The following is a 113,811-nucleotide window of genomic DNA, read 5'->3' as shown; positions in this document are numbered from 1 at the left end:
ATCGCGAGCACGACGACGACGACGCCGGCGACGATGGCGGACAGCGTGAGGGCGAGGGGATCGGCGACCATGGCATCCACGCTACCGGCGGCGGACGCCCCCGGTGCCCCACCGGTCGGGCGCTGCTGCGAGCAGCCCATCGTCACCGGAAGGTGCGCCCTTCCCCCCGGTACGTGGGCACGGTCGTCACCGCGCCATCCGGGTCGACGACGTGCAGGGCGTCGACGTGCTCGCACGCCTCGCCGGCCTTCGCATGCCGCAGCCAGACGCGGTCGCCGACGCGCAGGTCGCGCGCGGCGGCGCCCTGCACGGGCGTCTGCACCTCGCCGAACCCCTCGCGCGCGATCGGGCGCAGCCCCGTCGGCCACGCGATGGTCGGCTGCCTGTCGGCGCCGACGGGGCCGGAGGCGATCCACCCGCCCGACTGCAGCGTCGCGACGTCGGCGCTCGGCCGCCGCACGACGGGCAGGGCGACGCCGAGCGCCGGCAGCGGCCGGAAGCCGCGGTAGCCGTCGAACAGCCCCGGTCCGAAGAGCCCCGAGCCGGCGGCGACCTCCGTCACGGCATCCTCGGCCGACGTCCGCTCGAGCGAGCCCGTGCCTCCCCCGTTGACGAACTCGAGGTCGGCGATCCTGCGCACGCGAGCGACGGCGTCCGCACGGCGCTCGGCGAGCTCGGCGGCCGAGGCGCGCTGCATCGTCCGCACGAGGGCGCTGCGCGCGTCGCCGACGCCCGCGATCTGCCCCTCGTACGCCATGACGCCCACGAGCGAGAAGCCCGGCCTCGCGACGACGGCGCGGGCGAGCGACGCGAGGTCGGCGGCGGCGTGCACGGGCGAGCGTCGCGGACCGACGTGGCCGAGCGGCCCGCGCCAGGCGGCGTCGAGCTCGACGGCGACGCGGATCGTCGCGCGGGCGGTCGGCGCCGCGACGGCGTCGACGAGGTCGAGCTGCGCGGGGTCGTCGACCATGAGGGTCACGCGTGCCGCGAGCCCCTCCGACGCCGCGAGGGTCGCGATGGCCGTGCGATCGACGCTCGGGTAGCCGACGACGATGTCGTCGCACGTCTCGGCGAGCCAGAGCGCCTCCGGCAGCGTGTACGCGAGGATGCCGTGCCAGCCCGGCAGCGCGAGGACGGCGTCGAGCACCGCCCGGCAGCGCACCGACTTCGACGCCACGCGGATGGGCGTGCCGCCCGCACGCCGCACGAGGTCGGCGGCGTTGGCCGCGAGCGCGGGGAGCGAGACGGCGGCGAGCGGGGCGTCGAGATGGCGCGTCGCGGCGTCGAGCGCGGGCCAGGGCGGCGAGCCGTGCGCGGCGGCGTCGACGGCGCGCGTGGCGGAGAGGTCGAGCACGCCCCGACCCTAGCGGCGCGTCGTGCACGCCGCCGTACTCCCCTCCTCGGCATCCGGTCAATGGCTCTCGAGCATCCACGGGAGACCGATAGGAACGTCTCCGGGAACGACGAGAGGACGCGGCGATGGCGACGCAGACGAAGCCGACGGAGCACCGATCCCTGGTGCCGGCACGCATGGACCGGCTGCCATGGTCGCGATTCCACTGGCTCATCGTGGTGGGGCTCGGGTTCTCGTGGATCCTCGACGGCCTCGAGGTGCAGATCGTCGCCGCGAACGGGTACGCGCAGACGCTCGGCATGGACGCCGCCGAGGTCGGCCTCGCCGGCACGTTCTACCTGCTGGGGCAGGTCTTCGGCGCCCTGTTCTTCGGCAGGCTCGCCGACCGCCTCGGCCGCAAGAACCTCTTCCTCGTGTCGCTCGCGGTCTACCTCGTCGGCTCCGCGATCGCCGGCCTGTCCTTCGCCCCGTGGTTCTTCTACCTGTGGCGCTTCGTCGCCGGCGCGGGCATCGGCGGCGAGTACGCCGCCATCAACTCGGCGATCGACGAGATCATCCCGGCGAAGTACCGCGGCCGCGTCGACATCGCGATCAACGGCACGTACTGGGGCGGTGCGGCGCTCGGTGCCGTCGCCTCCTCGGTCTTCCTGAACACCGACCTCTTCGCGCAGGACGTCGGATGGCGCCTGTCGTTCCTCATCGGCCCGATCCTCGGCCTCGCGCTCATCTACCTCCGCCGGCACATCCCCGAGAGCTCGCGGTGGCAGATGACGCACGGGCGCGAGGAGGAGGCCGAGCGCGGCGTCGACGCCATCGAGGAGCGCATCCGAGCCGAGGGCAAGAAGATCGAGGACGTCGACGCGTCGAAGGCGATCACCGTGCGCGAGATCGGGCGCGTGCCGTTCCTGACGATCGCGAAGGTCCTCTTCAAGGAGTACCCGCGCCGTACCTTCGTGGGCGTCACGATGATGGTGACGCAGTCGTTCCTCTACAACGCGATCTTCTTCACGTACGCGCTCGTGCTCGAGAACTTCTACGACACCCCGCCGGCGACGGCGTCGCAGTACTTCATCGCCTTCGCGCTCGGCAACCTCGCCGGCGCGCTGCTGCTCGGCCGCCTCTTCGACACGTGGGGAAGGCGCAGGATGCTCTTCGGCACCTACGTGCTCGCGGGGCTCATCCTGCTCGTGTCGGCGTTCCTGTTCCGGGCGGGCACCCTCGACGCCACGACCCACACGATCTTCTGGTGCGCGTCGTTCTTCTTCGCCTCTGCGGGCGCGTCGGCCGCGTACCTGACGGTGTCGGAGATCTTCCCGCTCGAGCTGCGCAGCCAGGTCATCTCGTACGTCTTCTCGATCGGCCAGCTCGTCGGCGCCGCGGCGCCGGCGCTGTACGGCTCGCTCATCGGCGACGGCACCGACCGCGAGCCGCTCTTCTGGGGCTACGTGCTCGGCTCGTGCGTCATGATGGCCGGCGGCGTCATCTGCGGCATCTTCGGCGTCAGCGCCGCGGGCAGGTCCCTCGAGGACATCACGTCGCCGCTCTCGCTCATCGAGGAGGCGGAGGCGGGCGTCACGCCCGACGACGGGCCGGGTGGGGACGACGGAGGCAAGGGAGGCTCGGGTCCGCGGCGCACGTAGGCGCCGCACGCGGCGGCGCCCTACGCTGCCTCTCGTGACCGACTACGACCGGCGCATCGTCGACCTGTACGACGACGAGAACCCCGACGGCCCGGACCACGATCGCTACCGCAAGATCGCGGACGACCACGGGGCGCGCGCGATCCTCGACGTCGGCTGCGGCACGGGCATCCTGACCGTCACCCTCGCCCGCGAGGGCCGCAGCATCGTCGGCGTCGATCCGTCGCCGGCGATGCTCGCGTTCGCGCGCGCACGGCCGGGCGGCGACGAGGTCGAGTGGGTCGAGGGTGATGCCTCCGCCGCCCCGATGCAGCCCGTCGACCTCGCCATCATGACGGGCAACGTCGCCCAGCACATCCCCGATGCCGACTGGCCGCGCACGCTCGGTGCCATCCGCGCGCGCATGGGGCGCGGCGGCATCCTCGCGTTCGAGAGCCGGAACCCCGCGGCCCGCGCCTGGGAGGCATGGGCGGCGGAGGGCGAGACGAGCCGGGAGAGCGTGCACGGTCCGCTCGTGGAGTGGATGGACGTCGAGCGCGCCGACGGTCGCGTCGTGCGGCTCGCGGCGCGCACGCGCTTCGTCGACGCCGCGGAGACCGTGACGACGACGCTCGCGCTGACGTTCCGCTCGCGGGCGGAGCTCGAGCGCGACCTCGCGCGTGCGGGGTTCGCGGTCGAGACGGTGCACGGCGGGTGGCACGACGAGCCGCTGACCGACGCCGCCCGCATCATGCTCGTCGTCGCCAGGGCTCGCTGAGGCGCGCGACGACGGCGCGCGCAGCGACGCCCCGTCGCCGCGAGGTGCGGCGACGGGGCGTCGGAACGTGCGGGGCTACGCGCGGTGGATCGTGCGGCGCGAGCGTGCCGGGATCGCGCCGATGACGATCGCGAGCACGCCGACGATCAGGTGGAAGCCGATGTCGAAGCCCGTGAAGCCCGAGGGCAGCATGCCGAGCAGCTGCGGGTCGGGCAGGGCGATGATGCCCATCCCGACGTAGAGGACGCCGACGATCACCAGCGCCGCGCGTGCGGCACGTTCGCGGAAGGACGCGGCGATCAGGACGACGGCCAGCAGGATGCGCGTGACGTCGAGCGCGATGTCGACGTTCATGAGGCCGAGGAGGTGGCCCTCCTGCAGCAGTCCGACGAGTCCGAGCGCTCCGACGACGATCCCGAGGATCAGGGCGACCTTGCGTTGCATGGGTGGTGGTCCTCTCCGACGGGCCCGCGCCCGTCCTCGAAGGACCACGATCCGGGATCGGCACCTCCGCTCGCGACGCGGTTGCGCCGCACGCCGAGCAGTTGGTACGGGACAGACGACGACGGCCGGCACCGCGTGCGCGGTGCCGGCCGGTCGAGACGGGGCGGTCAGGCCTTCGTGTCAGCCTTCTCGTCCGCCAGCTCGTCCGACTCGGCCACGGCGAGCCGCTGCTCGTCGGCGCGGGCGGGCTGCGTGTCGACCATCGGCTCGGCCTTGGGCTCCTCGGCCGCGGGCTTCGGCCGCGACGCGAACTCGGCGAACACGTCGCGCGGGGTCTCGCGCATCGCGAGCTCGACGTCGTCGCGCCCGAGGACGGCGTTGTTGACCCAGCCGCCGAGCACGCGCAGCTTGCGCTCGACCATCGGGATGGCCATGCCGTGGTAGCCGCGGTGCGCGAGCCAGGCGAGCGGACCGGTGAAGCCGATCTTGCCCTTCTGGAAGGCGCCGTGTCCGACGCCGAGGCCCGCGACGGCGCCGAGGTTGGCGTGGATGTACGGCTGCGGCGCCTCGCCGCGGAGCGTCGCGACGACGTTGCGCGGCAGCAGCTTGCCCTGGCGGACGGCGTGCTGCGCGTTCGGCACGCAGAAGCCGCCGGGGCCGGGCGTCTTCGACACGTCGGGCACGGCCGCGACGTCGCCGGCGGTCCAGGCGTGCGGCACGACCTCGTCGCCGTCGACGACCTGCAGCGTCGTCGAGGCGGTGATGCGACCGCGGTCGTCGAGCGGCAGGCCCGTCTTGCGCACCATCGGGTTGGCCATGACGCCGGCCGTCCAGATGATGAGGTCGGACTCGAACGACTCGCCCGTCGAGAGCTCGACGAGGCCGCCGACGGCCGACTTCAGCTGCGTGTCGAGGTGGATGTGCGCGTCGCGGTCCTCGAGCTGCTTGATGACCTTCTTCGCCGTCTCGAGGCTGACCTCGGGCATGATGCGCCCCATCGCCTCGATGAGGTGGAAGTGGATGTCCTCCATCGCGACGTCCGGGTAGAGCTCGACGAGGCTCGTCGCGAGCCCGCGCAGCTCGCCGAAGGTCTCGATGCCTGCGAAGCCGCCGCCGACGACCGTGACGGTGAGGAGGCGCGTGCGCTCGGGGCCCTCGGGGAGCACGGAGGCACGAGCGAAGTTCGAGATGAGGCGGTCGCGCACGGCGGCGGCCTCCTCGATGGTCTTCATGCCGATCGCGACGTCGGCGACGCCCGGGATCGGGAAGGTGCGCGACACGGAGCCCGCCGTGAGCACGAGCTCGTCGTACTCGAGGTCGAAGGACTCGCCGTCGTCGGGCGTGATCGTGGCGACCTTGGCCGTGTGGTCGATCGCGGTGACGCGGGCGGTGACGACGGCGGTGCGCTTGAGGTGCTTGCGCAGCGAGACGACGGAGTGACGGGCCTCGATGTTGCCGGCGGCCACCTCGGGGAGGAACGGCTGGTACGTCATGTACGGCAGCGGGTCGACGAGGGTCACCTCGGCCTCGCCGCGGCCGAGGATCTTCTCGAGGCCGCGTGCGGTGTAGAAGCCGGCGTAGCCACCGCCGACGATGAGGATGCGAGTGGTCACAGTGGAATGGCTCTCTGCTCTGTGGGGGTGTGCGACAGCACCCACGATGCTACTCCTGCTCGACGTCGCCCCGGGACGCGGGCGATCGGGCCTCGTCCTCGCCGTCGGCGGCGGGCCTGCTGCACGTGCACGTCTCCGGCTGCCAGTCGCCGAGCGCGAGCGCCGCGTCGCCGATGGGGTTCACGCCCGGACCTGCCGCGAGGCTGTGCGCGACGAGGGCGTGGAGGCACTTCACGCGCGTCGGCATGCCGCCGGCGCTGATGCCGTCGATCTCGGGCACCTCGCCGTGCTCGGCGCGCTCGGCGAGGTACGCCTCGTGCGCGCGCAGGTACGCGGCCGCGACCTCCGGCTCGTCGAGGCGCGCCTGCAGCTCGCCCATGACGCCCGATGCCTCGAGGCGCGACGCCGCCACGGTCGCGTCGGGATGCGTGAGGTAGTGGAACGTCGGGAACGGGGTGCCGTTCGCGAGCCGCGGTCGCGTCGCCACGACGGCGGGCGCGCCGCAGCCGCAGCGCGCCGAGACGCCGACGACGTCGCGCACGGGACGGCCGAGCTGCGCCGTCATCGTGGCGATGTCGGCGTCGGTGGCGTGCTCGATCACTGCGGTGCTCCTGGATGGGATGGGTGGGGTGGGTGGGGCTCAGCGCGGCTCGAGCGGCGTGCCCGCGCCGAGCGTGTCGGCATCCGCCTCCGTGAGGCCCGCGAGGACGACGGAGGCGATGCCCGCCTGCACCCAGTCGCCCTCGGAGCCGACGAGGTCGGTCGTGAAGGCCTGCGCGTCCTCGGCGGACTCCGCCGGCCCGCGATCGTCGATGACGACGTACGCCGTCTCGCCCGGGTAGACGTAGAAGAGGCGGTCGCGCGCCTGCGCCTCGATGTACGCGGGATCGTCCCACTGCGCGACCTCGTCGCCGAGGTCGTCGACGCTCTGCTCCTGCTGCGCGACCTGCGCCTGCAGGTCGGCGATCGTGCGCCGCTGCTCGAGCAGCAGGCCGACCGACGGCGCGAGCGTGAACGCGCCCACGACGACGAGGCCCGCGACGACGAGCAGCGTCCACGACACGCGCAGCCGCCCGACCTGCGCGTCGGCCGCACGGCGCGGCTCGGCGCCGCGGCGCTCGGCGCGCGCGCTCGCCGTGGAGGCGAGGGCACGGCCGAGGCCGCGGATGCCGCCGGGCCGGTCGTCCATGGAGGTCAGGCTACGCCGCGGGTGCCGCTCAGCCGCGGAAGCGCGGGAAGGCGGCCGCGCCTGCGTACACGGCGGCCTCGGCGAGGTCCTCCTCGATGCGCAGGAGCTGGTTGTACTTCGCGACGCGGTCGCTGCGGGCCGGGGCGCCCGTCTTGATCTGGCCGACGTTGAGGGCGACCGCGATGTCGGCGATCGTCGTGTCCTCGGTCTCGCCCGAGCGGTGCGAGAGCACCGACGCGTAGCCGGCCATCGAGGCGATGCGCACGGCGTCGAACGTCTCGGTGAGCGTGCCGATCTGGTTGACCTTCACGAGCAGGGCGTTCGCGGCGCCCTTCGCGATGCCCTCCGAGAGGCGCTCGGGGTTCGTGACGAACAGGTCGTCGCCGACGAGCTGGACCTTGCCGCCGAGCTGCTCGGTGATGGCCGCCCAGCCGTCCCAGTCGGCCTCGTCGAGCGGGTCCTCGACGGTGATGAGCGGGAAGGAGTCGACGAGGTCGACGTAGTACTCGGCCATCTCGGCGCTCGTGCGAGCCTTGCCCTCGAAGTGGTACGCGCCGTCGCGGAAGAACTCGCTCGCGGCGACGTCGAGGCCGAGCGCGATGTCGGTGCCGGGCGTGAAGCCGGCCTTCTCGATCGCCTGCACGAGCAGCTCGAGCGCTGCGCGGCCGCTCGCGAGGTCGGGGGCGAAGCCGCCCTCGTCGCCGAGGCCCGTCGACAGGCCCTGCTCGCCGAGCACCTTCTTGAGCGTGTGGTAGACCTCGGTGCCCCAGCGCAGGCCCTCGCGGTACGTGGGCGCGCCGATCGGCAGGACCATGAACTCCTGGATGTCGACGCCGGTGTCGGCGTGCGCGCCGCCGTTGATGACGTTCATCATCGGCACGGGCAGCACGTGGCCGTTCGGGCCGCCGAGGTAGCGGAAGAGCGGCAGGGCCGACGAGTCGGCGGCGGCCTTCGCGACGGCGAGCGAGACGCCGAGGATGGCGTTGGCGCCCAGGCGCGACTTGTTGTCGGTGCCGTCGAGCTCGATGAGCGTCTGGTCGACGATGCGCTGGTCGTCGGCGGCGAGGCCCTCGACGGCGTCCGCGATCTCCTCGTTGACGGCGGCGACGGCCTGCTCGACGCCCTTGCCCATGTAGCGCTCGGCGTCGCCGTCGCGCAGCTCGTAGGCCTCGAACGCACCCGTGGAGGCGCCGGAGGGGACGGCGGCGCGGCCGACGGCGCCGTCGGAGAGCAGCACCTCGACCTCGACGGTCGGGTTGCCGCGCGAGTCGAGGATCTCGCGGGCGAGCAGTGCGTCGATGGATGCCACGTGGACTCCTTGCTTGGGGGGTGGTGGTCTCTCTCGCGTCGACGCGCGCCAGGGCGCGCGTCATGCGGGATCGAGCCTACGTCGTCGACTCGGAGGCGCGCAGCGTCGTCGACTCGGGCGTGCGCAGCGTCGTCGACTCGGGCGCGCGCAGCGGCTGCACGTCGAGGTCGCCGGCGGGATCGGCGTCGGCCCGCAGCGCGAGCATGTGCGTCGCGCCGGAGGCCGCGAGGCCGTCGAGCACGCGCGCGACGTTCTTCGTGCGGCGCGCGACGCGCACGGCGCGACCCGATGCGACGACGCGGCGCTTCACGGCGACGAGCGTCGCCGGCGGCAGGTCGCGGTCGTGGAGGATGCCGACGGTCTCGGCGCCCTCGTCGGCGACGACGTCGACGAGGTCGATGAGCCGCTCGAAGCCGAACGAGATGCCCGCGGCGGGCACGTCGGTGCCGAGGAACCGGCCGACCATCCCGTCGTAGCGGCCGCCGCCGCCGATCGAGTACGGCACCGCCGGGTGCGCGATCTCCATGATGACGCCCGTGTAGTAGCCCATGCCGCGCACGAGCGACGGGTCGAGCTCGAGCCGCACGCCGAGGTCGGCGGCATCGACGGCGAGCAGCGTGCGCAGGGCCTCGGTCGCCTCGTCGGGCAGCGAGGACCAGTCCCCCGCCGCCACGGCGTCGATGCGCGCGAGCACGGCCGCGCCGTCGATCCCTGCCGCGTCGAGCTCGCCCGCGACGCCGTCGCGGCCGATCTTGTCGAGCTTGTCGATCGTGATGAGCGCGCCCTCGCGCGCCGCGTCGGGCACGCCTGCGGCCTCGAGCATCGCGTGGAGGATGCGGCGGTCGTTGACGCGCAGGAACGCGTCGCCGAGGCCGAGGCGGGCCAGCGCGTCGCCCGTCGCGGCGACGAGCTCGAGCTCCGCCTGGATGCCGGGCTCGCCGACGACGTCGATGTCGCACTGCACGAACTGGCGGTAGCGGCCCGCCTGCGGGCGCTCGGCGCGCCAGACCGGCGCGATCTGGATCGTGCGCACGACCGAGGGCAGCTCGGCCCGGTTCGTCGCGTAGTAGCGCGCGAGCGGCACCGTGAGGTCGAAGCGCAGCCCGAGGTCGGCGAGCTCGGCGGGCGAGGCAGCCGCGCGGAGGTCGTCGACCGTGAGGCCGCGGCGCTGGATGCCGAACGCGAGCTTCTCGTTGTCGCCGCCGAGGCCCGCGTGCAGGCGCTCGGCGAGCTCGACGACGGGCGTCTCGATCTCCTCGAAGCCATGGTCCGAGAACGCGTCGCGGATGATGCCGGCGACGTGCGCACGGCGCCGGTGCTCGGCGGGCAGCATGTCGCGCATGCCGCGGGGAGGGTTCACCTGGGATGCCACGTGCCCCATCCTCTCGCATCCCGCGCGCGCCGCCCGGCGTCCGCGGACGCGCCGCGAGTTCGGCAGGATGGAGCGATGGCCCTCCGCCTCCGCAGACCGCTGCTTCGCGACCACGGCGTCGCGTCGCAGCTGCTGCGTCTCACGATCGTGGGCATGGTCGTGGCGGCCGAGGCGCGACGCGTCGGCGTGCTGCTCGACCTCGGGGCGTCGCTCGTCGTGCACTTCTCGTACTTCACGACGCAGGCCGCGGTGCTCTCGGGGCTCGTCGCGATCTGGATGGTCGCGCAGCCGGCGACGCACCGCCCCGCGTGGTTCGACTGGCTGCGCGGCGCGACGACGACGTGGGTGCTGCTCGCCGGGGTCACCTACGTCACCGTGCTCGAGCCGGGCTCGTTCCTCGACCCGACCGAGCCGTTCCAGAGCATCGTGCAGCACCAGCTCGTGCCGTTCGTCATGGTGCTCGACTGGGCGCTGACGCCCGGTCGCACGAGCGTGCGCCGCCGCCGCTCCTGGACGTGGCTCATCTACCCCGCCGTGTACGCCGTCGTCGCGCTGATCGTCGCGAACCAGATCGGCGCGTGGCTCTACCCCTTCCTCAACCCGGTCGCCGCCGACGGCTGGCTCGGCGTCGCCGTGCAGACGACGGGCGTGCTCGGCATCCTCATGGGGCTCGTCGTGCTCGTCGCGCTGCTCGGCCCGCGCGGCGCAGGGCCGGCGAGGCGCGTGCGCCTGCGCGACGCGGGGCCCGCGGTGCCGCCGGAGGACCAGGCGGCCGCGCTCGGCGCGTCGCCGCCCGCAGCGCGGCGCGAGGCCGCGCCCGTGCCACGATGAGCGCGTGACGTCGCCCTGGTCGTTGACCGACCGCTCCGTGCCCGTGCTGGCCCTGCGCACGACCGTGCTGCTCGCCGGCGTCTTCGCCGAGGTGTGGAACCTCGTGACCGTCGCCGGGCAGGGCGACCGGCTCAGCGAGCATCTCGGCTACTTCACGGTGCAGTCGAACCTGCTCGTGCTCGTCGTCGTCGCCACGATGCTGCTGCGTCCGGACGGACGGCCCGCATGGTTCGACGCCCTGCGCGGCGCGACGACGGCGTACATCGTGCTCACGGGCCTCGTGTGGGCCGTGCTGCTCGCCTCCCCCGCCGAGGCGCTCGGCTTCGACGTCGCCTACCCGAGCTTCGCGCAGCACCGCCTCATCCCCGTGCTCATGGCGATCGACTGGCTGCTCGTGCCCACCTCCAGGCCGCTGCGCGTCGGCCGCTGCATCGCCGCCTGGATGCTCTACCCCATCGCGTACCTCGCGGGCTCGTGGATCCGCGGCGGCCTCGGCGACGGATGGATCCCCTACCCGTTCCTCGATCCCGCCGTGCACGGCGGCATCGCAGGTCTCGTCGCGCCGACGGGTCAGGTGCTGCTCGCGTTCGTCGTCGGCATCGCGCTCGTCGCCGTCGTCGGCCGGATCCGGTGGCGGCCGCGCGACGGGGCGACGCGGCCGGCCGCGCGGATCGATCGGGTGCGAGCGGGCTGAGGGTCGTCGCGCGCGAAGGGTGCTCGATGCTCGGTGGCGGGTCGCCGGTGGCGGCGGGCCGGTGACGGGTGGCCGGTGACGGCAGGCCGGTGACGGGTGGCCGGTGACGGCAGGCCGGTGACGTCAGACCCGTGACGGCAGGCCCGTGACGCCAGGCCCGTGATGGCAAGCCCGTGACGGCAGGCCCGTGACGGTGGGCCTGGGACGGTGGGCCTGGGACGGCACGTCGGTCACGATCGGTCGGTCACGATCGGTCGGTCACGATCGGTCGGTCACGGCAGGTGAGGATCGACCTTCGGCCGACGACCACGGTTCGCGGGCCCCGGCCGGCGCCGTAGAGCATGACCACGCGCCGCCAGATCCACGGCTCTGCGACGGGTCGACTCCTCTGCGCACGCGACGGTGCGCTTCGGCGCGGATTCGGCGGGCCGGTTCGTCGCGCGCGTCGCGCGTGCGTGCTCGGCGCGCGCACTCGACGTGCGCGCCGCACGTGCGTGCTCGACGAGCCCGTCCGAGGGCTCGTGACGAGCCCGTGGTCCGTTGTCCACAGGTCGCGCCTTCTTCGAACGTATGTTCGAACACGCGGTATCCTGGAGGTCAACGAGGGGCGGTGAGCGATGCGCGATCAGGCGGTGGTCGAGACGGCGGTGGTCGACGCGCTCCTCGAGGGATCCGTCGCGTGCGCGTCGCTCACCGACGACGAGCTGCTCGTCGCACTCGACGAGCTCGGCGCGCGGCGTCGCGTGCTCGACGCGGCGCTCGTGCGGGCCGCCGGCGAGGTCGCAGCCCGTTCCGACGGGCTGCCCGCCGACGCCTCGCTCGTACGCAGGAGCGGCCACGCGACGCTGGCGCAGCTGCTGCAGCATCGCGTGGGGCTGCGGCTGCACGAGGCCCGACGGCTGTGCGTCGTCGCGGAGGCGACGCGAGCGCGCGTCACGCTCACCGGCGCCCCGCTGCCCGTCCAGCATCCGCACGTGGCGGCCGCGCTCGCTCCCGGATGGCTCTCCGTCGCGCAGGCCGACGCGATCGTCGCGGGGCTCGACGCCGCGGACGGCCGCGCCCCGGTCGACGCCGTCGACCAGGCCGAGGCGTTCCTCGTCGCCGCTGGCTGCGGCACCGCCGCGCACGACGACGCGCCCGCCGTGCCCGAGACGCTCGCAGCGCTCGCCCGCGCCTGCCTCGCCTACCTCGACCCCGACGGCGCCGAGCCCCGTCACGAGGCGCAGCTCGCCGCGCGCTTCCTGACGCTGCGGCGACGGGCCGACGGGCTCGTCGCGGGCAGGTTCCTCTGCACCACCGAGCAGGGCGAGATCCTCGAGGCGGCGCTCGACGCGCACGTCGGCCCGCGACGACCGTCGTTCGAGGACGTGGGCGATGCGCCGAGCGAGGGCGAGGTGGCGGCCATCGGCCGTCTCGACGACACGAGCACGCTCCACGACACCGACACCGACACCGACCACGCGCTCCCCGGCCGCACCACCGCGGGCGACGCCGCCGCGGACCAGCCGAGCGCGGACGAGACCAGCAGCACCGACGCGATCGACGCGGACAGGACCAGCGCGGACGCGCCTGCCGTCGACGATCGGAGCCGCGACCAGCGCCGCATCGACGCGCTCGTCGCGATCGTCGGCAGGCATGCCGAGACGCGGGCGCCACGCGTCGGCGGCGAGGCACCCGTGCTCGTCGTCACGGTCTCGCGGGAGGCGCTCCATGGCAGGCGCGATGGGATCGCCGACGTGCCGCGGCTCGAGCGCTCCGGCGATCCCGTGCCCATCGCGGTCGCCGCCCGCATCCTCTGCGACGGCTTCGTCCAGCCCGTCGTGCAGGGCGAGCACGCGGAGCCGCTGCGGCTCGGACGCAGACGACGGCTCTTCTCTCGGAGCCAACGCCGAGCGATCATCGCTCGCGACCGCCACTGCCGAGCTCCGGGCTGCACCGCACCCGCCGGCTGGTGCGAGACGCACCACGTCACAAGGTGGGCCGACGACGGCGCCACCGACGTCGACAACGGCATCCTGCTCTGCCGTCACCATCACACCGAGGTGCACCGCGGCGCGCTCGCGATCGCACCCGGCACGAGGACGCGATGGAGCATCACGACCGCGCACGCTCGCAGGCCGCGCACCCGCGCACCATCGAGCGCGTGACCGCCGCGCGCCTCCGTGCGAGAGACGGATCGCCGATCGACGACCCGCGGCGGATGGCCGCCCGACGACCGACGCTGCTGCGCCGGACCAGCCCGCTGCCCGAACGAACCTGCCTGCCGTGGGAGCGCAGCCTGCTGCATGGAAGTCACTGCCGCTCGACAGGGCTGCGCTTCGGTCACCGGCAGCGTCGCGGCGCTGCACGGCTCCGCGCCAGCGCGCCCGACGGGTTGTCGACCGCCTACGGGCCGGCGTCGGGCGTCGACGCGTCGCGCTGCGGCGCCGCGTCCTCCGGACCGCGGTCGTCGCGACGCACGCCCTCGGCCTGCCGGCCGGCGTCGGGCGTCGACAGGTCGCGCTGCGGCGCGACGTCCTGCGCATCGCGGGCATCGCGGCGCACGGTGTCGGCACGGAGGCGGGCGTCGGCGCGCAGACGTGTCCAGTACGGGAGGGCGCGCAGGTTCGGATCGGCACGACCCGCCGCCCACGGCGCCCCGACGGCGACGACCGCCACGGCCACCGCGAGGCCGACCGACACGGTGATCCACGGCTCGATCGCCACGACGACGGCGCTGGCGACGCCGAGCCCGGCGAGCGCGACCCATCCGACGACCCACGTGGCACCCGGCGCGACCGATCGCCCCGCGATGAGCAGGCCGCCCAGCACGCCGCCGCCGACGACGGCGACCACCAGCTCGATCCACACCACGCACGCCTCCCGTCGGCCCGCCCAGGCTAGCGAGCCCACCTGCGCAGGCGCCGGATCGTCAGCCGGCCAGGCAGACAGCGGGACTGCCGGCCAGGCAGGCAGGCAACCGGCCGGGCAGGAGCCGGACCGACAGCCACCCACGCAGCCGGCCCGCCGTCAGTCGGCCGCACCCTCCGCCGACGCGGCGCCGAGCGCAGGCTCCCCCGCCCGCAGCGCGGCGTCGCGCTCGCGCACCGCGACGCGCAGCGCCCGCTCGGCGTCGAGGCCGTGCGCACCCGCCTGCTCGACGATCGCCAGCAGCGCCGCACCGAGCTCGGCCTCCGTCGCCGGCGCCGACCCGTCCGCCTCCACCGGTGCGACGAGCCCGCCCTTCCGGGCACGATGCAGCGTCTTCTGCGCGAGCGCGAGCGCGGGCAGCCCCGGCGGGATGCCGTCGAGCGCGCTCGTGCGCTCCGACTTCTCGGCCCGCTTCAGCGCATCCCAGGAGGCGACGACGTCGTCGACGCTCGACACCTGCGCGTCGCCGAAGACGTGCGGATGCCGCGACCGCATCTTCGCCGCCGCATCGCGCGCGACGTCGGCGATGTCGAAGCCCTCCTCGACCGCCGCGATGTCGGCGTGGAACAGCACCTGGTAGAGCACGTCGCCGAGCTCCTCGCGCATACCGGCGACGTCGCCCGACTCGATCGCGTCGACGAGCTCGTAGACCTCCTCGACGAGGTACGTGACGAGGCTCTCGTGCGTCTGCTCGGCATCCCACGGGCAGCCGCCGGACCTGCGCAGGCGCGCGACGACCGCGACGAGGTCCTCGAGGCCGTCGAGGCCATCGGGGCCGTCGAGGCCATCGGGGCCGTCGAGGCCGTCGGCATCGCGTGCGCGGTCACGGCCGACGGCGTCGCCCGAGCCGCTCACGCCGCGCCGCCGTCGTCGATCGGTCGACCCTCGGCGTCGAGGCGCACGGCGTCCTTCGGCGGTGGCGGCGGGAACAGCGCCGTCAGCAGCTGCGACACCCAGGCGATGAGCTCGGCGTCGGGCAGCGGCTCCGCCTGCGTGCCCGCGAGGCGTCCGCCGCCCGCGGTCGGGCTCGGCACGAGCAGCGTGCGCGCCTGCTGGTTCCACTTGGCCGCCGGGTACATGCGCCGCATGCGCAGCTGCAGCGACTCCGACAGGTCGGCGGGTCCGATGCGCATGTTGGGACCGACCGTGATGACCTCCGACAGCCGCGCCTGCATCGCCTGACGGCGCAGGCGCGCCATCGCCAGCAGCGTCACGACCTGCTGCGGCGGCGGGCCGTAGCGGTCGTGCAGCTCGTCGGCGACCATGTCGATCGCGGTGTCCGACGGCGACGACGCCGCGGCGGAGAGCTTCTGGTACGCCTCGAGTCGCAGGCGCTCGGCGTCGAGGTACGACTCCGGGATGACGGCGTCGACGGGCAGCTCGAGCCGCAGCTCGCGCGGCACGTCCTCCGCGTCGCCGCGGAAGGCGGAGACCGCCTCACCCACCATCCGCAGGTACAGGTCGAAGCCGACGCCCGCGATGTGGCCCGACTGCTCGCCGCCGAGCAGGTTGCCTGCGCCGCGGATCTCGAGGTCCTTCATCGCGACCTGCATGCCGGCGCCGAGCTCGTTGTGCACCGCGATCGTCTCGAGGCGGTCGTGCGCCGTCTCGGACAGCGGCGTCTCGGCGTCGTAGAGGAAGTACGCGTACGCGCGCTCGCGCCCACGGCCGACGCGGCCGCGCAGCTGATGCAGCTGGCTGAGGCCGTAGCGCTCGGCGCGGTCGACGATGAGCGTGTTCGCGTTGGGGATGTCGAGGCCCGTCTCGACGATCGTCGTCGACACGAGCACGTCGAAGCGGCGCTCCCAGAAGTCGACGATGACCTGCTCGAGCTGATGCTCGTTCATCTTGCCGTGGGCGACGGCGATGCGCGCCTCGGGCACGAGCTCCGCGAGGTGCGCGGCGGTGCGGGCGATCGACGAGACGCGGTTGTGCACGAAGAACACCTGGCCCTCGCGCAGCAGCTCGCGGCGCACCGCGGCCGCCACCTGCTGGTCGGAGTACGCGCCGACGTACGTGAGGATCGGATGCCGCGCCTCGGGCGCCGTCGCGAGCGTCGACATCTCGCGGATGCCCGTCACGGCCATCTCGAGGGTGCGCGGGATGGGCGTCGCCGACATCGACAGCACGTCGACGTTCGTCTTCATCTGCTTGAGCGCATCCTTGTGCTCGACGCCGAAGCGCTGCTCCTCGTCGATGATGACGAGGCCGAGGTCCTTGAAGCCCGCCCCCTCGGTGAGGATGCGGTGCGTGCCGATCACCATGTCGACCGTGCCGTCGGCGAGGCCCTGCCGCGTCGCCTTCGCGTCGGCGGCCGACTGGAAGCGGCTGAGGGCGGCGACCTGCACGGGGAAGCCCGCGAAGCGCGCGGCGAACGTCTCGTGGTGCTGACGCACGAGCAGCGTCGTCGGCACGAGCATCGCGACCTGCTTGCCGTCCTGGATGGCCTTGAACGCCGCGCGCACCGCGACCTCGGTCTTGCCGAACCCGACGTCGCCCGAGAGCAGCCGATCCATGGGCACCTCGCGCTCCATGTCGCGCTTGACCTCGTCGATCGTCGTGAGCTGGTCGGGGGTCTCGGCGTACGGGAACGCGTCCTCGAGCTCGTGCTGCCACGGGGTGTCGGGGCCGAAGGCGTGGCCGCGCGAGGCCATGCGCGCCGCGTACAGCCGCACGAGCTCGACCGCGATGTCGCGCACGGCCTTGCGCGCCTTCGACTTCGCCGCCTGCCACTCGCTGCCGCCCATGCGCGACAGCGTCGGGCTCTCGCCGCCGACGTAGCGCGAGAGCTGGTCGAGCTGGTCGGTGGGGATCGAGAGCCGATCGCCCGCCTGCCCCCGCTTCGACGGGGCGTACTCGAGCACGAGGTACTCGCGCACCGTCTGCGTCGGGTTGCGGCCGCCGGACGACACCGTGCGCTGCATGAGCTCGACGAAGCGGCCGATGCCGTGCGTCTCGTGCACCACGAGGTCGCCGGGCTTCAGCTGCAGCGGGTCGACGACCGTGCCGCGACGCGTCGCGAGCCTGCGCGGCGAGCGGGCGTCGACGCCGACGGCCCGGCCGAAGAGCTCCGCCTCGCTCACGAGGGCGATGCGGGCGTCCTGCACGCGGAATCCGTGCTCGACGGAGGCGCGCGCGACGTGCACGACGCCCGCCTCGAGCGTCGCGGGCAGCGCGTCGGCCTGCCGTGCGGCGACGCCGCGCTCGGCGAGCACCGACGCCGCCCGCTCGCCCGTGCCGTGGCCCGCGACCGTGACGACGACGCGCCAGCCGTCGCGCGCGAGCGCGACGACGGCGTCGACCGCGGCCTCCGCGCCCTGGCCGATGGGGTTCGGGATGCTCGGCACGAGCTCGGAGCCGTCGGGCGTCAGGTCGGTGCCGAACGCCGACAGCGCGTACCAGGGGCCGTCGGCTGCGGCACGCAGCTCGTCGAGGTCGAGGAAGCCGCCGGCGGCGAGGTCGACGGGCACCTGCGCGCCCGCCGCCGCCGCGGCCCACGCCGCCTCGAGGAACTCGCGGTTCGTGTCGTCGAGGATCGCGACGCGGTCGCGGACGCGCTCGGGGCCGACGACCGCGACGGCCGCCTCGGGCAGGTGATGCGTCAACGGCACGAGCCGCGGCAGCAGGAGCGGCGCGAGCGACTCCATGCCCTCGACGACGATGCCGTTCGCGACCTTCTCGAGCATGCCCTCCATCGCCGGCATCTCGTGCTGCAGCTCGGCGGCGCGCTGGCGCACGTCGTCGGTGAGGAGCAGCTCGCGCGCCGGCGGCAGCTCGATCGACGGCACGACCTCGGGGTCCGACCGCTGGTCGGCGACGCGGAACCACCGCAGCTGCTCTATCTCGTCGCCGAAGAGGTCGACGCGCAGCGGATGCTCCTCGGCAGGGCTGAAGACGTCGAGGATGCCGCCGCGCACGGCGAACTCGCCGCGACGCGTCACCATGTCGACCCGCTGGTAGGCGTGCGCGACGAGCGAGCGCGTCAGCGCGGCGAGGTCGACGCCGCGCTGGCCCGTCGCGAGCGCGATCGCGTCGGCGTCGCCGAGGCCGATGGGCGTCGGCTGGAGGGCCGCGCGCGCCGACGCGACGATGATCGCCGGCGTGCCCGCCGGGCGCATCCGCACGTCGCGCAGCGCCCGCCACCGCTGTCCGACGGTCTCGGGGCTCGGGCTCAGCCGCTCGTGCGGCAGCGTCTCCCACGCGGGGAAGCCGACGACCGTCGCCGTCGGCAGCCATGCGCCGAGCTCGGCGACGAGCGCGTCGGCCTCGCGCTTCGTCGACGTGACGACGAGCAGCGGCCGGTCGGTCGACGCGATCGCGGCGAGGAGCGGCGAGCGCATGCCCTCCGCGACGGTGAACGACCCCCCGACCGCGATGCGGCGACGGGCGTCGGCGAGCGCCGTCTCCTCGAGGACGGCGAGCAGCGGCGCGAGGCTCACTGCGTGTAGATCACGGCGCCCGAGGCGTCGGCGACCGAGAACGAGTACGAGATCGCGGCGGGGTCGCCCGGCGGCGGCACGGCCACGAACACCTGGTTGAGCTCGAGCGGCACGCCCTCGAGCCGCGTCATCTCGATCGGCGCGCCGTACCAGGTGATCGTCGCGACGTTCTCGCCCGCGGGGCCCATGAAGACGACGTACGGCTCGGTCGCGACGTCGCCGAGCACGCACACGGTGCCGCCCGATCCGAGGCACACCCCGACCGGCTGCGACTCGCCCGAGCGCTCGAGGATGACGTCGAGCGCGCTCGTCGTCTCGCTCACGTCGACCCAGGCGTTCACCTCGCCGATCGTGCCGCCGAGGTCGTAGCCGTTCGGTCCGGTCGGACCGTCGTCCTCCGCACCGCCCACGCAGCCCGCGAGGACGAGCATGAGCGAGGTCGCCGCAGCGCCCGCGGCAAGGCCGCGCAGCGCACGCTGTCGAAGACGCATCCGGACACCCTCCTCGTCGACGGTCCATGGTAGCCGTCGATGGCATGCGCGGCGTCGCCGCTCGACGGTCGCGGCCCGCCGATCAGGGCGCATGCAGCGCCTGCTGCGCCGGCAGGAGGCCGTCGCGCAGCACGTGCTCCACGGCGTCGGCCGCCGTGTCGATCATGAACGGCAGCTCGGCCTGCTCGACGCTCGCGAAGCGCTTGAGCACGAAGTCGGCCGGATCCTGCCTGCCGGGCGGGCGGCCGATGCCGACCCGGACCCGGATGAAGTCGGCGCCGCGCGCCGCGATGACGTCGCGCAGGCCGTTGTGGCCGCCCGCTCCCCCGCCGCGCTTGAGCCGCACCGCGCCGAACGGCAGGTCGAGCTCGTCGTGGATGACGACGACCTGCTCGATCGGCACGCCGTAGTAGTCCATGAGCGAGGCGACGGGGCCGCCCGAGCGGTTCATGTACGTCTCGGGGAAGGCCAGCACGACCTTCGGGCCGCCGACGATGCGGCGCTCGCCGACGCTCGCGGCCGCCTTGCGGTGCCGGGAGCGCGTGACGCCCGCGCGCGAGCCGAGCTCGTCGAGCACGTCGACGCCGACGTTGTGGCGGGTGCGCTGGTAGTCGGGCCCGGGGTTCCCGAGCCCGACCACCAGCCACGCGTCGCTCATGTGCTGCGCGTGCGACTACTCGTCGTCGTCGCTGGACTCGTCGTCGCCCTCGGCGTCCTCGACGGTCTCGTCGCCCTCGGCGACGGCGTCCTCGTCCTCGAGCACGGGCGCCGGAGGCGTCGCGATGCCGACGACGAGCGTCTCGGGGTCGGTGACGAGCACGGCGCCCGAGGGCAGCGTGACGTCGGATGCGAGGATCTGCGCACCCTCCTCGAGGTCCTCGATCGACACGACGACGTTCTCGGGGATGTGGAGCGCCTCGACCTCGAGCAGGAGCGTCGTGTTCTCGAGGTTCGCGATGGTGCCGGGAGCCGACTCGCCCTCGACGTGCACGGGCACGTCGACCTGGACCTTCTCGCCGCGGCGCACGACGATGAGGTCGAGGTGCTCGAGCGCGGGGATGCCCTGGAGGACGGGGTTGCGCTGGATGTCCTTGACGAGCGCGAGCTGCGAGCTGCCCTCGATCTGGAGGTCGAGCACGGCGTTGGCCTTGCGCACGAGGAGGAAGACGGCGTGGCCGTCGAGCGCGAGGTGCCGCGGCTCGGTGCCGTGCCCGTAGAGGACGGCGGGGATCTTGCCGATGGCACGGAGACGGCGGGCCGCACCCTTGCCGAACTCGGTGCGGATCTCGGTGACGAGCGTGTTGTCGTCCTTGCTCATGGTGATGCTCCCTGTCGGGGCCTGTCGGCCCGGGTGGTCGTCTGCCCTCGGCGTTGCGCGCGGGAGCGAGCCACAGGCTCACCGCCACGTCGATCACGGGCGCGTGGGCGCCCCTCGCCGAGGTCTCGACGGGTCAGCCTAGCAGGGGCGAGAGCGTCTCCTCGATCGAGCGGGCTCGCCTGCCCGTGATGCGCTCGACGTCGTCCGTCGTCTCGGCGAGCGAGCCGTCGGCGATCGCGGTGTACGTCGACACCCATGCGTCGAGCTGCCACTGCTCCGCGCCCCACTGCGCGCGGCGCCAGGCGTAGGCCGACTCGATGGTCTCGTCCTCGAAGCGCAGCGACGCCCCCGAGGCTGCCGAGGCCCGCGCGACGGCCTCGGTGATCGTCGGGGCGTCGGGACCGGTGAGCGTGTACGTCGCGCCGGCGTGCGCGTCGGGGTCGCGCAGCACCGCGGCGGCGACGTCGGCGACGTCGACGCGCGAGACGACGGCGAGCCGGCCGTCGCCCGCCGGCCCGCGGATGACCCCCTCGGCGTCGGCGAACCGCACGAGCGACTCCTGGTACAGGCTGTCGCGAAGGAACGTCCACGCCATGCCGGACGCGCGCAGCGCCTCCTCGGCGGCGTGGTGGTCGCGACCGAGCGTGAACGTCGCGTCGGCCGCCGCGCCCTGGAACGACGTGTAGACGACGTGGCGCACGCCAGCGGCCGCCGCGGCAGCGATGGCGGTCGCATGCTCGCGGCGACGCGTCGGCGACTCGGACGCCGACACGAGCAGGAGCGCGTCGACGCCCGCGAACGCCGCACGGCACGCGTCGGCGTCGCCGTGCTCGGCGACGCGCGCCTCGAACCCCGACGGTGCGCGCGACGCGTCGCGCACGACGACGACGGGCTCGAGCTCGCCGATGCGGGCGAGCACGAGGCCGCCGATCGTGCCGGTGACGCCCGTGAGGGCGATGGTGCTGCGGGGCGCGGTCATGCGCCCATCCTCTACCCGAGCGCCCCGCCCACGAGGTAGATGACGCCCGCCAGGGCGAAGCCCAGCACGGCCATGAGCCCCTGCAGCACCGTCCACGTCGACAGGGTCTGCTTCATGTCCATGCCGAAGAAGCGGCTCACGAGCCAGAAGCCGGAGTCGTTGACGTGGCTGAAGCCGACGGATCCGGCGGCGGTCGCGAGCACGATCGCGGCGATCTCGATCGGGTTGTACTCGCCGGCGGCGACGACGCCCGTCATGAGCGACGCGGCCGTCGTGAGGGCGACCGTCGCCGAGCCCTGCGCGACGCGCACGATGAGCGCGATGAGGAACGCCGCGACGATCGCGGGCAGCCCGATGCCGTTGAGCGACTCGGCGACGGCGTCGCCGATGCCCGTCGAGCGCAGGACGCCGCCGAACATGCCGCCGGCGCCCGTGACGAGCACGACGGAGCAGATGGGGCCGAGCGCCGAGTCGGAGATCTTCTCGATGAGCGAGCCGCTCTTGCCCATGCCCCAGCCGAGCACCGCCATCGAGACGAAGACGGTGATGAGGAGCGCGACGGGCGTCTCGCCGAGCGAGCGGAGGATGGCGACCCACGGCTCGGCGCGGAAGGCGTCGGGGTCGGGCTGCACCGAGGCGGCCATGTTGAGGCTCGTGTTCAGCAGGATGAGCACGAGCGGCAGCAGCAGGAGCAGCAGGATGCGGCCGACGGACGGGTTCGAGCGGAACGCCTCGACGTCGTCGTCGTCGCGCCGACCCTCGAGGATCGTCGGCACGGGGATGTCGAGGCGGTTGCCGATGCGCGAGCCGACGACGACGCCCGCGACGTACCAGACCGGGATCGCGACGACGAGGCCGAGGATGAGCACGAGCCCAACGTCGGCGCCGTAGATCGCCGACGCCGAGACCGGGCCCGGGTGCGGCGGCACGAAGATGTGCATCGCGGAGAACGCGATCGCCGCGGGGAAGGCCACCGAGAGGAACGAGCCGCCGACGCGGCGGGCGACGGCGTAGATGATCGGCATCATGACGACGAGGCCCGCGTCGAAGAAGATCGGGAAGCCCATGAGGAGGCTCGCGACCGAGAGCGCGAGGCCCGCCCGATGCTCGCCGAACCGGGCGATCATCGCATCCGACAGCACCTTCGCGCCGCCCGACGCCTCGATCATGCGCCCGAGCATCGCGCCGAGCGCGACGAGCAGCATGACGGTGCCGAGCGTCGAGTTGAAGCCGAATCCGAGCGCCTCGACGAGCCGCGAGAACGGGATGCCCGCCGCGATGGCCGTGAGGATGCTCGTGAGCATGAGCGCGAGGAAGGCATGCACCTTGAGCGCCATGATGAGCACGAGCAGGAACGCGACGGCGCCGGCGGCGAGCAGCAGCAGCCCCGCCGTGCCGAGGTCCCATTGCAGCACCAGGTCTTCCATCGTGTCCTCGTCTCGTGTCGTGCTCGGTCGTGCGGGGTGGTGGGGTCGTGCGGGAGCCGGGCGGGGTCGCTAGGCGGTGCGGGCTCGACGCTGCAGCAGCCGCTGCAGCTCGTCGACGATCTCGGCGGGCGTCGAGGCGATGTCGACGTCGACGCCGTGCTCCCACTCCGCGAGCGGCTCGAGGGTCTCGAGCTGGCTCTGCAGCAGCGTCGTGGGCATGTACTCGTGGTCGCGGCCCGCGAGGCGCTGCTCGAGGAGCGCGCGCCCGCCCACGAGGTGCACGAACAGGAGGTCAGGTGCCGACGAGCGCAGCAGCTCGCGGTACCAGCGCTTGAGCGCCGAGCACGCGACGATGACGATGCGGCCCGCGGCCTGCTCGTCGGCGATGCGCTGGCCGATGGCCTTGAGCCACGGCACGCGATCCTCGTCGGTGAGCGGCGTGCCCGCGGCCATCTTCGCCTTGTTCGCGGCGGGGTGCAGGTCGTCGCCGTCGACGAACGCGACGTTGAGGCGTGCGGCGAGCGCGGCGCCGATCGTCGACTTCCCCGTGCCCTGCGCACCCATCATGATCATCGGCGGGTAGGTGACCGGCATCAGGCCCTCGTCTCGTCGTCGGCGTCGTCGTCGGCGGCACGGCGCCCATCGGGGATGGCGAAGCGCAGCAGCACCTTCGACGATACCGACGCATCCCGCGCGACCTCGAGCCCTGCGAGCGCGTCGGCGGCGCCGAGCACGTGCGTGACGACGGGGGCGACGTGGAGCGAGCCGTCGGCGAGCGCGGCGACGACCTCGTCGATCTCGTCGCGGAAGCGGAACGAGCCCACGAGATGCAGCTCGCGCGTGATGGCCGTCGCGATGGGCACGGCGACGTCGCCCGAGCGCTGCAGCCCCAGCAGCACGACCGTGCCGCCGCGGCGTGCCGAGCGGATGGCCGTCTGGAGCCCCGGGAGCGTGCCCGACGACTCGACGACGACGTCGGCCTCGACGGCGGCGAGCGCGTCGGCGTCGCGCGCGTCGATCGTGCGGTCGGCACCGACCTCGCGCGCGATGCGCAGCGGCAGCTCGTGCAGGTCGCTCGCGACGATCTCCGCCGCGCCGTGGTGGCGCAGCACGGCGACGGCGAGCGCGCCGATGGGCCCGGAGCCGATCACGAGGGCGCGCATGCCCCGCACGTCGCCGGCCTGACCGACGCCGTGCCAGGCGACAGCGGCGGGCTCGGCGAGGGCCGCCGTGCGCAGGTCGAGCCCCTCCGGCAGCGCGCGCAGCATCGTCGCAGGCAGGGCGACGCGCGTCGCGAATGCGCCGTCCTGGTGCGGCAGGCGCGCGGCGGATCCGAGGTAGCTGTCGGGCGTCGCGGGGTGCACCGTCACGGGCGTGCCCGCGGCGGGCCCGGAGCCGTCGGCGGCGGCGATCGCGACGACGCCGGAGACCTCGTGGCCGAGCACCATGGGCGCGCGCAGGATCGACTCCCCCGCCGCGCCGTGCTGCCAGTAGTGGAGGTCGGAGCCGCAGATGCCGCCGTACGCGACGGCGACGACGGCCTCGTGGGCGGCGGGCGTCGGCTCGGGCACCTCCTCGACGCGGACGTCGGATGCGGCGTGGGCGACGACGGCGATGGGGGTGGTGGTCACGGCTCTCCTCGGTAGTGGGTGCGCGCTCAGCGCAGGGGCGTCGTGAGCGTCATGGTGCCGATGCCGACCTCGACGAGGTCGCCGGGAGCGGCGGGGGCGTTCGAGAAGGGCGCGCCCGTCATGACGACGTCGCCGGGGCCGAGCGGCATCCAGTGCGCGACGTAGGCGACGACCTCCGCGATGGATGCGGGCAGCGCGTCGCTCGAGGTGTCGACGACGACCTCGCCCGCCACGCGCATCGTCATCGGCACGTCGCCGATGGGGCCCGTCTCGATCCACGGGCCGAGCGGGGTGTAGCCGACCCCGCCCTTCGCCTCGAAGTTGCGCTGGTCGAGCGCGCTGCGCTCGGGCTGCGACACGTCGTTCACGGCGGTGTAGCCGAGCACGTGCCGCAGGACCTCGTCGACGGGCACCTGGAAGAGCGGGCTGCCGATCACGACGGCGACCTCCGCCTCGACGACCGTGCCGCCCGCGTCGCGCCGCAGCGCGACGGGCGTGCCGTCGGCGACGACGGTGCGCGGCGACTTGAGCCAGGCCTGCACGGGCAGCGGATGGTCGTTCTGGCCGCGGTTCTGCGCGATGCCCGCGACGACGAGCGGCTCGCACGGCGGCAGGAGCGTCGGCGCGTCGAGCGCGTCGCCGATCGGCGCGGGGTCCGCGCCGAGCGCGAACGCCTCGTACGGGTCGGCGATCGGATGCCACGCGCCCGCGTCGGCGGACGGGATCCAGCCGACCCACGACGCGACGCCGTCGACGAGCGCACGTGCGACGCGCATCAGACGACCGCCGTCATGCCGCCGTCGACGTGCAGGGTCTGCCCGTTCACGAACGCCGAGGCGTCGGAGGCGAGGAAGACCGCGGCGCCGACGAGGTCGCGCACGTCGCCCCACCTGCCGGCGGGCGTGCGGCCGCGCACCCACGACGAGAACTGCTCGTCGGCGACGAGCGGCGCCGTGAGCTCCGTCGCGAAGTAGCCGGGCGCGATGGCGTTCGCCGTGATGCCGTGCGGTGCGAGGTCGGCGCAGAGGCCCTTCGTGAGCATGACGATCGCGCCCTTCGTCGCCGAGTACGGCGCGATCGAGGGGCGCGCGAGCTGCGACTGCACCGAGCCGATCGCGATGATGCGCCCCGAGCCGCGCGCGATCATGCCGCGCGCGACGCGGCGCGAGAGCAGGAAGGCGCTCGTGAGGTTCGTCGCGAGCAGGTCGTGCCAGTCGGCGTCGGCGAACTCGGCGATGGGGCCGCGGCGCTGGATGCCGGCGTTGTTGACGAGCACGTCCGGCGTGCCGAGCGCATCCTCGAGCGCGCCGATGCCCGCGTCGACCGCGGCGGCGTCGGTGACGTCGAACGTCGACACGTGCGTGGCCGTGCCGGTGACGTCGGCGATCTCGCCCGCCGCACGCTCGGCCTTCGCGCGGTCCCGTCCGTGGACGACGACCGTGGCGCCGGCGCCCGCGAGCCCCTCGGCGAGCGCTCGGCCGATGCCCTGGCTGGATCCGGTGACGAGCGCCACCCTGCCCGTGAGGTCGAAGGCGTCGAGTCCTGCAGGTCGAGTCATGCGCGTGCCTCCGTGATGATGATGCCTGTGTGCTCCTCCTCGGTCGACAGCCGCACGGCGTCCTCGATCCGCAGGAGGTCCCTGCCTCGAGTCTCCGGCACGAGGAAGGTCGTCGCGGTCGTGATGGCCGCGATGACGGCGACGTAGAGCGCCATGACCTGCCAGGCGCCGCCGGTGAGCGTGAGGAGCGAGACGCCGAGGACGCCGGCGAGGCCGCCGGCGAGCACGGCCGAGAGCTCGCGCGCCATCGCGACGCCGAGGTAGCGGTGCCGGTTGCCGAAGAGCTCGGGCAGCATGGCGCACTGCGGGCCGAGCATCGAGTTCACCGCGACGCCGATGCCGATCGCGATGACGGCGACGGCGAGCCAGCCGATGCCGAGCGAGAGCGCCCACCACGCGGGGAAGGCGAACAGCAGCATGAAGACGGCGCCGAAGCGGTAGACGGCCTTGCGTCCGAACCGGTCGGAGAGGTGGCCGGAGAGCGGCACGGAGAAGATGCCGATGAGCGAGCCGATCGTGACGCCCCACGTCGCGACGCCGCGATCGAGGGGGTTCGCGAGGAACGCGCCGGCGCCCGCGGTCGCGACGAACGCGAGCGTGACGTTCTGGAAGATGTACGACCCGCCGTTCTCCGCCATCCGCAGGCCGATGCCCACGACGACGCCGGGCAGGCCGCGCGTGAAGATCTCGCGCAGCGGACGGTCGGCGACCTGGTCGTGGCGCTCGAGCTCGACGAACGTCGGCGTCTCGCGCAGCCGCAGTCGGATGAAGAGCGCGACGAGGATGAGCACGAACGACGACAGGAACGGCACGCGCCAGCCCCACGACAGCAGCTGGTCCTCGGGCAGGAGCGCGATGACCGAGAACACGACCGCGGCGAGCAGGGTGCCCGCCTGGATGCCGACGAACGGCAGCGCCGAGAAGAAGCCGCGGCGCGCGACCGGCGCGTACTCGGCCATGAGCACCGTCGCGCCCGCCTGCTCGGCGCCGGCGCCGAAGCCCTGCAGGATGCGCATCAGCACGAGCAGCATGGGTGCGAGGAGGCCGACCTGCTCGTACGTGGGCAGGAGGCCGATGGCCGTGGATGCGCCGCCCATGAGCACGATCGTGACGACGAGCACCCACTTGCGGCCGAGCCGGTCGCCGAGGATGCCGAACACGAGGCCGCCGATGGGGCGTGCGACGAAGCCGACGCCGTAGATCGCGAACGCGCCGATGAGGCCGATCGCCGGATCGGACTGGTCGAAGAACAGCACGTTGAACACGAGCGCCGTCATGAGGCCGTAGAGGGCGAAGTCGAAGTACTCGAGCGCGCTGCCGACGCTGGAGGCGAGCGTCGCCCGCCGGAGGTTCGCGGCGTACTCAGGATCGTCGCTGGGCTGGCCGGGACGAGCCTGCGGGGCGTTCGTCGAGGCGTCGTTCGTCGAGGTCACGGTCTCTCCTTCGAGCCGCGCCCGCAGCATCGCGGGCGCTCGTGCAGGTCACGGTAGCAGTGGGCTGAACCGCGTACAACCCGCTGAACCGCTCATCCCGTCAGCCGCGCGGGTCGCGCCCGAGCGGATTCGTCAGCGCGATCGCCGCCGCCCGCAGCGCTGCGCCGACGGCACTCACGTGCTCGCGCGTCGCGACGTCGGCGGGCAACGCGACCCCGATCGCGAGCGCGGGATCGCTCGGCGCCCACGCGGGCAGCGGCACCGCGACGCCCACGATGCCCTCGAACGACCGCCCCTCGTCGAGGGCGTAGCCGCGAGCGCGCGTCTCGGCGAGCCGCGCCACGACGGCGTCGACGTCGCCGGTGGAGCGGCTCGTGAGCCTCGGCGCGGGATGCGCCGCGAGCAGCGCGCGCACCTCGTCGTCGTCGAGGCCCGACAGCAGGGCATTGCCCGCCGCCGACAGCGCCGCGTGCAGCCGCGATCCGAGCGGCGTGCCGATGCGGCCGTGCGCACGGCCCTCGTGCCGGGCGAGGTAGAGCGCGTCGGCATCGGCGAGCATCGCGATCTGCACGACCTCGCGCCGCAGCACCGGCGAGGCCTCGCAGACGGCGAAGAGCTCGCGCACCTGGTTGAACTGGAACGCGTAGGCGGCGCCGAGCTCCGCCGAGCGCCGCCCGAGCCGGAAGCCGAGCGGCACCCGCTCGACCATGCCGCCCGCCTCGAGCGCGAGGCACAGGTTCGACGCCGACGACTTCGCGATGCCGAGCGCCTTCGCGACCTCGGTGAGGGTCATGGGACCCTCGGCGCTCGCGAGGATGCCGAGGATGCGGATGCCGCGCGTGACCGCGGGCGCCGGGTCGCGCTGGTCCGCGGCCTCGACGGCGCCCGCCGCGCCCGCCCCGCCCGTGGCGGCCATCAGTAGAACTCGACGGTGTCGACGACGTTGCGCATCGGCTCGCCGTCCAGCAGGCGCCGCGCGTTGTCGGCGAAGAGCGCGACGATGCGCGCGGGCTCGTCCTCGTGCAGCGCTGCGGTGTGGGGGCTGAGGAGCACGCGCTCGTGCGTCCACAGCACGCTGTCGGCCGGCAGGGGCTCGACGGCCGTGACGTCGAGCGCGGCGTAGCCGATGCGGCCGTCCTCGAGCGCCGCGACGAGCGCGGGCTCGTCGACGACGGTGCCTCGCCCGACGTTGACGAGGATCGTGCCCGGCCGCACGCCCGCGAGCACCCGCTCGCCGACGAGCCCCTCGGTGAGGGCGGTGCCCGGCAGCGTCACGACGATCGCGTCGACGTGGGTCGCGGCCTCCGCGAGGTCGTCGGCGGGGACGAGTCGATCGACGTGCTCGACGGGCTCGCCCGAGCGCGTCGTGCCCCACACCGTGGCGCCGAGCGCCGACATCCTCGCGGCGACCTGCCTGCCGATGCCGCCGAGGCCGACGACGAGCACCGTCATGTCCTCGACGTGGCGCATGGCCCAGCCGTCGTCCCAGCTGCGCTCGCGCCGTTGCCGCTCGAGGCGCGGCACGTCCTTCGCCCCGGCGAGGACGCCGAGCACCGCCCATTCCGCGAGCGGTGCGCCGTGCACGCCCGCGCTCGTCGTGAACGTCACGCGCTCGAGCGTCTCGGCGTCGAGCCCGGCGGCCTTCACCTGGCCGCCGCCACCGGCCGCCATGGTGTGCACCCAGCGGACGCGGTCGGAGGCTGCGAGCACCCTCGCGAGCGTCGTCGGGGAGTCGGGCACGCCGAAGATCGCGTCGGCGTCGCCGACCATCGCCTCGAACGCGGCCTGATCCTCCTCGGAGCGCGGCTGCCAGCCGGGCCTCGCCCACTCGCCGATCGAGCGGGCGGGCGGCGCGAGCCGCGCGTCGCGCACGACGTCGATGCGGGGCTCGAGCTCGGCGAGCCGGGCGCAGAGCGCCTCCGGCAGTGCGGTCGCGATCGCGACGCGAAGTCGATCCATGGCCCATCTCCCTCGATCGGTGTGCCGCGATCCTATCCGGCATCCATCAGGTTGGACCTGGTTCGACGGGATGGACCGCCATAGGGTGGGCGCATGAGCCAGCACGACGCCGTGGTCGGCGTGATCGGGCTCGGCGCGATGGGGCGACCCATGGCCGAGCATCTCCTCCGTGCGCGCGGTGCGCTGCGCATCACGGGACGGGCCAGGCGGCACGGCGACCTCGAGGCGCTCGGCGCGACCTGGGCCGAGACGCCGCGCGCGCTCGCCGAGGGCGCGGACGTCGTGGTGTCGATGCTGCCGGACCTCCCGCAGCTCGAGGACGCGCTCGACGGGCCGGACGGCCTGCTCGCCGCCGAGCGACCGCTGCTGCTCGTGATCGCCTCCACGTCCTCCCCCACGGGCGTGCGCGCGCTCGCCGAGCGGCTCGCGAGCGCGACCGACGGCCGCGTCCGCGTCGTCGACGCCCCCGTCTCCGGCGGCGTCGACGGCGCCACGGCCGGCACGCTGTCGATCATGCTCGGCGGCGAGGGGCCCGACTCCGCGGAGGCGGCGGCCGTGCTCGAGGCGTGCGGCACGCCCGTGCACCTCGGCCCGCTCGGCGCCGGCCAGGTCGCGAAGGCCGCGAACCAGCTCGTCGTCGGCGCGACCATGCTCGCGATCGCGGAGGCGACGGTGCTCGCCGAGCGGTCCGGCATCGACGTCGATCGGCTGTGGACGCTGCTGGCAGGCGGCTACGCCGGCTCGAACCTGCTGCGGTCGAACCACCGCAGGCTCGTCGACGAGGACTACGAGCCCGGCGGCCTCGCCCGGTACATGGTCAAGGACCTCGGGTTCGCCACCGACGTCGCCGACGCGACGAGCACGCACGCGACGCTGCTGCCCACGCTGCGCGAGGCGTACGTCGAGCTCGTCGAGCGCGGCCACGGCGACGCCGACCTCTCGGTCGCGCGACGCTTCGTCGCCGAGCGCTGACGACGGGCCGCCCCGGGCGCCTCCACTAGCCGAGCGTGCGCAGCCGCGGGCCGAGCTCGTCGGCGAAGAACGCCATGAACGCGTCCGCATCCTCGCTCGCGTCCATGAGCGCGACGTGGTCGAAGCCCGCGTCGACGAACGCCGAGACGACCTCGACGTGGCGCTCGACGTCGGGACCGCACGCGAACGACGCCTCCATGTCCTCGACGCGCACCGCCTGCGTCGCCTGGTCGAACGCCGTCGGGTCGGGCAGCTCGGCGAGCACCTTCCAGCCGAGCGCCCCGAACCGGAAGCGGCGGTGCGCGGCCTCGGCACCCGTGCGCGCATCCGCCGCGTACGCCGTCGGCGCCTCCGCGTAGCGCGGCCCGTCGCCGCCTGCCGCCGTCCACGCCTCGACGAGCGACGCGTCGGGATCGGTCGAGAAGATGCCGTCGCCGAGCTCGGCCGCGAGCGACGCCGCCTGCGGCCCGCCCGCGGCGACGACGATCTCGGGCAGCCGCTCGGGCAGGTCGTAGACGCGCGCGTCGACGAGCCGCAGGTGCTCGCCGCGATACGAGTGCGTGCCGCCGGACCACAGCATGCGGATGATCTCGAGCGACTCGCGCAGGCGCGCATGCCGATCCCCCACCTCGGGCCACCCCGCGCCGACGACGTGCTCGCTGAGCCGCTCGCCCGCGCCGACGCCGAGCGTGAAGCGACCGTCGGAGATGATCTGCAGCGTCGCCGCCGCCTGCGCGACGATCGCAGGGTGGTAGCGCACCGACGGGCACGTGACGCCCGTGGCGAGGCGCAGCGTCGTCGTCCTCGCGGCGATGGCCGACAGGATCGCCCAGGCGAACGACGAGTGCGCGTGCTCGGGCAGCCACGGGTGGAAGTGGTCGCTGATCTCGACGAAGTCGAACCCGGCGCGCTCGGCCTCGACCGCGCGGCGGATGAGCTCCTTGGGGGCGACGTCCTCGGCGAAGAGCTTGTATCCGATCTGCATGGGCCCACGCTGCCGCCGTCGCGGCGGGCCCGCGACCCCGTGGCGCCGCGCGCGACCGCGCGCTAGGCGGGCCGCGTCGTCGTGGCCACGCGGTAGACGCTCGTCGTCGCCGTCAGCCACAGCCAGCCCGCGTCGCCGAACGTCACGTTCGAGACCGTCTCGGGCACCGGCACGAACGCCAGCAGCTCGCCCTCCGGCGAGAGCACGTGCACGCCGTCGCCGCTCGACGACCACACCCGACCCGCGACGTCGATCGCGATGCCGTCGGGGGTGCCGCCGTCGATCCGGGCGAGGCGGCGCCCGTCGACGGCGCGCGCGTCGACCCCGACGCCCTCGACCCGGTACGCGCGGATGGTCGCGACCTCGTCGGTGTCGTCGGCGCCGGCCGACTCGGTGACGTAGAGCGTCTCGTGATCGGGGCTGAAGGCGATGCCATTGGGCTTCGCCATGTCGGTCACCATCGCCCGGATGCCGTCGGCCTCGCTCCAGCGGAAGACGAAGCATCCGCCGTACTCGCGCTCGCCAGGGTGCCCCTCCTTCGGCGACTCGATGCCGTACGGCGGGTCCGTGAACCAGATCGACCCGTCCGGGTGCTCGACGAGGTCGTTCGGCGAGTTGAGCCGGTGCTCGCCGAAGCGGTCGACGAGCACCGACACCGCGCCGTCGCGCTCGAGCTCGACCGCGCGCCGGCCGTGCGAGCACTGCACGACGCCGCCGCGCGAGCGCACGCGCGCGTTCGTGAACTCCACGCCCGTGCGATGCACGCGCATCGCGCCCGACTCGTCGACCTCGAGGATGCGGTCGCCGTGGATGTCCGACCAGCGCAGCACGCGCGCCTCGGGCATCCACAGCGGTCCCTCGCTCCAGCCGCATCCCGTCGCCATGCGCTCGACGGCCGCGTCGGGGGCGAGGAGCCCGAGGGGGTCGTGCACGGCTGCGGAGGACTGCGTCGTCATGCTCCGATCGAAGCAGACCGCGCCCGGTGCGCGGCAGGGCCTGCGACGCGCATGGGCGAGCGCCTAGCCTGGGACCGACCCACCGTCTCGAAGTGGAACTGGAGCAGCATGCCCACCGCCAACATCGCCGTCGTCGGCCTCGCCGTCATGGGGTCGAACCTCGCACGGAACCTCGCCAGCCGCGAGGGCAACACCGTCGCGGTCTACAACCGCACGACCGCGAAGACCGACGCCCTCCTCGAGGCCCACCCCGAGGCCGGGTTCGTGAAGGCCGCGACGATGCAGGAGCTCGCCGACAGCCTGCAGACGCCGCGCACCGCGATCGTCATGGTCAAGGCGGGCCGCCCCACCGACGCCGTCATCGACGAGCTCGTCTCGGTGTTCGAGCCCGGCGACATCATCGTCGACGGCGGCAACGCCCTCTTCACCGACACGATCCGCCGCGAGCAGGCCGTGCGCGAGACGGGCATCCACTTCGTCGGCTGCGGCATCTCCGGCGGCGAGGAGGGCGCGCTGAACGGTCCGTCGCTCATGCCCGGCGGCACCCCCGAGTCGTACGAGACGCTCGGCCCCATCCTGCGCGGCATCGCCGCGATCGCCGAGGGCGAGCCGTGCGTGACGCACATCGGCACCGACGGCGCCGGCCACTTCGTGAAGATGATCCACAACGGCATCGAGTACGCCGACATGCAGCTCATCGCCGAGGCCTACGACCTCATCCGCCACGCCACCGGCAAGAGCCCCGCCGAGATCGCCGACATCTTCACCGAGTGGAACGCGGGCGAGCTCGAGTCCTACCTCATCGAGATCACCGCCGAGGTGCTGCGCCAGGTGGACGCGACGACCGGAGAGCCGCTCGTCGACGTCATCCTCGACGCCGCCGGCGCCAAGGGCACCGGCGCGTGGACGGTGCAGACCGCCCTCGACCTGGGCGTGCCCGTCTCCGGCATCGCCGAGGCCGTCTTCGCCCGGTCGCTGTCGTCGAAGCCGCAGCAGCGCGCCGCGGGCGCCGCCCTCCCCGGTCCGTCGACGCCGTGGTCGGTGCAGGACCCCGACGCGTTCGTCGAGGACGTCCGCCTCGCGCTCTACGCCTCGAAGGTCATCGCCTACTCGCAGGGCTTCGACGCCATCGTGCAGGGCGCGATCGACCACGACTGGCAGATCGACAAGGGCGAGGTCGCGCGGATCTGGCGCGGCGGCTGCATCATCCGCGCCCGCTTCCTCAACCGCATCACCGAGGCGTACGCCGCCGACCAGGGGCTCGTCGCGCTCGTGACGGCGCCGTTCTTCTCGGACGTCATGGCGACGGCGCAGGACTCGTGGCGCCGGATCGTCGCGGGTGCGGCGCAGTCGGGCATCCCCGTGCCCGCCTTCGCCTCGTCGCTCGCGTACTACGACGGCCTGCGCGCGCCGCGCCTGCCCGCGTCGCTCATCCAGGGCCAGCGCGACTTCTTCGGCGCGCACACCTACCGCCGCATCGACGCCGAGGGCACCTTCCACACGCTGTGGTCGGGCGACCGCTCGGAGATCGCGGCCGAGGACACGCACTGACGCGCTGACGCACTCACGCGCGGACGACGACGGCGTCGGGAGGGCCACGGCCCGCCCGGCGCCGTCGTCGTCCGCGCCGGCGAGGGCGCTGCGCCCGACGTCCGTGGCACCATCGAGCCATGAGCGCCTTCCACGCCGACGCATCCGACCTCCCCGACAGGGAGGTCCTCACCTGGCAGGGCTTCGGCGACGCGGGGCGCGAGCTCGCCACCGCGATCGCCGCCGACGGCTACGAGCCGGAGATCGTCATCGCCATCGCACGCGGCGGCCTCCTGCCCGCGGGGCACCTCGCGTACGCGCTCGGCCTCAAGCTCGCCGACGCCATCAACGTCGAGTTCTACACCGACGTCGCGCAGACGCTGCCGGATCCCGTGCTGCTCGCACCGCTCCTCGACGCCGACGCCATCCAGGGCCGCAGACTGCTCGTCGTCGACGACGTCGCCGACTCCGGTCGCACGCTCGCGCTCGTGCTCGACCTGCTGCGCGGCATGGGGGCGCAGGCGCGCTCGGCCGTGCTCTACGCCAAGCCCACGTCGGTCGTCGACCCCGACTTCGTGTGGCGCCGCACCGACCGCTGGATCGTGTTCCCCTGGTCGGCCGAGCCGCCCGTCACCGCCCTCGCCGCGACGGGTCGGGAGGGATGACCGCGATCGGGTGCGTGAACGACTCGCGACGCGCCTCGGCCTCCGCGTCGCCCGTGAAGAGCCCCGGCGGCGTCGCGACGGGTCCCGTCGTCGGCCGCGTGCGCGGAGCCGCCGGGCGGGCGACCTGCCGCGGCTGACCGTCCGCCACGTGCACCCGCTGCACGGGCAGCGCCTCGGGATGCTCGGTGCGCAGCCACGTCACGAGCCGCTCGCGCACGCCGTGCCGCAGGTCGGCGAGCGTCGGACCGTCCTCGGCCGTCACGAGCACCCGCACGCGGACGACGCCGCCGACGGCGTCGGTCACCTGCAGCACCTGCACGCGCTCGTCCCAGATGGGCGTGTCGGCGAGGATGCGCTCGAGCTCGACCCGCATGGCGTCGATCGGCACGCGCCAGTCGAGGTCGAGCTCGATCGAGCCCATGACCTCGCTCGACGTGCGCGTCCAGTTCTGGAACGGCGTCGTCGTGAAGTACGTCGACGGCAGCACGAGCCTGCGCTCGTCCCACACCCGCACGACGATGTACGTGAGCGTGATCTCCTCGATCGTGCCCCACTCCCCCTCGACGACCACGACGTCGTCGACGCGGATCGCGTCGGAGCCGACGAGCTGGATGCCGGCGAACACGTTGCCGAGCACCGACTGCGCCGCGAGGCCCGCGACGACCGACGCGACGCCCGCCGACGCCAGCAGGCCCGTGCCCGCGACGCGCGCGCCCTCGAAGGTGAACAGCGCTGCGCCGCACGCGATGACGACCACGACCACGACGAGCACGCGACGCAGCACCGCCACCTGCGTGTGCACCTTGCGGCGATGCCGGTCGCCGCGCACGGCACCGTACCGATCGAGCACCGCGTCGCCCGCGACCCGCAGGATGCGCACGACGAGCCATGCCCCCACGCCGATCTGCGCGATGAGCAGCGCGTGCGCGAGCATGGCGCCGCCCGCCCCGAGGTCGCGCACGAGGCCCATCGTCGAGGCGGCGATCGCGAACGCGATGAGCGTCGCGAGCAGCATCACCGGCCAGCGCAGCGGCCTGCGGGCGGCGACGAGCCGCGTGCGCGAGCGCGTGATGGCGGCGACGACGCCCACGAGCGCCACGCTCGCGGCGATGCCGACGCCCACGGCGATCGCGAGCGCGATGCCCGTCGTGACGAGCAGGTGGATCGATGCGGGCACTGCGGCTCCCCCTCCGGTCGGAAGCGGGCCACGATACGTCGCGCACCCGTGCATCGCACGTCGCGGCGTGTCGAGCGGGGCGTTCGCGGTCAGGGCCGGCGGCGGTACTCGAGCTCCGGGCGACCGCGCGTGCCGTAGCGCGGGGTGCGATCGGCGACGCCCGTGTCGGCGAGGTGCTCGAGGTAGCGACGTGCCGTGACGCGCGACAGCCCGAGCTCGGCCGCGACCTCCGTCGACGACCGGGCGTCGCCCGACGACAGCAGCGTCGAGACCGCGTCGAGCGTGTCGGCCGACAGGCCCTTCGCGAGCCCGGGCGCGTTCGTCGTGCGCAGCGCCGCGATGGCCCGGTCGACCTCCTGCTGCGTGAGGCTCGACGCGCCCTCGAGCTCGTCGCGATAGGCGCGGTACTGCCGCATCCGCTCGGCGAAGACCGCGAACGCGAACGGCTTGATGAGGTACTGGACGACGCCCACGGCGACGGCCTCGCGCACGATCTCCAGCTCGCGCACCGCCGTGACGGCGATGACGTCGACGACGAGGCCCGCCGCGCGCAGCTCGCGGCACACCTGCAGCCCGTGACCGTCCGGCAGGTTCATGTCGAGCAGCAGCAGGTCGATGCGCTCGGTGCCCTGCTGCGCGACGCGCAGCGCCCGGATGGCGGCGCTCGCCGAGTGGGCGACGCCCGCGAGCTCGAAGCCCTCGCACCGCCCGACGTACGCGGCGTGCGCGTCGGCCGTGCCGCGATCGTCCTCGACGACGAGCACGCGGATCACGGCGCACCCCGCAGGGGCGCATCCGCGTCGGCCGGCCGTGCCGCGTCGGGCCGCGGCAGCACGACCGTCACGACGGCGCCGACCTCCTGCCCGAGCTCGATCGTGCCGCCGAGTCGCTCGACGGCCTGCCGCACGAGCGCGAGCCCGAAGCCGCGGCCGGCCGGCCCGTGCTCCTTCGTCGTCCAGCCCTGCTCGAACGCGAGCTCGCGGGCGTCGTCGGGCACGCCCTGCCCCGAGTCCGACACCTGCATGACGATGGCGCCGTCGTCGTCCGAGCCGAGGTAGACGGCGACCCAGCGCTCGCCGAGCTCGCGCGACGTCGCGCCCGTGCGCGCACGCGCCGTCGCGGCGGCGTCGATCGCATTGTCGACGAGGTTGCCGAGGATCGTCACGAAGTCGATCGGGTCGATCCAGTGCGTGCCCGGGTCGAGGCGCGTCTCGAGGTGCAGCTCGACGGCGCGCTCGCGCGCCTGCGCCGTCTTGCCGAGCAGCAGCGCGGCGATGACGGGCTCCTCGTCGGCGCCCACGACGCGATCGGCGAGGCGCTGGCCGAGGTCGCGCTCGGCGGCGGCGACCTCGAGCGCGCGCTCGGGCTCGCCGAGCGAGAGCAGCGAGGCGATCGTGTGCATGCGGTTGCCGAACTCGTGCGTCTGCGCCCGCAGCGCCGTCGCGAGCGTGCGCACGGCGTCGAGCTCGCCCGAGACGCGCGAGAGCTCGGTGCGATCGCGGATCGTGAGCATCGTCGCGTCGCCCGTGGGCACGTGCGCCGTCTCCCGCTCGACGACGAGCGAGCGCGAGCCGACGAGCACGGGCGCGACGGCGTCGTCCGGCTGCGCGAGCACGCGGCGCACCGCGCGCGGCAGCCCCGCCTCGGCGATCGCGACCGGCAGCGCGACGCCGCCGAGCCCGAGCATCGCTCGCGCGCGATCGTTCGCGAGCACGACGCGGTCGCCCTCGACGAGCACGACGCCGTCGTCGACGGAGTGCAGCACCGCCTCGTGCGCCGCGAACAGGTGCGCGAGCTCCTCGACGCGGCGCCCGCCCGTCGCACGCCGCAGCGTGCGCGCGAGCAGCCACGCCGCGAGCGCCGCGAGCAGCACCGCGGCGGCGAGCACGAGCGCGACGGTCGCGAGCCGCGTCACGACCTCGCCCGACACCTGCGCGATCGTCACGCCGCCCGAGACGAGCCCGACGACCTCCCCGTCGACGACGACGGGCGCGACGGCGCGCGCCGACGGGCCGAGCGTGCCCTCGTACGTCTCGGTCACGACCTCGCCGGCGACGGCGGGTGCGATCGTGCCGAGGAAGCGGCCGCCGATGCGCGAGGCGTCGGGATGCGTGTAGCGGATGCCGGTGGGATGCATGATCGTCACGTAGTCGAGGCGCGTGCGCTCGACGACCTCGAGCGCGTACGGCTGCAGCGCCGTCGACGCCTGGGCGACCGCCGCCGCCTCGTCGGCGTCGAACGTCGCGAAGGCCTCCGCGAGCGCATCCTCGATCGACGGATCCGACGCGAGCGTCAGCACGACGTCGCGGCTCAGCACCGTCGCCTCGTGCTCGGCGTCGGCCCGCGCGTCGAGCGCGAGGAGCGCGAAGGCGACGATCGCGCTCAGCACGAGCAGCGCCGCCGACTGCGCGAACAGCCGCGTCGCGATGCTCGCCTCGCGCCAGCGTCGACGCATGCGCTCCCCCTCGTGGCGGTGGGCGGCGCAGGTCGGCCGCTCCGCTGCGAACACGGTGCTGTCCGCTGCGAACTCGGTGCTGTCCGCTGCGAACCCGGTGCTGTCCGCTGCGAACACTATGCACGAAAGCGCGCACCACCGCCGTGCGGCAGCGATGCTTCCGAGCAGAAGCAGCGTCGCATCGTGGCGACGCGCCCAGGAGGAGCACCATGGCGACGACGCCCGCACCCAGCACCCAGAGGTCGACGCACCGGCGTCGCCTCGCCACCCACGGCCTCTACGTCGCGGTCATCGTCGCGGTGATCCTCGGCGCCGCGGTCGGCCTGATCTGGCCCGAGGTCGGCGTGGCCCTCAAGCCCGTCGGGACCGCGTTCGTCGCGCTCATCAAGATGATGATCGCGCCGGTCATCTTCTGCACGATCGTCCTCGGCATCGGATCGATCGCCAAGGCCGCGACCGTCGGCAAGGTCGGCGGCCTCGCCCTCGGCTACTTCATCGTCATGTCGACGTTCGCCCTCGCGATCGGCCTCGTCGTCGGCAACTTCGTCCACCCGGGCGAGGGCCTCAACATCGCCGGCTCCGAGTACGACGCCCCCGAGCAGGAGACGGGCGGCCCGCTGTTCGGCATCATCCCGACGACGCTCGTGTCGGCCTTCACCGGCCAGCACGTGCTGCCGGTCCTCTTCGTCGCCCTGCTCGTCGGCTTCGCGCTGCAGCGCATGGGCGCCCGCGGCAAGCCGCTGCTCGAGGGCCTCGCGCTCGTGCAGACGCTCGTCTTCCGCATCCTCACGATGATCCTGTGGCTCGCGCCCATCGGCGCGTTCGGCGCCATCGCCGGCGTCGTCGGCGAGACGGGCTGGGCGGCCATCGGCGCCCTCGCGACCCTCATGCTCGCCTTCTACGCGACGTGCATCGTCTTCGTCGTCGGCGTGCTCGGCACCATCCTGTGGCTCGTCGCGCGGGTGAACATCTTCCAGCTCATGGCGTACCTCGGCAAGGAGTACCTGCTCATCGTGTCGACGTCGTCGTCCGAGTCGGCCCTGCCCCGCCTCATGGCGAAGCTCGAGCACCTCGGCGTCTCGAAGCCCGTCGTGGGCATCACGGTGCCCACGGGCTACTCGTTCAACCTCGACGGCACGGCGATCTACCTCACGATGGCGTCGCTGTTCATCGCGACCGGCATGGGCATGCCGATGTCGCTGCCCGAGCAGATCGGCCTGCTCGCCTTCATGATCATCGCCTCGAAGGGCGCCGCCGGCGTCACGGGCGCCGGGCTCGCGACCCTCGCGGCCGGCCTGCAGACCTACCGCCCCGACCTCGTCGACGGCGTCGGCGTCATCGTCGGCATCGACCGCTTCATGTCGGAGGCGCGTGCGCTCACGAACTTCACCGGCAACGCCGTCGCGACCGTGCTCATCGGCTCGTGGACGCGGCAGCTCGACCGCGAGCAGCTCACCGAGGTGCTCGGCAAGCGGCGCCCGTTCGACGAGGCGACGATGGAGGACATCCACGGCTCGGGCACGGAGATCCCCGAGACGCACACGGAGGCGATCCGCGTGAGCGCAGGCGTCACGCGCTGACGAGGGACGCGGTCACGATGGGCTCGGCGGGCGACCGCCGGGCCCATCGGCGCGTCTGCGCCGCAGGGCGCGCACCGCGAGCGCGACGCCGAGCCAGAGCGCCGAGGCGACGACGCCGTACCAGGGCAGCGTGACGACGAGCGCGACGCACAGCACGAGCCCGAGCACCGAGATCCACGCGGGCACCCACGCGTCGCGCGACAACTCTCCGCCCGCCGCGCGACGCATCCGCAGCGCTCCCACGTGGCCGATGGCGTAGTAGGCGAGCACCGACGTCGACGACAGCGCGACGAGCACGACCGGCGGCGCGACGAGCACGAGCACGATCGCGAGGACGGCCATCGCCCCCTCCGCCACCGCGGGCGCCCGCGTGCGCGACGAGATGCGCGCGAGGGCGCCGGGCAGCTCGCCGTCGCGCGCCATCGCGAGGCTCGTGCGCGACAGGCCGGCGAGGATGCCCATGAGCGAGCCGAGGCACGCGATCGCCGCGACGACGACGAGCACGGCGTGCAGCACCGGATCGCCCACGAGGGATGCGACGGGCGTGTCCGGCCAGACGAGCGCGCCGGCGTACGCGTCCTGCGTCGCCCACGCGAGCAGGCCGTAGAGCACGAGCACGATGCCGAGCGCGCCGAGGATCGCGACGGGCAGCGTGCGCCGCGGGTCGCGCACCTCCTCGCCGAGCGTCGCCATGCGCGCGTAGCCGGCGAAGGCGAAGAACAGCAGGCCCGCCGCCTGCAGCACGGCGAGCGGGCCGGGGCCCGTGGCGAGGGCGCCGGTGTCGTGGCAGTCGACGGTGCCGGCGACGAACCCGAACGAGCCGTCCTCGGTCGTGGGGACGTCGCACGAGCCGACGCCAGGCGTCCAGACCTGCCCGGAGAGCGGCGCGTACGCCGACCACGAGCCCCAGGTCGGACCATCCGCCGCCGTCCACGCGAGCGCGAGCGCGATGCCCACGAGCGCGAGCGACACGACGACCCACGTGACCCACGCCGTGACGCGGATGCCCTGCGCGTTGAGCAGCGCGAGCGCCACGATCGCGACGATCGCGATCGGCTGCTGCGCGCCCGGCCACAGGTGGCTCGCCGCGACGAGGGCGATCGCGGCCGCCGAGCACGTCTTGCCGGTGAGGAAGAGCCAACCGGCGGCGAAGCCCGCCGTCGGCGAGAGCTCGGCGCGCGCGTACGCGTAGCCGCCTCCCGAGACCGGATGCCGCATCGCGAGCTGCGCCGTCGACAGGGCGTTGGCGATCGCGACGACCGCGGCGAGCAGCAGCGCGAGCCACAGCCACGTGCCCGCGACGGCGACGGCGGGCGTCCACACGAAGAAGACGCCGGCGCCGAGCATGGCGCACAGGCCGACGACGATGGCGCCGGGGGCGCCGAGCCGCCGCTCGAGGGCGGTCACGGACGGCTGGGGGTCGTCGGCACCCGGGCACGGTACCAGGGCGAGGTGACGCGTCGGCGTCGCAGCAGGCCGTCCTCGAGATCGACGTCGCGACCGGCAGCGTCGAGGGCAGGCTCGTCGGCGGCCCCTACGTCGTCACGAGCGACGCCGCGCTCGGCACGGTCGACGTCGAGGTCGAGCAGCGATCCGACGCGTCGCAGACGATCGTCGTCGACCTCGCGACGGGCTCGGTGCGCCTCACCGATCGCTGACGCGCTCGAGCAGGACGAGCACCTCGGCGTGGTCGTTGTGCGGGAACATGTCGAACATGCGCGCCCGCACCGGCCGCAGCGACGGCATCGCCTGCAGGTCGCGGGCGAGCGTCGTCGGGTTGCAGCTCGAGTAGACGACGTGCCGCGCGCGGGATGCCTCGAGCCGGACGGCGAGGGCGCCGATGCCGCGGCGCGGCGGATTCACGACCACGAGGTCGGCGTCGACCGTCGTGTCGTCGGCCGCCGTCGCGTCGCCCACGACGAAGCGCGCGGGCGTCGCGGTCGCGGCCGCCGTCTCGATCGCGCCGGCGATGGCCTCCGCGCTCGTCTCGACCCCGACGACGTCGCGGCCGGGGCGCGCGGCGTGCAGCGCGAAGCCGCCGACGCCGCAGTAGAGGTCGGCGACCGACGCGGGATCGACGTCGTCGATCCACGCGGTCGCCTCGCGGTACAGCGCCGCCGCGACGGCCGTGTTCGTCTGGAAGAAGCCGCCGGGCCGCAGCGCGAGCGGCACGCCGTTCAGGCGCATGACGAGCGTCTGCTCGTGGGTGAGCGGCACCTCGACGTCGCCCTCGACGACGGCGCGATGCTCGGGGAGGATGCTCGCCGAGGCCACGACGAGGCCGGGGATGCGCTCGCGCAGCCACGCGAGCCGCTTCGCGATGCGCGGCACGGCCTCGGTCGAGCGCAGCACGAACCGCACCATGAGCTCGCCGTCGGGGCTCGACGTCACGAGCACGTGCTTCAGCTCGCCGCGGCGCTCCGGCACCGAGTACGGCGGCACGCGCGCGTCGCGCACGAGCTCGGCGAGCACCGGCAGCGCGTCGCGGATGGGCTGCTCGTGGAGCGGGCAGCGGCGCAGGTCGACGCCGCGCCGCTCGCCGTCGAGGATGCCGAGCGTCGGCGCGTCGATCGTGCCGCCGGCGACCATCTTCGCCTTGTTGCGGAACGCCTCGACGGCCGAGGCCTGCGGCGGCAGCCACGTCGCCCCGGGCACGGCTGCTCGCGCCGCGGCATCCTTGCGTGCGAGCTGGTCGGCGTACGGCACGTCGATGCGCGTGCACGAGTCGCAGAGCCCCGCTCGGTGGTAGCCGCAGTCGAGCGCGGGCGCGGCGAGGGTCATGCGGGTCGAGTCGGGGTGCTAGGCGGCGCCGTCGAACATCGACGTGACGGAGCCGTCCTCGAAGACCTCGCGGATGGCGCGGGCGAGCAGCGGCGCGATCGACAGCACCTCGAGGCACTCGAACCGCTGCTCGGGCGCGAGCGGGATCGAGTCGGTCACGACGACCTTGTCGATGACGCCCGAGCCGAGCAGCTCGGCGGCCGGCGCCGAGAAGATCGCGTGCGTCGCGGCGACGATCACGTTCGTCGCGCCGTTCTTCTTCAGCGCCTCGGCGGCCTTGAGGATCGTGCGGCCCGTGTCGATCATGTCGTCGACGAGCAGGCACGTGCGGCCCTCGACGTTGCCGACGATCTCGTGCACCGACACCTGGTTCGGCACGAGCGGGTCGCGCCGCTTGTGGATGATCGCGAGCGGCACGCCGAGCTTGTCGCTCCACACGTCGGCGACGCGCACGCGGCCCATGTCGGGCGAGACGACCGTGAGGTTCGTCGCATCGAGGGTGGTGCGGAAGTGCTCCATGAGCACGGGCATCGCGAACAGGTGGTCGAAGGGGCCGTCGAAGAAGCCCTGGATCTGCGACGCGTGGATGTCGACCGACATGATGCGGTCGGCGCCGGCCGTCTTGAACAGGTCGGCGACGAGGCGGGCCGAGATGGGCTCGCGACCGCGGCCCTTCTTGTCCTGCCGCGAGTACGGGTAGTACGGCATGACGACCGTGATGCGCTTCGCCGACGCGCGCTTGAGGGCGTCGACCATGATGAGCTGCTCGACGAGCCACTCGTTCACCGGGTTGCCGTACGACTGCAGCACGAACGCGTCGGAGCCGCGCACCGAGTCGAGCATGCGGGCGTAGATCTCGCCGTTCGCGAAGGTGCGGGTGTCGGTGCCCATGAGCTCGGTGCCGAGCTCGCTCGCGACCGCCTCCGCGAGGGCAGGGTGCGAACGACCGGGGATGAGCACGAGGCGCTTCCGGTTCTTGGCGACGATCTCGGACACGGTGCTCCTACTGCTGGTGTGCGTCGGTGGGGTCGGCCGGGTGGGCCGTGGTCTGCTGCGCCTGCTCCGCGATGGCGCGGTCGGCGGCGTCGGCCGCGGCGGTGCCCGGCCTGCGCTCCTGCACCCATCCGCCGACGTTGCGCTGCGGCGCGACCGTCATGGCGAGGGCTCCGGGCGGCACGTCCTTGCGCACGACGGCGCCCGCGGCGGTCTTCGCACCGGCGCCGAGCTCGACGGGGGCGACGAGCACGGTGTGCGACGAGGTGTGGACGTGGTCGCCGACGATCGTGCGGTGCTTGCGCACGTCGTCGTAGTTCGCGGTGATGGTGCCGGCGCCGAGGTTGACGCCCTCGCCGATCTCGGCGTCGCCGACGTACGACAGGTGCGGCACCTTCGAGCCGTCGCCGATCGTCGCGTTCTTCGTCTCGACGGCGGCACCGATCTTCCCGTCGGCACCGAGGATCGTGCCGGCGCGCAGGAACGAGAACGGGCCGACGGATGCGCGTGCGCCGACGACCGCGAGGGTCACGTCGGAGCGGCGGACGACGGCGTCCTCGCCGACCTCGGTGTCGGTGACGGTCGTGTCCGGGCCGATCGTCGCGCCGCGCGCGATGCTCGTCGCGCCGTGCAGCTGCGTGCCCGGGAGGATCGTGACGTCCGGCTCGAGCGAGACGTCGGCGTCGATCCACGTCGAGGCGGGGTCGACGATCGTCACGCCCGCGAGCTGCCAGCGCCGCACGATGCGACGGTTGAGCTCGAGCGCGACGTCGCTGAGCTGCGCGCGGTCGTTGACGCCCGCGACGAGCCAGTGGTCGTCGATCGGCACGGCCTCGATGCGGCCGCCCGACGCCTGGATGCGCAGGGCGGCGTCGGTGAGGTACTTCTCGCCCTGGTCGTTGTCGGTGCCGAGGGCTGCGAGCGCCGTGCGCAGCGCGACAGCGCCGAAGACGTAGATGCCGCCGTTGACCTCGTCGATCGCGCGCGTGGGCTCGTCGGCGTCGCGCTCCTCGACGATCGCCTGGAACTGACCGCCGCGACCGCGGATGATGCGACCGAAGCCCGTCGGATCCGGCAGGCGCGTCGAGAGCACCGTGAGGGCGTTCTGCGCCTCCTCGTGCTCGCGCACGAGCTCGCGGAGCGTGGACGAGTCGATGAGCGGCACGTCGCCGGAGAGCACGACGACGAGGCCGTCGAACGCGTCGGGCAGCTGCGCGAGCGCGGCCTCGACGGCACGGCCCGTGCCGGGCACGTCGTCCTGGTCGGCGATGCGCGCGCTCGGCGCATGGTGCGCGATCTCCTCGACGAGCAGGTCCCGCTCGTGGCGCACGACGGCGACGAGATGCGTGGGCTCGAGCTCGTGCGCCGTGTGGAGCACGTGGGCGATGAGCGAGCGTCCGGCGACCGCGTGGAGCGGCTTGGGGGTCGCGCTGCGCATGCGCGTGCCTGCTCCGGCCGCGAGCACGACGACGGCGATCTGAGGCATCCGCACCTTCCCTCGGCTGAGCGGATTCCACCGTACCGCCCCGGACGGGGGCGCCTGCACCGGGCTGTCGCGAGCGCAGGCCGGCGGCGCCTCCTCAGGCGCCCGGGCGCGGGCGCAGCAGCAGGTCGAGCTGGTCGGCGAGGTACGCGTCGAGGCGCGTGCGCTCGGCGGCCGTGCGACCCCAGCGCACCCAGGCGACGCCGCCGCGGATCGCGAGCACGGCATCCGCAGGCGCGTCGACGAGCGACTCGTCGATCGCGATGGGCGTCGTGGCGTGGTTCACGACCTCGCCGAGCTCGAAGCCGCCGGCGATCGCGGCGACCCGCTCGGCACGGCGCAGCTCGACCGATGCCGTGAGCCCCTGCGGCCGGCCGGGATCGGCGACGCGCGTCGACGTGCCGGTCGCGTGCACGCCCCCGTCGCGATCGAGCAGCAGCGCGCCCACGCGCCACACCGCGCCGCGGCGCTCGATGCGCGGCGGCTTGCCCATGCCGAGCATGCGTCGCGGGATGACGACCTCGCCGAGCGCCTCCTCGCGGGCTCCGGCCGCCTCGAGGCGCCGCACGGCATCCGCGAGCGCCGCGCGCACGGCATCCACGGCCTCGCTCACGACGCCTGCACCTCCGCGACGCGCCGCACGACCGCCCGGCTGGCCTCGAGCACCTCGCGCTCGTGCGTGAGGTGCACGGCGTGCTCGGCGCCGGGCCACGAGCGCAGGGGCACGCCGAGCGCGTCGGCGATGCGCTGATGGGAGGCGCGGATGGGGTCGCTCGCGCGTCGGTCGGCGGTCACGACCGCGGCGGGCACGCGCGGCAGGCGCGCGACGTCGAACGTCGCGGCGACGGCTGCGATGCCCGTCGCCGCACGGGCGAGCCGCGCCATGTCGGTGTCGCCGAGGTGCAGGAGCTCGGTGCGCGCCGCCGGCGACACGCCGTGCCTGCGGGCGGAGCGCCTCCCGGATGCGCGCAGCAGCGCCCCGAGCGCGCGGGCGACGAGCGGGACGCGCGCGAGCCGCGCCGTCTGCTCGGCGCGGGTCTCCACGAGCGCCCCGAGCGCGGGGTCGTCGACGGGCGTCGCGTCGAGCAGCACGAGGCCCGCCACGTCGCTCGGATGCGCGGCCGCGAGCAGCAGCGCGACGGCCCCGCCGAGGCTCTGCCCGATCGCGACCACCGGGCCGAGGCCCTCCGCGGCGAGCAGGTCGTGCAGCGCGTCCGCCGCGTCCTCGAGCGACCCCTCGACCTCGCTCGCACCGACGCCGGGGCGATCGTGCAGCACCACGCGGCAGCCGGGGTCGGCGACGAGCCCCTCCGCGAGACCGGGGAAGAACCCGTCGATGCCTGCGGCGCCCCCCGGCAGCAGCAGCACGACCGGTCCGGACTCCCCCACGATGCGCATGCCTGCGAGCGTACCGAGGGCGCTCCGCCACCAGGATTCGAACCTGGACTGCACGGCACCAAAGGCCGGCGTGCTGCCGTTACACCATGGCGGATCGCGCCCTCCAGCCTACGAGGCGCGCACGGGCGCGACCGCCGCGCCCCGGGGTCCGTGCGTCAGCGGTCGGCGCCGACGTCGATCCCGGGGTCGCCGGCGTGGGGCTGGTCGTCGGGCTCGGGCAGCTGGCCTCGCGTGGCGACGAGGCTCGCGATCGTCGCGATCGCGATCGTCGCCGCGATGACCACGAGCGAGAGCCAGATGGGGATCTCGGGCACCTGCTCGAGCGGCTGCCCGCCGTTGACGAACGGCAGCTCGTTGACGTGCAGCGCGTGCAGGATCAGCTTCACGCCGATGAAGGCGAGGATGACGGCGAGGCCCTGCGCGAGGAACACGAGGCGCTTGAGGAGCCCGCCGATGAGGAAGTACAGCTGGCGCAGGCCCATGAGCGCGAAGGCGTTGGCCGTGAAGACGATGTAGGCCTCCTCGGTGAGCCCGTAGATCGCGGGGATGGAGTCGACGGCGAAGATGAGGTCGACGAAGCCGATCGCGACGATCGTGAGCAGCATGGGCGTGATGTGGCGCGTGCCGTCGATCTCGACGGTGAGGCGGTCGCCGTGGTACTGGTCGGTGACGGGGAGCCTGCGACGGATGAGGCGCATGGCGCGGGAGTCCGTCGGGTCGGACTCGTGCGACGAGAACGCCTGCCGCCAGGCGAGCACGAGCAGCAGCGCGCCGAAGATGTAGAAGATCCACGACAGGTTCTCGATGAGCGCCGCGCCGACGGCGATGAACCCGCCGCGCAGGATGAGCGCGATGACGATGCCGATGAGCAGCACCTTCTGCTGGTACTCGCGGGGCACCGCGAACCCGGTCATGACGATGAGGAAGACGAAGATGTTGTCGACCGACAGCGCCTTCTCGGTGAGGTAGCCCGCGAAGTACTCGCCGCCGAAGTCCCACCCGGAGACGACGCCGATGCCGACGCCGAACAGCAGCGCGAGGCCGATGTAGAACGCCGACCAGCGCGCGGCCTCCCCGATCGACGGCTCGTGCGGCTTCCGCACGTGCGCGAAGAACTCGAACACGAAGAAGCCGATCGTGACGGCGATCGTGACGATCCAGATCAGCGGCGTGATCTCCATGGCGCTCCCCCTCCGCGCGCGCATCGCGCGCTCCCCGAGAGACGAATCTGGCATCCGACCGCTGATATCCGCGATCCCAGCCGACTCCCAGGAATCCGTCCGGGCACGCCCTGCCAGACTCGTCGCATGCCAGCGCACGACGAGGTCGACGAGATCATCGCGCAGTGGGTGCGCGTGCGTCCCGACGCCGACGTCGCACCGTTCGCGGTGCTCTCGCGGCTGACGCGCCTCGCGCGCAGGCTCCAGCGCGTGCGGGCCGCGGCGTTCGCGGATGCGGGCATCGAGGCGTGGGAGTGGGACGTGCTCGCGGCGCTGCGCCGTGCCGACGACGCCCTCACGCCCAAGGAGCTCATCGCGCAGACCATGGTGACGAGCGGCACGATGACGAACCGCATCGACGGCCTCGTCGCCCGCGGGCTCGTCGAGCGCAGCGCGAACGACGCCGACCGGCGCTCGACGCGCGTGCGCCTCACCGACGACGGCCTCGACCGCGTCGACTCCGCCCTCGACGCCCTGCTCGATGCCGAGCACCGCGTGCTCGCCGGCATGGGCCACGACGATCGCCGGCGGCTCGCGCGACTCCTGCGGGACGTGGGCGAGGGGCTCGAGCCCGGGCCGGCGCCCGGCTCGTGACGGGCTCGGCGTTCGTCGCGCGAGGCTCGCTGCGGCATCTGCTCGCCTCGACCCTCGCCGCCGTGCTCGCGACGTTCGGCATGGTCGTGCTCGGCGTCGGCATCCTCGTCGGCCCTGCGGGCGCGGTGCTGGGCGTCACGTCGATCGGGCTGCTCGCGTGGCAGTGGCGGAGGCTGCCGCGGCGCATGCTCGTCGTCGACGCGCCCGGCCCCGACGCGCGCCTCTGGCACGGCCGCGACGGCGCTGCCTCGCTGCTCCTCGCCGACGTCGCGGGCGGCATCCTGCAGCGCACCGCCGGCATGACCTACCGGGGCTGGCGCACGGGGGCGGACGTCGAGCACTGGCTGCTCGTCGGCGACGACGGGCAGCGCCTCGCGCGCGTCGACGGCCAGGGGCTCTCGCCCGACGACCTGCGCGAGGCGAGGCGGCGCATCGGCGGCACGTGGATCACGGCGCGCGAGGCCCGCGACCGTGGCCTGATGCCCGCGGACGCGCCCTGGGGCATGCGGCACCCCGGCGGCTCGGTCGCGGTCGTGCTCGCGGCGACGGCGGCGACCATCGCCCTGCTCGCGGGCATCGGCATCCTGCTCACGGCGCTCGGACGCCCTGCGCTGCTGTGGCCCTGGTGGTGACCAGGGCGCGCGTGACGACCGGGCCGCGGCCGCTCAGTACCGGTAGTGGTCCGGCTTGAACGGACCCTCGACCGGCACGCCGATGTAGCGCGCCTGGCGGTCGCTCAGCGTCGTCAGCCGCACGCCGAGCGCGTCGAGGTGGAGGCGGGCGACCTCCTCGTCGAGCACCTTCGGCAGCACGTGCACGTCGGTCGCGTAGTCGGCGGCGCGCTGCGCGAGCTCGATCTGCGCGAGCACCTGGTTCGAGAACGAGTTCGACATCACGAACGACGGGTGGCCCGTGGCGTTGCCGAGGTTCATGAGACGGCCCTCGGACAGGACGAGGATCGAGCGGTCCGTCGGCAGGCGCCACTCGTGCACCTGCGGCTTGATCTCGACGCGCTCGGCACCCGTGGCGGCGAGGCCCGCGACGTCGATCTCGTTGTCGAAGTGGCCGACGTTCGCGACGATCGCGAGGTGCTTCATCGCGAGCATGTGGTCGGTCGTGATGACGTGCTCGTTGCCGGTCGTCGTCACCCAGATGTCGACCTCGCCGAGGTGGTCCTCGACGCGCCCGACCTGGTAGCCGTCCATCGCGGCCTGCAGCGCGCAGATCGGGTCGACCTCGGAGACGATGACGCGCGCGCCCTGGCCGCGCAGCGACTCCGCCGATCCCTTGCCGACGTCGCCGTAGCCGACGACGAACGCGACCTTGCCGCCGATGAGCACGTCGGTCGCGCGGTTGAGGCCGTCGGTGAGCGAGTGGCGGATGCCGTAGCGGTTGTCGAACTTCGACTTCGTCACGGCGTCGTTGACGTTGATCGCCGGGAAGAGCAGCCTGCCCTCGCGGGCGAGCTCGTACAGGCGATGCACGCCCGTCGTCGTCTCCTCGGTGACGCCGAGCAGGCCCTCGGCGATGCGCGTCCAGTACGAGCCGTCGCGGGTGATGGATGCCGTGAGCACGCCGTCGACGACGCGCTCCTCCTCGCTCGCGTCGTCGGGCGTGACGGGCAGGCGCCCCTCCTGCTCGAGCGCGCGGCCGCGGTGCACGAGCAGCGTGGCGTCGCCGCCGTCGTCGAGGATGAGCGTGGGGCCCTCGGCGCCGTGCTCGCCGCCGAAGGCGAAGATCTGCTGCGTGCAGGCCCAGTACTCCTCGAGCGTCTCGCCCTTCCAGGCGAACACGGGCACGCCCGCGGGCTCGTCGACCGTGCCGGCAGGGCCGACGACGACGGCGGCGGCGGCCTCGTCCTGCGTGGAGAAGATGTTGCACGACGCCCAGCGCACGTCGGCGCCGAGCGCGACGAGGGTCTCGACGAGCACGGCCGTCTGCACGGTCATGTGCAGGCTGCCCGCGATGCGCTGGCCGGCGAGCGGCTGCTCGGCGGCGTAGCGCTCGCGCAGCGCCATGAGGCCGGGCATCTCGTGCTCGGCGAGGCGGATCTGGTGGCGTCCGGCCTCGGCGAGCGCGAGGTCGCGCACGTCGAAGTCGAGGCGGCGGGCTGCGTCGACGGTCATGCCCCCATCCTCCCACCCGGCGGGCGGCGGGGTCGACGGCGTTCGCCCGTGGCGCGACGGGGCCGCGGGCGACGCGCGGGCGTCAGACGCGGATGATGGCGAGCGCCGCGTCGCGCATCCGCTCCATGGTGCCGACGTCCTCGGCCTCGACGTTGAGGCGCAGGAGCGGCTCGGTGTTCGACGGCCGCACCGAGATCCACCACGACCGGTCGTGCGCCGTGATGCACAGGCCGTCGAGCTCGTCGAGCTCGCCGTCGCGCCCGAAGGCATCGACGATGCGCGCGTACGCCGCCGGCACGTCGTGCACGGTGGAGTTGATCTCGCCCGAGGCCGCGTACGGGCTGAAGCGGCCCGCGAGCGCCGACATCGTCTCGGCCGAGCCGCCGAGCTGCGCGAGCACGTGCATCGCCGCGAGCATGCCGTTGTCGGCGCCGTAGAAGTCGCGGAAGTAGTAGTGGGCGCTGTGCTCGCCGCCGAAGACCGCGTTCGTGCGCGCCATCTCGGCCTTGATGAGCGAATGGCCCACGCGCGTGCGCACGGGCGTCGCGCCGGCCGCGACGATCGTCTCGGGCACGACGCGCGAGGAGATGAGGTTGTGCAGCACGACGACGTCGGTCTCCCCCGCCGCCTGCACGCGGCGCACCTCGCGCAGCGCGACGATCGCGGAGATCGCGGACGGCGACACGGCCGCGCCGTGCTCGTCGACGACGAAGCAGCGATCGGCGTCGCCGTCGAACGCGAGCCCGAGGTCGGCGTCGTGCTGCACGACCGCCGCCTGCAGGTCGACGAGGTTCGCCGGCTCGAGCGGGTTGGCCTCGTGGTTCGGGAACGTGCCGTCGAGCTCGAAGTACATCGGCACGATCTCGAGCGGCAGCGCCGCGAGCCCGGCCTCGGTGCCGAGCACCGCGGGCACCGTGAGGCCTCCCATGCCGTTCGCTGCGTCGACGACGACGCGCAGCGGACGGATGCCCGAGAGGTCGACGAGGGAGCGCAGGTGCGAGGCGTAGTCGGCGAGCACGTCGCGCTCCACGAGCGTGCCGCGCGTCGCCGCCTCCGGGATGCCCGTCTCGAGGAAGGTCGCGGCGCGATCGCGGACGGCGGAGAGGCCCGTGTCGAGGCTCATCGACTGGGCGCCGGCGCGCGCGAGCTTCATGCCGTTGTAGGCGGCGGGGTTGTGGGAGGCGGTGAACATGATCGCGGGCGCCGCGAGGCTCCCGGAGGCGAAGTACGACTCGTCGGTCGAGCACAGCCCGATCCGCAGCACGTCGCCGCCACGGGTGCGGATGCCCTCGGCGGCGGCCTCGGCGAGCCCGGGCGACGACGGGCGCATGTCGAACCCGACGACGATGGGCTGCGCGATGCCGACCTCGTCGGCGAACGCGGCGGCGAGCGCGCGGACGACGGCGGGCGTGAGCTGCCCGTCGACGAGGCCGCGCACGTCGTAGGCCTTCACGACGGCGTGGAGGGCGTCGGCGTCGGTCATGGTCGTGCCTTCCTGGGACTGCGGTGGGGGCGGTCGTCGAGCGCCGTCACGTGGCGTCGGCGCGATGCTGCACGATCGTCCACCCCGCGGGCGGCTGGATGCGGCTCGCGTGCACGTCGCACAGGTCGTAGCCGCCCTCCTGCCGAGCGTCGAGGAGCGGGCCGATCGCCATCATCCGGTCGTCGTAGTCGTAGGTGAGGGTGCGGTCGGCGTAGTTGCGGCACGTCGGTCGCGAGCACAGCCTGCCGTCCATCCGGCCCACGCTACTCGTAGGATCGAGGCATGCCCCGTGCACAGGCCCGACGACGCCACGACCGCGGCCCGCGGTCGTCCCTGGCCGGGCCGGTGCTGCCGCTGCTCGAGTCGCGGCAGACGCGGTTCGAGGATGCGCTGGCCGACGCCGCCGAGTACCTCATGGGCCTGTGGCCCGACGACCTCGCGGGCGTGGGCTTCCGCTGGGCGGACATGCCGCCGTCCGAGTCGGCGCCGGCGGCGCGCGAGGTGCCGCAGTGGGCCGTCGACCACCAGCAGCGCACCATCACGGTCTTCCGGCTGCCGATCCAGCGGCTCGTGCACCTGCACGTCGACGACGACTGGCACCGGCGCATCGCGATCGAGTCGTGCGTGTTCCGCGCCGCGGCCGAGCTCATCGGGCGCGAGCCGTGGGAGGTGGCGCCCGACCGCTACCGGCACCACTGAGGCGCGCGGCCGCCCATCGCCGCCCGTCCGGGCGCGGGAGCCGGTCAGAGCACGACGTCGATGCCGTCGCGCGCCGCGACCCGGGGCGTGAGCCCGTGGCCGGCGATGCCGTCCGACCCGGAGGACGTGACGGCCGCGACGACGCCGGAGCCCTCGATGCTCGTGACGCCCGCCTGCACGGGCAGCGAGCGCAGGCCGTTCGGCGCGAGCTCGACCTCCTGCCCCGCGACGACGACGGTCGTGGCCGCGTCGCCGACGTTGAGCACGTGGAGGACGGGGCTCTGCCCGGCCGCGATCGCGACCGTCGCCGAGCCGTCGATGGGCTGCGACGCCGCGGCGACCCAGTCGAGGTCGACCGCGGCCCCGTCGATGCGCACCTGGCGGGCGCCCGCGACGATCGGCACGTCGGCCTCGATGCGGAAGGCGTAGGTGCCGGGCGCGAGCGCCGACAGGTCGATCTCCTGCACCTGCCCGCCCACGAGGTCGAGGGTCGCGTCGATCGGCTCGTCGCCGTCGGCGATCGTCGTGATGGTCGCCTGCGTCGTCGTGCCCGAGAGCACGCGCAGCGCGGGCACGGCGTCGGCGAAGCCCTCCTGCGTCTGCACGCCCGTCGCCTCCTGCACGACGACGCCGGGGATCGCGAGCGACGTCGCCGCCTGCACGGGATCGACGACGTCGACGCCGCCGGGCACGAGCGTGCGGACGACGGTGTGCTGCAGGTGCGCCGAGACGGGCCCGCCCGACGAGACGACGTGGACGACGGGCGCCGCGAGGCCCGGGGCGAGCGCGGCGAGGTCGATGACCGACACCGTGCCGCCCGCGATGGCGATGCCCGTGCTGCCGACCGCCTCGATCCGCCCCTCGGGGCCGTGGATCGTGACGTCGACCGACGTCGGCGCCGTGCCGGCGTTCGCGATCGTCAGGACGGTCGCACGGCCGGTGGTCGTCGCACCGCCGACGAGCCACTGCGACGTCGACGGCTCGCCGCACTCGCTCGTCGCGGTGCCGGCGGCGGCGTCGGTCGCGACGCTCAGCGACTGGGCGCCCGCCACCTCGGGACCGCGCAGCACGGCGGCGCCGCCGTCGACCCCGTCCACCACGATGTCGGCCTGCTCGTCGGCCGAGGCCTCGACGGCCGGTGACGCCAGCACGGACACGGCGCCCGCGTCGCCGCTCGCGTCGCCGATGCCGAGCAGCGGACCGGCGCACACGCGCGCCTCGGCAGGCGCCTCGGGCACGACGGAGGCCATGCGCACGTCGGCCGAGACGGCCGGCAGCGTCGAGCCGGCGAGCACCGCGAGCACGCCGACGGCGATCGTCGCGAGCCCGCCTGCGGCCCGCACGCCCCATAGGCCCACGGTGCGCGGCTGCATGGCACGCGCGCGCTCGGCGGCCTCGATCGCCGCGGCCTCGCGGTCGGTCGCGGTGACGTCGGTCGCGAGGTCGACCTCCTGCTCGGGCGCGACCTCCTGCTCGGGCACGGGCTCCTGCTCGTGCTCCTCGGGTCCCGTGCGCTCGTCGCTCATCCCCAGTCCTTCATGGTTTTCGCGCGGCGCGAGCGCGTGCGCGCGCCGCGGCGTGCCGACGGCAGCGCGAGCACGATCGCGACGGCGACGGCGAGCAGCTGCGCGGCGAGCAGCACCCACGCCGTCGGCGCGACGGGCTCGGGCTGCGCCGCCGCGACGTCGCGCTGCCACAGCATGCCGAACGCGGTGTCGCCGATCTCGTCGAGGCCGGCGCGCTCGGCGAGGCTCGCCTCGGCGACGTCCCCGAGCGTCGCGTCGCCGTCGGCGAGCAGCACGTAGCGCACCGACCAGCCGTCGAGGGCCGCCTCGACGTCGCCGCCACCGGCGACGAGGTCGCCCGCGACCGTCGCGAGCTCGGCGGCGCCGGGGCCGACGGCGGAGGTCGACACGAGCGTCGACGCGTCGGTGAGCGTGCCACCCGCACCGCGCTCGATGCGCACGGCGATCGCGCCGTCGTCGAGCGGCGTCACGACGAGCGTGCCGACGCCGGGCTCGGAGGCGGCGTCCGCGACGACGAAGGCCGGCAGGGCACGCTCGGGGGCGGGCTCGAGCGCGGGCGTCAGGACGCCGAGGACCACGACGGGGGCGGCGCCGAGCGCGGCGGCGAGCGCGACGAGCGACACGGGCACGCCCGAGCGCAGGTCGAGCACCGACGCGGTCCGCGTCGCGGCGGCGAGCAGCCCGAGCAGCAGGAGGCTCACGCCGCTGCCCGCCCACAGCGTCACGGTCTCGGTGCCGTCGGCCGCGACCGCGACGTGCGTCTGCGCGACGGCCGTCGCGAGGCCGAGCACCGCGACGCCGATCGGCACGAGCGCGCGCAGCCGCAGGAAGGGCGCGGCGACGGCCATCGCGAGCAGGGGCGCCGCGAGCACGGCGGCGATCCATCGCGCGTCGAGCGCGAGGGCGCCGGCGACGAGGCCGACGCCGCCGAGGTCCGCCTCCGGCATGCCGAGGAGCAGCTGCAGGGGCGTGGCGGGCTCGCTGGCGAGCGCGGCGCCCGGATCGGCGAGCGCTGCGAGCGGCGAGCCCGCGATCCACTGCCATGCGACCGTGGGGCCGACGAGCAGGAGCGCGGGCACGACGGCGAGCAGCACGCGCGGCGACCGCCAGTCGCGCGCGGCGACGGCGAGCCAGCAGACGAGCACGGCGGGCAGGAGCGACGGCGCGCACGCGACGATGCCGGCGATCGCGAGCGCCGCGCCGCCCGTCGCGCGCCACGATCGCGCCGCCCCGAGCGCGCAGCCGGCGGCGACGGGCAGGAGCACGTGGGCGACGATCGCGCCGAGCCTGCCCTCGTGCACCGACAGCAGCAGCGTGGGCGCGAAGGCCCACACGGCGGCGCCGACCGTCGGCATCCACCTGCTGGTCGTGATGGAGCGCACGAAGGCCCAGGCGGTGACGGCCGACAGCGGCGCGGAGGCGAGCAGCAGCACGATGACGGCGGCCGAGGGCGCCCACGGCACGATCGACCCGAGCGCCGCGACGAGCAGCGCGAAGCCGTCCGCGGGCCCGACGACGTCGCCGACGCCGTCGCGGACGCCCCACGTCGCGTCCGCCCAGAGCCCGGCGACCGAGCCGTCGAGCGGCAGGAGGGCGCCGCCGGTGAGCGCGCCGGCGCCCACGAGGGGCGCGAGGACGAGCACGCCGACGACGACCGCGAGCGCGGCGACCCACAGCGCGGCGCCCTCGACGAAGCCGACGCGCTCGTCGGCGACCCGTGCGTTCTGGTCGACGTCGTCGCCGACGCGCTGCCGGTGCTCGCGCAGCGCGCGCCACGTGACGCGCAGGCCGCGCAGGTCGCGCCACGCCGCGACCCGCGTGCGTCGGATGCGGGAGCGGGCGCGCACGACGCGTCCGATGCGCACGGCGGCCGCGGCGGCCGCCGCCCACTCGGCGGGGATGCTGCCGGGGCGCTTCGCGAGCACGTGGGCGACGGAGCGCACGAGCGCGAGGGGCAGGAGCGCGAGCCAGTGGAACGGCACGGCGAGCACGGGTGCGTAGGCGAGCCGGCGGTGCAGCTGCGCGGCGCGCACGATGCGCGTGCGGCGCGCATCCGAGACGCGACGCAGCCGGAAGTGCTCGGGGCCGCCGGCGCGGCGGACGCGCGCGGCGGGCTGCAGCGCGACGCGATGCCCCGCGAGGCGCGCGCGCACCCCGAGGTCGAGGCCCGCGTCGACGCTCGGGAGCGCCGGGTCGAACCCGCCGAGCGCCTCGAAGACGTCGCGGCGCACGAGCACGCCCGACTCCGCGACGCCGAGGGCGTCGGAGTCGCCGTCGTGCTGCCCCTGGTCGAGCTCGCCGTCGTGCAGGCGCACGCTCCGCCCGAAGGGCGTGAGGGTCTCGCCGTACTCCGCGAACGTGTCGGGCTCGGCCGCGCGCATGACCTTCGGCCCGACGACCGCGACGGACGGGCTCGTCTCGGCGGTGCCGAGCATCGCCTCGAGCGCACCGGGATGCGGGAGGGCGTCGTGCGCGAGCAGCCAGAGCCACTCGTCCTCCTCGCGCGCCGGGAGGGCGTCGACCCCGACGCGGATCGCGTCGCCGTACGCGGCCGTCGGCGGCGCGTCGACGAGGCGGACGCCCGCGGTCGCGACGTGCGCACGGGAGGCGTCGGTGCTGCGCGCGTCGACGGCGACGACGCGCTCGGGCGTCACGGACTGCGCCGCGATCGCCTCGAGCGTCCGGGGGAGGTAGTCGGCGCCGTTCCTGACGGCGAGCACGACGAGGACACGCTGACGCACCCGGCAAGGCTAGGCACCGCGGACGCTCCGCCGCGGCAAGGGCGCCGGTGCGGCGCGAAGTCCGTCAGGCGGAGCGGCGGAGCCTGCGGCGCTCGCGCTCGGAGAGCCCACCCCAGATGCCGAAGCGCTCGTCGTTCTGCAGCGCGTAGTCGAGGCACTGGGCGCGGACGTCGCAGCCCTCGCAGATGCGCTTGGCGTCGCGCGTCGAGCCGCCCTTCTCGGGGAAGAACGCCTCGGGATCGGTCTGGGCGCAGAGCGCATCGACCTGCCAGGAGAGCTGGCCCGTCTGCTCCTCGTCCTCGAGGGGTGCGGTGCGGCGGAGCGGGGAGCCGGGGACGCCGAGCTGGACCGGATCGACGAACCAGTCCTCGGGAACGCTGCGGCGGTTCGAGTCGCGCATGCGATGCTCCTGTTCCCTGCGGACGCCGCTCGGCCTGCGGCGCGTTGGGGACAATTACACCGGTGTGATTCGCTCGCGTCAAGTCGCGGACCCTACAACCCTCCACCGACGGTGCAGGGATGCCACGCTCACGGCGTGTCGAACCGCTCGATCGCGACCCACGCATCCGACGCCTCGACGCGGAGCATCCCGGGCGTGGCGGCGAAGGCCGCCTCCCCCCGCTCGAGCACCAGCCGCTCCCCCGCGACCTCGACGATCGTCGGCGACGCCGCGAGCACGATCGCGCACGCCGCGGCGCCCGCGTCGTGGTCGCCCGAGACGTGCCGCAGCTCGAACGGCGCGTCGGGTCGATAGGCGACGGCCCCCGGCAGCGCGGTCGGCGGCAGCCGCGGGTCGTCGACGGGCGTGACGTCGACGACGTCGAGGAGCGCGTCGCGGTCGACGTGCTTGGGCGTGAGGCCGCCGCGCAGCACGTTGTCGCTCGCCTCCATGAGCTCGATCCCGAGCCCGGAGAGGTAGGCGTGGAGGTTGCCGGCCGGCAGGAAGACGCTCTCGCCCGGCGCGAGCGAGACGCGGTGGAGCATGAGGGACGTCGCGATGCCCGCGTCCCCGGGGTAGTCGGCGTGGAGGCGCGCGACGGTGTCGGCGGCCGCGGCGTGCGCGGCCGGCAGCGACGGCGCGGCCGCGACGACGCCCGCGACGACCGCGTCGACGTCCTCGCCGCCGGCGAGGAGCCAGGCGAGCGTCTCGCGCGTCGAGGCGCGCACGCGGTCCGCGTACGGCGCGACGCGGGCGTCGATCGCGGCGAGGGCGTCCAGCACCGCGAGCGTGCGCGTCGTGGGCTGGAAGCCCGAGAGCGCCTCGAAGGGCGTGACGGCGACGATGAGCTCGGGCTTCGACCGCGCATCCTTGAACGACCGGTGGGCGGCGTCGCGCGGCACGCCCGCGGTCTCCTCGGCCGCGAAGCCCGCCTGCGCCTGCGCCGTCGACGGATGCACCTGCAGGGACAGCGCATGCGCGGCGGCGAGCACCTTGAGGAGGATGCCCGGCTGCTCGGCCCCGGCCGCCTCGAGCGCCGCGTCGAGCGGCGTCCCGTCGTCGAGCCGCGCAGGCGACGCCGGATGCGCGCCGAGCCACAGCTCGGCCTCCGGCCCGCCCGAGGGCTCGGTGCCGAGGTAGCCCGCCACGAGCGAGGTGCTGCCCCATGCGTAGTCGCGCACGACGTTGGCGATGCGCACGAGGGTCACGGTCGAAGGTCCCATCCTGGCGACCCTACCGGCGGGCCCGCTCAGGCGCCGGGGCCGGGCACCGCGCGCTCGAGCAGCTCGTCGCACGCCATCGTCACGAGCCGTCCCGACGGGACGATGGCGAGGTCGACCGTCTCCGCGCCCGCCTCGCATGCGAGGGCGCCCTCGTCGACCTCCGTGAGCCACCCGGCGCCACCATCGCGCACCGACCCGGACTGCGGGGCGATGACGGCCATCGTCGCGACGAGCGCGACCGCGACGGCGCCGACGGCGACGCGAGCCGCGCGCATCGGCGGCGCGGACGGATGCTCGCCACGTGCGAGCCGGTCGAGCAGCACGCCGACGGCGAGCGGCACCTGGGCGGCGACCCACATGCCCGCGGCAGCGCCGTAGCGGAGGTTGAGCATGACCGTGCCCCACTCGTCGCCCTCGCGCAGCGCCCAGTCGAAGCCCGAGAAGGGCGTCGCGAGCACCGATCCGCCGAACAGGCACGCCGACAGCAGGCACGTCGCGACCGACGCGACGCGCTGCCGCGCGTCGCCCCATGCGAGGACGACGGCGACGGCGGCGGCGAACGGCAGCAGCACGAGCAGGAACGGCGCCGGACCGACGTCGCGCAGCGTCGCGAGCGCCGCGGCGTCCGAGGGCAGCAGGATGGGCCGCACCGCGGTGACGAGCCACCCGACGACGACGTCCGCGACGTCGATCCCCGCGTCCTCCGGGCTCGCGCGGGGAGCGAGCACCCACGACGTCGCCTGCCCGGCGACGCCCACGAGGAACGCCGCGACGATCGGCACCATGCGCTCGCGCATCCACGCGAGGCGGAGCGCGGCGAGGGGCAGGAGCAGCACCGTCTGCACCTCGGTCATGGTCGCGAGCAGCATCGCGACGGCGGCGAACGCGGCCGACCACCATGCGCGGGGCCGCCACAGCAGCAGCCACAGCGCGAGCCACAGGCAGTAGGTGTGCAGGTTCGCGAGGTTGCCGAGCACCTCGGCGCCCGCGAGGGGCAGCACGACGGGCACGAGCGCGAGGGCGACGCGCGCGAGGAGGGATGCGACGACGTCGCGCGCGAGCACGACGGTCGCGGCCGCGATCGCGGCGAGCACGAGCACGCTCGCGACGTGCACGGCGAGCCCGTAGCGCTCGAGCGGCAGCAGCCCGTCCGCGAGTCCCGAGAGGATGCGCGGCACGAGGTGCTGGTAGCCGGCGTAGGGCTCGAGCAGGGCGCGCCCCGGCTGCATCCACGTCCACTGCAGGAGGAAGACCTCGCCGTCCTCGGCGTAGACGACGCCGCGCTGCGCTGCGGGCACGCGCCAGAGCCAGAAGACGAGCGTCGCGACGACGACCCCGACCATCGCGAGGCCGTCGGGGTTCCACGACCGCGCAGCGCGATCGTTGGTGGTTGGCTCCAAAGGTCCTCGCCCTTCGTCGACGCCCGGTCTGCCCGACGCTACAGGCGATCCGATGTCGCCGACCTGCGCGACCTAGGCTGCAGGAGATCCCCTGTGGAGCGAAGGAGCACCATGACCCTCAGCCAGCTGCCGAGCGACTTCTACGGCATGGAGTCGCAGCTCACCGCCGAGGAGCAGGACGCGCTCGCGCGGCTGCGCGCGGTCATGGAGCCGATGCGGGCCATCGTCGACGAGCACTGGCACCGCGACGAGTTCCCCATGGACGTCATCGCGCCCATCGCGGCCACCGGCGTGCTCGGCCACTCGTGGGAGGAGACGCAGACGTTCCCCGGCTCCGCGGTGTACCGCGGCTGGGCGGCCCTCGAGATGGCGCGCGTCGACGCGTCCCTCTCGACCTTCGTCGGCGTGCAGAACGGCCTCGCGGCCGGCTCGATCGGCGCGTGCGGCTCCCCCGAGCAGCGCGCCGAGTGGCTGCCGCGCCTCGCCTCCGCCGAGGTGCTCGGCGCCTTCGGCCTCACCGAGCCGCTCTCGGGCAGCGACGCCGCCCGCGGCCTGCGCACGACGGCGCGGCGCGAGGGCGACGAGTGGGTGCTCGACGGCGCGAAGCGCTGGATCGGCAACGCCACGTTCGCCGACATCGTCATCATCTGGGCGAAGGACGTCGCCGACGGCCAGGTGAAGGGCTTCATCGTGCCGACGACCTCCCCCGGTCTCACGCGGACGAAGATCGAGCGCAAGATCGCGCTGCGCATGGTGCAGAACGCCGACATCGTGCTCGAGGGCGTGCGCGTGCCCGAGTCGCTGCGCCTGCAGCGCGCCGAGTCCTTCCGCGACACCGCCCGCGTCCTGCGCCTCACGCGCGCCGAGGTCGCCTGGGCCGCCGTCGGCGTCATGGCCGGCGCGTACGAGGCCGCCGTCCGCTACACGGGCGAGCGCGAGCAGTTCGGCCAGCCCATCGCGGGCCACCAGCTCGTGCAGGACCTGCTCGCGAAGTCGCTCGGCGCCATCACGGCGTGCATCGCGCTGTGCGTGCAGGTCTCGCGCATGCAGGACGAGGACCGCCAGGACGACGCGCACTCGGCGCTCGCCAAGGCGTACACGACCGCGCGGATGCGCGAGGTCGTCGCCTGGTGCCGCGAGGTGTGCGGCGGCAACGGCATCGTCACCGACCACGACGTCGCGCGCTTCTTCGCCGACGCCGAGGCGCTCTACTCGTACGAGGGCACGTTCCAGATGAACCAGCTCATCGTGGGGCGTGCGATCACCGGACGGGCTGCCTTCGCCTGAGCGCGCCGGCGCGACGGCCGACGCCCCAGCCCGTGACCTTGACGAGCGCCTCCACGACGATGGCGCTCGACATCTTCGACACGCCCGCCGCGCGCTCGGCGAAGGCGATGGGCACCTCGTCGATGCGGGCACCGGCGTCGGCGGCCGCGATCGTCATCTCGATCTGGAAGGCGTAGCCGCGCGAGTCGATCGCCTCGAGGTCGATCGCACGGACGAGCGACGCGCGGTACGCGCGGAAGCCCGCGGTCATGTCGTGGACGTCGATGCCGAGCAGCAGCCGCGCGTAGGCGTTCGCGCCGCGCGAGAGCGCCTGGCGGTGCATGGGCCAGTCGACGACGCTGCCGCCGGGGATCCAGCGCGAGCCGATCGCGAGGTCGGCGCCGGCCGCGACGCTCGCGAGCATCGCGGGCAGGCGCTCGGGCGGGTGCGAGCCGTCGGCGTCCATCTCGACGACGACGTCGTAGCCGCGTGCGAGCGCCTCGTGGAACCCTGCGACGTACGCGGCGCCGAGGCCGCGCTTCTCGGCGCGGTGCAGCACCGAGATGCGCGGATCGCCCTCGGCCATCGCGTCGGCGAGCGCGCCGGTGCCGTCGGGGCTGCCGTCGTCGATCACGAGCACGTCGGCGTCCGGCACGGCCGCGAGCAGCCTCCCGAGGGTCACGGGAAGGGACTCGCGCTCGTCGTACGTGGGGACGAGCACCATCGTGCGCGGCACGCGGATCTCCTCGGTTCGTGGGGGTCGGCCCGATCATGGCACACGGGTGCGAACGCCCGGTGGACGCCCGTCGACTCCTGGGGGTTCGCTCCGGGAGCGCCTGCCGGATGGCATCCCGCGTGCGTGGGACGATGGACGGCATGACCTCCCGGCCGGCCTCCCTGCTGGCCGGCTGGGCGATCGCGCTCGTCGCCGCGGGCGATGCCGTGCGCTACGCCGTCGGCTACCTCGGCTGGGGCATCCTGTGCGGCGTCACGCTCGTCGCCGCCATCGTGGTGCTCGTGCGCGCTCGGCCCCGCCTCGCCACGACCCCCGTCGCCCTCGCGATGCTGCTCGCGCTCGCGCTGCTCTCGACGATCTGGGCCGTCGCGCCGCTCGCGACGCTGCTGGGCGCCGCGCTGCAGCTCGCGATGGCGCTCGCGGCGCTGCTGCTCGCGCAGCTCGAGCCCGAGCGGCTGCTGACGATGCTCCATCGCGTGCTCCAGGGCATCCTCGTCGTCTCGATCGCCTTCGAGCTCGTCGTCGCCCTCGCGGCCGGCGGCCGCGTCTACCCGCTCGTGCCCATGCCGGGCGTCGAGTCGTACGGCCCGGACTCCCCCGCCGCGTTCGCCTGGTCGCGCGGGCTGCTGCTCGAGGGGGGCCGCATCCAGGGCATCGTCGGCAACGCGAACCTGCTCGCGATGCTCGCGCTGCTCGCCCTCGTCCTCGCTGCGTGCCTCGCGGCATCCGGCAGGCTGCGCGCCTGGCCCGTCTGGATCGTCGTCCCGCTCGTCGTGCTCGGCCTCACGCGCTCCGCGACCGTGCTCGTCGCGCTCGCGGTCGTCGCGGTCGTCGCGGTCGTCCTCGTCGCATGGCGCCGACTGACGCCGCGGGCGTTCCGCCGATCGCTCGCCGCGGCCGGCGTCGGCCTCGTCGTCGTCGGCGCCTGCGTGCTCGTCGCACGCGACGCGCTGCTCGGGCTGCTCGGGCGCGACGGCGACCTCACGGGCCGCACCGACATCTGGGGCCTCGTCGTCGAGCAGTGGCTGCGCTCCCCCGTCGTCGGCACGGGCTGGGTCGGCTACTGGCCGCCGTTCGCCGAGCCGTACGACGACCTCGCCGTGCTCGACGGCGTCGTCTACCTGCAGGCGCACTCGGTCGTGCTCGACGTGCTCATGCAGCTCGGCGTCGTCGGGCTCCTCGTGTGGATCGCGCTGCAGGCGACGACGATGGTCGGGGCCGTGCGCTGGCTGCGCGCCGCGCCCGCCGGCGACGTCGCCCTCCGCGCCGCCCCCGTGCTCGTGCTCGTCGCGCTGCTCGCCCAGGGCCTCGCGGAGTCGCGCCCGCTCATCGAGCTCGGGTTCGTGCTGCTCGCGGCCTTCGCCTGGCGGCTGCCCGCGCGCTCGCGCACGCCGAGGGAGGTCGTCGCGTGACGCGCCTGCTCGACGTCGCCGAGCACGTGCTCGGCCAGGCCAGGACGACGCAGGCCCTCACCACGACCGCGATCGGCACCGCCGTGCTCGCACCGCTCATCGTGCGGCTGTCGGGATGGGCCGGGCTCGCGGGCGTGCTCGCGGTCCTCGTCGTGCTCGCCGCGGGCTCGCTGTGGTCGATGCGGCTCGAGCTCGAGGTGCGCTACGTGCCCGTGACGCTCGCGGCGTTCGTCGTCTACGCCGCGGCCTCCATCGTCTGGTCGCGCTATCCCGGCGCCGCCGTCGGCGGCGCGCTCGAGCTGCTCGCGTTCGGCCTCCTCGGCGCCTACATCGCCCTCGCCCGCGACATCTCGCAGATCGTGCGCGCGTTCGGCGGCGTCCTGCGCCTCGTGCTCGCCGGGTCGTTCGTCGTCGAGATGCTGCTCGGCGTCGTCCTCGACATGCCGCTGCCCGAGCTCGGCGTGCACGGCAACCTCATCCGGCTCGGCCCGGTGCAGGGCCTCATGGGCCGCGCCGAGCTGCTCGGCATCGTCGCGGTGCTCGCGCTCGTGACGTTCGTCGTCGAGCTGCGGATGCGGTCGATGGCGCTGTGGCCGGGGCTCGCGTGGGTGGCGGGCGCGGTCGCCGCGCTGCTGCTGAGCAGGTCGGCGATGGCCGTGGTGCTCGCGCTCGTCGCCATCGCGGCCTACGGCGCCCTCGCCTTCATCCGCGCCGCGCCGGCGCCCGAGCGCACGAGCAGGCAGGTGGCCGTCGCGATCGGCGCCGTCGCGGTCGCCGTCGTCGGCTACGCCGCGCGCTGGCCCATCGTCTCGGCGCTCGGCGGCACGACCGAGGCGCTCTACCGCCTCGACGTGTGGCGCCAGGTGCTCGCGCTGCAGCGCGTGCAGTCGCAGTGGCTCGAGGGACGCGGGTTCGTCGGCCGCTGGAACCTCGACGTCGCGCCGTACTCCGAGATCGCCAACGTGCAGTCGCGGCAGGTGGTCGACGCGTCGAACGCGTACATCGACGCCCTCGTGCAGGTCGGCGCGCTCGGGTTCGCGATCCTCCTGCTCGCCCTCGCGGCCGCGACGGGTCGCTCGTGGCTGCTCGCGTCGCGGAAGCGCTCGGTCGTCTACGTGTGGCCGGCCGTCGTGCTCGCGGTCATGGTCGCGTCCGGGCTCGCCACGAGCATCATGCTCTTCGAGCTCGGATGGCTGCTCGTCGTCGTCTGCGCCGTGAAGGCCTCGCACCAGCTGTCGTGGCGCTCGGCCCTCGACGTGCGCCCGCCCGCCGGCTGACCCGGCTGAGCGGGCGCCCCGAGCGGCCCCGGTAGGCTCGTCGGACGCCACGAGGGAGGCCCCATGACGCACGCCCAGCACACGATCGTCACCGGAGCGGGAGGCTACGTCGGACGCCACGTCGTCCGCGCCCTGCTCGACGACGGGGTCGCCGTGACGGCCCTCGTGCGACCGGGCTCGCGCACCGAGGTCGACGAGCGCGCCACGCGCCTCGAGCTCGACGTGCTCGGCGATCCCGAGGGCGTCGCGCGCCTGGGCGAGTCCGGCCCGACCGCGCTCGTGCACCTCGCCTGGCAGGACGGCTTCAAGCACGACGCCCCCTCGCACATGGGGCTCCTGTCGTCGCACGTGCGCTTCCTGCGCGAGGTGGCGCAGTGGCTGAGCCTCGAGCGTCTCGCGGTGCTCGGCACGATGCACGAGATCGGCTACCACGAGGGCGCGATCGAGGCGGACACGCCGACGAACCCGACGACGCAGTACGGCATCGCGAAGGACGCCCTGCGCCGCTGGACGCTCGCGGAGCTCGGCGGTCGCGAGGATCTGTCGGTGCAGTGGCTGCGCTGCTACTACATCCACGGCGACGACGGGGGCGGCCAGTCGATCTTCGCGAAGCTGCTCGCTGCCGCCGAGCGCGGCCAGCGCACCTTCCCGTTCACGACGGGCAAGCCGCTCTACGACTTCATCCCCGTCGACGAGCTCGGCAGGCAGATCGCGGCGTGCGTCGAGCAGTCCGAGGTCGACGGCGTCATCAACTGCTGCACGGGCCGGCCCGAGTCGCTCGCCTCGCGCGTCACCGGCTACATCGCCGAGCACGACCTCGACATCGAGCTCGAGTACGGCGCGTTCCCGGACCGCCCGTACGACTCCCCCGGCGTGTGGGGCGACGCGACGCGCATCGAGCGCATCATGGCGGCGCACGCCGCACGCTGAGCCGCGACTCGCGCGACCACGACGCGCCGGTGCCCGAGGGCGTCGGCGCGTCGTTCGCGTGGTGGTGGGTGGCGGGGTCAGCGCTCGATCGCGGTGCCGACCGGCAGCAGCGCGAGGACCTCGGGCGAGACGGCGGTGATGCCCGTCAGCGGGCCGCCGAGGCGGTCGATCGCCCGCTGCGTCAGCAGCTGCCTGCGCTGGCCGGCCTCGACGAGCCACGTCTGGCCGCTCGCCGTCGCGAACTGCGTCACGGCGCTGCCCGCCGTCAGGCGCCCGCACAGGCCGTCCGGCGTCGCGGCGTGCGTGAGGCCGTAGGCACCGGCGACCGACGCGCTCGCGTAGGGCAGGAGGCGGCCGTCGACGGCGAAGCCCACCGTCGTGCCGCAGCGCACCGCGACCGACGTGATGCGGGTGCCCGTGCCGAACAGGCCGGCGAACGTCGCGTCGACGGGCGTCGGCGCGGCGCCGCCGAGCGCGATCGCGACGCCGACGGTCGAGAACGGCAGCATCTGGGCGCCGTCGAACAGCGCGACCGTGCCGTTCGGCGTGCGGACGATGCTGTTCACGGCTGCGGCCTGCGTGATCGTGCCGCGCACGGGCAGCTGCGAGAGCACCGCGGCGTCCGCGGTCACGACGCCGAGGCCGTCGCGGAACGGCTGGGCCGCGGCTCCCTGCAGGAGGTAGCGCCCGCCGCCGACGATGCGCGAGACCGCGCCGCTCGCGTCGACGATCGTCGTGCCGAAGGTGCCGGAGGCGACGCGCGATGCGGCGCACGTGGCATCCGTGAGCGCGATGGGCGCGCGACCCCACGCCGAGATCGCCGCGCTCGACAGGGCGTGCCGCACGCCGCCGGAGGCGAGGTACGTCGTGCCGGCGCACGTGACGAGGTTCGTCGCGAGCGTGCCGGCGACCGGGCCGCGCGCCGCCATGACCTCGGGGGTCAGGAGCGTCGACGACGTCGACAGCGCGAGGCTGCGCAGGATGTCGGCGTTCGCGATGCCGTACCGTCGGCTGCCGTCGATGAGGTACCACGTGCCGTCGCCCGTGGTGCGCACGACCTGGCCGCTCGCGACCTGCGACAGCAGCGGCACGCCCGTGAGCGCGCCGGGCGCACCCGCCCAGACGCGCGACGAGACGCCGTAGGTGCGCACGACCCAGTCGATGTCGGCCTGCGAGGCCATGGGCTGCAGGAGCCCGGACGAGACGAGGTACGTCGTCGACGCCCCGCGCTCGCGCAGGAAGAAGGGCGCGGTCGAGCTCGTCACCTGGGGCATGCCCGAGAACGCGGCAGCCCCCGTCTGCGTGAACATGCTCGTGCCGCCGAGCTGCGCGGCGTCGACGCGCAGCCAGCCGCCGTCGCTGAGGATCGCCGTCGTCGAGCCGTCGCGGACGCGCACCGGCATGATGCCGTTGCCGGCGGCGACGAGCGCGAGGGACTGCTGCGTGACGTCGCGTGCGGCGATCGTGAAGGCCATGCCGTCGGTCGCGGCGGGCAGCGCCCACGTGCCACCCGAGGTGATGAGCTTGACCCACGTGCCGGATGCGGTCGCGTACAGGCCGGGCGACAGCACGGGCGCGCCGATGGGCATCCAGCTCACCGCCGTCGCCGTGAGCGGCTGCGCGAGCGCGGGGATGCCGTAGGCGGGCAGGAGCGACAGGTCGAGGATCTCGCGACGCTGGCTGCCCTGCACGAGCCACTGCACGCCGTCGGGCGTGCGAGCGACCTGCTCCATCCACGCCTCGCCGCCGCGCATGGCGGAGACCTGGCCGGACGTCAGCTGCACGCCGGCGCACGAGACGCCGAAGTCGCCCGCCTGCGCGCAGCTGCGGAAGCGCAGGAGCCTGCCGTCGTCGACGTAGTACGCGACGCCGTCGGGGCCGCGCACCGAGCGCGAGACGTCGGCGCCGTCGGCGTACGACTCGATCTCGGCGAGGCTCACGATGCGCACGGGCCCGAGCGACTGGTACTGCAGGTAGAGGTCGTAGCTGCGGAACCGGTGACGGGTCGAGCCGGAGATGAGGAAGACGTCGCCGCCCGACGACGACTGCAGCAGCGTCGCGCCCGTCGAGGGGTCGCCGAACCAGTCGGTCCACTGCCGCCAGAAGTTGCGGTTGCCGTACGCCGAGCACGAGTCGCCGGTGCCGTAGAGGTTGGCGAGCGCCGCGGAGTTCGGCTGGTACGGCGTGTAGTTGTAGAGGCCCGCCGTCGCGGTGTTGGCGATGTAGAGACGGCTCGAGCCGCAGGCGCTGTTCGGGTGGTACAGGACGGTGTTCCACGCGGCGGGCTGGTGGTTGTAGCTCGTCGGGAAGCGCGCGTAGACGTTGAACTGCCTGGCGGCGTAGTAGACCTGGTAGAAGAAGCCGCCGAAGCTCGAGTCGCACGGCGCGGTGTCGGGGCATCCGAAGCCCGTCGCGCTCGAGTACCGCCACGGCGCGGGAGCGCGGCTCGTGACGAGCCCCTGCTCCTTCTCGAGCAGCACGAGCAGCACGCGCTGCGAGATGTTGCAGGCCGAGCCGACCGCGGCGATGATCTGGGCCGCGGACATGCCGCCGGAGCCGCCGATGGCCTGGCAGTACGCGTTGGCCGCCATCGTGGGCGTCGCCTGCCAGTACTGGTAGAGGCACGTGTAGCCGCTCGTGCACGAGGCGTTGCGCGACTCGATGAACGACTGCACCTGGGCGCCGTTCATCGCGCCGCCTGCGTAGAAGTTCGCGTCGCTGATGATGTTGCCGGCGTTGAAGTTGCGCCAGTCGGCCGCCATGGCCAGCGGCGCGACCGCGGGGGCGTCGACGGGAGCGGATGCGGGGGCGGGCGCGGGTGCGGGTGCGGCGGCGGGCGCAGGGGCCGCGGCAGCCGTCGACGCGACCGTCTTCGCGGGCGTCGCGGCCTGCGCGGCGTCGGCGGTGCCCGGCTGCAGCATGCCGACCACGCTCGCGACGAGCGCCACGGCGACGAGCGCGATCCTCGACCCCGAGCGGCGCATGGGTCCCCATCCCTGTTGCGGCTCGATCGAGCCGGTCTCACCCGATCCTACGCAGATGGGGTACGCCCGCGGCGAACGAAACGCCGCGACCCCCTCCCGGCCGGGGCGCCGGCAGGGCTCAGCGCAGGCGCGAGAGGGGGACGAGCGGCTGCTCGGGGGCGAGCCCGCCGAAGGTCGCGTCGAGGGCGACGATGCCGCCGGCGTTGTCGCGGTCGCCGCGCTGCAGCGCGAACGACGTGCCGCGCTGCAGGGAGTCGAAGATCACCGTGCGCCGGAAGTCCTGCACGACCGTCGACACGTCGTAGGTGCCGGGCAGCAGCGGCAGGCCGGCGATGCTGACGTCGATGGATCCCGAGCCCGGCTCGATGCGCTCGGGCACCCAGCCGGCGTCGAAGCCGTGCGTGCCCCACACGTGGACGCCCTCGCGCGTGCCGATCGAGACGCCCAGCACGGGCCGCTCGACCGTCTCGTGCGCCGTGTAGTGCGCGCGCACGACCATGGCGTCGCCCGTCGCGAGGCGGTCGGGGTCGGAGCCGTCGGCCGCGAGCACCTCGATGCGGTCGACCTGGATCTCGCCCGTGCCGAAGCGCGTGCCGCCGCCGTCGACCTGCTTGGCGGCGTGGCTCGAGTCGGCGTACTCGTCGACGATGCGGCTCGCGGGTCCGACGTCGCGGACGACGCCGTGCTCGAGCCAGGCCGCGTGGTCGCAGAACGAGCGCATCTGCTCGAGCCCGTGCGACACGACGACGACCGTGCGGCCCTCGTCGCGGAACTGGGCGAACTTCTCCATGCACTTCTCCTGGAAGTCCATGTCGCCCACCGCGAGCACCTCGTCGACGAGCAGGATGTCGGGCTCGACGTGGATCGACACCGAGAAGCCCAGGCGCACGTACATGCCGCTCGAGTAGTTCTTCACCGGCTGGTCGATGAAGTCGCCGACGCCCGAGAACTCGACGATGCGGTCGAACTTCGCGTCGATCTCCTCCTTGCGCATCCCGAGGATCGCGCCGTTGAGGTAGACGTTCTCGCGCCCGGAGAGCTCGGGGTGGAAGCCGGAGCCGACCTCGAGCATCGCGGCGACGCGGCCGTCCATCATGATCGACCCCGAGTCGGGATTGAGGATGCGCGCCATGCACTTCAGCAGCGTGGACTTGCCGGAGCCGTTGCGACCCATGAGGCCGAACGTCGAGCCGCGCGGGATCTCGAACGACACGTCGTCGAGCGCCTTGAAGTCGCTGTACTTCGAGCGGCCGCGCCGCAGCACGGCGGCCTTGATCGACTGGTTGCGCTCCTGGTAGACCCGGAACGACTTCGACACCCGGTCGACGACGATGGCGGAATCGGACATCTAGAGCTCCTCCACCACGTTGCGCGAGAACCTGCGGAACACGAGCGCTCCGATCACGAGCATGCCGAACGACCACAGCCCGATGTAGAGCCAGGTGTCGAGCGACGGCACCGCGTAGTCGTAGATGATGTTGCGGAACGACGCGAGGATGCGCTCGGCGGGGTTCAGCTCGAACAGCGTCACGAGCGGCAGGGGCTGCCCGTTCAGCAGCACGCCCTCGGCCGTGAAGCGATCCTGCGCCGTCTGCACGAGGGTCACGGGGAACATGACGCCCGAGGCGTAGAGCCAGATCTGCGTGAAGATGCGCCACAGGTGCTCGAGGTCGCGGAAGAACACGAGCGCGACGCTGAGCATGAGCGACAGGCCGATGACGAACGCGATCGTGAGCGCGAGCAGCGGCACGAGCAGCGGCAGCGTGAGCAGGATCGCCGGGCCGCCGACGAACGCCATGATGACGACGAGGACGGCGAGCTCGGTGAGGAACGTCGTCGTGCTCGCGACGATCGAGGCGATCACGAGCACCGAGCGCTCGAAGTACACCTTGCTCAGCAGGCCGGCGTTGCCCAGCAGCGCCGACATGCCGCCGGAGATGCTGCCGGAGACGTAGCCCCACGTGATGACGCCGATGCCGATCCACAGCGGGAAGAAGTCGACGCCGGAGTTCGTGCCCGGGGGCGCCTCGATCTCGAAGAGCACGCCGAAGACGAGCGAGAAGATCGCGATCTGCGCGACGGGGTTGAGCAGCGACCACACGCGTCCGAGGAGCGTGCGCTTGTACTCGGCCCGGATCTCGCGCAGGGCGAGGTTGCGCATGAGGCTGAACGACGACCTGCGCTGCTCGGCGCGCTGCACGCGGCGCTCCCGCGCCGTGGTGACCCCGGCGCTCACGGCTGCGCCGGGGGCGGGAAGGTGAGGTGCCGCTCGGCTATCTCGAGGATCACGACCTGCGGTGCGTGCTCGTCCACGAGTGCTCCGATGTCCGGGATGTCGGCGGGTGCGTCGACGTTGTGGCGCGCCTGCACGGTCTCGGCGAACGCGTCCTGCCAGTAGGGCGCGAGCGCGGTGCCCATGGAGTCGCGCAGGATGAGCGCGGTCATGTCGAGCTGCGCCGCGTCGTTCCGCGTCGACGCCGGCAGCGCCTCGAGGCCGACGTACGCGTCGCCCGCGACCGTCTGGGTCGACGCGCCCGAGGTCAGCTCGACGTCGCCGAGCGTCTCGCCGAGCACGGGGCCGACGAAGTCGTCGCTGTCGGGCACGCCGTACGTCGCGAACTCGTTCGAGGGGTCCTGCTGCTCGACGTCGACGATCGTCGGCGGGGCGAGGGCCGCCATCGCCGGGTCGGACTCCGCCATGCACGTCGCCATCTGCTGCCATGCCACGGCAGCACCGTAGTCGGTCCAGTGGCTGTTCGTGTCCGCGAACGTCGGCGCGGTCGCGTTCGCGTCGCGGAGCGTCTGGCGCACGTCGATCCACGGCAGCTCGGGGTGGACCGCCAGCATCTGGTCGAGCGGGCCGGATCCGCGGATCTCCTGCATCCACTCGGGCAGCAGCTCGGGGTAGACGTCCCACTTCGCCGGGGCGATCGAGACGAACAGCGCGACGTCGTCGGCGGCGAGGTCGGCCTCGAGCGTCGAGAGGAACGACGCCCACGTGTCGATCTCGGCCTGCGAGAGCACGCGACGGCCGACGGCCTGCGACATGTTCATCGCCTGCACGTCGCTCCAGAAGACCATGCCGTCCTGCCCCTGGATCCAGGGCTGGGCGATCTCGCCGGCGTGGGCGTCCCACTCGGCGGTCGCGGCCGCGACGGCGTCCGGGTCGCCCGAGAGCCACGGCTGCGCCTCGGGCTGCACGACCTCGGGGGTGCACGACGCCGCGAGCGACGTCGCGCCGACCTCGGCGGGCAGCGCGACGGGCGCGGCCTCCTCGGCCCACTGGGCCTGCAGGCTGCGCTGCACGAAGAAGCCGACGACCGTGAGCACGAGCGCGACGACCACGAGCATGACGAGCGGCACGTAGCGCAGGCCGCGCAGGCGCGCGACGGGACGGATCCCCTGCTCGCGCACCTCGAATCCGCTGCCGGCGGTCATGCCGCGGCCTCCAGCTCGCGGGCGCGGCGCGTCGACGAGAACCCGGGCACCACGATGCGATCGCGGATGCGATCCTCGACGGGCTTCCATCTCGCGAGCAGCCAGACGAGCCAGCGCGGCGTCCAGTTCTTGAGGCTCAGCGCGGGCTTCTCGATGAGGTGCCAGCTGCCGAAGGCGAGGACGTGCACGACGACGACGACCACGAGGTGGTACACGAGCCAGCCGGCGGACTGCAGGTCGAAGTAGGCCGCGAACTGCATGATCGGCCACGCGAAGATGTAGATGCCGTACGACATGTCGCCCGGCCGCTCCCAGCCCTGGACGGCCTTGACGCGGATCGCGAACCACATGAGCACGTAGCAGAACGCGTACTGGCCGATGAAGAGCCAGCCGCCGAAGGCGTACGTGACGCCCGCGAAGATGACGGCCGCGATCGCGAGCCGATCGTCGATGGGGATCTTGTCGCCGAAGAGCGCGAAGAGCATGCCGAACGCGAAGGGCGCGAGCAGCAGCAGGTAGAAGATGTTGCCGAAGAGGCCGTTGATCATCGTCAGGTTGCCGACGTACGCCCACTGCATGCACGCGAGCAGGATGATGATGCCGGCGACGGCACCGCCGATCCAGCGGTGCCAGAGCATGCCGAAGAGGCCGAGCAGGCCGACGATGATGTACGCGCGGAACTCGTAGACGAGCGTCCAGGCGCTGCCGTTCCAGTCGAAGCCGCCGTGGTCGGCGCCGAACGGGATCGACGTGCCCATGCCGGCGATGTTCTTCTGCACGAGCGTGAGCCACATGTTGTGGAAGAAGTACGTCAGCGGCGACTCGTCGGTCGCGTTCCAGAACCCGTCCCACGTGCCGGCCTCCTGGCGCCACGCGAGCGGCGCGAGCACGAAGCCCGTGAGCAGCAGCGCGAGCCACCACGCGGGGAAGATGCGCAGCCCTCGGCGCCAGAAGTAGCGGAAGATCGTCGACGATCCCATGCGCGACTTCGTGATGAGGAAGCCCGAGAGGAAGAAGAAGCCGGCGACGGCGACGCCGCCGATCGACTGCTCCGACGAGATCTGCGTGCCGAGGTCGCGGCCGCCGTAGAAGCCCGCGAGCGGGCCGGCGTGCGAGAAGATCACCGCGAAGGCCATGAGCCAGCGCAGGAAGCCGATGCTGTTGGCGCGGGGGTCGAACGACTCCTGGAGCGTCCTGGGCATCAGCTGCTCCTCCTGGGGAGTCCTCGGACCTTGCGCCACGTGTCGCGGGCGATGCCGTAGACGGGGCGGAGCCGGTCGGCGGCCTTCGGGAAGCGCACGCGCACGATCTGCTTCGCGGCGCCGAGGACGGAGCCGTCGCCGCCGGGACCCATGTGCTGCAGGTAGTGGACCTGCTCGAAGGGGTAGCCGGGCAGGTAGGCGCTCATGGCCTGGAGCTTGTACTCCATGAACGTGTGGCTGATGGCGATGTGCTCGGCGTTCGCGATCGTGCGGGTGTGGAAGCCCGCGTCGGCCGCGGCGTACGAGACGATGCGCTCCTGGAGGTGCGCGAGGCTGCCGTCCTTGTGCTCGCTCTCGCTCTGGTAGTCCTCGAACGTCCACTCGCGGCTCGTGACCTTGAGCAGCGCCTCGGGACGCGCGACGAACATCGCGCCGTAGGGCGCGAGCGGCGAGATGTCGTCGAGCCGCGACTGGATGCCGAGGTCCTGCATGAGCTCGGCGGTCTTCCAGTAGTTCGTGAACCAGCCGCGCCCGGCGGTCGGGAAGCCGATGTGGATCATCGGCGGGAAGACGACGCCGAGGGTCGGGTGCTGCTGGAAGAGCGCGAGCATGTTCGCGGCGTAGCCCGGCGACGACAGCAGGTTCTCGAACTGCTGGCGCTTGAAGAGGTGCCCGGCGTTGTAGCCCGCCTGCACCGTCTTCTTCGAGTGGATCTTCACCACGACGTCGTACTCGCCGGAGACGAGGACGTCGCGGCAGCCGACGAAGAAGCCCGAGAGGTCGCGACCGCGGTTCGACGCGAGCACGCGCACCTCGCTGCGTGCGATGCGATCGACGGATCGCAGGGCGATGGCGGCGCGGATGCGCTCGGCCTTCGCCTCGTCGGTCGTCGTGACGTAGAGGTCGACGGCGACGGGCAGGTGCCCGATGCGGTCGAGCATCTCGTCGATCATCTCGTCGTAGTACACGTGCAGCGTCGCGGCGACGCGCAGCGGGATCGAGGGGTCGAACGCGACGTCCTGCTCGGGCAGCACCTCGAGCATCGACGCGTTCGTGTTGAGCACGCGCGGCTGGGCGACGCGCGAGACGTTGCGCCAGATGAGGTCCTCGGGGAAGCCCTCGGCGCACGCGGTCTCGACGACCCAGCGCACGACGATCGCCTCCTTGTCGAGGTACAGCGGGTCGTGGAAGAACATGCGCCGCTTGAGGATCGGGCAGCCCTGCTGGATGAGCAGCTCGGCGTTGTCGAACACCGGGTGCATGCTGCCGTAGTCCTGGTGCGGGAACGAGACGGCGTAGTCGTAGCCGAGGTCGTCGAAGTGCTTCGTGAAGCGCGACTCGTGCTGCGTGATCGAGTCGCCGTACGACTCGATCATCGGCATGTCGTCCCAGTACGCGCGCCACGCGTCGCTGCGCAGGAGGCTGCGACGCGCCGCGATCCAGTGCGACTGGATGTGCGAGGGCATCGTGCCGCGCAGGTGGTACGGATGCGGCGTGACCGACGCGTGGTCGGTGATGCCCCAGAAGTCGATGTCGTCGCGCGCGTCCATCGCGGCGAAGATCGGCTCGAAGGGGCGCACGGGCGCGAAGAACGTGTAGTTCATGAGGATGACCTCGTCGAACTCGTCGACGCGGTCGCCGAGGTGCGCGAGGCCCTCCTTGTATCCCCAGACGTCGAACCCGACGTTCTCGCGCACGAGGACGTCGTCCGCCACGGCGTCGAGCGCCGCGCGGCCGGCCTCGTCGACGGCGCCGTTCACGATCACGAGGACGTGGTCGGCGAAGGGCCGCAGCGAGCGGAGCGCATGCGGGATGTAGTCGTCCACGACGCCCTGGGCGTCGTAGAGGAGGTACAGGATCGCCCGCTTCGAGGCGTCGACGAACGGAGCTCGTAGTTCGATGGTCGCTGGCTGCACGGCGCTGACGGCTTCCTCCCGGTGCTCGCCCGACGCGACGCGCTCGCATCCTCCGAGGCGGCCGGGCAACCTCCTCAGTATCGCACGGACCTGGCGGTCAGCGTCCGCGCAGGCCGATCCGGCGCGCTCCCGCGGCGATGCGGCCGCGCACGGACTGCGTCTCGAGCTGCTCGCGCAGCGCCGCGACCTCCGCGCGGAGCGACGCGATGTCGGCGTGCCTGGCGGCGACCTCGAGGCCCACGACCTCGAGGTGGCTGCGCTGCTCGTCGAAGCGGCGCTCGAGGTGCGCGGCGAGCTGCGAGAGGTGCTCCTGGACGCCGGCGAGCTCGGCGCGGGTGCGATCGTGCTGCGCCGTGACGAACAGGGCGTTGCCGAGCCGCGCGTCGTCGTCGAGGCTGCGGCGCAGGTAGGCGTCGCGGATCGTCTCGTTGAAGCGCTCGTGGACGTGCTCCTCGGCGTGCACGCTGTTGCCGGCGTCGCCCTGCTGCCCCGAGCGGCGGTGCCAGTTCGCGAGCGGCGCCGACTCGACGAGGCCGATCGGGCCGATGCGCAGCACGCGCAGCAGCAGCTCCCAGTCGGCGAGCGCCGTGAGCGTCGGGTCGTAGCCGCCGGCCTCGTCGTACGCCGAGCGGCGCAGCACGAGGCAGATCGGCGGCGTCGCGTTGCGCGAGAGGGTCGCGATGAAGCCGACGCGCGTCATGCCGTCGGAGAGGATCTCGCGGCGCAGCTCGACGACGACGCCGTCGACGACCTCCTCCCACACGACGGTGCAGCGCGAGGCAACGCCGACCTCCTCCGGGTGCGCGTCGAGGTGGGCGAGCGTGCGCTCGAGGAACTCGGGCTCCCACGAGTCGTCGTCGTCGTGGAAGACGAACGCCGGCGCGTCGGCGAGCGCCATGCCCGCGAGCATCGCCCGCGGCCGACCGACCGACGTCTCGTGGTGCGCGACGCGCAGGTCGCCGAGCCGATCGCGGACGCCGTCGAGCAGCGCCTCGACGGGCGCGGGATCGCCGCCGTCGTTCACGACCACGACCTGGAGGTCGCGCATCGTCTGGCCCGCGATGCTCGCGAGCGCCCGCTCGAGGAGCAGCGGACGGTTGCGGGTCCGCACGATGACGGAGGCACGTGCGGTCACGACGTCGTCCCTTCCGGCTCCGCATCGCAGCAGGCGGATCCGACCGCCCAGTCTAGCCGGGGCCGCGGCGACCGCCCGCGCATCGCGCCGATAGGCTCTCCGATGCGCGGCGCTGGCCGCAGAGCTGGGGGACACGAGCGGTGCCGAGGGTCGACGTGCTCCTCGCGAGCCACGACGGCGAGCGGTGGATCGAGCCGCAGCTGGCCTCGATCCTCGATCAGCGCGGCGTCGACGTCCGCGTGCTCGTCTCCGACGACGCCTCGCGCGACGCGACCGCCGACATCCTCGCGCGGCACGCGGCGCAGGACGACCGGATCGTGCTCCTGCCGCCCGGCCGCTTCGGCTCGGCGCGCGCCAACTTCCTGCGCCTCATCCGCGACGCCGACGTCGACGGCGCCGACGCCGTCGCCTTCTCGGACCAGGACGACGTGTGGCACGCCGGCAGGCTCGAGCGGCAGCTGCCGGAGCTCCTGGCGGCCGACGCCACGAGCGGCAACGTCACGGCCGTCTACCCGAACCGCCGCGTGCTCATCGAGAAGCACCATCCGCAGCGGCGCCTCGACTTCGTGTGCGAGAGCGCCGGGCCCGGCTCCACCTTCGTCCTCTCCCCCGCCGCCTTCGCACGCGTGCGGGAGGTCGTGCGGTCCGACGAGCGCGTCGACGCCGTCGCGGCGCACGACTGGCTCGTCTACGCCATCGTGCGCGCGGCCGGCATGCGCTGGACGATCACGCCCGACTCGCTGCTCGACTACCGCCAGCACGGCGCGAACGTCACGGGCGCCAACGTCGGCCTGCAGAGCGCGCTCACGCGGCTGCAGCAGCTGCGCTCCGGCGGGTTCCGCCTCGACGCCGCCCGCGTCGCACGCATCGGCGCCGACGTCGCGAGCGCGCCGCTGCGCGACGAGCTCGCGCACGTCGCCGACCTCATGGAGCGCAACGACGCCGCAGCGCGCCGCGAGCTCGTGGGGCTCGCGCCGCAGCTGCGGCGTCGTCCGCGGGAGCAGCGCCTGCTGCGCTCCGCGATCAGGAGTCGGCTCTGGTAGCCCCTGCGCTCGAGGCGAGCAGCGTCTCGAGGTATCGGCCGTAGCCGCTCTTCACGAGCGGTGCCGCGAGGCGGGCGAGCTGCGCGTCGTCGATCCAGCCCGCACGCCAGGCGATCTCCTCGATGCAGCCGATCTTGAAGCCCTGCCGGTCCTCGATGACGCGGACGTACTCGCTCGCCTGCATCATCGACTCGAAGGTGCCGGTGTCGAGCCACGCGACGCCGCGGTCGAGCACCTGCACCTGCAGGCGTCCCGCGTCGAGGTAGCGCTCGTTGACCGTCGAGATCTCGAGCTCGCCGCGCGCGCTCGGCAGGATCGACTTCGCGATCTCGATGACGTCGTTGTCGTAGAAGTAGAGGCCGGGCACCGCGTAGTTGCTCTTGGGGTGCTCGGGCTTCTCCTCGATGGAGATCGCGCGCATCTGCTCGTCGAACTCGACGACGCCGTAGGCGCGCGGCTCGGCCACGTGGTAGGCGAACACGAGGCCGCCGTCGACGTCGCCGTGCGCCCGCAGGCTCGAGCCGAGGCCGACGCCGTGGAAGATGTTGTCGCCGAGCACGAGGGCGACCGACTCGTCGCCGATGAACTCCTCGCCGATGATGAACGCCTGGGCGAGCCCGTCGGGGCTCGGCTGCACCGCGTACTGGATGTCCATGCCGAGCTCGCTGCCGTCGCCGAGGAGCGCCTGGAACTGCTCGTTGTACTCGGGCGTCGTGATGACGAGCACCTCGCGGATGCCGGCCATCATGAGCGTCGACAGCGGGTAGTAGACCATCGGCTTGTCGTAGATGGGCATGAGCTGCTTCGAGATGCCCTTGGTGATGGGCCAGAGCCGCGTGCCGGAGCCCCCGGCGAGGATGATGCCGCGCATTGCCGTCTTCCGAACCTCTCGTCGTCGGTTCGTCAGCCTAGGCCATCGTCCTGCGACGTCGCTGGCGCCCCATCGCGCGCCGCCCAGGCGAGCGCGTCGCGGATGGCGTCCTCGAGCGAGCGGCGCGGCGTCCAGCCGAGCTCGTCGCGCGCGCGGTCGATCGTCGTGCGGGCGCCGGCGACGTCGCCGGGCCGCGGCGGGCCCTCCACGACCTCGAGGCGTCCGCCCACGACGTGCTCGAAGGCCGCGACGAGCTCGCGCACCGTCGTGCCGGCGCCGGAACCGAGGTTGACGACGCGACTGCCGTGGGCGACGACGTCGTCGAAGCGCTCGACCGCCGCGACGTGCGCCTCGGCGAGGTCCCACACGTGGACGTAGTCGCGCATGCCGGAGCCGTCGCGCGTGGGCCAGCGCACGCCCGTGATCGTGAAGGGCGTGCGCTCGGCCCACGCGCCGCGCAGGCGCTCGAGCACGTGGGAGCCGCGCTCGCCGCGCATGCCGACGCGGCCGCGCGGATCGGCGCCGAGCGGGTTGAAGTAGCGCAGCACGAGCGAGCGCAGCCCGAGCGAGCCCGCGTCGAGCAGGATGCGCTCGACCATGGCCTTGCCCGCCGCGTACGGGCTCGCGGGCGCGATGGGCGCCTCCTCGTCGACGACGAGGCTCGGCGCCTCGGCGTAGAGGGCCGCCGTCGACGACTGCACGACGCGCAGCACGCCGTGGTCGACGCACGCGCGCAGCAGCGCGATCGTGCGCGCGACGTTCGCGTCGTGGTAGCCGAGCGGATCGGCGATCGACTCGGCGACGACGATGCGCGCCGCGCAGTGCACGACGACGTCGACCCCCGGCAGCTCGCGGTCGAGCACGGCGCGGTCGTCGATGCCCGCGACGACGAGCCGCGCGCCGACGACGGCCTCGGCCGCGCCGGCGCTGAGGTCGTCGAGCACGACGACGTCGTGGCCGGCGTCGACGAGCGCGAGGGCGATGGCGCTGCCGATGTATCCGGCGCCCCCGGTCACGAGGACCCTCATCGCTCGCGCTCGCGTCGCAGCCGATCGTGGAAGTCGACCTTGCGGTCCACGAGCGTCGGGTACATGTTGTGCTCGTCCTCGAGGAAGTCGATGTCGATCGGCAGGCGGCGCATCGGCATGCCGTGCGCGAGCATCCAGTGCGAGAGCCAGACGTCGTCCATCGACCAGTCGTCCACGGGGAGGTCGTCGAAGAAGGCGCGGTCGCGGAGGATCTCGAGGTCGGCGACCATGCCGGCCGGCCCCAGGTGGTCGACGCGGTCGCCCACCTCCGCGCGCGTGCGCGCCCAGTACGGGCCGTCGACCGTCCACGCCCAGAAGCCCGCTGCCGAGCGCGGCGCGTAGGCCTCGAGCGCGACGCGCGCGAGGTCGTCCGGGAGGCGCAGGTCGTCGTCGACGACGACGAACGGGCCCGTGGCGCCGTCGAGCACGAGCCTGCGCGCGACGTAGAAGCGCGCGACGGACGAGAGGTTGACGGGCGATCGCACGATCGAGATCGAGCGCAGCGAGCCCGAGCGGGCGGCGGCGGTCGCGATGGCGACGACGTCGTCGTGCCGGTCGCGCCGGTTGTTCCACACGTAGAGGTCGATCGGCCGGTCGACGCCGCGCTGCTCGTCGAGCTCGGCGATGGTCTCGGCGAGGCGCTCGATGCGCGCCCACGTGCACATGAGCACCGGGAGGCCGTCGTGCCCGGGCGTGCCAGCGACGACGCGCAGCGGGATGCGACCGGAGGCGAAGCGGCGACGGGCGAGGGCGGCGATCGAGTCCCGGAGCCACGAGCGCCCGGACCGCAGCAGCCCGCGACCCCTCATCGTGCGTTCCTCCCGAGCCGGATCGCCGATTCGTCGGCGGCGCTTGTGACGGAGCGTAGCAGCGGGATCCGGCGTCGCTGGACGTCCGATCCGTCCCCCAGTACCATCCGATCGGGGGACAAATCCAAGGAGGATCCCATGCGTGCCATGAGCGTTCGTTCCACGATCGGCGCGCTCGCGCTGGTCGCCCTCGTCGTCTCGACGCCGTTCCTCGCGCCGGCGGCACCCGCGGAGGCCGCCATCTCCCGCATCGGCGGCGCCGACCGGTACGAGGTGAGCGCCAACCTCTCCCGGCAGAACCCCGATCGCGGGCAGACCCTCTTCCTCGTCTCCGGCACGCAGTTCGCCGACGCGCTCGCCGCCGGGCCCGTCGCAGCCAGCGAGGACGCCCACCTGCTGCTCACGCACCCCGACTTCATCCCGGGCTCGATCGTCACCGAGATCCGCAGGCTCGCGCCGAGCGAGATCGTCGTCGTCGGCGGCGACGCCTCCATCTCGCAGCAGGTGCTCTCGACCGCCGCGACCCTCGCGCCGACCGTCACGCGCATCGCCGGTCCCGACCGCGTCGCCAACTCCTTCCTGCTGCTCGATCGCATGCTGCAGCGCACGACGCCGCAGCGCATCTGGGTCGTGAGCGGCGGCACGTTCGCCGACGCGCTGTCCGCGGGCGCCGTCGCCGCGCGCAACGGCCACGCCATGCTCCTGACCTTCGGCGCCGACGCCGCGTTCCAGTCGCAGCTCGCCGCGCGCATCGGCGGCGTGCAGGGCTTCTCGATCGCCGGCGGCGAGGCCTCGGTCGACGCGGGCACCCAGCAGTGGCTGTCGTCGCAGCGCCCCACCGAGCGCATCGGCGGCGCGAACCGCTACGAGGTCGCCGTGGCGATCAACGCCCGGTACACGACGCAGGCCTCGCAGGCCTCCATGCTCCTGGCCAACGGCGTGAACTTCCCCGACGGGCTCGGCGCCGCGGTGCTCGCGGGCGCGCGCGGCATGCCGCTCTACCTGACGCAGCCGCAGTGCGCGGGCAGCGCGGGCGTCGCCGGCGAGGCGCGCAGGCTCGGCATCACGACGACGATCGCCGTCGGCGGTCCGCTGAGCGTCAGCGACGCCGCCGCGCGCCTCGAGGGCTGCCCCGACCTCGGCGCGGCGCAGGCCGAGGTCGTGCGCCAGGTCAACGCGCACCGCGCGATGATGGGCCTCGCTCCCCTGTCGGTGCACCCGGGCCTGCAGTCGATGGCGCAGGGCTGGAGCCAGCAGATGGCGAGCCAGCAGTCGATGGTGCACTCCACGACCTTCTGCGACACCACCTTCCAGATGGGCTTCCGACGCTGCGGCGAGAACGTCGCGCGCATGGGCTCGGCGAGCGCCGACGGCGTCATGACCGCCTGGATGAACTCCGCGGGCCACCGCGCGAACGTCCTGAACGCGGGCTTCACGAGCATCGGCGTCGGCGTCTGGCAGGGCGCGGACGGTCGCTGGTACTGGACGCAGAACTTCGGCGGCTTCTGAGACCCCCGCCGACGCACGGCTAGACTCGCCTGGCGCGTCGATCCAGCGCGCCCGTGAACGAAAGAGACCAGCAGCAGTGAAGATCCTCGTCACCGGCGGCGCCGGGTTCATCGGCTCCAACTTCGTCCGTCGCACGCTCGAAGACGCGTACGAGGGCCTGGAGGGTGCGGAGGTCGTCGTGCTCGACGCCCTCACGTACTCGGGCAACCCGCAGAACCTCGCGCCCGTCGCCGACAGCCCCCGCTACGAGTTCGTGCACGGCGACATCCGCGACAACGCGCTCCTCGACCGCCTCATCCCCACGGTCGACGCCGTCGTGCACTTCGCGGCCGAGAGCCACGTCGACCGCTCGGTGCGCGACGCGTCGGTGTTCGTCGAGACGAACGTCGTCGGCACGCAGCGCCTGCTCGACGCGGCGCTGCGCCATGACCTCGCGCGCTTCGTGCACGTCTCGACCGACGAGGTCTACGGCTCGATCGCCGAGGGCTCGTGGGACGAGGAGCGCCCGCTCGAGCCCAACAGCCCGTACTCGGCCTCGAAGGCCGGCTCGGACCTCCTCGCCAGGTCGTACCACCGCACGCACGGCCTCGACGTGTCGATCACGCGCTGCAGCAACAACTACGGCCCGTACCACTTCCCCGAGAAGGTCATCCCGCTGTTCGTCACGAACCTCATCGACGACGTGCACGTGCCCCTCTACGGCGAGGGCAACAACATCCGCGACTGGCTGCACGTCGACGACCACTGCCGCGGCATCGCCATGGTGCTCACGCGCGGCCGCGCCGGCGAGATCTACAACATCGGCGGCGGCACCGAGCTGACGAACAAGGAGCTCACCGAGCTGCTGCTCGAGAAGACCGGCAAGGACTGGTCGTACGTCGACCGCGTCGCCGACCGCCTCGGCCACGACCTGCGCTACTCGGTCGACATCTCGAAGATCCAGGCCGAGCTCGGCTACGAGCCGCAGGTGCCGTTCGAGCAGGGCCTCGCCGACGTCGTGCAGTGGTACCGCGACAACCGCGCATGGTGGGAGCCGCTCAAGGAGCGCGCCGCGCTCTGACGCGACGAGCGCACGCACGAGGGCCCGAGGCAGACGCCTCGGGCCCTCGTCGCGTCCGCGCCGCGCGCCTCGGCGGCGGCGCCGCCGGCCGCGGCTACCGTGATGCCGACCCCTGAGGAGGCCCGCATGCGCATGCTCGCCCCGCTCGTCGTCGCCGCGCTCGTCGCCGTCGGCGTCGCCGGCGCCCCGACGACCCCGGCCACCGCCGCGAGCGCCGTCGGCTCGGCCCAGACGAAGGCCACGGCCGCAGCCCCCGCGCTCGCGCCGCTCGCGACCGCCGCGATCCCCGGACCGCGCGGCGGCGTGCAGCGCTTCGCCGGCGCCGACCGCTACGCCGTCGCCGTCGCCGTGTCGCAGTACTCGTTCGTCGCCGACGACCCGAACGCCAACGTCGTCTACCTCGTGAACGGCGGCGACTTCCCCGATGCGCTCGGCGCATCGGCGGCCGCGGGCCAGCGCGGCGCTCCCCTGCTGCTGACGACCCCCGCGGCGCTGCCCGGCGCGACGCGCGACGAGATCGCGCGCCTCCGCCCCGACCGCATCGTCGTCGTCGGCGGCCCCGCGAGCGTCTCCGAGGCCGTCGTCGGCGAGCTGCGGGCGATCCGCACGGGCGTGACCGTCGAGCGCGTCCAGGGCGCCAATCGCTACGAGGTGTCCGCCGCCCTCGCCGCGACCGCGTTCCCATCCGCCACCACCGCGTTCGTCGCGACGGGCACCGGCTACGCCGACGCGCTCGCCGCCGCGGCCGTCGCGGGCTCGCGCGGCAACCCCGTGCTGCTCGCACAGCCCGGCGATACCGCCACCATCGTGCAGACGCTCGCGAGCCGGCGGATCACGAGCGTCGTCATCGTCGGCGGCACCGCGAGCGTCACGCAGGCGACCGAGGACGCGATCCGCGCCCGCGGCATCGCGATCGAGCGCATCGGCGGCGCCGACCGGTACGCCGTGAGCGCCGCGATCGCCGCGCGGTTCCTGCCGAACGCCGACTACGCATTCCTCGCCACGGGCGGCGGATTCGCCGACGCGCTCTCGGCCGGCGCGCTCGCGGCCGACCTCGACGCGCCGCTGCTGCTCGTGCAGCCCACGTGCATTCCCGGCTCCGTCGCCGATCGCCTGCAGGCGATGGCGGCCGACTACTGGAAGATCGCGGGCGGACCGGCGTCGGTCGGCGACGCCGTCGCCGCCGGCACGCGCTGCTGAGAGGCTGATGGCATGACCCGTCTCACCGTCATCCTCGACGGCGTCGGCGAGCAGACGTCGAGCGTCGGCCGCTACGGCACCGAGCTCGCGCGCGCCCTGCACGCCTCCGCGCCCACCGGCATCGACGTCGTCGCCTTCGCCGCGGGCGCCGACGCCGCCGCGCGCGCGGGCGTGCAGTCGAGCCTGTCGACGCTCGACGGCATCGAGTTCGCCAGGATGCCCAGGCGCGAGCTGCGCGAGGCGTGGCTCCACTCGTTCACGACGACGGCGTTCGACGGCCTGCTGCACGGCACGAGCCTGCTCGCGCCCATGCGCGCCGACGACGAGGAGGCCGGCAGGCAGGTCGCCGTCACCGTCCACGGGCTCGAGGCCCTGCACCGCGACTCGCGCACCGCCCGGTGGTTCCGGCGTGCCCTGCGCCGCGCGCATCGACGCGCGCAGGCCGTGATCGTGCCCACGCACGCCGTCGCCGACCAGCTGGCCGACCTGCACGACTTCGGCGACCGCATCCGCGTCGTCGGGGCGGGCGTGCCCGCGGGCGCGAGCGTGCCGGCCGACGCCGACGCGCGCGCGACGCGCCTCGGCCTGCCGGCCCGCTACGTGCTCGCGACGACCGATCGCGGTCGCGCCGCGCGCGCCGACCGGCTCGTCGCGACCGTCGCGAGCGGTGCGATGCCGGAGATCCCCGTCGTCGTCGCGGGCCCCGTGCAGTGGGGTGCCGAGACGCTCGCGCAGAAGGCCGTCGAGGCCGGTCTGCCGCCGTCGCGCATCGTGCCGCTCGGCGAGCTCGACGCACCCGACCGCGCCGTCGTCGTCGCGCGCGCCGAGGCCATGCTGCTCGTCGCCGACGAGATCGGCTTCGGGCTCGGCCTGCTCGAGGCGCTCGCGCTCGGGACGCCCGTCGTGCACCCCGCCTCGGCATCCGCGCTCGAGCTCGCGACCGACGCGTCGCTGCCCGTGCCCCTCGCGGGCGACGCGTCCGACCCCGACCGGCTCGCGCACGCCCTCGCGCAGCTCGTCGAGCACGACGCGATGCGCGAGCGGCTCGCGCTCCTCGGCCACGACCGCGCTCGCGCGTTCGACTGGTCGACGACCGCGGCGCAGCTGTGGCGCCTGCACGCGGACCTGTGATGCGCGTCAGCGTCGCGCTCTGCACGCATCGCGGCGAGCGGTACGTCGAGGAGCAGCTGCGCAGCATCCTCGCGCAGACGCATCCCGTCGACGAGGTCGTCGTCGGCGACGACGCCTCGGACGACGCGACGCTCGCGATCGTCGAGCGCGTGGCGGCGTCGACGAGCGTGCCGTTCGTCGTCGTGCGGCACGAGCCGGCGCTCGGCGTCGCAGCCAACTTCGCCGACGCCATCGCGCGCACCACCGGCGACGTCGTCGCGCTGAGCGACCAGGACGACGTGTGGCATCCCGAGCGCATCGCGACGCTGCTCGGCGCGCTCGAGGGCGTCGACCTCGTGCACTCCGACGCGGCGCTCGTCGACGGCGACGGACGCCCGCTCGACACGACGCTGCTCGACTCGCTCGAGGCCTCGCCGTGGGAGCGCGCACGCATGGCCGACGGCGGCGCCCTCGAGGCGCTCCTGCGCCGCAACCTCGTCACGGGCGCCACCGTCGTCTTGCGGAGGGACGCGGCCGTCGCGGCGCTCCCGATCCCCGACGGCTGGATCCACGACGAGTGGATCGCGATGACGTGCGCCCTCGGCGGGGGCGTGCGCCTCGTGCCGCAGCCGACGATCGACTACCGCCAGCACGGCGCCAACCAGATCGGCGTCCGCAGGCTCGACGTGCGGCAGAAGCTCGCACGCCTGCTCGCGCCCGACTCCGGCGCCCACGACCGCAAGGCGCTGCGCGCCGCGTCGCTCGCGCGCGAGGCGCATGCGCGCGGCCTCGGCACCGCCGAGCAGCGCCGCGTGCTCGACGAGAAGGCCGAGCACGAGCGCCGTCGCGCCGCGATGCCGTCGCTACGGCTGCTGCGCGTGCCGACCGTGCTCGGCGGCGTCGTGCGGGGGCGCTACGCGCGCCTGTCCCGCGGGCCGCTCGACGTGGCCCGCGACCTCCTCGAGCGTCGCTGAGCCTGCGGGCCGTCGGCTCCGCCCGGCGCTACGGCGACGGCGCCGGGTCGTCGACCGTGTCGGCCGTCGCGATCGCCTCCGCGACGAGGCCGTGCACCTGGGCGAAGTCCGGCGCGCCTGTGTTCACGACGGGCGGCACGAGCTCGAGGTTCGTGATCGGCAGGCTGCGCGTGCGCTCGGCGAGGTCGGCGAGCGAGCCGATCATCGCCTGCGGGATGTCGGTCTGCACGAGGTCCTGCCCCGCGGCCGACAGCGACGCGTACTGCGTCAGCAGCACCTGCGGCGTGAACTGCGAGATCACGGCCTCCTGCACGACGCGCTGGCGCTCCATGCGCTCGTAGTCGTTCGAGCCCGCGCGGCTGCGGGCGTACCAGAGGGCGTGGTAGCCGTCGAGCGTGACGTCGTCGCCGGCGCGGATCCACTCCTCGACCGGGCCGCCCTCGATGGCGATCGGCACGTCGGCGGGGATGTCGATCGTGATGCCGCCGAGCGCGTCGATGAGGTCGTCGAAGCCCTGCATGTCGATGATGACGAAGAACTGGATCGGGATGCCCGTCGCACCCTCGACCGCGTCGCGCGTCGCCTCGATGCCCGGGCTCGAGCCCGCGGCCTCCGCGTCGGGGTAGAGGTCCGGGTTGTTGTCGCCGTAGGTGTACGCGGCGTTGATGAGGCAGTCGGACGTGCCGCAGTCGAACCCGTCGGGCCACTCGGCCGCCATGGGCGAGTCGGCGGGGAAGGGCACGTTCGCGAGGTTGCGCGGCACGCCGATCATCGTCGCGGCGCCCGTCTCGGCGTTCACCGAGACGACGGTGATGGAGTCGGGGCGCAGGCCCACGCGGTCGGCACCGGCGTCGCCGCCGAGCAGCATGAACGTGTACTGGCCGTCGATGGCGTCGACGGGAGGCCCTGCGAAGTCGAAGACGTTCGAGACGAGGCCGCGACCGGCGTCGATGAGCGTCGCGGAGTAGCCGGCGAGCGCGGCCGGCACGATCGTCGCGACGAGCGCGACGCCCGCGACGACGGCCCGCAGGCGCGGCGCGGCCTTCGCGACGCGCGCGAGCCGCAGGGTGTCGAGCCCGAGCACGACCCACAGCACGGCGTACGCGACGGCGAGCACCTCGAGCACGAGCAGGCCGACGGCGTTCGCGACGACCGTCAGCAGCACCGAGCGCGCCGCGAGCCAGAGGATGCCGGCGACGACGAGCAGCGCGAGCAGCACGAACGTCGCGACGATGCCGACGCGTCCGAGGCGACGGTTGCCCGCGAGCACCTGGGCGCTGCCGGGCAGCAGGAAGCCGACGCCGACGAGCCACCAGGCGCGGCGCGTCATGACCTGCTCCGAGCCGGTGTCGGGGGCGCGCAGCGACATGCGCGGGGCGAGCAGCACCGTCATGCGCGCTCCTCCCCGCCCTGGGCGACGCGCACCTGCAGCGCCTGGGCCTTGGCCTCGACGGCCTCCTCGAGGCTTTGGGCGAACGCGTCGAGGCGTGCGGCCACGTCGTCGTCGGTCGTGCCGAGGATGCGAGCGGCGAGCAGCCCGGCGTTGCGGGCGCCGCCGATCGAGACGGTCGCGACCGGGATGCCGGCGGGCATCTGCACGATCGACAGCAGCGAGTCGAGCCCGTCGAGCCGCTCGAGCGGCACGGGCACGCCGATGACGGGCAGGCGGGTCATGGACGCGACCATGCCGGGCAGGTGGGCGGCGCCGCCTGCGCCCGCGATGATGACGCGCACCCCGCGGCCCGCCGCGGCGCGCGCGAACGACGCCATCTTGTCGGGCGTGCGATGCGCGGAGACGACGTCGACCTCGAAGGCGATGCCGAGCTCGTCGAGCGCGGTCGCCGCATCCTGCATCACCCGCCAGTCCGAGTCGGACCCCATGATGACGCTCACCTGCACTGCCACGCGCCCAAGAGTAGGCGCGTCACCCATGCGCGACCCCTGCCGACGCGCCGCGCGTCACGCGAACGTCGCCGCCGCCGCCCGCACCCGGTACGCCACGTCGTCGAGGTCGTCGCCGACGACCGTCACGTGCCCGACCTTGCGGCCGGGCCGCGCCGTCTTGCCGTACGAGTGGATCTTCGCGGTCGGCTGCGACGCGAGCGCCGCCGCGTAGCGCGCCTCCATGCGCCCCTCCGCGGGGCCGCCGATGACGTTGACCATGATCGCCGCGGGCGCGAGCATCGCGCTCGAGCCGAGCGGCAGGTCGAGCACCGCGCGCAGGTGCTGCTCGAACTGGCTCGTCACGGCGCCGTCGATCGACCAGTGGCCGGAGTTGTGCGGTCGCATCGCGAGCTCGTTGACGAGCAGGCGGCCGTCGTCCGTCTCGAAGAGCTCGACGGCGAGGGCGCCCGTGACGTCGAGCCCCTCGGCGATGCGCACCGCCATCTCCTGGGCCGTCGCGGCGAGCGCGCCCGCGCGCGGGGCGGGCACGAGCACCTCGGCGCAGATGCCGTCGCGCTGCACCGTCTGCGCGAGCGGCCACGCGACGACCTCGCCCGAGGGGCGCCGCGCGAGCTGCTGCGCGAGCTCGCGGCGGAAGGGCACGAGCTCCTCGACGAGCAGCCGGGGGCCGCCGTCCGCGGCGCCCGCGAGCCAGTCGGCGGCGTCGTCGGCCGAGCGCACGACGCGCACGCCCCGGCCGTCGTAGCCGCCCGTCGCCGTCTTCACGACGCCGGCGCCGCCGTGGGCGTCGAGGAAGGCCTGCAGCGCGGCCGCGTCGTCGATCGGCGCCCAGTCGGGCTGGGCGACGCCGAGCTCGGCCATGCGTCGACGCATCGCGCGCTTGTCCTGCGCGAAGCGCAGCGCATGCGGGCCGGGGTGCACGGCGACGCCCGCGTCGACGAGGCGCTGCAGCACCTCCTGCGGCACGTGCTCGTGGTCGAACGTCACGACGTCGACCCCCTCGGCAAAGGCGAGCACCGTCTCGGCGTCGCGGTAGTCGCCGACGGCGGTGGCCGCGAGCGCCGCCGACATGCCCTCGGACTCGGCGAGGACCCGCAGCTCGACGCCGAGCGCCACCGCGGGAGGGATCATCATGCGGGCGAGCTGCCCGCCTCCGACGACGCCGACGATCATGCGCGTGCCTCCTGGTCGTGGGACGGGTCGCCCGGCGCGGACGGGTCGCCCGGCGCGGACGGGTCGCGCGGCGCGGACGGGTCGCGGTCGGGCCTCCCGATCGCGACGACGCGGAAGCCGGCTGCGGTCCACGCGTCGCGGTCGAGGGCGTTGCGGCCGTCGACGACGACCCGCGCGCTCGTGCGCGTCGCGACGTCGATCGGGTCGAGCTCGCGGAACTCGCGCCACTCGGTGCCGAGCGCGACGACCGCGGCCCCGGCGAGCGCGTCGTCCAGGGCGTCGACGATGCGCAGCTGCGGCGCACGGCGCGCGGCGGGCGCGGCGGCCTGCGGGTCGTAGGCGACGACGTCGTGCCGCTCGGCGAGGCGCATCGCCACGTCGAGGGCGGCGGAGTCGCGCACGTCGTCGCTGTCGGGCTTGAAGGCGAGGCCCAGCATCGCGACCGCGCCGCCGCCGAGCGCCGTGAGCTCGCGCTCGACGAGCTCGACCATGCGGTCGCGGCGACGCTGGTTGATGCGATCCACCTCGTCGAGGAGCCCGAGCGCCTCGGGCGCGCCGATCTCGATCGAGCGGGCGCGGAACGCGCGGATGTCCTTCGGCAGGCACCCGCCGCCGAAGCCGATGCCCGCGCCGAGGAAGCGGCGCCCGATGCGCGCGTCGATGCCGATGGCGTCGGCGAGCTGCACGACGTCGGCGCCCGCGTGCTCGGCGACCTCCGCGATGGCGTTGATGAACGAGATCTTCGTCGCGAGGAAGGCGTTCGCGCTGACCTTCACGAGCTCGGCCGTCGCGAAGTCGGTGACGATGCGAGGGGTGTCGCGGGCGAGGATGCTCGCGTAGACCTCGTCGAGCGCGGCGACGGCCGCGTCGTCGCCGTCGCGCACGCCGTAGACGAGCCGGTCGGGCGCGAGGGTGTCGGTGACGGCGAGGCCCTCGCGCAGGAACTCGGGGTTCCACGCCAGGCGCGCGCCCGTCGGCTCGACGAGCGCCGCGAGCCGCTCGGCCGTGCCCACGGGCACCGTCGACTTGCCGACGACGAGCATGCCCTCGCGCAGCGCGGGCAGGAGCCCGGCGATCGCCGCGTCGACGAACGTGAGGTCGGCCGCGTCGGAGCCGGGCTGCTGCGGCGTGCCGACGCAGACGAACCACACGTCGGCCTCCACGCCCGCGGCATCCGCCTGGAAGCGCAGCGTGCCGCCGTCGATGCCCGCACGGAGCATGGCGTCGAGCCCGGGCTCGAAGAACGGCGCCGAGCCCGCCTGCAGCGTCGCGACGCGCGCCGCGTCGACGTCGATGCCCACGGTGTCGAGGCCGAGCGACGCCATGCCTGCGGCGTGCACCGCGCCGAGGTAGCCGCAGCCGACGACGGCGATGCGAGGAGCGGTCATGCGAGGTCCTCCGTTCGGGGCGCGCCGTCTGCGACGACCGCGCCCGGGGTGAGCGCCACGAGATCCGACAGCGTGCGCTGCACGAGCGACGCGCTCGGCATGTCCGCGAGCGTCACGGGCTGGTCACCGCCCGTCGACAGCAGCACGTCGCCCGAGCCGAGCACGGCCTGCACGCCGTGCCTGCGCAGCGTGACGTCGTGGATGCGCGCGAGCGGCACGTCGCGCTTCGACCCGCCGAACGCGCTGCGGACGATGACGCGCCGCGAGGTCACGACGACGCGGCGCGAGAGCCACGCGAGGGTCGGGACGACGCACAGCACGACGGCGAGCACGACCGCCGCCGTCCAGATGACGACGTCCCACAGCGGCCATGCGACGCGGCCGAGCGCGAAGGTCGTGCCGAAGGCGATGCCGCACAGCAGCACGGCGGGGACGACGAGCGCCCGGCCGTGCGACCGCATGCGCACGACGATGCGCTCGGGATCGCTCATGCCGCCATCCTCCCAGCCCTCACCGCACGTGGTGGACGTCGCCCGCCGAGACGCGCTCGATCCGACCGTCGACGTCGACGTCGAGCTCGCCCGCCGGCCCGAGGCCGACCGCGGTGCCGACGAGCGTGCGATCGCCGGGCAGCGACACCCGCACGAGCGCGCCGATCGTCGAGCAGCGATCGGCGATGCGCGCGTGGAGGGAGGCGTCCGCGAGGTCGTGCTCCTGCGCGATGCGCGTCAGCACGCCCGCGAGCACGGCGTCGGCGAGCGACGCCGCGTCGCCCGTGGCGCCCGCGATGCGCAGCGACGTCGCGCGGTCGGTCGGCAGCTCGTGCCGCTCGAGCAGCAGGTTGACGCCCACCCCGACGACGACGGCGTCGCCGCGTCGCTCGCAGAGGATGCCGGCGACCTTCCCGCCGTCGACGAGCACGTCGTTCGGCCACTTCACGCCCACGCGCGCGCCCGGCACGAGCGGGTCGATCGTCTCGGCGAGCGCGAGGCCGACGAGCAGCGGCAGCCAGCCCCACGCCTGCTCGGCCGCCGACGGGCGCACGAGGATGCTCGCGGCGAGGCACCGCCCGGCGGGCGCGACCCACTCGCGGCCGAGCCTGCCGCGGCCTGCGCGCTGGTCGAGCGTCGCCCACGTCGAGAGCGTCGGCGCGGCCTCGTCGACGGCGTCGAACGTGCTGCCGATCGTCGGCAGCGACGTCACGTCGGCGATGCTGCGCGCCAGCGGGAGGGGCGCGGTGTCGACGGTCACGCGCCCACCGTACCGGCGCCGCGGAGGCCCGCGGCGCGTTGGAGGCTTCCACGACGGGATCGCGCGGAACGTGGTGGGAAGCCACCAAGGTGCGGCACATGCCGCCGTCTAGGGTGGACGGGTGAGCAACCCTGAGACGACGACGACGGCGGCGCGCATCGCGCACCTGCGCACGCGCAACGAGGAGGCGATCGTCGCCAAGGAGCGCGACGCGCGCGAGCGACAGCACGCCAAGGGCAAGCAGTCGGCGCGCGAGCGCATCGAGGCGTTCGTCGACCCGGGCACCTTCGTCGAGTTCGACGCCTACGTGCGGCACCGCACCACGTCCTTCGGCATGGACGCGAAGCGCCCCTACGGCGACGCGGTCGTCACGGGCATCGCCACGGTCCACGGGCGTCGCATCGCCGTCTACTCGCAGGACTTCACGACGTTCGGCGGCTCGCTCGGCGAGGTCGCCGGCGAGAAGATCGTGAAGATCATGGACTACGCCATCAAGGTGGGCGTGCCCATCGTCGGCATGCTCGACTCCGGCGGCGCCCGCATCCAGGAGGGCGTCGTCGCCCTCGGCAAGTACGGCGAGATCTTCAAGCGCACGACGGCCGCCTCGGGCGTCATCCCGCAGATCTCGATCATCATGGGGCCCGCGGCCGGCGGCGCCGTCTACGGACCGGCGCTCACCGACTTCGTGATCATGGTCGACAAGTCGAGCCACATGTTCGTCACGGGCCCCGACGTCATCAAGACCGTCACGGGCGAGGAGGTCGGCTTCGAGGAGCTCGGTGGCGGCCTCACCCACAACTCCATCTCCGGCGTGAGCCACTACCTCGCCGCCGACGAGGGCGACGCGCTCGACTACGTGCGCGCGCTGCTGTCGTTCCTGCCCGACAACAACCAGTCGGAGGTGCCCGCCTACGACCACCAGGCGCACCGCGTCGTCAACGACCTCGATCGCACGCTCGACCGCGTCATCCCCGACTCCCCCAACCAGCCGTACGACGTGCTCGACATCATCGAGGTGCTCGTCGACGAGCGCGAGTTCCTCGAGGTGCAGCCGCTCTACGCGCCGAACATCGTCATCGGCTTCGGCAGGCTCGAGGGCCGCACCGTCGGCATCATCGCGAACCAGCCGAAGCAGATGGCCGGCACCCTCAACATCGAGGCCGGCGAGAAGGCCGCGCGCTTCGTGCGCTTCTGCGACTCGTTCTCCGTCCCGATCCTCACGCTCGTCGACGTGCCCGGTTACCTCCCCGGCACCGACCAGGAGTGGACGGGCGTCATCCGCCGCGGCGCGAAGCTCATCTACGCCTACGCCGAGGCGACGGTGCCCATGGTCACGGTCATCACGCGCAAGGCCTACGGCGGCGCGTACATCGTCATGGGCTCGAAGCAGCTCGGCGCCGACATCAACATCGCGTGGCCGACGGCCGAGATCGCCGTCATGGGCGGCCAGGGCGCCGTCAACATCCTGTACCGCACCGAGATCAAGCAGGCGGAGGAGGAGGGTCGCGACGTCGCGGCCGTCCGTCAGCAGCTCGCGAGCGACTACACCTACAACGTGACGAGCCCGTTCCTCGCGGCCGAGCGCGGCGAGCTCGACGGCATCATCGAGCCGAGCGAGACGCGCGTCGCCATCACGAAGGCGTTCCGGGCGCTGCGCACCAAGAAGGTCGTGCGCCCCGAGCGCAAGCACGGCAACATCCCCCTGTGACGCGCGAGCGGACGATGGTATGACGGAGACATGGAAGCCGGAGCCCGCCGACACCGACATGGTCGTGCTGCAGGGCTCCCCCACGCCCGAGGAGCAGGCCGCGGTGCACGCGGCGCTCACGGCGCTCGGCACCGAGTGGGCGCAGACGAAGCATCGCAAGGTGCTCGACGCCCCCACGGGCTGGCTCGCCGGCACGCGCCCGGGCGACGGCTCGATCGCCTCGACCTGAGCGGCCGATGCCGCGGCTGAGGCGCGCGCAGCCGCGAGAGGATGCGGGCATCCGTCGCCGGCGCGCCGGGAAGGGCTGGACGTACACGCACGACTCGGGCCGTCGGCTCTCGGCCGAGGATCGCGCGCGGTGCGACGCGCTCGTCCTGCCGCCAGCGTGGAAGGACGTGTGGATCGCCGCCGATCCGCTCGCGCACATCCAGGCGACGGGCGTCGACGACGCCGGGCGCACCCAGTACCGCTACCACGAGGCGTGGGCCGAGCGCCGCGACCGCGCGAAGTTCGAGCGCGCCCTCGACCTCGCCGAGTCGCTCCCGGCCGCGAGGCGTCGCATCACGCGCGACCTCTCGCTCGAGGGCCTGCCGCGCGAGCGCGTCCTCGCGGCGGCGATGCGCCTGCTCGACCTCGTCGCGATCCGCGCAGGCGGCGACGCGTATGCCGAGGAGCACGGCAGCCGCGGCCTCATGACGCTGCTCGTGCGGCACGTGACGGTCGACGGCGACACCGTGCGGCTGCGCTTCCCCGGCAAGAGCGCGCAGCGCTTCGACGTCACGATCGAGGATGCGCCGCTCGCCCGCTGCGTCGCCGAGCTCGCGGCGCGCTCGGCCCGCTCACGGCTGTTCGCGTGGCGCACCGTCGACGGCTGGCGCGTGCTGCGCGACAGCGACCTCAACGCCGCCGTGCGAGAGGCCACGGGTGGCGAGTTCACGGCGAAGGACTTCCGCACGCTGCACGGCACGATCGTCGCCGCCGACTCGCTCGCGCGCGCCCGCGACGTCGGCACGCAGCGCGAGCGGGCCAAGCGCGTCCGCGAGGCCGTCGTCGAGGTGTCCGAGGCGCTCGGCAACACCCCGTCGGTCGCGCGCTCGTCCTACATCGACCCCGAGGTCATCGAGCGCTTCGAGTCGGGCGAGACCGTCGCGACGACGGGCTCGCGCGAGCGCGCCCTGCTCGAGCTGCTGCGCTGAGCCCGACCGGGCCGCGCTCGGGTCAGGCCCGCAGGAAGCGGGCGACGCACTCGACGTGGTGCGTGTGCGGGAAGAGGTCGTAGGCGTTGAGCGGGCCGAGCTCGTAGCCGCCGTCGACGAGCAGCCGCGCGTCGCGCGCGAACGCGACGGGGTCGCATGCGACGTAGACGATCTGCTGCGGCGCGAGCTCGACGAGCGACGCGATGGCGTCGACGCCCGCACCGGCGCGCGGCGGGTCGAGCACGACGGTCGCCGCGCGCAGCCGGTCGCGCTCGGCGGCGGACGCATCGGCGATCGCGTCGCGGAGGAAGCGGTCGACGCGCGCCGTGATCGCGAGCGCGCCGAGCCACTCGGAGAGGTTCTCTGACGCGTGGTCGGTCGCGACCTCGTCCGACTCGACGCTCATCATGCGCGTCTGCGGACCGAGCACGTCGCCGAGCGCCGTCGCGAGCAGGCCGACCCCGCCGTAGAGGTCGAGGTTCGCGGCCTTGGGATCGGTGCGATCGACGTCGATGACGCGTCGCACGGCGTCGACGAGCACCTCGGGCGCGGCGCGGTGCACCTGCCAGAAGCCCGAGCGGTCGAGCCGGAGCTCGCGCTCCCCGACGCGCTCGACGACCGTCTCGGTGCGGCCGCGCACGGCGTCACCCTCGGTCGCCATGACGTCGACGGAGCCGTCGGCGCGCTGCACGTAGTCGACGCGGGAGGCGCCGGGCACGCGCAGGTCGAGCTGCGCCTGGTCCTGGATCGCCTCGGTCGCGAGCGGGAGGGTCGTCACCGGCACGACGGTATGGCTGCGCGCGGCGAACGGCCCCTGCCTGCCCTGCTCGTCGACGTGGAGCGTGACGCGCGTGCGCCAGCCCAGGCCGCCGCGGGCGTCGTCGCCGGGGACGGGCCGCACGACGACGTCGCGCTCGATGCGGCCCGTGCGGCGCAGGGCGTCCTCGACGACGCGCTGCTTGAGCGCGCGCTGCGCGGCGAGCCGGACGTGGCCGAGCTCGGCGCCGCCGGCGCGCTGCTCGGGCGCTCGGTCGAGGCCCGCCTCCGGCCACACGTGCGGCACGCGGTCGGGTGAGGCCTCGAGCACCTCGAGCGTCTCGGCACGGCCGAACGCCTTCTTCAGCTCGGTGACGCGCACGCGCACCGTCTCGCCGGGCAGCGTGTCGGGGGCGAAGAGGACGCGCCCCTCGTGCCTGCCGACGAAGACGCCGCCGTGGGCGACGTTGTCGATCGTGAGTGCGAGCTCGTCTCCGCGCTGGATGGGCATCCCCCGATCCTCCCACGCGGCGCGCGTCAGGCGGCGCGCCGCTGGGTGCGGAGCGCCTCGAGCACGCGCAGCCAGATCTCGCTCGCCGTCGGATAGGCGGGCACGGCATGCCACAGGCGCGACAGCGGCACCTGCGTCGCGACCGCGACGGTCGCGGCGTGCAGGAGCTCGGCGACGCCGTGGCCGACGAGCGTCGCGCCGACGAGCACGTCGCGGTCGGCGTCGACGATCGCGACGACGCGTCCGCCGGCGTCGTCGCGCTGCAGCGCCGTGCCCGCCACGGCGAGGTCGATCGCGACGCGCTCGACGCGCATGCCGCGCTCGAGCGCCTCGGCATGCGTGATGCCGACGGCCGCGACCTCCGGCTCGGTGAACACGACCTGCGTCAGCGGATCCTCGTCGACGCCCACGACGTCGAGCGCATCCCCGCCGCCTGCGACGACGCCGATGACCTCGCCGCAGATGCGCGCCTCGTGCTTGCCCATGTGGGTCAGCTGCCACCTGCCCGCGACGTCGCCCGCGGCGTACAGCCAGCCGTCGCCGCCCGCGACGCGCTGCCTGCCGTCGACCTCGAGCTCGTCGATGCCGACGGCGTCGAGGCCGAGGCCGTCGGTCGCCGGGCGCCTGCCGGTCGACACGAGGATCTCGTCGGTGCGGAGCTCCTCGCCGTCGATCGTGGTGGTGACCGCGCCGCCGTGGACGTGCCCCTCGCCCGTGGCGCGCGCATCCTCGCGCCGCACCGACTGCACGTCGACGTGGAGGCGCACGTCGACGCCCGCATCCCGCAGCCCCGCCTCGACGGCCTCGGCCGCCTCGGGCTCGAGCCGGGCGAGCAGGCCGCCGCGCGCAGCGAGCGTCACGCGCGCGCCGAGCGCCGCGAGCCACGTCGCCGCCTCGCAGGCGACGACGCCGCCGCCGACGACGAGGATCGAGCCGGGCACCTCGTGCATGGCGGTCGCGTCGCGCGACCCCCACGGCAGCGCCTCGGCGAGCCCGTCGATGGGCGGCGAGACGGGCACGGAGCCCGTCGCGAGGACGACGGCGTGCCGGGCGACGAGCGTACGGTCGCCGACGACGACCGTGCGCGGCCCCGTGAGCGTGCCGCGGCCGCGCACGACCTCGATGCCCTGCTCCTCGGCCCACGACACCTGCGAGGCGTCGTCCCAGCCGGAGGTGAAGGAGTCGCGGCGGGCGAGCACGGCCTCGACGTCGAGTGGAGGCTGCTCGGCGAGCCCGGGCATGTGCTGCGCGAGCGTGCGCACCGATCCGGGCACGAGCAGCGCCTTCGAGGGCATGCACGCCCAGTACGAGCACTCGCCCCCGACGAGCTCGGCCTCGACGATCGCCGCCGTGCGGTCGGATCCCTGGATCGCGTACTGCGCGGCGTTCTCCCCGACGGGGCCGCCGCCGATCACGATCACGTCATGGGTGGGCTCGGTCGCTGCTGTCATGCGGTCCACGCTAGGAGCGCGGATCCGCCACCGCCACCGCTTGCGCCGCCGGTACCCTGGCCGCGATGCGCTTCCACCTCGCCTCCACCTCCCCCGCCCGCCTCATGCTCATGCGGCAGGCGGGCATCGAGCCCGTGCTGCTCGCGAGCGACGTCGACGAGGACCTCGCGGTCGCGGCCCACGAGGCCGAGCACGGCCCCGCGACGACGGCGCAGGTCGTGCAGCTGCTCGCACGGGCGAAGGCCGAGGCGGTGCTCGGCCGCGAGCCCGAGGGCAGGCCGATGCACGGCCTCCTGTTCGGCGGCGACTCGGCGCTCGAGCTCGACGGCGCCACGCTCGGCAAGCCGCACACGCCCGAGCGCGCCCGCGAGCGGTGGCTCGCGCAGCGCGGTCGCGAGGCCGTGCTGCACTCCGGGCACTGGCTCGTGCGCCTCGACGAGGGGCGCGTCGTCGCGGCAGCGGGCGCGACGGTCGCGACGCGCCTGCGGTTCGCGGAGCTCGACGACGACGAGATCGACGCCTACGTCGCCACGGGCGAGCCGCTCGAGGTCGCCGGCGCGTTCACGATCGACAGCCTCGGCTCGGCGTACGTCGCGGAGATCCACGGCGACCCCTCGACGGTCGTCGGCATGAGCATCCCCACCGTGCGGCGTCTCGCCAGGGGTCTCGGCGCCACGTGGCACGAGCTCTGGAACCGCTGAGGCGCATCAGGTCTGCGGCTGGGTCTGCACCGATCCCGTCGCCGGAGCGCCGCCGTCGAGGTCGACGGCGGCCTGCTGGAACTGCGCGTCGTAGAGGCGCCGGTACGCGCCGTCGCGCTCGAGCAGCTCGGCGTGCGTGCCCTGCTCGACGATGTCGCCGTGCTCCATGACGAGGATGACGTCGGCGTCGCGGATCGTCGAGAGGCGGTGCGCGATGACGAACGACGTGCGGTCCTGCCGCAGCGCCGCCATCGCCTGCTGCAGCAGCAGCTCGGTGCGGGTGTCGACGGACGACGTCGCCTCGTCCAGGATGAGCACCGACGGCTGCGCGAGGAAGGCGCGTGCGATCGTGACGAGCTGCTTCTCGCCGGCGGAGAGGTTCGACGCCTCCTCGTCGAGCACGGTGTCGTAGCCGTCGGGCAGCGACTGCACGAAGCGGTCGACGAACGTCGCGCGTGCCGCCTCCTGGATCTGCTCCTCGGTCGCGTCGGGCGCGCCGTACGCGATGTTGTCGCGGATCGTGCCGCCGAAGAGCCACGTGTCCTGCAGCACCATGCCCGTCTGCTCGCGCAGCGCGTCGCGCGTGAGCGTGCGCGTGTCGACGCCGTCGAGCGTGATGCGGCCGCCGTCGATCTCGTAGAACCGCATGAGCAGGTTGACGAGCGTCGTCTTGCCCGCGCCGGTCGGTCCGACGATCGCGACCGTCTGCCCGGGCTCGACGGTGAGCGAGAGGTCGGAGATGAGCGGCGCGCGCGTGCCGTCCTCGCCGCGGTCGTACGAGAACGCGACGTGCTCGAACGCGACGGCGCCGCTCGTGGCGGCGATCGTGCCGCCGTCGGCGTCGGACTCCTCGTCCTCGGCGTCGAGGAGCTCGAAGACGCGCTCGGCGCTCGCCGCGCCCGACTGCACCATCGTGAACGTCTGGCCGAGCTGGCCGAGGTTCTGCGAGAACTGCTGCGAGTACTGGATGAAGGCCTGCACGTCGCCGATGCGGATGGAGCCGTTCGCGACGAAGAGGCCGCCCGCGACCGCGACGAGCACGTAGCCGACGTTGCCGACGAACGTCATGAGCGGGAAGACGAGGCCGGAGAGGAACTGCGCCTTGAACGACGCCTGGAACACGGCCTCGTTCTCCTCCTGGAACTGCTCGCGCACCTCGCGCTCGCGGCCGAAGACCTTCACGAGCGCGTGGCCGGTGAACGACTCCTCGACGAGGCCGTTGAGGCGGCCGGTGCGCTTCCACTGCTCGGCGAACAGGCCCTGCGCCCGGCCCATGACGAGCCCGAGGATGATGCCGGTGAGCGGCACCGAGATGAGCGCGATGAGCGCGAGCCACACGTTGATCGACAGCATCATGACGAGCACGCCGACGATGGTGAGGACGCCCGTGACGATCTGCGACAGCGTCTGGCTCATCGACTGGCCGACGTTGTCGAGGTCGTTCGTGAGCCGCGACAGGAGCTCGCCGCGTTGCATGCCGTCGTAGTAGCGCAGCGGCAGGCGGTGGACCTTGTCCTCGACGTCGGAGCGCAGGCGAGCGACCGTGCGCTGCACGACGCGATTCACGAAGTAGCCCTGCACCCACTGGAACAGGCTCGCGACGACGTACAGGGCGAGCACGAGCATGAGCACCTGGCCGAGGGCCATGAAGTCGATGCCCGCGCCGACCTCGAAGCCGCGCATGGCCTCGATGATGTTCGCGAAGTCGCCCTGGCCGGCGGCGCGCAGCTGCTCGACGACCTCGGCCTGCGTCGTGCCGTCCGGGAAGCCCTGGGCGGCGAGCTGCACCTGCACGAGGCCCTGCACGATGAGGTTCGTGCCCTCGGCGAGCACGCGCGGCGCGATGACGTTGAGCACGATGCCGGCCGTGCCGACGACGAAGACGATCGCGAGCAGGGCCTTGAAGGGCGCGAAGAGCCCGAGCAGCCGCCTGAGCGTGGGCAGGAGCGCCTTCGCCTTGCCGGGAGGAGCCTCCCAGTCGTCGGCGCCGCGGCGTGCGGCCTCGGCCAGCTCAGCCTCGAGGATCTCCTCCTCGGTGCGCTCGGACTCCACGATGGGCTCCTGCGCCTTCCTCTGCCTGGCCATGGTCAGACCTCCACGGACATCTGCGAGTCGACGATCTCGCGGTAGGTGGCGTTGGACGCGAGCAGTTCGTCGTGCGTGCCGAGGCCGACGACGCGGCCCTCGTCGAGCACGACGATGCGATCGGCGTCGACGATCGTCGAGACGCGCTGCGCCACGACGAGCCTCGTGGTGCCGACGACGTCGGTCGCGAGCGCCGCGCGGAGGCGAGCGTCGGTGCCGAGGTCGAGCGCCGAGAACGAGTCGTCGAAGACGAGGATCGACGGCCGCTTGACGAGCGCGCGCGCGATGGCGAGGCGCTGGCGCTGGCCGCCGGAGACGTTGGTGCCGCCCTGCGAGACGGGGCTGTCGAGCCCCAGCTCCTTCGCGCGCACGAAGTCGGCCGCCTGCGCCGTCTCGAGCGCGGCCCAGAGCTCGTCGTCGGTCGCGTCGGCCTTGCCGTAGCGCAGGTTGGAGGCGATCGTGCCCGAGAACAGGTAGGGCTTCTGCGGCACGAGGCCGATCGACGCCCAGAGCGACTGCTCGTCGGCGTCGCGGACGTCGACGCCGCCGATGCTGACGGTGCCGCTCGACGCGTCGAACAGGCGCGGCACGAGGTTGACGATCGTCGTCTTGCCCGCGCCCGTCGAGCCGATGATCGCGACCGTCTCGCCGGGCTCGGCGGTGAACGACACGCCCTCGAGCACGGGCGTCTCGGCACCGGGGTAGGTGAAGGTGACGTCGTCGAGCACGATGCGGCCCGGCTCGGGCTGCTCGGTGCGCGCCGCGGTCGAGACCGCGACGCTCGGCTGCGTCTCGAGCACCTCGGTGATGCGACGGGCGCCGACGGCGGCCCTCGGGATCATCATCGTGAGGAACGTCGCCATCATGACGCCGAAGAGGATCTGCATGAGGTACTGCAGGAAGGCCATCATCGTGCCCACCTCGAGGCTGCCGTCGTCGACGAGCTGCGCGCCGAACCAGATGACCGCGACGCTCGAGGCGTTCACGATGAGCATGACGAGCGGGAACGTGAGCACGAAGAGGTTGCCCGTGCGGAGCATCGCGTCGGTCACGCCGTCGTTCGCCTGCTGGAAGCGGGCGCGCTCCCGGCGCTCCTGCACGAACGCGCGCACGACGCGGATGCCCGTGAGCTGCTCGCGCATGACCTGGTTGATGCGGTCGACGCGCTCCTGCAGCAGCACGAAGATCGGCACGAGGCGCGACACGATCACGCCCATGACGAGCACCATGAGCGGCACGATGATCCAGATGAGGCGCGAGAGCTCGGCGTCGGCGCGGATGGCCATGACGACGCCGCCGATCGCGAGCATGGGCGCCGACATGAGCATGGTGCAGCCCATGAGGACGAGGATCTGCACCTGCTGCACGTCGTTCGTGTTGCGCGTGATGAGGCTCGCGGCGCCGAAGCGCTGCACGTCGCGCTCGGAGAAGGACGAGACGCGCGCGAAGATGCGTGCGCGAAGGTCGCGGCCGGCCGTCATGGCCAGCCGGGCGCCGAAGAGGATCGCGAGGCCGTTCGCGACCACCTGGCCGAGGCTCATGAGCAGCATCTCGCCGCCGAGCCGCCAGATGGTGGCGGTGTCGCCCTGCAGGACGCCCTCGTCGATGATGTCGGCGTTGATCGTCGGCAGCATGAGCGACAGCAGCGCCTGCGTGAGCTGGAGCACGACCACGAGGACGAAGGCGATCCACGAGGTGCGGATCGCGGCGGTGATGAGCCTCCGCAGCTTCATGGGCGGCGCTCCTTCCTGTCGGTGCGGGCGATCCCATGGAGCAGGATGCCCGTGACGTCTGACATGTCCATGGCGCTGCGATCGCCCCAGCCCGTCGCCGCGGCGAACGTCAGGGTGCGCAGCGCGTCGGCGGCCACCAGCGGCTCGACGCCCAGCTCGTCGGCGTGCTCGGCGAGCAGGGCGGCGATGCGGTCGCGCAGGTCGTCGAACCGCGGGTCGTCCCGTCTGCCAGAGGTGAGCAGCACGGGGCCGAGGGCGATCGCCATCTGGAAGATCGTCGAGAAGCGCACCGTCAGCACGTCGGCGATCGCGCGCACCGTCGTCTCGAGCGTCTCGTCGGCGAGGCCCTCGAGCTCGTCGAGCGCGTAGGCGACCTCCGCCGCCCGGTCGAAGACCGCGTGCAGCAGCGACTCCTTGTCGCCGAAGGAGCGGAAGAGCGTGCCCTCGGCGACGCCGGCCGCGTCCGCGAGCTGCCGGGACGTGATCGCGGCGCCGTGCTCGAGCACGAGGGGCGTGACGGCGTCGAGGATCTGCACCTGACGGTCCTCGAGCGTCATGCGGATGGGTGGCGTCACGGTTCGCCACGCTAGTGAGTGAGCGCTCACTCCGCAAGCGCGTGGTCCCCCGTCGCGCCGCCGACTCGTGGACTTCGTCAACGGATCCGCCCCGGACGTCGTGGGAGTCCGCACAGGGCGCGCATCCGGCCTCGCGTAGGCTCGACTCTCATGCCGCGCATCACGAAGGTCCTCGTCGCCAACCGTGGCGAGATCGCCGTCCGAGTCATCCGCGCCGCGAGGGATGCGGGGATCGGCAGCGTCGCCGTCTACGCCGAGCCCGATCGCGACGCCCAGCACGCGCAGCTCGCCGACGAGGCGTACTCGCTGCACGGGTCGACGAGCGCCGAGTCGTACCTCGTCATCGAGAAGATCCTCTCGGTCGCGCGCCGCTCGGGCGCCGACGCCGTGCACCCCGGCTACGGCTTCCTCGCCGAGAACGCCGACTTCGCCCGCGCCGTGATCGACGCCGGCATCACCTGGATCGGCCCGAGCCCCGACGCCATCGAGCAGCTCGGCGACAAGGTGTCGGCCCGCCACATCGCCGAGCGCGTCGGCGCGCCGCTCGCCCCCGGCACGCTGAACCCCGTCGAGACGGCCGACGAGGTCGTCGCCTTCGCCGACGAGGTGGGCCTTCCCGTCGCCATCAAGGCGGCCTTCGGCGGCGGCGGCCGCGGCCTCAAGGTCGCGCGCACCCGCGAGGAGATCCCCGAGCTGTTCGAGTCGGCGACGCGCGAGGCCGTCGCGGCCTTCGGGCGCGGCGAGTGCTTCGTCGAGAAGTACCTCGACCGCCCGCGCCACGTCGAGACCCAGTGCCTCGCCGACGCGCACGGCAACGTCGTCGTCGTCTCGACGCGCGACTGCTCGCTGCAGCGCCGACACCAGAAGCTCGTCGAGGAGGCGCCCGCGCCCTTCCTGTCGGACGACCAGGTCGCACGCCTCTACGAGTCGTCGAAGGCCATCCTCCGCGAGGTCGGCTACGTCGGCGCCGGCACGTGCGAGTTCCTCGTCGGCCGCGACGGCACCATCTCCTTCCTCGAGGTCAACACGCGCCTCCAGGTCGAGCACCCGGTCTCCGAGGAGGTCACGGGCATCGACCTCGTGCGCGAGCAGCTGCGCATCGCCGAGGGCGGCGTCCTCGACTACCCGGACCCCGAGGTGCGCGGCCACTCCTTCGAGTTCCGCATCAACGGCGAGGACGCCGGCGCCGGGTTCATCCCCGCCCCCGGCCCCGTGCACGTCTTCTCCCCCGCGACGGGCCCCGGCGTTCGCGTCGACTCGGGCGTCGTCTCCGGCGACGTCATCGGCGGCCAGTTCGACTCGCTGCTCGCGAAGCTCGTCGTCACGGGCGCCACGCGCGAGGAGGCGCTCGAGCGGTCGCGCCGCGCGCTCGCCGAGTTCCGCGTCGAGGGGCTGCCCACCGTGCTGCCCTTCCACCGCGTCGTCGTCGACGACCCGGCCTTCGCACCCGCCGACGGCGCGCCGTTCTCGATCTACACGTCGTGGATCGAGTCCGAGTTCCAGAACGACATCCCGCGCTGGGGCGGCGAGGCCGGCGAGATCGGCGGCGCCGAGGCGCGCCGCGAGGTCGTCGTCGAGGCAGCGGGCAAGCGCATCGCCGTCTCGATGCCCGCCCGACTCTTCCCCGAGACGGTGGCGACGAAGGGCCCGGCCCCCAAGCGCGCCCGCGTCGCCGCCGCCGGAGGGGCCACGGGCGGCACGATCGCCTCGCCGATGCAGGCGACCGTCGTGAAGGTCGCCGTCGAGGAGGGCCAGCACGTCGTCGCGGGCGACCTGCTCGTCGTGCTCGAGGCGATGAAGATGGAGCAGCCCATCCAGGCGCCGCGCGACGGCATCGTCACGGGCCTCGACGCGCCGATCGGCACCACGATCTCGAGCGGCCACCGCCTGCTCGTCATCGCCGAGGCCGAGGTCGACGCGGCCTGACCGCGCCCCGGGTCCCGCGTCGCAGGCGATGCGGGGGTCGCGAGGAGGGAGCATCCCTCTCCCACGCCGGTGCGCCTGCGATGCGCGTCGGCTCGCGCTGCCTCAGCGCGGGTCGCGCACGTCGCGCGCGACCTGCTGCGTGAGCCGCAGCGCGAGCCCGGAGTGGGCGCGCGAGCGGAACGCGAGGACGATCGCCGCGATCGCCCAGCCCGCCACGAGCGTCTGCGTCGCCGGGTCGAAGGCGAACGTCGACGCGAGCGTCCAGCCGCCGATGCCGAGCGCCCACCTGCCCACGCGCCGTCCGGCACCGGCCCGCTCGCCCGTCTCGAGCCGCGCATCCAGCCAGCCCGCGAGCTCCCCGACCGTCCTCCCGGTGCGGAGGACGACGAGCAGGTGCACGACCGCGGCCGCGAGGCCACCCGACGCGCCCACGACCGCCGCGATCGCCCCGACGAGCGCGACGGGTGCCTCGCCGGCCGTCCCGGTCACCGTGCCCGTTCCGACGCCGGAGGACAGGATCGCCACGACGCCGACCCCGCCGATGCCGAGCACCATGACGGCGCCGCCGACGCCGATCGAGACGCCGACGTCGATGGCCATCGCGCCCAGGCGCCGCCACGCCGTCAGCGGTCGCGGCAGCGCACGCAGGCGCGCGTCGGGCTGGCCGGGCAGCCGCCACACGAGCGGCGCCGCGAGGGCGCCCACGAGCGCGCCGGCCCCGTTGAGCAGCACGTCGTCGACGTCGAGCAGGCGGTACTGGCAGGCCGCGAGGCCGAACGTGCCGGTGAGCTGCGTGAGCTCGACGAGGACCGATGCCGCGGCGCCCAGCGCGGTCGTGAGCGCGACGCCGGGCCTGCCGCGCCTGCGCACGAGCATCCCGAACGGCACGAAGAGCAGCACGTTGAGGAGGACCTGCCGCAGCGCGGGGTTCGACAGCGCGACGCCGCCGGCGTCGAGCACGTCGGGCACGAAGGCGCCGGGCACGAGCTGCGCCGACAGCGGCGGGTAGCAGGCGCCCGTGGGGAAGAGCGTGTAGGCGAGGAGGCCGCACGCGTAGAGCAGCGCGGCGAACGACAGCGACGCCGTGCCCCACCCGAACCGGCCGCGCCTGCGCAGCAGCAGGATGGATGCGGGCACCCAGACGAGGGCCGTGACGCCCATCGCGATGCCCATCGCGACGAGCGCAGGCGTCGCTCCGAGCCCCATGCGCATCCCCTCCCCCTCGACGGTATCGACGGGGTTGAGCGACGCCGGGTCACGACGCCGCGCGTCGCTCGCACAGCGCGCGGATCGGCGCGGCGCCGATCGCGTCGTCCGCGAGCATCGCCGCGAGCCGCTGGTAGCGCGCGCTCGCATCCGGCGCGCGCGTGCGCCACGCGAGGTCGGCGAGCACGAGCGCGACGTCGCGTCGCTGCGCGCGGCCGCCGGCGTCGAGGGCGGCGACGTCGGCGACGATGCGGCCCATGCCCTCGGGCGCGCCATCGAGCCTGCCCTCGGGGGCATCGGCGACGCCGGCCTCCGTCAGCAGCGCGTAGGCGTCGGCGACGAGCCGCGAGAGCGACGCCGAGGGCGCGGGCCATCGCTCCTCCACGGCGCCGTGGAGCCTGGCGACGAGCGCCCACGGCACGTCCCACGCCGTCGGCGCGGCGGTGTGCAGCGCCGCGACGCGCGCCTCGAGCGCGTACCTGCCCGGGTCGTCGCCCGCGAGGCCCGCCGCGACGAGCGCGTCGTCGACCCCGAGCACGATGCGGCGCGCGTCCCACGCGCGTCGATCGACCTCCTCGGGCGGCAGCGCGACGCCGTCGACGACGCGGCCCGGCCTGCGGGCGAGCGCGAGGCGGGCGATCGCGAGCACGGCCCGCGCCTCCGCATCGCGGGCCCGCTCGCGCACGAGCGCCTCGGCGAGCCGCTCGGCGTGGCCGACGAGGTCGCCGAGCGCATCCTCCGGCGCGATCGCGAGCCGCTGGCCGATGGCCACCATCCCGTGGATGCAGTCGCGCACGGCCGGGATGCGCGCCTCGCGCTGCGCGCCGGACGGCACCGCGAACGCGCCGCGGCGCTCGGCAAGCAGGCGCTTGGCACGCGTGAGCCGCGCGGCGGCCGCGGCGCGCTCCATGCCGACGTGGGCGGCGACGGCGTCGACGTCGACCCCGAGCACGAGCCGCATGGCGAGCACGATGCGGGAGGCCGGGGGCAGCAGCTCGTCGCACGCGACGACGAGCAGGGCGATGCGGTCGTCGGTGGCCGGGGCCGCGTCCTGCCCTCGGACGGCGTCGATGCGCGCGGCGTCGACGAGCGCGGGCACGCCGCCGCGCTCGGTCGCCCGGCGTCGCGCGGCGTCGATCGCGGCGCGGCGCCCGACGGCGATGCACCAGCCGACGAGCGACGCGGGCGGCTCGGGCTGGGCGGCGGCCCGGGCGAACGCCTCCGCGGCGAGCTCCTCCCCCTCGTCGAGCGAGCCCGTCGCGGCGGCGAGCGCCCGCACCACCTGCGGCCACGCCGCGAGGAACGCCTCGCGCGCGATGGCGTGCGCCGCGTCGCCCTCGCCCGTCGCGCTCATGCCCGGATCCTCCCCGACGACGACGCCGGGCGCGAGTAGGCTGCTGCCATGCACCTCGTCGCCGAAGCATCGCACCTCGACGCCACCGTCTCCCCCTCCGACCCGTTCACGGCCGTCGTCCTCGTGGCGTGCGCGATCGTGACGGTCGCGATGGTCGGGCTCGTCGCGACGGCGCTCCTCACGCTCTTCGGCCGCGCCGACCAGGGCTGACGACTCACCCCATCGGGAAGACGCGCCGCCACTCGATGCGGCCGGCTGTGGGCACGTGCGCGGCGATGCGACGGGCTGCATCGTCGTCGGCGGCCTCGACGAGGTAGAAGCCGCTCACGACCTCGGTGAGCTCGGGGTTCGCACCGTCGGTGAAGACCGCGTCCTCCTCGCGCCTGCCCTCGCCGCCGGGCCGCACGAAGCCGCCGTACCGGTGGCTCTGCAGCGCCTCGCCGCCGACGATCGTGCCACCGAGCCGCTCGACGACCTGCGCGAACGCGGCATGCTCGCCGAAGTCGGCGTCGAGGCTGTCGCGCGTGGCGCCCTCCTCGGGCAGGTAGGCGTCGCTGTCCCAGTCGCCCTCGTGGATGAAGTACGCGTACGTCGTCATGTCGTCCCCTCCTCGTGGCACGGTGCCACATCCAGGAGACGGATGGCGACCCTCGGATTCGACACGGTCGCCCCCGGCGCGCATCCCGGGCGTGTCGCAGCCGATGCGGTCGAGGGCGGCGCATCGGTGCAGACTGTCGCCATGCCCTCACCCCACGTCGTCGCCGTCGCGCGCGACGACCGTCACCGGTTCTCGAAGCCGGTGCGCGACGCCATCACGCTCGTCGCCGGGCACGGCGTCGAGGGCGACGCGCACGCGGGCGCGACGGTGCAGCACCGCTTCGACGCGCGCCGCGACCCGACGCGGCCCAACCTGCGGCAGGTGCATCTCATCCACGCCGAGCTCCTCGACGACCTCACCGTCGACGTCGCCCCCGGCGACCTGGGCGAGAACGTCACGACCGCGGGCGTCGCGCTGCTCGAGCTCGCCCGCGGCACGCGCCTGCGGCTCGGCGACGAGGCGGTCGTCGAGGTCACGGGCCTGCGCAGCCCGTGCAGGCAGATCGACCGGCTGTCGCCGGGTCTCATGCGCGAGCTCGTCGGTCGGGATGCCGACGGCCGCGTCGTGCGCAGGACGGGCGTCATGGCCGTCGTGCTCGCCGGCGGCGTCGTGCGACCGGGCGACGCGATCGTCGTCGAGGCGCCCGAGGGCGCGCACGAGGCGCTCGAGCCGGTCTGAGTCCCCGCTACTCCGTGACGCGGTGCATGGCACGCGCCGCGTCGGCGATCGAGCCGGTGAGCGACGGGTAGACGGGGAAGACGCGGGCGACCATGTCGACCGTGAGGCGGTGCTCGGCGGCCATCGCGATCGGGTAGATGAGCTCCGACGCCTTCGGCGCCACGACGACGCCGCCGATGACGGTGCCCGAGCCCGTGCGGGCGAAGAGCTTCACGAAGCCGTCCTCGAAGCCCATCATCTTCGCGCGCGGGTTCGTCGAGAGCTGCACGGTGTGGATCTCGCCCTGCGCGATGCCCTCCTCGATCTCCTTCGCCGTCCAGCCGACCGTCGCGATCTCGGGCTGCGTGAAGATGTTCGACGCGACGGTGCGCATCGAGATCGGGTTCACGGCGTCGCCGAGCGCATGGAACATCGCGGTGCGTCCCTGCATGGACGCGACGGAGGCGAGCGGCAGCGCGTTCGAGCAGTCGCCGACGGCGTAGACGCTCGGCAGGTTGGTGCGGGCGACGCGGTTCACGAGGATGTGGCCGGAGTCGGTGAGCTGCACGCCCGCCTCCTGCAGGCCGATGCCCGACGTGTTCGGCACGGAGCCGACGGCCATGAGGCAGTGCGAGCCCTCGACGGTGCGCCCGTCGGAGAGCGTGACGACGACGCCGTCGTCGGTGCGCGCGACCGACTCGGCGCGCGACTTCGCCAGCAGGGTCATGCCCTGGCGGATGAAGACCTCCTCGATCACGGCCGCGGCATCCGCGTCCTCGCCCGGCAGCACCTGGTCGCGGCTCGACACGAGCGTGACCTTCGAGCCCATGTTCGAGTAGGCGCTCGCGAACTCGGCGCCCGTGACGCCGGAGCCGACGACGATGAGGTGCTCGGGCACGTCGGCGAGGCCGTAGAGCTGCGTCCACGTGAGGATGCGCTCGCCGTCGGGCATCGCCGAGGGCAGCATGCGCGGGCTCGCGCCGACGGAGATGACGATCGTGTCGGCGTCGAGCTCGTCGAAGTCGGCGCCCTTGCGGCCCGTCGAGACCGCGACCTGCGTCGGCGACAGGAGGTGGCCCTCGCCCTGCACGATGTGCACGCCGGCGCGCTCGAGGTCGGCGGTCATGTCGAGCGACTGCTGCGCCGCGAGCGCGAGGAGCCTCCGGTTGACGGCGCGGAGGTTGACGGCGACCTCGGGGCGCGAGGGCCTGCCGGACTCGCCGCGCGCGTAGAACTGCACGCCGAGGCCCGAGGCGTCGCGGATCGCCGCAGCCGACTCGGCGGTCGCGATGAGCGACTTCGAGGGCACGACGTCGGTGAGCACGGCCGAGCCGCCCACCCCGACGCGCTCGACGAGCGTCACGTCCGCCCCCTGCTGCGCGCCCGCGAGGGCCGCCTCGTACCCGCCGGGGCCTCCGCCGACGATGACCACACGCTGCTGACCCTGGAACACGCTCACGCATCGATTCTCGCAGCACGCGCCTGGATCGCGGGACGGGGTCGACGCGGGGACTGCCTAGAGTGTCTGCATGAGCCAGCAGCACCCCCTCGACGACGCGGGAGCCGACCCCATCCGGGTCGCCCGCGCAGCCGCAGACGACATCCGCCGCATCACGGGCGTCGATCGCCACGACATCGCCCTCACCCTGGGCTCCGGATGGGCGAAGGCCGCCGATCTGCTCGGCGAGACGACGCACACGATCGAGGCCACGGAGGTGACGGGCTTCTCGCGGCCCGCCCTCGACGGCCACTCGGGCACGCTGCGCTCCGTGCTGCTCGAGGACGGCCGCCGCGCGCTCGTCATCGGCGCCCGGACGCACTACTACGAGGGCCACGGCGTGCGCCGCGTCGTCCACTCCGTGCGCACGGCCGCCCAGGCGGGCGCGTCGATCATGGTGCTCACGAACGGCGCGGGCGGCATCCGCGAGACGTGGACGCCCGGGCAGCCGGTGCTCATCTCCGACCACATCAACCTCACGGCCGACTCGCCGCTCGAGGGCGCGACGTTCGTCGACCTCACCGACCTCTACTCGCGGCGCCTGCGCGACGTCGCGCGCTCGGTGGACGCGAGCCTCGACGAGGGCGTGTACTGCCAGTTCCGCGGCCCGCACTACGAGACGCCGGCCGAGGTGCAGATGGCGAAGGCCATCGGCGGCCACATCGTCGGGATGTCGACGGCGCTCGAGGCGATCGCCGCCCGCGAGGCCGGCATGGAGGTGCTCGGGCTGTCGCTCGTGACGAACCTCGCCGCCGGCATCCAGCAGACGCCGCTGTCGCACGCCGAGGTCATCGAGGCGGGCCGCGCGGCCGAGCCGGTGATCTCGCGCCTGCTCGCCGACGTCGTCGCCGCGATCGGTCGCGCATGAGCCTCGAGGCGGCGCGCGCCTGGCTCGCGCAGGATCCGGACCCCGAGACCCGTGACGAGCTCGCGCAGCGGATCGCGAGCGCCGAGTCCGGCGACGCCGACGCGCTCGCCGCGATCGCCGACGCGTTCGACGGCCGCCTGCAGTTCGGCACCGCCGGGCTGCGCGGCGAGCTCGGCGCGGGCCCCAACCGCATGAACCGCGTGCTCGTGGCGCAGGCGACCGCCGGCTTCGCGGCGTTCCTCGTCGAGCGCGAGCGGGAGCCGTCGATCGTCGTCGGCTACGACGGGCGCACGAGCTCCGACGTCTTCGCCCGCGACGTCGCGGCGATCATGGCCGGCGCGGGCGTGCGGGCGACGCTGCTGCCTGCGGCGATGCCCACGCCCGTGCTCGCCTTCGCCGTGCGACACCTTGGCGCGAGCGCCGGGGTCATGGTGACCGCGAGCCACAACCCGCCGCGCGACAACGGCTACAAGGTCTACCTGGGCGGCGAGGACGAGGGCAGCCAGATCGTGCCGCCCGTGGACGCCGAGATCGCCCGCCGCATCGAGGCCGTCGCGGACGCCACGACGGTCGACGCCATGCCGCGCGGCGACGTCGCGATCGCCGGCGACGACGTGCGGCTCGCCTACGTGCGCGCGACCGCGGCGATCGCGGGCGTGCCCGCGACCGAGCCGCCCGTCGTCGTCTACTCGGCGATGCACGGCGTCGGCAGCGCGACCGTGCGGGCCGTCGTCGAGGCCGCGGGGTTCCCCGCGTTCGTCGAGGTGCCCGAGCAGGCCGAGCCCGACGGCGCCTTCCCGACCGTCGCATTCCCGAACCCGGAGGAGCCGGGCGCGATGGACCTCGCGTACGCGACGGCGGACGCCGCGCACGCCGACCTCGTGCTCGTGAACGACCCCGACGCCGACCGGCTCTCGGTCGCGGTGCCGAGCCCGGACCGCCCGGGCGGCTGGCGGCAGCTCACGGGCAACGAGATCGGGCTGCTGCTCGGGTGGGACGCCGCGCGCGCCGCCCACGGGCACGGCGCCCTCGCCGCCTCGATCGTCTCCTCGCCCGGCCTGCAGGTCATCGCCGAGGCGCACGGGATGGCGTTCGCGACGACCGCGACGGGCTTCAAGTGGATCTCGCGGGTGCCGGACCTCGTGTACGGCTACGAGGAGGCGCTCGGCTACCTCGTGAACCCGGGCACGGTGCGCGACAAGGACGGCATCTCGTCGCTCGTGCGCGTGCTGACGCTCGCGAACGACCTGCACGCGCGCGGCTCGTCGCTCGCGGACGAGCTCATCGCGCTCGCTGCGGAGTTCGGCGGGTTCGCGAGCGGGCAGGTGAGCCTGCGCGTCACCGACCGCAGCCGCATCCCGGCGATCGTGGCGCGGCTCAAGGAGTCGCCGCCGAGCGAGCTCGCCGGCAGCGCCGTCGTCGCCGCCGACGACCTCGCGCTGCCGGAGCACGGGGCGATCGGCGACATCCTGCGGCTCACGCTCGCCGACGGAGCGCGGGTCATGATCCGCCCGTCCGGCACCGAGCCCAAGGTCAAGGTGTACGTCGACGCCGTCAGCGAGCAGGGCTCGCCCCTGCAGCGCATCCAGGCGGCGCAGGAGCGCGTCGCGGCGCTCGAGGAGGCGATGCGGCCGCTGCTGGCGTGAGCCGGCGCCGCTCGGCGTTGCGATCACGTGTCTCGCGGTCTTGCATGAATCATCCTCGACATGCCATGCTCGCCCCGGCGACAGACGACTGACGCTCCGTGCGCGTCGGCCTGCGGTCCCCCTCCTGGAGCCGCCCCATGCGCGCCATCGCCGTCCGTCTCGCCGCCCTCGTGGCGGTCCTGCTCCTGGGCCTCGGCCTCGCGCAGCCCTCCGCCGCGCAGGCGATCGACGAGGTCCCCGTCGTCGTCGCGGGTGCGCCGCAGCCCGCGCAGCTCCCCGCAGGCAGCCACGGATGCTTCGACGGCTCCTGCGAGGCCGTCGTCGCCGATGGCCTGACCTTCTACGTCTTCTCGCCGGCGGACAACGGGTACGACGCGATCGTCGCCGCGTACGACGGCCTGGGCAGGCTGCAGTCGTCCGAGCGCACCTACGCCGACAGTCGCTACTTCACGTCGATCTCGGTCGACGCGGCGAACCGCATCCTCGTGCTTCCCGGCCAGGGCGACCGACCGGGCACGGTCTCGTTCGACGTCCTCGACCGGCTCGCGCTGCAGGCCCGCGTCGTCGTCGACGCGCCCGCACGCGTCGCGATCGGCGCCGCCGTCGACGTGCGCGTCGACGTGACCGCCGAGGGCTACGCCACCGACGGCTCCGTCGAGCTCTTCTCGGGCACGCCCGGGGCGATCGGCACGGCGTCGCTCGGCACCGCGCCCGTCGCATCCGGTGCGGCGTCGTTCGCGCTCGCCGCCGGCACGCTGCCTGCGGGCGAGACGGAGCTCGTCGCCGTCTACACCCCGACGCCGACGTCGCCGCTCGCGCAGCGCACGAGCGCTCCCCGTACGATCGCGGCCGTCGAGCAGCACGAGGTCACCTTCGTCGGGTTCGACGGCGCGCTCGTCGCGGTCGTGCCGGTGCTCGACGGCGACGCCGCCCGGACGCCTGCCGCGCCCGAGCGCGTCGGCTACGGGTTCACCGGCTGGAGCGGCGTCGTCGAGTCCGTGACCGAGGACTTCACGTCGACGGCGCAGTACCAGCCGTACCGCGTCGGCGTCGTGCTGCTCGTCGACGGCGAGCCCCTCGAGTTCCTCGAGCGCACCTTCGACGCGCCGTACGGCGAGCTGCCGACGCCGTCGGCGCCGGACGGCTACCGCTTCGCCGGCTGGTACACGGCGCCCGTCGAGGGCGAGGGCACCCTCGTCGTCGCCGACACCCTCGTGACGACCCCCGAGAACCACGTGCTCGTCGCGCGCTTCGACGTCGACCGGACGGTGGCGAGCATCGTGCTCACCGCCTCGGCACCCGAGGTGACGCAGGGCGGGTCGCTCGACTTCGTCGCGCAGGGCTTCAACGACGCCGGCCTCGCGATCGGCGACGTCACGGCCGACGTCGTGCTGTCGTCGGACGTCGCGACCGACCGCGTGGACGGCGCCACCGTGACGTTCCCGTCGGCGAGCCCGCACACGATCACGGCGACCCACGTCGATGGTGCGACCGCCCAGGTCGTCGTCGAGGTGCGCGCCGCGGTGGTCGCGCCGGCCCCCTCGGCTCCTGCCCCGTCGGCAGCACCGTCGGCAGCACCGACGGCAGCCGCGCCGGCGGCGACGCTCCCGGTCACCGGTGGCGAGCCCATGGGGCTCCTGGCCCTCGCAGCGCTCGTGCTCGTCGGCATCGGCCTCGTCGCTCGCCGCCGCCTCGCCTGACGCCTCGCGCGCGCCCGGTCCGCCGGGCGCGCGCAGCGGCGACGGGTCGCCTGTGCTGACTGGTCGCTTCCTGCGACCGGTCGGCGCCGGGCGCCGTCCGCCGCTAGAGCTCGCGCTCGAGGACGGCCGCGACGGCGTCGAGGTCCATGATGCGGTCGACGACCGCGACGTGCGCGAGCCCGGCGGCCGCACGCACGCGGTCGGCCCACTCGGGCGTCGTCAGCACGAGCTGCGCGTCGGCGGCGTCCGTG

101 protein-coding genes and 1 tRNA gene (1 of these 102 running past the window's edge) are annotated in these 113,811 nt (G+C 73.8%); 32 read left to right on the top strand and 70 right to left on the bottom strand.

All coding sequences use genetic code 11. The features are described from left to right. Nucleotides 1-71: the 5' end (the start) of a LemA family protein gene (locus tag ABD249_RS03645; protein WP_344340412.1), read on the bottom strand. Its footprint begins 304 nt before the window's first position; 71 of the gene's 375 nt are visible here — the first part of the coding sequence; its start codon is at nt 69-71; its stop codon lies beyond the left edge, outside the window. 71 nt (nt 72-142) lie between these two features. Beyond that, nucleotides 143-1,354, bottom strand: coding sequence for an amino acid deaminase/aldolase (locus ABD249_RS03640; RefSeq protein ID WP_344340409.1), 1,212 nt, complete (start codon nt 1,352-1,354; stop codon nt 143-145). Nucleotides 1,355-1,479: 125 nt separating this feature from the next. Here ABD249_RS03640 and ABD249_RS03635 point away from each other — a divergent pair, with 125 nt between their 5' ends. Together ABD249_RS03635 and ABD249_RS03630 are read left to right on the top strand one after the other, a co-directional pair. Next, the gene (locus tag ABD249_RS03635) at nt 1,480-2,994 is read left to right on the top strand and encodes an MFS transporter (RefSeq protein ID WP_344340407.1); all 1,515 of its coding nucleotides are present in this window, start codon (nt 1,480-1,482) and stop codon (nt 2,992-2,994) included. 34 nt (nt 2,995-3,028) lie between these two features. Continuing rightward, complete coding sequence (locus ABD249_RS03630; protein ID WP_344340405.1) at nt 3,029-3,751, top strand: class I SAM-dependent methyltransferase; 723 nt, start codon at nt 3,029-3,031, stop codon at nt 3,749-3,751. A gap of 75 nt (nt 3,752-3,826) precedes the next feature. Here the strand turns inward: ABD249_RS03630 and ABD249_RS03625 are convergent, their stop codons facing one another. The 6 genes from ABD249_RS03625 to ABD249_RS03600 all read right to left on the bottom strand — a co-directional run bounded on the left by ABD249_RS03625 (nt 3,827) and on the right by ABD249_RS03600 (nt 9,678). Continuing rightward, nucleotides 3,827-4,195 carry a DUF4383 domain-containing protein gene (locus tag ABD249_RS03625; protein ID WP_344340403.1) on the bottom strand — a complete coding sequence of 123 codons (369 nt, stop codon included), beginning with the start codon at nt 4,193-4,195 and terminating at the stop codon, nt 3,827-3,829. Between the two features lie 167 nt (nt 4,196-4,362). Then, nucleotides 4,363-5,808: an NAD(P)/FAD-dependent oxidoreductase gene (locus tag ABD249_RS03620; protein ID WP_344340400.1), complete on the bottom strand. Its 1,446-nt coding sequence runs from the start codon at nt 5,806-5,808 to the stop codon at nt 4,363-4,365. Nucleotides 5,809-5,857: 49 nt separating this feature from the next. Then, nucleotides 5,858-6,373, bottom strand: a complete 516-nt coding sequence (locus ABD249_RS03615) for a DUF501 domain-containing protein (protein WP_344342514.1) — start codon at nt 6,371-6,373, stop codon at nt 5,858-5,860. A 75-nt stretch (nt 6,374-6,448) separates the two neighbouring features. Next, nucleotides 6,449-6,997, bottom strand: coding sequence for an FtsB family cell division protein (locus ABD249_RS03610; RefSeq protein ID WP_344340398.1), 549 nt, complete (start codon nt 6,995-6,997; stop codon nt 6,449-6,451). Between the two features lie 28 nt (nt 6,998-7,025). Then, a complete protein-coding gene (gene eno / locus ABD249_RS03605) occupies nt 7,026-8,306 on the bottom strand; it encodes a phosphopyruvate hydratase (protein WP_344340396.1) in 1,281 nt (426 codons plus the stop codon). A gap of 76 nt (nt 8,307-8,382) precedes the next feature. Then, nucleotides 8,383-9,678 (bottom strand): histidine--tRNA ligase, encoded by a 1,296-nt coding sequence (locus ABD249_RS03600; RefSeq protein ID WP_344340394.1) that lies wholly within the window; start codon nt 9,676-9,678, stop codon nt 8,383-8,385. Nucleotides 9,679-9,753: 75 nt separating this feature from the next. On the opposite strand from ABD249_RS03600, the gene ABD249_RS03595 reads away from it, so the two are divergent. From ABD249_RS03595 to ABD249_RS03585, 3 genes are all read left to right on the top strand, one after another. Next, nucleotides 9,754-10,509, top strand: a complete 756-nt coding sequence (locus ABD249_RS03595; protein WP_344340392.1) for a Pr6Pr family membrane protein — start codon at nt 9,754-9,756, stop codon at nt 10,507-10,509. Nucleotides 10,510-10,513: 4 nt separating this feature from the next. Further along, nucleotides 10,514-11,203, top strand: a complete 690-nt coding sequence (locus ABD249_RS03590) for a Pr6Pr family membrane protein (protein WP_344340389.1) — start codon at nt 10,514-10,516, stop codon at nt 11,201-11,203. 617 nt (nt 11,204-11,820) lie between these two features. Beyond that, on the top strand, nt 11,821-13,350 hold the full coding sequence (locus tag ABD249_RS03585) for a DUF222 domain-containing protein (protein ID WP_344340386.1): 1,530 nt from the start codon (nt 11,821-11,823) through the stop codon (nt 13,348-13,350). Between the two features lie 238 nt (nt 13,351-13,588). On the opposite strand, the gene ABD249_RS03580 is transcribed toward ABD249_RS03585, so the two are convergent. The 15 genes from ABD249_RS03580 to ABD249_RS03510 form a co-directional block, all read right to left on the bottom strand. Then, on the bottom strand, nt 13,589-14,053 hold the full coding sequence (locus tag ABD249_RS03580) for a hypothetical protein (RefSeq protein ID WP_344340384.1): 465 nt from the start codon (nt 14,051-14,053) through the stop codon (nt 13,589-13,591). A 159-nt stretch (nt 14,054-14,212) separates the two neighbouring features. Next, on the bottom strand, nt 14,213-14,968 hold the full coding sequence (locus tag ABD249_RS03575; protein WP_344340381.1) for a MazG family protein: 756 nt from the start codon (nt 14,966-14,968) through the stop codon (nt 14,213-14,215). After that, on the bottom strand, nt 14,965-18,552 hold the full coding sequence (gene mfd / locus ABD249_RS03570) for a transcription-repair coupling factor (RefSeq protein ID WP_425546280.1): 3,588 nt from the start codon (nt 18,550-18,552) through the stop codon (nt 14,965-14,967). Before mfd ends, ABD249_RS03575 begins: the two co-directional genes overlap by 4 nt. Beyond that, the gene (locus ABD249_RS03565) at nt 18,549-19,043 is read right to left on the bottom strand and encodes a hypothetical protein (protein ID WP_344340379.1); all 495 of its coding nucleotides are present in this window, start codon (nt 19,041-19,043) and stop codon (nt 18,549-18,551) included. Before ABD249_RS03565 ends, mfd begins: the two co-directional genes overlap by 4 nt. Before the next feature lie 82 nt (nt 19,044-19,125). Then, nucleotides 19,126-19,701, bottom strand: a complete 576-nt coding sequence (gene pth, locus ABD249_RS03560; protein ID WP_344340377.1) for an aminoacyl-tRNA hydrolase — start codon at nt 19,699-19,701, stop codon at nt 19,126-19,128. Between the two features lie 15 nt (nt 19,702-19,716). After that, a complete protein-coding gene (locus tag ABD249_RS03555; RefSeq protein ID WP_344340375.1) occupies nt 19,717-20,361 on the bottom strand; it encodes a 50S ribosomal protein L25/general stress protein Ctc in 645 nt (214 codons plus the stop codon). Between the two features lie 133 nt (nt 20,362-20,494). Continuing rightward, the gene (locus ABD249_RS03550) at nt 20,495-21,340 is read right to left on the bottom strand and encodes an NAD(P)H-binding protein (RefSeq protein ID WP_344340372.1); all 846 of its coding nucleotides are present in this window, start codon (nt 21,338-21,340) and stop codon (nt 20,495-20,497) included. 11 nt (nt 21,341-21,351) lie between these two features. Further along, on the bottom strand, nt 21,352-22,767 hold the full coding sequence (locus ABD249_RS03545) for a GntP family permease (protein WP_344340369.1): 1,416 nt from the start codon (nt 22,765-22,767) through the stop codon (nt 21,352-21,354). Nucleotides 22,768-22,836: 69 nt separating this feature from the next. Then, on the bottom strand, nt 22,837-23,361 hold the full coding sequence (locus ABD249_RS03540) for a gluconokinase (RefSeq protein ID WP_344340367.1): 525 nt from the start codon (nt 23,359-23,361) through the stop codon (nt 22,837-22,839). Continuing rightward, nucleotides 23,361-24,398, bottom strand: coding sequence for a zinc-binding dehydrogenase (locus ABD249_RS03535; RefSeq protein ID WP_344340364.1), 1,038 nt, complete (start codon nt 24,396-24,398; stop codon nt 23,361-23,363). The genes ABD249_RS03540 and ABD249_RS03535 overlap by 1 nt, the downstream gene beginning before the upstream one ends. Before the next feature lie 26 nt (nt 24,399-24,424). Further along, nucleotides 24,425-25,174, bottom strand: a complete 750-nt coding sequence (locus ABD249_RS03530) for a fumarylacetoacetate hydrolase family protein (RefSeq protein WP_344340361.1) — start codon at nt 25,172-25,174, stop codon at nt 24,425-24,427. After that, a complete protein-coding gene (locus ABD249_RS03525) occupies nt 25,174-25,956 on the bottom strand; it encodes an SDR family oxidoreductase (protein WP_344340358.1) in 783 nt (260 codons plus the stop codon). Before ABD249_RS03525 ends, ABD249_RS03530 begins: the two co-directional genes overlap by 1 nt. Continuing rightward, entirely contained in the window at nt 25,953-27,389 is a 1,437-nt protein-coding gene (locus ABD249_RS03520) for an MFS transporter (RefSeq protein ID WP_344340355.1), read from the bottom strand. The genes ABD249_RS03525 and ABD249_RS03520 overlap by 4 nt, the downstream gene beginning before the upstream one ends. Nucleotides 27,390-27,489: 100 nt before the next feature. Then, entirely contained in the window at nt 27,490-28,305 is an 816-nt protein-coding gene (locus ABD249_RS03515; RefSeq protein ID WP_344340353.1) for an IclR family transcriptional regulator, read from the bottom strand. Then, the gene (locus tag ABD249_RS03510; protein ID WP_344340351.1) at nt 28,305-29,348 is read right to left on the bottom strand and encodes a D-2-hydroxyacid dehydrogenase; all 1,044 of its coding nucleotides are present in this window, start codon (nt 29,346-29,348) and stop codon (nt 28,305-28,307) included. The genes ABD249_RS03515 and ABD249_RS03510 overlap by 1 nt, the downstream gene beginning before the upstream one ends. A gap of 93 nt (nt 29,349-29,441) precedes the next feature. Between ABD249_RS03510 and ABD249_RS03505 the strand changes: the two genes are divergently transcribed. Next, nucleotides 29,442-30,320: an NAD(P)-dependent oxidoreductase gene (locus tag ABD249_RS03505; protein ID WP_344340348.1), complete on the top strand. Its 879-nt coding sequence runs from the start codon at nt 29,442-29,444 to the stop codon at nt 30,318-30,320. Between the two features lie 25 nt (nt 30,321-30,345). Here ABD249_RS03505 and ABD249_RS03500 read toward each other — a convergent pair whose 3' ends face one another. Continuing rightward, nucleotides 30,346-31,305, bottom strand: coding sequence for a TIGR03557 family F420-dependent LLM class oxidoreductase (locus ABD249_RS03500; RefSeq protein WP_344340346.1), 960 nt, complete (start codon nt 31,303-31,305; stop codon nt 30,346-30,348). Between the two features lie 62 nt (nt 31,306-31,367). After that, complete coding sequence (locus ABD249_RS03495; RefSeq protein ID WP_344340343.1) at nt 31,368-32,261, bottom strand: SMP-30/gluconolactonase/LRE family protein; 894 nt, start codon at nt 32,259-32,261, stop codon at nt 31,368-31,370. A 108-nt stretch (nt 32,262-32,369) separates the two neighbouring features. Here ABD249_RS03495 and gndA point away from each other — a divergent pair, with 108 nt between their 5' ends. Then, a complete protein-coding gene (gndA, locus tag ABD249_RS03490) occupies nt 32,370-33,812 on the top strand; it encodes an NADP-dependent phosphogluconate dehydrogenase (RefSeq protein ID WP_344340341.1) in 1,443 nt (480 codons plus the stop codon). Nucleotides 33,813-33,931: 119 nt separating this feature from the next. Then, a complete protein-coding gene (locus ABD249_RS03485) occupies nt 33,932-34,456 on the top strand; it encodes a phosphoribosyltransferase (RefSeq protein ID WP_344340339.1) in 525 nt (174 codons plus the stop codon). Here the strand turns inward: ABD249_RS03485 and ABD249_RS03480 are convergent. The 3 genes from ABD249_RS03480 to ABD249_RS03470 form a co-directional block, all read right to left on the bottom strand. Further along, entirely contained in the window at nt 34,422-35,633 is a 1,212-nt protein-coding gene (locus ABD249_RS03480) for a mechanosensitive ion channel family protein (RefSeq protein WP_344340337.1), read from the bottom strand. The genes ABD249_RS03485 and ABD249_RS03480 overlap by 35 nt on opposite strands. 89 nt (nt 35,634-35,722) lie before the next feature. Then, nucleotides 35,723-36,406 (bottom strand): response regulator, encoded by a 684-nt coding sequence (locus ABD249_RS03475; protein WP_344340334.1) that lies wholly within the window; start codon nt 36,404-36,406, stop codon nt 35,723-35,725. Then, complete coding sequence (locus ABD249_RS03470; protein WP_344340332.1) at nt 36,403-38,088, bottom strand: sensor histidine kinase; 1,686 nt, start codon at nt 38,086-38,088, stop codon at nt 36,403-36,405. The genes ABD249_RS03475 and ABD249_RS03470 overlap by 4 nt, the downstream gene beginning before the upstream one ends. A 209-nt stretch (nt 38,089-38,297) precedes the next feature. Between ABD249_RS03470 and ABD249_RS03465 the strand changes: the two genes are divergently transcribed. Next, entirely contained in the window at nt 38,298-39,668 is a 1,371-nt protein-coding gene (locus tag ABD249_RS03465; RefSeq protein ID WP_344340329.1) for a cation:dicarboxylate symporter family transporter, read from the top strand. Nucleotides 39,669-39,680: 12 nt separating this feature from the next. On the opposite strand, the gene ABD249_RS03460 is transcribed toward ABD249_RS03465, so the two are convergent. From ABD249_RS03460 to ABD249_RS03425, 8 genes are all read right to left on the bottom strand, one after another. Then, nucleotides 39,681-41,075, bottom strand: coding sequence for an APC family permease (locus ABD249_RS03460; RefSeq protein WP_344340328.1), 1,395 nt, complete (start codon nt 41,073-41,075; stop codon nt 39,681-39,683). 237 nt (nt 41,076-41,312) lie between these two features. After that, nucleotides 41,313-42,449, bottom strand: coding sequence for a methyltransferase domain-containing protein (locus ABD249_RS03455; protein ID WP_344340327.1), 1,137 nt, complete (start codon nt 42,447-42,449; stop codon nt 41,313-41,315). Between the two features lie 18 nt (nt 42,450-42,467). Further along, on the bottom strand, nt 42,468-43,445 hold the full coding sequence (locus ABD249_RS03450; protein WP_344340326.1) for a ribose-phosphate diphosphokinase: 978 nt from the start codon (nt 43,443-43,445) through the stop codon (nt 42,468-42,470). A gap of 7 nt (nt 43,446-43,452) precedes the next feature. Then, a complete protein-coding gene (gene glmU, locus ABD249_RS03445) occupies nt 43,453-44,928 on the bottom strand; it encodes a bifunctional UDP-N-acetylglucosamine diphosphorylase/glucosamine-1-phosphate N-acetyltransferase GlmU (RefSeq protein ID WP_344340325.1) in 1,476 nt (491 codons plus the stop codon). Between the two features lie 94 nt (nt 44,929-45,022). Then, entirely contained in the window at nt 45,023-45,538 is a 516-nt protein-coding gene (locus ABD249_RS03440) for a hypothetical protein (RefSeq protein WP_344340323.1), read from the bottom strand. Further along, on the bottom strand, nt 45,535-46,323 hold the full coding sequence (locus ABD249_RS03435; RefSeq protein WP_344340322.1) for an alpha/beta fold hydrolase: 789 nt from the start codon (nt 46,321-46,323) through the stop codon (nt 45,535-45,537). The genes ABD249_RS03440 and ABD249_RS03435 overlap by 4 nt, the downstream gene beginning before the upstream one ends. A gap of 22 nt (nt 46,324-46,345) precedes the next feature. Beyond that, a tRNA-Gln gene (locus tag ABD249_RS03430) sits at nt 46,346-46,417 on the bottom strand. Between the two features lie 61 nt (nt 46,418-46,478). Then, nucleotides 46,479-47,504 carry a TerC family protein gene (locus ABD249_RS03425; RefSeq protein WP_344340321.1) on the bottom strand — a complete coding sequence of 342 codons (1,026 nt, stop codon included), beginning with the start codon at nt 47,502-47,504 and terminating at the stop codon, nt 46,479-46,481. Nucleotides 47,505-47,630: 126 nt separating this feature from the next. On the opposite strand from ABD249_RS03425, the gene ABD249_RS03420 reads away from it, so the two are divergent. Together ABD249_RS03420 and ABD249_RS03415 are read left to right on the top strand one after the other, a co-directional pair. Then, a complete protein-coding gene (locus ABD249_RS03420; RefSeq protein WP_344340319.1) occupies nt 47,631-48,137 on the top strand; it encodes a MarR family winged helix-turn-helix transcriptional regulator in 507 nt (168 codons plus the stop codon). Next, nucleotides 48,134-48,769 (top strand): hypothetical protein, encoded by a 636-nt coding sequence (locus ABD249_RS03415; RefSeq protein WP_344340316.1) that lies wholly within the window; start codon nt 48,134-48,136, stop codon nt 48,767-48,769. Before ABD249_RS03420 ends, ABD249_RS03415 begins: the two co-directional genes overlap by 4 nt. A gap of 33 nt (nt 48,770-48,802) precedes the next feature. Here the strand turns inward: ABD249_RS03415 and ahcY are convergent, their stop codons facing one another. The 3 genes from ahcY to ABD249_RS03400 form a co-directional block, all read right to left on the bottom strand. Then, nucleotides 48,803-50,263 (bottom strand): adenosylhomocysteinase, encoded by a 1,461-nt coding sequence (gene ahcY / locus ABD249_RS03410; RefSeq protein ID WP_344340314.1) that lies wholly within the window; start codon nt 50,261-50,263, stop codon nt 48,803-48,805. A gap of 82 nt (nt 50,264-50,345) precedes the next feature. Then, nucleotides 50,346-51,746, bottom strand: coding sequence for a phosphomannomutase/phosphoglucomutase (locus ABD249_RS03405; protein ID WP_344340311.1), 1,401 nt, complete (start codon nt 51,744-51,746; stop codon nt 50,346-50,348). A 46-nt stretch (nt 51,747-51,792) separates the two neighbouring features. Then, nucleotides 51,793-51,999: a DUF3499 family protein gene (locus tag ABD249_RS03400; RefSeq protein ID WP_344340309.1), complete on the bottom strand. Its 207-nt coding sequence runs from the start codon at nt 51,997-51,999 to the stop codon at nt 51,793-51,795. 29 nt (nt 52,000-52,028) lie between these two features. Between ABD249_RS03400 and ABD249_RS03395 the strand changes: the two genes are divergently transcribed. Then, complete coding sequence (locus ABD249_RS03395; RefSeq protein ID WP_344340307.1) at nt 52,029-52,445, top strand: metallopeptidase family protein; 417 nt, start codon at nt 52,029-52,031, stop codon at nt 52,443-52,445. Between the two features lie 44 nt (nt 52,446-52,489). Here the strand turns inward: ABD249_RS03395 and ABD249_RS03390 are convergent, their stop codons facing one another. The 5 genes from ABD249_RS03390 to ABD249_RS03370 form a co-directional block, all read right to left on the bottom strand. Then, on the bottom strand, nt 52,490-53,971 hold the full coding sequence (locus ABD249_RS03390) for a DUF5719 family protein (protein WP_344340305.1): 1,482 nt from the start codon (nt 53,969-53,971) through the stop codon (nt 52,490-52,492). Further along, entirely contained in the window at nt 53,968-56,712 is a 2,745-nt protein-coding gene (locus ABD249_RS03385; RefSeq protein WP_344340302.1) for a glycosyltransferase, read from the bottom strand. The genes ABD249_RS03390 and ABD249_RS03385 overlap by 4 nt, the downstream gene beginning before the upstream one ends. A 64-nt stretch (nt 56,713-56,776) precedes the next feature. Beyond that, the gene (locus tag ABD249_RS03380) at nt 56,777-57,112 is read right to left on the bottom strand and encodes a WhiB family transcriptional regulator (protein ID WP_344340299.1); all 336 of its coding nucleotides are present in this window, start codon (nt 57,110-57,112) and stop codon (nt 56,777-56,779) included. Between the two features lie 128 nt (nt 57,113-57,240). After that, the gene (gene manA / locus ABD249_RS03375; protein WP_344340297.1) at nt 57,241-58,374 is read right to left on the bottom strand and encodes a mannose-6-phosphate isomerase, class I; all 1,134 of its coding nucleotides are present in this window, start codon (nt 58,372-58,374) and stop codon (nt 57,241-57,243) included. Between the two features lie 26 nt (nt 58,375-58,400). Beyond that, nucleotides 58,401-59,774 (bottom strand): hypothetical protein, encoded by a 1,374-nt coding sequence (locus ABD249_RS03370; RefSeq protein WP_344340294.1) that lies wholly within the window; start codon nt 59,772-59,774, stop codon nt 58,401-58,403. 111 nt (nt 59,775-59,885) lie between these two features. Between ABD249_RS03370 and ABD249_RS03365 the strand changes: the two genes are divergently transcribed. Then, nucleotides 59,886-61,061: an acyl-CoA dehydrogenase family protein gene (locus ABD249_RS03365; RefSeq protein WP_344340292.1), complete on the top strand. Its 1,176-nt coding sequence runs from the start codon at nt 59,886-59,888 to the stop codon at nt 61,059-61,061. Here the strand turns inward: ABD249_RS03365 and ABD249_RS03360 are convergent. Further along, nucleotides 61,036-61,764 (bottom strand): polyprenol monophosphomannose synthase, encoded by a 729-nt coding sequence (locus ABD249_RS03360; RefSeq protein WP_344342511.1) that lies wholly within the window; start codon nt 61,762-61,764, stop codon nt 61,036-61,038. The two genes, ABD249_RS03365 and ABD249_RS03360, sit on opposite strands and share 26 nt — an antisense overlap. 152 nt (nt 61,765-61,916) lie before the next feature. On the opposite strand from ABD249_RS03360, the gene ABD249_RS03355 reads away from it, so the two are divergent. The 3 genes from ABD249_RS03355 to ABD249_RS03345 all read left to right on the top strand — a co-directional run bounded on the left by ABD249_RS03355 (nt 61,917) and on the right by ABD249_RS03345 (nt 65,395). Beyond that, nucleotides 61,917-63,188 (top strand): O-antigen ligase family protein, encoded by a 1,272-nt coding sequence (locus ABD249_RS03355; RefSeq protein ID WP_344340289.1) that lies wholly within the window; start codon nt 61,917-61,919, stop codon nt 63,186-63,188. Further along, nucleotides 63,185-64,465: an O-antigen ligase family protein gene (locus ABD249_RS03350; RefSeq protein WP_344340288.1), complete on the top strand. Its 1,281-nt coding sequence runs from the start codon at nt 63,185-63,187 to the stop codon at nt 64,463-64,465. Before ABD249_RS03355 ends, ABD249_RS03350 begins: the two co-directional genes overlap by 4 nt. Before the next feature lie 63 nt (nt 64,466-64,528). Next, the gene (locus ABD249_RS03345; protein ID WP_344340285.1) at nt 64,529-65,395 is read left to right on the top strand and encodes an NAD-dependent epimerase/dehydratase family protein; all 867 of its coding nucleotides are present in this window, start codon (nt 64,529-64,531) and stop codon (nt 65,393-65,395) included. Between the two features lie 77 nt (nt 65,396-65,472). On the opposite strand, the gene ABD249_RS03340 is transcribed toward ABD249_RS03345, so the two are convergent. The 7 genes from ABD249_RS03340 to ABD249_RS03310 all read right to left on the bottom strand — a co-directional run bounded on the left by ABD249_RS03340 (nt 65,473) and on the right by ABD249_RS03310 (nt 76,070). Next, nucleotides 65,473-68,379 (bottom strand): hypothetical protein, encoded by a 2,907-nt coding sequence (locus ABD249_RS03340; RefSeq protein WP_344340283.1) that lies wholly within the window; start codon nt 68,377-68,379, stop codon nt 65,473-65,475. Between the two features lie 118 nt (nt 68,380-68,497). Continuing rightward, nucleotides 68,498-69,727: an ABC transporter ATP-binding protein gene (locus tag ABD249_RS03335; RefSeq protein WP_344340282.1), complete on the bottom strand. Its 1,230-nt coding sequence runs from the start codon at nt 69,725-69,727 to the stop codon at nt 68,498-68,500. Then, nucleotides 69,728-70,615 (bottom strand): ABC transporter permease, encoded by an 888-nt coding sequence (locus ABD249_RS03330; RefSeq protein WP_344340280.1) that lies wholly within the window; start codon nt 70,613-70,615, stop codon nt 69,728-69,730. Beyond that, nucleotides 70,612-71,817 (bottom strand): alginate O-acetyltransferase AlgX-related protein, encoded by a 1,206-nt coding sequence (locus ABD249_RS03325; RefSeq protein WP_344340278.1) that lies wholly within the window; start codon nt 71,815-71,817, stop codon nt 70,612-70,614. Before ABD249_RS03325 ends, ABD249_RS03330 begins: the two co-directional genes overlap by 4 nt. Continuing rightward, nucleotides 71,814-73,019 carry an acyltransferase family protein gene (locus ABD249_RS03320; RefSeq protein ID WP_344340277.1) on the bottom strand — a complete coding sequence of 402 codons (1,206 nt, stop codon included), beginning with the start codon at nt 73,017-73,019 and terminating at the stop codon, nt 71,814-71,816. The genes ABD249_RS03325 and ABD249_RS03320 overlap by 4 nt, the downstream gene beginning before the upstream one ends. After that, nucleotides 73,019-74,935, bottom strand: a complete 1,917-nt coding sequence (locus tag ABD249_RS03315) for a rhamnan synthesis F family protein (RefSeq protein WP_344340275.1) — start codon at nt 74,933-74,935, stop codon at nt 73,019-73,021. Before ABD249_RS03315 ends, ABD249_RS03320 begins: the two co-directional genes overlap by 1 nt. A 97-nt stretch (nt 74,936-75,032) precedes the next feature. Next, nucleotides 75,033-76,070: a glycosyltransferase gene (locus tag ABD249_RS03310; protein WP_344340274.1), complete on the bottom strand. Its 1,038-nt coding sequence runs from the start codon at nt 76,068-76,070 to the stop codon at nt 75,033-75,035. 155 nt (nt 76,071-76,225) lie between these two features. Here ABD249_RS03310 and ABD249_RS03305 point away from each other — a divergent pair, with 155 nt between their 5' ends. Further along, entirely contained in the window at nt 76,226-77,113 is an 888-nt protein-coding gene (locus ABD249_RS03305; RefSeq protein WP_344340272.1) for a glycosyltransferase, read from the top strand. Here ABD249_RS03305 and rfbA read toward each other — a convergent pair. Genes rfbA through ABD249_RS03290 form a run of 3 tightly spaced genes read right to left on the bottom strand, consistent with a single transcriptional unit; the run spans nt 77,094 to nt 79,821 of the window. After that, the gene (gene rfbA, locus ABD249_RS03300; protein WP_344340270.1) at nt 77,094-77,984 is read right to left on the bottom strand and encodes a glucose-1-phosphate thymidylyltransferase RfbA; all 891 of its coding nucleotides are present in this window, start codon (nt 77,982-77,984) and stop codon (nt 77,094-77,096) included. The genes ABD249_RS03305 and rfbA overlap by 20 nt on opposite strands. A 32-nt stretch (nt 77,985-78,016) precedes the next feature. Then, complete coding sequence (galE, locus tag ABD249_RS03295) at nt 78,017-79,000, bottom strand: UDP-glucose 4-epimerase GalE (protein WP_344340268.1); 984 nt, start codon at nt 78,998-79,000, stop codon at nt 78,017-78,019. Between the two features lie 8 nt (nt 79,001-79,008). Next, nucleotides 79,009-79,821 carry a hypothetical protein gene (locus ABD249_RS03290; protein WP_344340266.1) on the bottom strand — a complete coding sequence of 271 codons (813 nt, stop codon included), beginning with the start codon at nt 79,819-79,821 and terminating at the stop codon, nt 79,009-79,011. Between the two features lie 147 nt (nt 79,822-79,968). On the opposite strand from ABD249_RS03290, the gene ABD249_RS03285 reads away from it, so the two are divergent. The 5 genes from ABD249_RS03285 to ABD249_RS03265 all read left to right on the top strand — a co-directional run bounded on the left by ABD249_RS03285 (nt 79,969) and on the right by ABD249_RS03265 (nt 85,674). Then, nucleotides 79,969-81,330, top strand: a complete 1,362-nt coding sequence (locus ABD249_RS03285) for a cell wall-binding repeat-containing protein (RefSeq protein WP_344340265.1) — start codon at nt 79,969-79,971, stop codon at nt 81,328-81,330. A 76-nt stretch (nt 81,331-81,406) separates the two neighbouring features. Further along, entirely contained in the window at nt 81,407-82,390 is a 984-nt protein-coding gene (rfbB, locus tag ABD249_RS03280; RefSeq protein ID WP_344340263.1) for a dTDP-glucose 4,6-dehydratase, read from the top strand. Between the two features lie 126 nt (nt 82,391-82,516). Next, nucleotides 82,517-83,590 (top strand): cell wall-binding repeat-containing protein, encoded by a 1,074-nt coding sequence (locus tag ABD249_RS03275; protein ID WP_344340261.1) that lies wholly within the window; start codon nt 82,517-82,519, stop codon nt 83,588-83,590. Between the two features lie 12 nt (nt 83,591-83,602). Further along, nucleotides 83,603-84,721, top strand: a complete 1,119-nt coding sequence (locus tag ABD249_RS03270; RefSeq protein ID WP_344340259.1) for a glycosyltransferase — start codon at nt 83,603-83,605, stop codon at nt 84,719-84,721. Continuing rightward, the gene (locus ABD249_RS03265; RefSeq protein WP_344340258.1) at nt 84,721-85,674 is read left to right on the top strand and encodes a glycosyltransferase family 2 protein; all 954 of its coding nucleotides are present in this window, start codon (nt 84,721-84,723) and stop codon (nt 85,672-85,674) included. Before ABD249_RS03270 ends, ABD249_RS03265 begins: the two co-directional genes overlap by 1 nt. 28 nt (nt 85,675-85,702) lie before the next feature. Here the strand turns inward: ABD249_RS03265 and ABD249_RS03260 are convergent, their stop codons facing one another. From ABD249_RS03260 to ABD249_RS03235, 6 genes are read right to left on the bottom strand one after another with little or no spacing between them, the layout of a single operon-like run. Continuing rightward, entirely contained in the window at nt 85,703-87,067 is a 1,365-nt protein-coding gene (locus tag ABD249_RS03260) for an LCP family protein (RefSeq protein ID WP_344340256.1), read from the bottom strand. Next, nucleotides 87,064-87,579, bottom strand: a complete 516-nt coding sequence (purE, locus tag ABD249_RS03255; RefSeq protein WP_425546279.1) for a 5-(carboxyamino)imidazole ribonucleotide mutase — start codon at nt 87,577-87,579, stop codon at nt 87,064-87,066. The genes ABD249_RS03260 and purE overlap by 4 nt, the downstream gene beginning before the upstream one ends. 54 nt (nt 87,580-87,633) lie before the next feature. Continuing rightward, nucleotides 87,634-88,752, bottom strand: coding sequence for a 5-(carboxyamino)imidazole ribonucleotide synthase (locus tag ABD249_RS03250; RefSeq protein WP_344340251.1), 1,119 nt, complete (start codon nt 88,750-88,752; stop codon nt 87,634-87,636). Then, the gene (locus tag ABD249_RS03245; RefSeq protein WP_344340248.1) at nt 88,749-90,140 is read right to left on the bottom strand and encodes a UDP-glucose dehydrogenase family protein; all 1,392 of its coding nucleotides are present in this window, start codon (nt 90,138-90,140) and stop codon (nt 88,749-88,751) included. Before ABD249_RS03245 ends, ABD249_RS03250 begins: the two co-directional genes overlap by 4 nt. Then, nucleotides 90,137-90,631, bottom strand: a complete 495-nt coding sequence (locus ABD249_RS03240; RefSeq protein WP_344340245.1) for a PH domain-containing protein — start codon at nt 90,629-90,631, stop codon at nt 90,137-90,139. Before ABD249_RS03240 ends, ABD249_RS03245 begins: the two co-directional genes overlap by 4 nt. Before the next feature lie 19 nt (nt 90,632-90,650). Then, the gene (locus tag ABD249_RS03235) at nt 90,651-91,391 is read right to left on the bottom strand and encodes a biotin--[acetyl-CoA-carboxylase] ligase (protein WP_344340243.1); all 741 of its coding nucleotides are present in this window, start codon (nt 91,389-91,391) and stop codon (nt 90,651-90,653) included. A gap of 121 nt (nt 91,392-91,512) precedes the next feature. Here ABD249_RS03235 and ABD249_RS03230 point away from each other — a divergent pair, with 121 nt between their 5' ends. Genes ABD249_RS03230 through ABD249_RS03220 form a run of 3 tightly spaced genes read left to right on the top strand, consistent with a single transcriptional unit; the run spans nt 91,513 to nt 94,295 of the window. After that, nucleotides 91,513-93,099 (top strand): acyl-CoA carboxylase subunit beta, encoded by a 1,587-nt coding sequence (locus ABD249_RS03230; RefSeq protein WP_344340241.1) that lies wholly within the window; start codon nt 91,513-91,515, stop codon nt 93,097-93,099. A 19-nt stretch (nt 93,100-93,118) separates the two neighbouring features. Further along, entirely contained in the window at nt 93,119-93,328 is a 210-nt protein-coding gene (locus ABD249_RS03225; RefSeq protein WP_344340239.1) for a hypothetical protein, read from the top strand. A gap of 7 nt (nt 93,329-93,335) precedes the next feature. Then, complete coding sequence (locus tag ABD249_RS03220) at nt 93,336-94,295, top strand: DNA topoisomerase IB (protein ID WP_344340237.1); 960 nt, start codon at nt 93,336-93,338, stop codon at nt 94,293-94,295. Between the two features lie 22 nt (nt 94,296-94,317). Here ABD249_RS03220 and ABD249_RS03215 read toward each other — a convergent pair whose 3' ends face one another. Then, a complete protein-coding gene (locus tag ABD249_RS03215; RefSeq protein WP_344340235.1) occupies nt 94,318-95,562 on the bottom strand; it encodes a class I SAM-dependent RNA methyltransferase in 1,245 nt (414 codons plus the stop codon). 26 nt (nt 95,563-95,588) lie between these two features. Next, nucleotides 95,589-97,013: a dihydrolipoyl dehydrogenase family protein gene (locus tag ABD249_RS03210; RefSeq protein ID WP_344340234.1), complete on the bottom strand. Its 1,425-nt coding sequence runs from the start codon at nt 97,011-97,013 to the stop codon at nt 95,589-95,591. 65 nt (nt 97,014-97,078) lie between these two features. Here ABD249_RS03210 and ABD249_RS03205 point away from each other — a divergent pair, with 65 nt between their 5' ends. After that, nucleotides 97,079-97,714 carry a Maf family protein gene (locus ABD249_RS03205; protein ID WP_344340232.1) on the top strand — a complete coding sequence of 212 codons (636 nt, stop codon included), beginning with the start codon at nt 97,079-97,081 and terminating at the stop codon, nt 97,712-97,714. Nucleotides 97,715-97,720: 6 nt separating this feature from the next. On the opposite strand, the gene ABD249_RS03200 is transcribed toward ABD249_RS03205, so the two are convergent. The 3 genes from ABD249_RS03200 to ABD249_RS03190 are packed head-to-tail and all read right to left on the bottom strand — an operon-like array spanning nt 97,721 to nt 102,107. After that, nucleotides 97,721-99,799, bottom strand: coding sequence for an ABC transporter ATP-binding protein (locus ABD249_RS03200; RefSeq protein WP_344340230.1), 2,079 nt, complete (start codon nt 99,797-99,799; stop codon nt 97,721-97,723). Nucleotides 99,800-99,801: 2 nt separating this feature from the next. Further along, nucleotides 99,802-101,532, bottom strand: coding sequence for an ABC transporter ATP-binding protein (locus ABD249_RS03195; RefSeq protein ID WP_344340228.1), 1,731 nt, complete (start codon nt 101,530-101,532; stop codon nt 99,802-99,804). After that, nucleotides 101,529-102,107 carry a TetR/AcrR family transcriptional regulator gene (locus ABD249_RS03190; protein ID WP_344340227.1) on the bottom strand — a complete coding sequence of 193 codons (579 nt, stop codon included), beginning with the start codon at nt 102,105-102,107 and terminating at the stop codon, nt 101,529-101,531. The genes ABD249_RS03195 and ABD249_RS03190 overlap by 4 nt, the downstream gene beginning before the upstream one ends. A 150-nt stretch (nt 102,108-102,257) precedes the next feature. On the opposite strand from ABD249_RS03190, the gene ABD249_RS03185 reads away from it, so the two are divergent. Beyond that, nucleotides 102,258-104,033 (top strand): acetyl/propionyl/methylcrotonyl-CoA carboxylase subunit alpha, encoded by a 1,776-nt coding sequence (locus ABD249_RS03185; RefSeq protein ID WP_344340225.1) that lies wholly within the window; start codon nt 102,258-102,260, stop codon nt 104,031-104,033. A 102-nt stretch (nt 104,034-104,135) separates the two neighbouring features. On the opposite strand, the gene ABD249_RS03180 is transcribed toward ABD249_RS03185, so the two are convergent. Beyond that, nucleotides 104,136-105,245: a VanZ family protein gene (locus tag ABD249_RS03180; protein ID WP_344340223.1), complete on the bottom strand. Its 1,110-nt coding sequence runs from the start codon at nt 105,243-105,245 to the stop codon at nt 104,136-104,138. A 43-nt stretch (nt 105,246-105,288) separates the two neighbouring features. After that, on the bottom strand, nt 105,289-106,593 hold the full coding sequence (locus ABD249_RS03175) for a DUF6596 domain-containing protein (protein ID WP_344340220.1): 1,305 nt from the start codon (nt 106,591-106,593) through the stop codon (nt 105,289-105,291). Between the two features lie 48 nt (nt 106,594-106,641). Between ABD249_RS03175 and ABD249_RS03170 the strand changes: the two genes are divergently transcribed. Further along, entirely contained in the window at nt 106,642-106,803 is a 162-nt protein-coding gene (locus ABD249_RS03170) for a hypothetical protein (protein WP_344340218.1), read from the top strand. 4 nt (nt 106,804-106,807) lie between these two features. Here the strand turns inward: ABD249_RS03170 and ABD249_RS03165 are convergent, their stop codons facing one another. Next, complete coding sequence (locus ABD249_RS03165; protein WP_344340216.1) at nt 106,808-107,191, bottom strand: YciI family protein; 384 nt, start codon at nt 107,189-107,191, stop codon at nt 106,808-106,810. A 141-nt stretch (nt 107,192-107,332) separates the two neighbouring features. On the opposite strand from ABD249_RS03165, the gene ABD249_RS03160 reads away from it, so the two are divergent. Beyond that, on the top strand, nt 107,333-107,869 hold the full coding sequence (locus tag ABD249_RS03160; protein WP_344340214.1) for an MOSC domain-containing protein: 537 nt from the start codon (nt 107,333-107,335) through the stop codon (nt 107,867-107,869). A gap of 7 nt (nt 107,870-107,876) precedes the next feature. On the opposite strand, the gene ABD249_RS03155 is transcribed toward ABD249_RS03160, so the two are convergent. Next, nucleotides 107,877-109,307: an NAD(P)H-quinone dehydrogenase gene (locus tag ABD249_RS03155; RefSeq protein ID WP_344340212.1), complete on the bottom strand. Its 1,431-nt coding sequence runs from the start codon at nt 109,305-109,307 to the stop codon at nt 107,877-107,879. A 70-nt stretch (nt 109,308-109,377) separates the two neighbouring features. On the opposite strand from ABD249_RS03155, the gene ABD249_RS03150 reads away from it, so the two are divergent. From ABD249_RS03150 to ABD249_RS03140, 3 genes are all read left to right on the top strand, one after another. Beyond that, a complete protein-coding gene (locus tag ABD249_RS03150) occupies nt 109,378-110,214 on the top strand; it encodes a purine-nucleoside phosphorylase (protein WP_344340210.1) in 837 nt (278 codons plus the stop codon). Then, a complete protein-coding gene (locus ABD249_RS03145; RefSeq protein ID WP_344340208.1) occupies nt 110,211-111,860 on the top strand; it encodes a phospho-sugar mutase in 1,650 nt (549 codons plus the stop codon). Before ABD249_RS03150 ends, ABD249_RS03145 begins: the two co-directional genes overlap by 4 nt. Before the next feature lie 137 nt (nt 111,861-111,997). Then, the gene (locus ABD249_RS03140) at nt 111,998-113,560 is read left to right on the top strand and encodes an InlB B-repeat-containing protein (RefSeq protein ID WP_344340206.1); all 1,563 of its coding nucleotides are present in this window, start codon (nt 111,998-112,000) and stop codon (nt 113,558-113,560) included. Nucleotides 113,561-113,811: the final 251 nt, after the last annotated feature.

The organism is Agrococcus versicolor (assembly GCF_039531815.1).
Lineage (GTDB): Bacteria > Actinomycetota > Actinomycetes > Actinomycetales > Microbacteriaceae > Agrococcus > Agrococcus versicolor.
Note: the sequence above shows the minus strand (reverse complement) of the source record. Positions and strands in the feature narration are given on the sequence as shown.

Bases quoted from the DNA above. Each gene is read 5' to 3' on its own strand.
- ABD249_RS03635 (WP_344340407.1), top strand. From the start codon at position 1,480: ATGGCGACGCAGACGAAGCCGACGGAGCACCGATCCCTGGTGCCGGCA.
- ABD249_RS03625 (WP_344340403.1), bottom strand. From the start codon at position 4,195: ATGCAACGCAAGGTCGCCCTGATCCTCGGGATCGTCGTCGGAGCGCTC.
- ABD249_RS03615 (WP_344342514.1), bottom strand. From the start codon at position 6,373: ATGACGGCGCAGCTCGGCCGTCCCGTGCGCGACGTCGTCGGCGTCTCG.
- ABD249_RS03610 (WP_344340398.1), bottom strand. From the start codon at position 6,997: ATGGACGACCGGCCCGGCGGCATCCGCGGCCTCGGCCGTGCCCTCGCC.
- ABD249_RS03595 (WP_344340392.1), top strand. From the start codon at position 9,754: ATGGCCCTCCGCCTCCGCAGACCGCTGCTTCGCGACCACGGCGTCGCG.
- ABD249_RS03585 (WP_344340386.1), top strand. From the start codon at position 11,821: ATGCGCGATCAGGCGGTGGTCGAGACGGCGGTGGTCGACGCGCTCCTC.
- ABD249_RS03565 (WP_344340379.1), bottom strand. From the start codon at position 19,043: ATGCGTCTTCGACAGCGTGCGCTGCGCGGCCTTGCCGCGGGCGCTGCG.
- pth (WP_344340377.1), bottom strand. From the start codon at position 19,701: ATGAGCGACGCGTGGCTGGTGGTCGGGCTCGGGAACCCCGGGCCCGAC.
- ABD249_RS03555 (WP_344340375.1), bottom strand. From the start codon at position 20,361: ATGAGCAAGGACGACAACACGCTCGTCACCGAGATCCGCACCGAGTTC.
- ABD249_RS03550 (WP_344340372.1), bottom strand. From the start codon at position 21,340: ATGACCGCGCCCCGCAGCACCATCGCCCTCACGGGCGTCACCGGCACG.
- ABD249_RS03545 (WP_344340369.1), bottom strand. From the start codon at position 22,767: ATGGAAGACCTGGTGCTGCAATGGGACCTCGGCACGGCGGGGCTGCTG.
- ABD249_RS03540 (WP_344340367.1), bottom strand. From the start codon at position 23,361: ATGCCGGTCACCTACCCGCCGATGATCATGATGGGTGCGCAGGGCACG.
- ABD249_RS03530 (WP_344340361.1), bottom strand. From the start codon at position 25,174: ATGCGCGTCGCACGTGCGCTCGTCGACGGCGTCGCGTCGTGGGTCGGC.
- ABD249_RS03525 (WP_344340358.1), bottom strand. From the start codon at position 25,956: ATGACTCGACCTGCAGGACTCGACGCCTTCGACCTCACGGGCAGGGTG.
- ABD249_RS03515 (WP_344340353.1), bottom strand. From the start codon at position 28,305: ATGGCCGCCACGGGCGGGGCGGGCGCGGCGGGCGCCGTCGAGGCCGCG.
- ABD249_RS03510 (WP_344340351.1), bottom strand. From the start codon at position 29,348: ATGGATCGACTTCGCGTCGCGATCGCGACCGCACTGCCGGAGGCGCTC.
- ABD249_RS03505 (WP_344340348.1), top strand. From the start codon at position 29,442: ATGAGCCAGCACGACGCCGTGGTCGGCGTGATCGGGCTCGGCGCGATG.
- ABD249_RS03500 (WP_344340346.1), bottom strand. From the start codon at position 31,305: ATGCAGATCGGATACAAGCTCTTCGCCGAGGACGTCGCCCCCAAGGAG.
- ABD249_RS03495 (WP_344340343.1), bottom strand. From the start codon at position 32,261: ATGACGACGCAGTCCTCCGCAGCCGTGCACGACCCCCTCGGGCTCCTC.
- gndA (WP_344340341.1), top strand. From the start codon at position 32,370: ATGCCCACCGCCAACATCGCCGTCGTCGGCCTCGCCGTCATGGGGTCG.
- ABD249_RS03485 (WP_344340339.1), top strand. From the start codon at position 33,932: ATGAGCGCCTTCCACGCCGACGCATCCGACCTCCCCGACAGGGAGGTC.
- ABD249_RS03470 (WP_344340332.1), bottom strand. From the start codon at position 38,088: ATGCGTCGACGCTGGCGCGAGGCGAGCATCGCGACGCGGCTGTTCGCG.
- ABD249_RS03465 (WP_344340329.1), top strand. From the start codon at position 38,298: ATGGCGACGACGCCCGCACCCAGCACCCAGAGGTCGACGCACCGGCGT.
- ABD249_RS03455 (WP_344340327.1), bottom strand. From the start codon at position 42,449: ATGACCCTCGCCGCGCCCGCGCTCGACTGCGGCTACCACCGAGCGGGG.
- glmU (WP_344340325.1), bottom strand. From the start codon at position 44,928: ATGCCTCAGATCGCCGTCGTCGTGCTCGCGGCCGGAGCAGGCACGCGC.
- ABD249_RS03435 (WP_344340322.1), bottom strand. From the start codon at position 46,323: ATGCGCATCGTGGGGGAGTCCGGACCGGTCGTGCTGCTGCTGCCGGGG.
- ABD249_RS03425 (WP_344340321.1), bottom strand. From the start codon at position 47,504: ATGGAGATCACGCCGCTGATCTGGATCGTCACGATCGCCGTCACGATC.
- ABD249_RS03420 (WP_344340319.1), top strand. From the start codon at position 47,631: ATGCCAGCGCACGACGAGGTCGACGAGATCATCGCGCAGTGGGTGCGC.
- ahcY (WP_344340314.1), bottom strand. From the start codon at position 50,263: ATGACCGTCGACGCAGCCCGCCGCCTCGACTTCGACGTGCGCGACCTC.
- ABD249_RS03405 (WP_344340311.1), bottom strand. From the start codon at position 51,746: ATGACCGACGCCGACGCCCTCCACGCCGTCGTGAAGGCCTACGACGTG.
- ABD249_RS03400 (WP_344340309.1), bottom strand. From the start codon at position 51,999: ATGGACGGCAGGCTGTGCTCGCGACCGACGTGCCGCAACTACGCCGAC.
- ABD249_RS03395 (WP_344340307.1), top strand. From the start codon at position 52,029: ATGCCCCGTGCACAGGCCCGACGACGCCACGACCGCGGCCCGCGGTCG.
- ABD249_RS03390 (WP_344340305.1), bottom strand. From the start codon at position 53,971: ATGAGCGACGAGCGCACGGGACCCGAGGAGCACGAGCAGGAGCCCGTG.
- ABD249_RS03380 (WP_344340299.1), bottom strand. From the start codon at position 57,112: ATGCGCGACTCGAACCGCCGCAGCGTTCCCGAGGACTGGTTCGTCGAT.
- manA (WP_344340297.1), bottom strand. From the start codon at position 58,374: ATGGGACCTTCGACCGTGACCCTCGTGCGCATCGCCAACGTCGTGCGC.
- ABD249_RS03365 (WP_344340292.1), top strand. From the start codon at position 59,886: ATGACCCTCAGCCAGCTGCCGAGCGACTTCTACGGCATGGAGTCGCAG.
- ABD249_RS03360 (WP_344342511.1), bottom strand. From the start codon at position 61,764: ATGGTGCTCGTCCCCACGTACGACGAGCGCGAGTCCCTTCCCGTGACC.
- ABD249_RS03355 (WP_344340289.1), top strand. From the start codon at position 61,917: ATGACCTCCCGGCCGGCCTCCCTGCTGGCCGGCTGGGCGATCGCGCTC.
- ABD249_RS03345 (WP_344340285.1), top strand. From the start codon at position 64,529: ATGACGCACGCCCAGCACACGATCGTCACCGGAGCGGGAGGCTACGTC.
- ABD249_RS03340 (WP_344340283.1), bottom strand. From the start codon at position 68,379: ATGCGCCGCTCGGGGTCGAGGATCGCGCTCGTCGCCGTGGCGCTCGTC.
- ABD249_RS03335 (WP_344340282.1), bottom strand. From the start codon at position 69,727: ATGTCCGATTCCGCCATCGTCGTCGACCGGGTGTCGAAGTCGTTCCGG.
- ABD249_RS03325 (WP_344340278.1), bottom strand. From the start codon at position 71,817: ATGACCGCCGGCAGCGGATTCGAGGTGCGCGAGCAGGGGATCCGTCCC.
- ABD249_RS03320 (WP_344340277.1), bottom strand. From the start codon at position 73,019: ATGCCCAGGACGCTCCAGGAGTCGTTCGACCCCCGCGCCAACAGCATC.
- rfbA (WP_344340270.1), bottom strand. From the start codon at position 77,984: ATGCGCGGCATCATCCTCGCCGGGGGCTCCGGCACGCGGCTCTGGCCC.
- ABD249_RS03290 (WP_344340266.1), bottom strand. From the start codon at position 79,821: ATGAGGGGTCGCGGGCTGCTGCGGTCCGGGCGCTCGTGGCTCCGGGAC.
- ABD249_RS03285 (WP_344340265.1), top strand. From the start codon at position 79,969: ATGAGCGTTCGTTCCACGATCGGCGCGCTCGCGCTGGTCGCCCTCGTC.
- ABD249_RS03275 (WP_344340261.1), top strand. From the start codon at position 82,517: ATGCGCATGCTCGCCCCGCTCGTCGTCGCCGCGCTCGTCGCCGTCGGC.
- ABD249_RS03270 (WP_344340259.1), top strand. From the start codon at position 83,603: ATGACCCGTCTCACCGTCATCCTCGACGGCGTCGGCGAGCAGACGTCG.
- ABD249_RS03265 (WP_344340258.1), top strand. From the start codon at position 84,721: ATGCGCGTCAGCGTCGCGCTCTGCACGCATCGCGGCGAGCGGTACGTC.
- ABD249_RS03260 (WP_344340256.1), bottom strand. From the start codon at position 87,067: ATGACGGTGCTGCTCGCCCCGCGCATGTCGCTGCGCGCCCCCGACACC.
- ABD249_RS03250 (WP_344340251.1), bottom strand. From the start codon at position 88,752: ATGATCGTCGGCGTCGTCGGAGGCGGGCAGCTCGCCCGCATGATGATC.
- ABD249_RS03245 (WP_344340248.1), bottom strand. From the start codon at position 90,140: ATGACCGCTCCTCGCATCGCCGTCGTCGGCTGCGGCTACCTCGGCGCG.
- ABD249_RS03240 (WP_344340245.1), bottom strand. From the start codon at position 90,631: ATGAGCGATCCCGAGCGCATCGTCGTGCGCATGCGGTCGCACGGCCGG.
- ABD249_RS03225 (WP_344340239.1), top strand. From the start codon at position 93,119: ATGACGGAGACATGGAAGCCGGAGCCCGCCGACACCGACATGGTCGTG.
- ABD249_RS03220 (WP_344340237.1), top strand. From the start codon at position 93,336: ATGCCGCGGCTGAGGCGCGCGCAGCCGCGAGAGGATGCGGGCATCCGT.
- ABD249_RS03215 (WP_344340235.1), bottom strand. From the start codon at position 95,562: ATGCCCATCCAGCGCGGAGACGAGCTCGCACTCACGATCGACAACGTC.
- ABD249_RS03210 (WP_344340234.1), bottom strand. From the start codon at position 97,013: ATGACAGCAGCGACCGAGCCCACCCATGACGTGATCGTGATCGGCGGC.
- ABD249_RS03205 (WP_344340232.1), top strand. From the start codon at position 97,079: ATGCGCTTCCACCTCGCCTCCACCTCCCCCGCCCGCCTCATGCTCATG.
- ABD249_RS03200 (WP_344340230.1), bottom strand. From the start codon at position 99,799: ATGGCCAGGCAGAGGAAGGCGCAGGAGCCCATCGTGGAGTCCGAGCGC.
- ABD249_RS03195 (WP_344340228.1), bottom strand. From the start codon at position 101,532: ATGAAGCTGCGGAGGCTCATCACCGCCGCGATCCGCACCTCGTGGATC.
- ABD249_RS03185 (WP_344340225.1), top strand. From the start codon at position 102,258: ATGCCGCGCATCACGAAGGTCCTCGTCGCCAACCGTGGCGAGATCGCC.
- ABD249_RS03180 (WP_344340223.1), bottom strand. From the start codon at position 105,245: ATGCGCATGGGGCTCGGAGCGACGCCTGCGCTCGTCGCGATGGGCATC.
- ABD249_RS03175 (WP_344340220.1), bottom strand. From the start codon at position 106,593: ATGAGCGCGACGGGCGAGGGCGACGCGGCGCACGCCATCGCGCGCGAG.
- ABD249_RS03170 (WP_344340218.1), top strand. From the start codon at position 106,642: ATGCACCTCGTCGCCGAAGCATCGCACCTCGACGCCACCGTCTCCCCC.
- ABD249_RS03165 (WP_344340216.1), bottom strand. From the start codon at position 107,191: ATGACGACGTACGCGTACTTCATCCACGAGGGCGACTGGGACAGCGAC.
- ABD249_RS03160 (WP_344340214.1), top strand. From the start codon at position 107,333: ATGCCCTCACCCCACGTCGTCGCCGTCGCGCGCGACGACCGTCACCGG.
- ABD249_RS03150 (WP_344340210.1), top strand. From the start codon at position 109,378: ATGAGCCAGCAGCACCCCCTCGACGACGCGGGAGCCGACCCCATCCGG.
- ABD249_RS03145 (WP_344340208.1), top strand. From the start codon at position 110,211: ATGAGCCTCGAGGCGGCGCGCGCCTGGCTCGCGCAGGATCCGGACCCC.
- ABD249_RS03140 (WP_344340206.1), top strand. From the start codon at position 111,998: ATGCGCGCCATCGCCGTCCGTCTCGCCGCCCTCGTGGCGGTCCTGCTC.